The organism is Rhodoflexus caldus (assembly GCF_021206925.1).
Classification (GTDB): domain Bacteria; phylum Bacteroidota; class Bacteroidia; order Cytophagales; family Thermoflexibacteraceae; genus Rhodoflexus; species Rhodoflexus caldus.
Map to the genome: position 1 here is coordinate 1 of NZ_JAJPRF010000007.1, position 115,343 is coordinate 115,343.

At 47.9% G+C, this 115,343-nt stretch carries 96 protein-coding genes, 5 tRNA genes and 1 riboswitch (1 of these 102 running past the window's edge); of the genes, 51 read left to right on the plus strand and 50 right to left on the minus strand.

Annotation, left to right across the window (positions count from 1 at the left end; translation table 11 throughout):
* Window positions 1-205: 205 nt before the first annotated feature.
* Window positions 206-655, minus strand: coding sequence for a Uma2 family endonuclease (locus NDK19_RS09500; protein WP_250631643.1), 450 nt, complete (start codon window positions 653-655; stop codon window positions 206-208).
* A gap of 393 nt (window positions 656-1,048) precedes the next feature.
* Between NDK19_RS09500 and NDK19_RS09505 the strand changes: the two genes are divergently transcribed.
* The gene (locus tag NDK19_RS09505) at window positions 1,049-1,450 is read left to right on the plus strand and encodes a hypothetical protein (RefSeq protein WP_250631644.1); all 402 of its coding nucleotides are present in this window, start codon (window positions 1,049-1,051) and stop codon (window positions 1,448-1,450) included.
* A gap of 10 nt (window positions 1,451-1,460) precedes the next feature.
* On the opposite strand, the gene NDK19_RS09510 is transcribed toward NDK19_RS09505, so the two are convergent.
* Entirely contained in the window at window positions 1,461-2,552 is a 1,092-nt protein-coding gene (locus NDK19_RS09510) for an AI-2E family transporter (protein WP_250631645.1), read from the minus strand.
* Window positions 2,553-2,628: 76 nt separating this feature from the next.
* Here NDK19_RS09510 and NDK19_RS09515 point away from each other — a divergent pair, with 76 nt between their 5' ends.
* The 6 genes from NDK19_RS09515 (at window position 2,629) to NDK19_RS09540 (ending at window position 10,472) form a co-directional block, all read left to right on the plus strand.
* Entirely contained in the window at window positions 2,629-3,852 is a 1,224-nt protein-coding gene (locus tag NDK19_RS09515; RefSeq protein WP_250631646.1) for a molybdopterin molybdotransferase MoeA, read from the plus strand.
* A gap of 59 nt (window positions 3,853-3,911) precedes the next feature.
* On the plus strand, window positions 3,912-5,726 hold the full coding sequence (locus tag NDK19_RS09520; protein ID WP_250631647.1) for a PAS domain-containing protein: 1,815 nt from the start codon (window positions 3,912-3,914) through the stop codon (window positions 5,724-5,726).
* A gap of 2 nt (window positions 5,727-5,728) precedes the next feature.
* Complete coding sequence (locus NDK19_RS09525; protein ID WP_250631648.1) at window positions 5,729-6,169, plus strand: DNA polymerase III subunit psi; 441 nt, start codon at window positions 5,729-5,731, stop codon at window positions 6,167-6,169.
* Window positions 6,166-8,322 carry a S9 family peptidase gene (locus NDK19_RS09530; RefSeq protein ID WP_394801680.1) on the plus strand — a complete coding sequence of 719 codons (2,157 nt, stop codon included), beginning with the start codon at window positions 6,166-6,168 and terminating at the stop codon, window positions 8,320-8,322. Before NDK19_RS09525 ends, NDK19_RS09530 begins: the two co-directional genes overlap by 4 nt.
* 75 nt (window positions 8,323-8,397) lie before the next feature.
* Window positions 8,398-9,537, plus strand: a complete 1,140-nt coding sequence (locus tag NDK19_RS09535) for a Gfo/Idh/MocA family protein (protein WP_250631758.1) — start codon at window positions 8,398-8,400, stop codon at window positions 9,535-9,537.
* Complete coding sequence (locus NDK19_RS09540) at window positions 9,534-10,472, plus strand: tyrosine recombinase (RefSeq protein ID WP_250631649.1); 939 nt, start codon at window positions 9,534-9,536, stop codon at window positions 10,470-10,472. Before NDK19_RS09535 ends, NDK19_RS09540 begins: the two co-directional genes overlap by 4 nt.
* A gap of 1 nt (window position 10,473) precedes the next feature.
* On the opposite strand, the gene NDK19_RS09545 is transcribed toward NDK19_RS09540, so the two are convergent.
* The 12 genes from NDK19_RS09545 to NDK19_RS09600 form a co-directional block, all read right to left on the minus strand.
* Window positions 10,474-11,145, minus strand: a complete 672-nt coding sequence (locus NDK19_RS09545; RefSeq protein ID WP_250631650.1) for a hypothetical protein — start codon at window positions 11,143-11,145, stop codon at window positions 10,474-10,476.
* Between the two features lie 77 nt (window positions 11,146-11,222).
* On the minus strand, window positions 11,223-11,996 hold the full coding sequence (locus tag NDK19_RS09550; protein ID WP_250631651.1) for an MOSC domain-containing protein: 774 nt from the start codon (window positions 11,994-11,996) through the stop codon (window positions 11,223-11,225).
* The gene (locus NDK19_RS09555) at window positions 11,993-12,679 is read right to left on the minus strand and encodes a DUF3108 domain-containing protein (RefSeq protein ID WP_250631652.1); all 687 of its coding nucleotides are present in this window, start codon (window positions 12,677-12,679) and stop codon (window positions 11,993-11,995) included. Before NDK19_RS09555 ends, NDK19_RS09550 begins: the two co-directional genes overlap by 4 nt.
* A 40-nt stretch (window positions 12,680-12,719) precedes the next feature.
* Window positions 12,720-12,992 carry a hypothetical protein gene (locus tag NDK19_RS09560; RefSeq protein WP_250631653.1) on the minus strand — a complete coding sequence of 91 codons (273 nt, stop codon included), beginning with the start codon at window positions 12,990-12,992 and terminating at the stop codon, window positions 12,720-12,722.
* 4 nt (window positions 12,993-12,996) lie between these two features.
* A complete protein-coding gene (locus tag NDK19_RS09565) occupies window positions 12,997-13,371 on the minus strand; it encodes a response regulator (RefSeq protein WP_250631654.1) in 375 nt (124 codons plus the stop codon).
* A 26-nt stretch (window positions 13,372-13,397) separates the two neighbouring features.
* Complete coding sequence (locus NDK19_RS09570) at window positions 13,398-18,317, minus strand: PAS domain S-box protein (RefSeq protein WP_250631655.1); 4,920 nt, start codon at window positions 18,315-18,317, stop codon at window positions 13,398-13,400.
* Window positions 18,318-18,405: 88 nt separating this feature from the next.
* Window positions 18,406-19,047 (minus strand): MBL fold metallo-hydrolase, encoded by a 642-nt coding sequence (locus NDK19_RS09575; protein WP_250631656.1) that lies wholly within the window; start codon window positions 19,045-19,047, stop codon window positions 18,406-18,408.
* A gap of 773 nt (window positions 19,048-19,820) precedes the next feature.
* Entirely contained in the window at window positions 19,821-20,273 is a 453-nt protein-coding gene (locus NDK19_RS09580; protein ID WP_250631657.1) for a hypothetical protein, read from the minus strand.
* 32 nt (window positions 20,274-20,305) lie between these two features.
* Window positions 20,306-20,740: a hypothetical protein gene (locus NDK19_RS09585; protein ID WP_250631658.1), complete on the minus strand. Its 435-nt coding sequence runs from the start codon at window positions 20,738-20,740 to the stop codon at window positions 20,306-20,308.
* A gap of 74 nt (window positions 20,741-20,814) precedes the next feature.
* Window positions 20,815-21,483 (minus strand): anti-sigma factor family protein, encoded by a 669-nt coding sequence (locus NDK19_RS09590; protein ID WP_250631659.1) that lies wholly within the window; start codon window positions 21,481-21,483, stop codon window positions 20,815-20,817.
* Window position 21,484: 1 nt separating this feature from the next.
* Window positions 21,485-22,111, minus strand: coding sequence for an RNA polymerase sigma factor (locus tag NDK19_RS09595; protein ID WP_250631660.1), 627 nt, complete (start codon window positions 22,109-22,111; stop codon window positions 21,485-21,487).
* Window positions 22,112-22,159: 48 nt separating this feature from the next.
* On the minus strand, window positions 22,160-23,707 hold the full coding sequence (locus NDK19_RS09600; protein ID WP_250631661.1) for a M48 family metalloprotease: 1,548 nt from the start codon (window positions 23,705-23,707) through the stop codon (window positions 22,160-22,162).
* Between the two features lie 172 nt (window positions 23,708-23,879).
* On the opposite strand from NDK19_RS09600, the gene NDK19_RS09605 reads away from it, so the two are divergent.
* Entirely contained in the window at window positions 23,880-25,574 is a 1,695-nt protein-coding gene (locus NDK19_RS09605) for a serine protease (RefSeq protein ID WP_250631662.1), read from the plus strand.
* A gap of 54 nt (window positions 25,575-25,628) precedes the next feature.
* On the opposite strand, the gene NDK19_RS09610 is transcribed toward NDK19_RS09605, so the two are convergent.
* Entirely contained in the window at window positions 25,629-29,321 is a 3,693-nt protein-coding gene (locus tag NDK19_RS09610; RefSeq protein ID WP_250631663.1) for a CHAT domain-containing protein, read from the minus strand.
* Between the two features lie 241 nt (window positions 29,322-29,562).
* Between NDK19_RS09610 and NDK19_RS09615 the strand changes: the two genes are divergently transcribed.
* Genes NDK19_RS09615 through NDK19_RS09630 form a run of 4 tightly spaced genes read left to right on the plus strand, consistent with a single transcriptional unit; the run spans window position 29,563 to window position 31,127 of the window.
* Window positions 29,563-30,312: an outer membrane beta-barrel protein gene (locus NDK19_RS09615; protein ID WP_250631664.1), complete on the plus strand. Its 750-nt coding sequence runs from the start codon at window positions 29,563-29,565 to the stop codon at window positions 30,310-30,312.
* Window positions 30,313-30,323: 11 nt separating this feature from the next.
* Window positions 30,324-30,677 (plus strand): hypothetical protein, encoded by a 354-nt coding sequence (locus tag NDK19_RS09620; protein WP_250631665.1) that lies wholly within the window; start codon window positions 30,324-30,326, stop codon window positions 30,675-30,677.
* Between the two features lie 23 nt (window positions 30,678-30,700).
* Window positions 30,701-30,844, plus strand: coding sequence for a hypothetical protein (locus tag NDK19_RS09625; protein ID WP_250631666.1), 144 nt, complete (start codon window positions 30,701-30,703; stop codon window positions 30,842-30,844).
* Window positions 30,819-31,127: a hypothetical protein gene (locus NDK19_RS09630; protein ID WP_250631667.1), complete on the plus strand. Its 309-nt coding sequence runs from the start codon at window positions 30,819-30,821 to the stop codon at window positions 31,125-31,127. The genes NDK19_RS09625 and NDK19_RS09630 overlap by 26 nt, the downstream gene beginning before the upstream one ends.
* Before the next feature lie 154 nt (window positions 31,128-31,281).
* Here NDK19_RS09630 and NDK19_RS09635 read toward each other — a convergent pair whose 3' ends face one another.
* Entirely contained in the window at window positions 31,282-33,711 is a 2,430-nt protein-coding gene (locus NDK19_RS09635) for a S9 family peptidase (protein WP_250631668.1), read from the minus strand.
* A gap of 253 nt (window positions 33,712-33,964) precedes the next feature.
* Between NDK19_RS09635 and NDK19_RS09640 the strand changes: the two genes are divergently transcribed.
* The 4 genes from NDK19_RS09640 (at window position 33,965) to NDK19_RS09655 (ending at window position 38,216) form a co-directional block, all read left to right on the plus strand.
* The gene (locus NDK19_RS09640) at window positions 33,965-34,753 is read left to right on the plus strand and encodes a hypothetical protein (RefSeq protein WP_250631669.1); all 789 of its coding nucleotides are present in this window, start codon (window positions 33,965-33,967) and stop codon (window positions 34,751-34,753) included.
* A gap of 93 nt (window positions 34,754-34,846) precedes the next feature.
* Window positions 34,847-36,649 (plus strand): family 10 glycosylhydrolase, encoded by a 1,803-nt coding sequence (locus NDK19_RS09645; protein ID WP_250631670.1) that lies wholly within the window; start codon window positions 34,847-34,849, stop codon window positions 36,647-36,649.
* Between the two features lie 24 nt (window positions 36,650-36,673).
* Entirely contained in the window at window positions 36,674-37,069 is a 396-nt protein-coding gene (locus NDK19_RS09650; protein ID WP_250631671.1) for a hypothetical protein, read from the plus strand.
* A gap of 76 nt (window positions 37,070-37,145) precedes the next feature.
* A complete protein-coding gene (locus NDK19_RS09655) occupies window positions 37,146-38,216 on the plus strand; it encodes a trypsin-like peptidase domain-containing protein (RefSeq protein WP_250631672.1) in 1,071 nt (356 codons plus the stop codon).
* A 264-nt stretch (window positions 38,217-38,480) separates the two neighbouring features.
* Here the strand turns inward: NDK19_RS09655 and NDK19_RS09660 are convergent, their stop codons facing one another.
* Together NDK19_RS09660 and NDK19_RS09665 are read right to left on the minus strand one after the other, a co-directional pair.
* Window positions 38,481-41,762 carry a TonB-dependent receptor gene (locus NDK19_RS09660; protein ID WP_250631673.1) on the minus strand — a complete coding sequence of 1,094 codons (3,282 nt, stop codon included), beginning with the start codon at window positions 41,760-41,762 and terminating at the stop codon, window positions 38,481-38,483.
* 132 nt (window positions 41,763-41,894) lie between these two features.
* Complete coding sequence (locus NDK19_RS09665) at window positions 41,895-42,878, minus strand: acyl-ACP desaturase (RefSeq protein WP_250631674.1); 984 nt, start codon at window positions 42,876-42,878, stop codon at window positions 41,895-41,897.
* Window positions 42,879-43,008: 130 nt separating this feature from the next.
* On the opposite strand from NDK19_RS09665, the gene NDK19_RS09670 reads away from it, so the two are divergent.
* The 5 genes from NDK19_RS09670 to NDK19_RS09690 all read left to right on the plus strand — a co-directional run bounded on the left by NDK19_RS09670 (window position 43,009) and on the right by NDK19_RS09690 (window position 46,429).
* On the plus strand, window positions 43,009-43,653 hold the full coding sequence (locus tag NDK19_RS09670; RefSeq protein WP_250631675.1) for a DUF4290 domain-containing protein: 645 nt from the start codon (window positions 43,009-43,011) through the stop codon (window positions 43,651-43,653).
* The gene (locus NDK19_RS09675) at window positions 43,553-44,389 is read left to right on the plus strand and encodes a lysophospholipid acyltransferase family protein (protein WP_250631676.1); all 837 of its coding nucleotides are present in this window, start codon (window positions 43,553-43,555) and stop codon (window positions 44,387-44,389) included. Before NDK19_RS09670 ends, NDK19_RS09675 begins: the two co-directional genes overlap by 101 nt.
* A 3-nt stretch (window positions 44,390-44,392) precedes the next feature.
* Entirely contained in the window at window positions 44,393-44,680 is a 288-nt protein-coding gene (gene gatC, locus NDK19_RS09680) for an Asp-tRNA(Asn)/Glu-tRNA(Gln) amidotransferase subunit GatC (RefSeq protein ID WP_250631677.1), read from the plus strand.
* Between the two features lie 94 nt (window positions 44,681-44,774).
* Window positions 44,775-44,847: transfer RNA gene (locus NDK19_RS09685), tRNA-Phe, on the plus strand.
* A 277-nt stretch (window positions 44,848-45,124) separates the two neighbouring features.
* Window positions 45,125-46,429 (plus strand): serine hydroxymethyltransferase, encoded by a 1,305-nt coding sequence (locus tag NDK19_RS09690; protein WP_250631678.1) that lies wholly within the window; start codon window positions 45,125-45,127, stop codon window positions 46,427-46,429.
* A gap of 70 nt (window positions 46,430-46,499) precedes the next feature.
* Here the strand turns inward: NDK19_RS09690 and NDK19_RS09695 are convergent, their stop codons facing one another.
* Entirely contained in the window at window positions 46,500-47,141 is a 642-nt protein-coding gene (locus NDK19_RS09695) for a coiled-coil domain-containing protein (protein WP_250631679.1), read from the minus strand.
* Window positions 47,142-47,238: 97 nt separating this feature from the next.
* Here NDK19_RS09695 and NDK19_RS09700 point away from each other — a divergent pair, with 97 nt between their 5' ends.
* The gene (locus NDK19_RS09700) at window positions 47,239-47,793 is read left to right on the plus strand and encodes a phosphoribosyltransferase family protein (protein ID WP_250631680.1); all 555 of its coding nucleotides are present in this window, start codon (window positions 47,239-47,241) and stop codon (window positions 47,791-47,793) included.
* Window positions 47,794-47,934: 141 nt separating this feature from the next.
* On the opposite strand, the gene argS is transcribed toward NDK19_RS09700, so the two are convergent.
* Window positions 47,935-49,755 carry an arginine--tRNA ligase gene (gene argS, locus NDK19_RS09705; protein WP_250631681.1) on the minus strand — a complete coding sequence of 607 codons (1,821 nt, stop codon included), beginning with the start codon at window positions 49,753-49,755 and terminating at the stop codon, window positions 47,935-47,937.
* Between the two features lie 204 nt (window positions 49,756-49,959).
* Between argS and NDK19_RS09710 the strand changes: the two genes are divergently transcribed.
* Window positions 49,960-51,615, plus strand: coding sequence for an amidohydrolase (locus NDK19_RS09710; RefSeq protein WP_250631682.1), 1,656 nt, complete (start codon window positions 49,960-49,962; stop codon window positions 51,613-51,615).
* 43 nt (window positions 51,616-51,658) lie between these two features.
* Window positions 51,659-52,393 (plus strand): 3-keto-disaccharide hydrolase, encoded by a 735-nt coding sequence (locus NDK19_RS09715; protein WP_250631683.1) that lies wholly within the window; start codon window positions 51,659-51,661, stop codon window positions 52,391-52,393.
* Between the two features lie 173 nt (window positions 52,394-52,566).
* On the opposite strand, the gene NDK19_RS09720 is transcribed toward NDK19_RS09715, so the two are convergent.
* Both NDK19_RS09720 and ribD read right to left on the minus strand, forming a co-directional pair.
* A complete protein-coding gene (locus NDK19_RS09720) occupies window positions 52,567-53,850 on the minus strand; it encodes a DUF5690 family protein (RefSeq protein WP_250631684.1) in 1,284 nt (427 codons plus the stop codon).
* Between the two features lie 139 nt (window positions 53,851-53,989).
* Window positions 53,990-55,018, minus strand: a complete 1,029-nt coding sequence (gene ribD, locus NDK19_RS09725) for a bifunctional diaminohydroxyphosphoribosylaminopyrimidine deaminase/5-amino-6-(5-phosphoribosylamino)uracil reductase RibD (protein WP_250631685.1) — start codon at window positions 55,016-55,018, stop codon at window positions 53,990-53,992.
* 78 nt (window positions 55,019-55,096) lie between these two features.
* Here ribD and NDK19_RS09730 point away from each other — a divergent pair, with 78 nt between their 5' ends.
* Complete coding sequence (locus NDK19_RS09730; protein ID WP_250631686.1) at window positions 55,097-55,330, plus strand: hypothetical protein; 234 nt, start codon at window positions 55,097-55,099, stop codon at window positions 55,328-55,330.
* A gap of 98 nt (window positions 55,331-55,428) precedes the next feature.
* Here the strand turns inward: NDK19_RS09730 and hisA are convergent, their stop codons facing one another.
* Together hisA and NDK19_RS09740 are read right to left on the minus strand one after the other, a co-directional pair.
* Window positions 55,429-56,148, minus strand: coding sequence for a 1-(5-phosphoribosyl)-5-[(5-phosphoribosylamino)methylideneamino]imidazole-4-carboxamide isomerase (gene hisA / locus NDK19_RS09735; RefSeq protein ID WP_250631687.1), 720 nt, complete (start codon window positions 56,146-56,148; stop codon window positions 55,429-55,431).
* A 91-nt stretch (window positions 56,149-56,239) separates the two neighbouring features.
* The gene (locus tag NDK19_RS09740; protein ID WP_250631688.1) at window positions 56,240-57,139 is read right to left on the minus strand and encodes a carbon-nitrogen hydrolase; all 900 of its coding nucleotides are present in this window, start codon (window positions 57,137-57,139) and stop codon (window positions 56,240-56,242) included.
* A 108-nt stretch (window positions 57,140-57,247) separates the two neighbouring features.
* Between NDK19_RS09740 and recJ the strand changes: the two genes are divergently transcribed.
* Window positions 57,248-58,951, plus strand: coding sequence for a single-stranded-DNA-specific exonuclease RecJ (gene recJ / locus NDK19_RS09745; RefSeq protein ID WP_250631689.1), 1,704 nt, complete (start codon window positions 57,248-57,250; stop codon window positions 58,949-58,951).
* Between the two features lie 160 nt (window positions 58,952-59,111).
* On the opposite strand, the gene NDK19_RS09750 is transcribed toward recJ, so the two are convergent.
* From NDK19_RS09750 to NDK19_RS09765, 4 genes are all read right to left on the minus strand, one after another.
* Window positions 59,112-59,528: a hypothetical protein gene (locus NDK19_RS09750; protein ID WP_250631690.1), complete on the minus strand. Its 417-nt coding sequence runs from the start codon at window positions 59,526-59,528 to the stop codon at window positions 59,112-59,114.
* A 6-nt stretch (window positions 59,529-59,534) separates the two neighbouring features.
* Window positions 59,535-60,584, minus strand: a complete 1,050-nt coding sequence (metX, locus tag NDK19_RS09755; protein ID WP_250631691.1) for a homoserine O-acetyltransferase MetX — start codon at window positions 60,582-60,584, stop codon at window positions 59,535-59,537.
* A gap of 102 nt (window positions 60,585-60,686) precedes the next feature.
* Complete coding sequence (locus NDK19_RS09760; protein WP_250631692.1) at window positions 60,687-62,009, minus strand: O-acetylhomoserine aminocarboxypropyltransferase/cysteine synthase family protein; 1,323 nt, start codon at window positions 62,007-62,009, stop codon at window positions 60,687-60,689.
* A 275-nt stretch (window positions 62,010-62,284) separates the two neighbouring features.
* Window positions 62,285-62,383: riboswitch (SAM riboswitch) on the minus strand.
* 102 nt (window positions 62,384-62,485) lie between these two features.
* Window positions 62,486-63,010, minus strand: a complete 525-nt coding sequence (locus NDK19_RS09765) for a shikimate kinase (RefSeq protein ID WP_250631693.1) — start codon at window positions 63,008-63,010, stop codon at window positions 62,486-62,488.
* Window positions 63,011-63,108: 98 nt separating this feature from the next.
* Here NDK19_RS09765 and NDK19_RS09770 point away from each other — a divergent pair, with 98 nt between their 5' ends.
* Genes NDK19_RS09770 through NDK19_RS09785 form a run of 4 tightly spaced genes read left to right on the plus strand, consistent with a single transcriptional unit; the run spans window position 63,109 to window position 65,967 of the window.
* On the plus strand, window positions 63,109-64,356 hold the full coding sequence (locus NDK19_RS09770; protein WP_250631694.1) for an MFS transporter: 1,248 nt from the start codon (window positions 63,109-63,111) through the stop codon (window positions 64,354-64,356).
* A complete protein-coding gene (gene surE / locus NDK19_RS09775; RefSeq protein WP_250631695.1) occupies window positions 64,356-65,183 on the plus strand; it encodes a 5'/3'-nucleotidase SurE in 828 nt (275 codons plus the stop codon). Before NDK19_RS09770 ends, surE begins: the two co-directional genes overlap by 1 nt.
* Window positions 65,184-65,191: 8 nt before the next feature.
* Window positions 65,192-65,644, plus strand: coding sequence for a D-aminoacyl-tRNA deacylase (gene dtd / locus NDK19_RS09780; protein ID WP_250631696.1), 453 nt, complete (start codon window positions 65,192-65,194; stop codon window positions 65,642-65,644).
* On the plus strand, window positions 65,641-65,967 hold the full coding sequence (locus NDK19_RS09785; protein WP_250631697.1) for a nucleotide pyrophosphohydrolase: 327 nt from the start codon (window positions 65,641-65,643) through the stop codon (window positions 65,965-65,967). Before dtd ends, NDK19_RS09785 begins: the two co-directional genes overlap by 4 nt.
* A 2-nt stretch (window positions 65,968-65,969) precedes the next feature.
* Here NDK19_RS09785 and NDK19_RS09790 read toward each other — a convergent pair whose 3' ends face one another.
* The 5 genes from NDK19_RS09790 to NDK19_RS09810 all read right to left on the minus strand — a co-directional run bounded on the left by NDK19_RS09790 (window position 65,970) and on the right by NDK19_RS09810 (window position 71,562).
* Window positions 65,970-66,830 carry an SDR family oxidoreductase gene (locus NDK19_RS09790; RefSeq protein WP_250631698.1) on the minus strand — a complete coding sequence of 287 codons (861 nt, stop codon included), beginning with the start codon at window positions 66,828-66,830 and terminating at the stop codon, window positions 65,970-65,972.
* A 117-nt stretch (window positions 66,831-66,947) separates the two neighbouring features.
* Entirely contained in the window at window positions 66,948-68,318 is a 1,371-nt protein-coding gene (locus NDK19_RS09795; RefSeq protein ID WP_250631699.1) for a dipeptidase, read from the minus strand.
* A 49-nt stretch (window positions 68,319-68,367) separates the two neighbouring features.
* Window positions 68,368-69,111: a lysophospholipid acyltransferase family protein gene (locus NDK19_RS09800; protein ID WP_250631700.1), complete on the minus strand. Its 744-nt coding sequence runs from the start codon at window positions 69,109-69,111 to the stop codon at window positions 68,368-68,370.
* 61 nt (window positions 69,112-69,172) lie between these two features.
* Window positions 69,173-70,279, minus strand: coding sequence for a type IX secretion system protein PorQ (gene porQ / locus NDK19_RS09805; protein WP_250631701.1), 1,107 nt, complete (start codon window positions 70,277-70,279; stop codon window positions 69,173-69,175).
* A gap of 80 nt (window positions 70,280-70,359) precedes the next feature.
* Entirely contained in the window at window positions 70,360-71,562 is a 1,203-nt protein-coding gene (locus tag NDK19_RS09810) for an exo-beta-N-acetylmuramidase NamZ family protein (protein WP_250631702.1), read from the minus strand.
* 95 nt (window positions 71,563-71,657) lie between these two features.
* On the opposite strand from NDK19_RS09810, the gene NDK19_RS09815 reads away from it, so the two are divergent.
* The gene (locus NDK19_RS09815) at window positions 71,658-72,905 is read left to right on the plus strand and encodes an ABC transporter permease (RefSeq protein ID WP_250631703.1); all 1,248 of its coding nucleotides are present in this window, start codon (window positions 71,658-71,660) and stop codon (window positions 72,903-72,905) included.
* Between the two features lie 148 nt (window positions 72,906-73,053).
* On the opposite strand, the gene NDK19_RS09820 is transcribed toward NDK19_RS09815, so the two are convergent.
* Complete coding sequence (locus tag NDK19_RS09820; RefSeq protein WP_250631704.1) at window positions 73,054-74,172, minus strand: porin; 1,119 nt, start codon at window positions 74,170-74,172, stop codon at window positions 73,054-73,056.
* Window positions 74,173-74,273: 101 nt separating this feature from the next.
* Between NDK19_RS09820 and aspS the strand changes: the two genes are divergently transcribed.
* The 6 genes from aspS to NDK19_RS09850 all read left to right on the plus strand — a co-directional run bounded on the left by aspS (window position 74,274) and on the right by NDK19_RS09850 (window position 78,873).
* On the plus strand, window positions 74,274-76,019 hold the full coding sequence (gene aspS / locus NDK19_RS09825) for an aspartate--tRNA ligase (protein ID WP_250631705.1): 1,746 nt from the start codon (window positions 74,274-74,276) through the stop codon (window positions 76,017-76,019).
* 89 nt (window positions 76,020-76,108) lie between these two features.
* A tRNA-Ser gene (locus NDK19_RS09830) sits at window positions 76,109-76,193 on the plus strand.
* 20 nt (window positions 76,194-76,213) lie between these two features.
* Window positions 76,214-76,288: transfer RNA gene (locus NDK19_RS09835), tRNA-Pro, on the plus strand.
* Window positions 76,289-76,294: 6 nt separating this feature from the next.
* Window positions 76,295-76,368 (plus strand) — tRNA-Arg (locus NDK19_RS09840).
* 85 nt (window positions 76,369-76,453) lie between these two features.
* On the plus strand, window positions 76,454-77,089 hold the full coding sequence (locus NDK19_RS09845; protein WP_250631706.1) for a cyclase family protein: 636 nt from the start codon (window positions 76,454-76,456) through the stop codon (window positions 77,087-77,089).
* Window positions 77,090-77,142: 53 nt separating this feature from the next.
* Window positions 77,143-78,873 carry a hypothetical protein gene (locus tag NDK19_RS09850; protein ID WP_250631707.1) on the plus strand — a complete coding sequence of 577 codons (1,731 nt, stop codon included), beginning with the start codon at window positions 77,143-77,145 and terminating at the stop codon, window positions 78,871-78,873.
* A 145-nt stretch (window positions 78,874-79,018) separates the two neighbouring features.
* On the opposite strand, the gene treF is transcribed toward NDK19_RS09850, so the two are convergent.
* Window positions 79,019-80,632, minus strand: a complete 1,614-nt coding sequence (gene treF / locus NDK19_RS09855) for an alpha,alpha-trehalase TreF (protein ID WP_250631708.1) — start codon at window positions 80,630-80,632, stop codon at window positions 79,019-79,021.
* A gap of 77 nt (window positions 80,633-80,709) precedes the next feature.
* On the opposite strand from treF, the gene NDK19_RS09860 reads away from it, so the two are divergent.
* Window positions 80,710-81,264, plus strand: a complete 555-nt coding sequence (locus tag NDK19_RS09860; RefSeq protein ID WP_250631709.1) for a hypothetical protein — start codon at window positions 80,710-80,712, stop codon at window positions 81,262-81,264.
* A gap of 57 nt (window positions 81,265-81,321) precedes the next feature.
* Here the strand turns inward: NDK19_RS09860 and NDK19_RS09865 are convergent, their stop codons facing one another.
* Both NDK19_RS09865 and NDK19_RS09870 read right to left on the minus strand, forming a co-directional pair.
* Window positions 81,322-81,756, minus strand: a complete 435-nt coding sequence (locus tag NDK19_RS09865) for a globin domain-containing protein (RefSeq protein ID WP_250631710.1) — start codon at window positions 81,754-81,756, stop codon at window positions 81,322-81,324.
* Between the two features lie 103 nt (window positions 81,757-81,859).
* Window positions 81,860-82,441, minus strand: a complete 582-nt coding sequence (locus tag NDK19_RS09870) for a DUF4494 domain-containing protein (protein ID WP_250631711.1) — start codon at window positions 82,439-82,441, stop codon at window positions 81,860-81,862.
* Between the two features lie 247 nt (window positions 82,442-82,688).
* Between NDK19_RS09870 and NDK19_RS09875 the strand changes: the two genes are divergently transcribed.
* Entirely contained in the window at window positions 82,689-83,300 is a 612-nt protein-coding gene (locus NDK19_RS09875; protein WP_250631712.1) for a cytochrome c oxidase subunit 3, read from the plus strand.
* A 475-nt stretch (window positions 83,301-83,775) separates the two neighbouring features.
* Here NDK19_RS09875 and NDK19_RS09880 read toward each other — a convergent pair whose 3' ends face one another.
* From NDK19_RS09880 to NDK19_RS09915, 8 genes are all read right to left on the minus strand, one after another.
* Window positions 83,776-84,240 (minus strand): DUF4843 domain-containing protein, encoded by a 465-nt coding sequence (locus NDK19_RS09880; RefSeq protein WP_250631713.1) that lies wholly within the window; start codon window positions 84,238-84,240, stop codon window positions 83,776-83,778.
* 81 nt (window positions 84,241-84,321) lie between these two features.
* Entirely contained in the window at window positions 84,322-85,764 is a 1,443-nt protein-coding gene (locus tag NDK19_RS09885; protein ID WP_250631714.1) for a RagB/SusD family nutrient uptake outer membrane protein, read from the minus strand.
* Window positions 85,765-85,786: 22 nt separating this feature from the next.
* Entirely contained in the window at window positions 85,787-88,843 is a 3,057-nt protein-coding gene (locus NDK19_RS09890; RefSeq protein ID WP_317207167.1) for a SusC/RagA family TonB-linked outer membrane protein, read from the minus strand.
* A 262-nt stretch (window positions 88,844-89,105) separates the two neighbouring features.
* On the minus strand, window positions 89,106-90,512 hold the full coding sequence (locus NDK19_RS09895) for a RagB/SusD family nutrient uptake outer membrane protein (protein WP_250631715.1): 1,407 nt from the start codon (window positions 90,510-90,512) through the stop codon (window positions 89,106-89,108).
* Window positions 90,513-90,559: 47 nt separating this feature from the next.
* Window positions 90,560-93,622 (minus strand): SusC/RagA family TonB-linked outer membrane protein, encoded by a 3,063-nt coding sequence (locus tag NDK19_RS09900; RefSeq protein ID WP_250631716.1) that lies wholly within the window; start codon window positions 93,620-93,622, stop codon window positions 90,560-90,562.
* Window positions 93,623-93,661: 39 nt separating this feature from the next.
* Window positions 93,662-94,135 (minus strand): DUF4843 domain-containing protein, encoded by a 474-nt coding sequence (locus tag NDK19_RS09905; protein WP_250631717.1) that lies wholly within the window; start codon window positions 94,133-94,135, stop codon window positions 93,662-93,664.
* Window positions 94,136-94,289: 154 nt separating this feature from the next.
* Window positions 94,290-96,440, minus strand: coding sequence for a hypothetical protein (locus tag NDK19_RS09910; protein ID WP_250631718.1), 2,151 nt, complete (start codon window positions 96,438-96,440; stop codon window positions 94,290-94,292).
* The gene (locus NDK19_RS09915) at window positions 96,433-98,115 is read right to left on the minus strand and encodes a toxin-antitoxin system YwqK family antitoxin (RefSeq protein ID WP_250631719.1); all 1,683 of its coding nucleotides are present in this window, start codon (window positions 98,113-98,115) and stop codon (window positions 96,433-96,435) included. Before NDK19_RS09915 ends, NDK19_RS09910 begins: the two co-directional genes overlap by 8 nt.
* A gap of 106 nt (window positions 98,116-98,221) precedes the next feature.
* Between NDK19_RS09915 and NDK19_RS09920 the strand changes: the two genes are divergently transcribed.
* Window positions 98,222-98,716, plus strand: coding sequence for a YajQ family cyclic di-GMP-binding protein (locus tag NDK19_RS09920; protein WP_250631720.1), 495 nt, complete (start codon window positions 98,222-98,224; stop codon window positions 98,714-98,716).
* A gap of 40 nt (window positions 98,717-98,756) precedes the next feature.
* Window positions 98,757-98,831 (plus strand) — tRNA-Pro (locus tag NDK19_RS09925).
* A gap of 4 nt (window positions 98,832-98,835) precedes the next feature.
* Here NDK19_RS09925 and NDK19_RS09930 read toward each other — a convergent pair.
* Entirely contained in the window at window positions 98,836-99,822 is a 987-nt protein-coding gene (locus NDK19_RS09930; RefSeq protein ID WP_250631721.1) for an endonuclease/exonuclease/phosphatase family protein, read from the minus strand.
* A gap of 150 nt (window positions 99,823-99,972) precedes the next feature.
* Window positions 99,973-100,947, minus strand: coding sequence for a porphobilinogen synthase (hemB, locus tag NDK19_RS09935; protein ID WP_250631722.1), 975 nt, complete (start codon window positions 100,945-100,947; stop codon window positions 99,973-99,975).
* A 152-nt stretch (window positions 100,948-101,099) separates the two neighbouring features.
* On the opposite strand from hemB, the gene NDK19_RS09940 reads away from it, so the two are divergent.
* Together NDK19_RS09940 and NDK19_RS09945 are read left to right on the plus strand one after the other, a co-directional pair.
* Window positions 101,100-101,759 (plus strand): 3-keto-disaccharide hydrolase, encoded by a 660-nt coding sequence (locus NDK19_RS09940; RefSeq protein WP_250631723.1) that lies wholly within the window; start codon window positions 101,100-101,102, stop codon window positions 101,757-101,759.
* Entirely contained in the window at window positions 101,726-102,745 is a 1,020-nt protein-coding gene (locus tag NDK19_RS09945; protein ID WP_250631724.1) for a GSCFA domain-containing protein, read from the plus strand. The genes NDK19_RS09940 and NDK19_RS09945 overlap by 34 nt, the downstream gene beginning before the upstream one ends.
* On the opposite strand, the gene NDK19_RS09950 is transcribed toward NDK19_RS09945, so the two are convergent.
* Window positions 102,740-104,170 (minus strand): L-lactate permease, encoded by a 1,431-nt coding sequence (locus tag NDK19_RS09950; RefSeq protein ID WP_250631725.1) that lies wholly within the window; start codon window positions 104,168-104,170, stop codon window positions 102,740-102,742. The two genes, NDK19_RS09945 and NDK19_RS09950, sit on opposite strands and share 6 nt — an antisense overlap.
* Window positions 104,171-104,240: 70 nt before the next feature.
* Here NDK19_RS09950 and NDK19_RS09955 point away from each other — a divergent pair, with 70 nt between their 5' ends.
* Together NDK19_RS09955 and NDK19_RS09960 are read left to right on the plus strand one after the other, a co-directional pair.
* A complete protein-coding gene (locus NDK19_RS09955; protein WP_250631726.1) occupies window positions 104,241-105,395 on the plus strand; it encodes an aminotransferase class V-fold PLP-dependent enzyme in 1,155 nt (384 codons plus the stop codon).
* A 31-nt stretch (window positions 105,396-105,426) separates the two neighbouring features.
* Window positions 105,427-106,956 (plus strand): sialate O-acetylesterase, encoded by a 1,530-nt coding sequence (locus tag NDK19_RS09960; protein ID WP_250631727.1) that lies wholly within the window; start codon window positions 105,427-105,429, stop codon window positions 106,954-106,956.
* Between the two features lie 104 nt (window positions 106,957-107,060).
* On the opposite strand, the gene NDK19_RS09965 is transcribed toward NDK19_RS09960, so the two are convergent.
* Window positions 107,061-108,164: a 6-phosphofructokinase gene (locus tag NDK19_RS09965; protein WP_250631728.1), complete on the minus strand. Its 1,104-nt coding sequence runs from the start codon at window positions 108,162-108,164 to the stop codon at window positions 107,061-107,063.
* A gap of 113 nt (window positions 108,165-108,277) precedes the next feature.
* Window positions 108,278-108,886, minus strand: a complete 609-nt coding sequence (locus NDK19_RS09970; RefSeq protein WP_250631729.1) for a hypothetical protein — start codon at window positions 108,884-108,886, stop codon at window positions 108,278-108,280.
* Window positions 108,887-108,972: 86 nt separating this feature from the next.
* On the opposite strand from NDK19_RS09970, the gene NDK19_RS09975 reads away from it, so the two are divergent.
* The 6 genes from NDK19_RS09975 to NDK19_RS10000 form a co-directional block, all read left to right on the plus strand.
* Window positions 108,973-109,416: a DUF2141 domain-containing protein gene (locus tag NDK19_RS09975; protein WP_250631730.1), complete on the plus strand. Its 444-nt coding sequence runs from the start codon at window positions 108,973-108,975 to the stop codon at window positions 109,414-109,416.
* Between the two features lie 541 nt (window positions 109,417-109,957).
* On the plus strand, window positions 109,958-110,650 hold the full coding sequence (locus tag NDK19_RS09980) for a LytR/AlgR family response regulator transcription factor (protein ID WP_250631731.1): 693 nt from the start codon (window positions 109,958-109,960) through the stop codon (window positions 110,648-110,650).
* Window positions 110,651-110,724: 74 nt separating this feature from the next.
* Window positions 110,725-114,066, plus strand: a complete 3,342-nt coding sequence (locus NDK19_RS09985; protein ID WP_250631732.1) for a VCBS repeat-containing protein — start codon at window positions 110,725-110,727, stop codon at window positions 114,064-114,066.
* Between the two features lie 42 nt (window positions 114,067-114,108).
* On the plus strand, window positions 114,109-114,339 hold the full coding sequence (locus NDK19_RS09990) for a hypothetical protein (RefSeq protein ID WP_250631733.1): 231 nt from the start codon (window positions 114,109-114,111) through the stop codon (window positions 114,337-114,339).
* Window positions 114,339-114,713, plus strand: coding sequence for a type II toxin-antitoxin system VapC family toxin (locus NDK19_RS09995; protein WP_250631734.1), 375 nt, complete (start codon window positions 114,339-114,341; stop codon window positions 114,711-114,713). The genes NDK19_RS09990 and NDK19_RS09995 overlap by 1 nt, the downstream gene beginning before the upstream one ends.
* 65 nt (window positions 114,714-114,778) lie before the next feature.
* Window positions 114,779-115,343: the 5' portion of a phosphoglycerate dehydrogenase gene (locus NDK19_RS10000; protein WP_250631735.1), read on the plus strand. 368 nt of this gene lie beyond the right edge of the window; the window shows 565 of its 933 coding nt (coding positions 1-565); its start codon is at window positions 114,779-114,781; its stop codon lies off the right edge, out of view.

Below are 115,343 nucleotides of genomic sequence, written 5' to 3' on the forward strand. Positions count from 1 at the left end.
GCTTTAGCAGGTTGTAAGCATTTTTTGGTGAATCAGATTAGAAGCAGAGTGAAGCAAAAAGAGCAGATATTAGAAAATTTCCAATTAACCGCAGGCTTACATAATTACAAGTTGAAATTTTTAATCAATTGATTTTCAGTATTTTAACTTCCAAAAAGTCTATTGCCGTTGGTGTCAAAACCAAGATTTTGCAAATCAAGTAAGGTCATTTTGCACCTCCTTTTCGTTTGCCGGGTGGTTGGTCGGGTAGTTCGGTCATGCCTGCGAATTGCAGCCCTTTGATGATGTCGCTTTCGTCGGTTATTTGCTCGTAATCTGTTGTGTATTTCAGCCAAATACCTGTCTGATAGTCGCAAATGAACACTTCTTGAACGCCGTACTCCTCAAAATAGGCTTCCAGTTTGGATTTAGCGCGTTTCAGTCGTTTGGTGCGCTCTAATTCTACTACTATCAGGGGTTTGCGGCTTCCTTTTTTGCATATCATCAGGTCGGGTACAAGGCTGTCGGGGTCGCGCTCGTTGGCGGCTGCCTCTTGGTAGATTTCATACTTTGTAAAGCCGAATTGCAAGTAGAAGTTAATCAGAATGTTGCGGCTGATTTGTTTGTGTTCAAGGCTTGGGGTTGCCATTCCCAGCCCGCTCAGGTCATAGCCCATGTTTCACCTCCTCTTTTGCTTGGTTATATGACAATTTGCTGCCGGGTTTCATAAATAAAGTTGGTTGTGGTTTCATAATACATATTCAATTTTAAGGTTTAAAATGCCTGATTCTGCGCGGAGTTTTTGCAGGATTCTGCCCATATGTCGCAATCCTTCTTCTGTTTCTTCAAAATACCTGTAAAGTGCTTTGGTTGTTCTAATGGTGATTGTATCTTGTCGCAATTTGACAGGCTGCAATTGCGAAAGTTTGGCTAACAAACCTATTTTTCATCTATAAAAAATTTACCCAAGACTTATCACACGTGTAATAAAACCGCGAAAGCCAATAATTTTTTCAACCGTCGGTTTTCTACATTTGCCCTTCTAACGTTTATTTCCTTGAACCCAAGTATGTTATTCCAAAACAACTTTTTAACTATTACGCAATCCGATGATATTCAAGGCATTACTATCCAATGGCACACAGGCTCCGTTCGGATGAGTGATGATGAATTTCGGGAGAGTATCATCGGTATCAAAAATGCCATATTAACAGCCAAACCCCAAGCTATTTTTGCTGATACGCTTCACATGGAATATGCAATCGTTCCCGAATTGCAAGAGTGGCATAACGAGGTGGTTTTCCCGGCCATGACCTCGGTTAATGTAAATAAACTTGGCATTGTTGTCAGTCAAGATATTTTTACCCAAATATCAATTGAACAACTCATAGAAGACAGCATCAACAACGAAATAAAAGTAAGATATTTCAGCAGCCCTGAAGCGGCATTGGAATGGTTGCGCAACGAATAGCTACGCCAACTCATTTAAAAACTTTATACTCCCTGAATCCCTTTCTGATTTCCAAGAAAGACACCTTGATGACTGTATAGGCCGGAATAGCAGCCAACATTCCCAATACCCCTCCTATGGTAGCACCCGCAAAAACACTTATAAAAATTTCAAGCGGGTGCGCCTTTACACTTTTTGAAAAAATAATCGGCTGCAAAATAACATTATCGATTACCTGAGTGATGATAAAAGCCAACAGCAACTGTCCCAGTAAAAAAAGATAACCATTACCTTCCAATAATTCGGGCGGTGCAGTAGAAATACCAACAATTACTCCGAAAATAGTACCTATCAGAGGCCCCGCAAAAGGAATTACATTGGCAATTGCTGCAAAAATGCCAATTGTAACTGCATAGTTTACCCCCAGAAGAATTAAACTGAACGAAACAATCGTAAAAATAGAAATAATTTGTAACAGCAGCCCGAGCAGGTAGTTAGACAACAATCTTTCAATTTTATGAATGGCGCTGATACTGACTTCAAAATAGCGATTGGGAATCAGGGCGATTAGCTGTTTTCTAACTTTGCCTTTTTCAAAAAGGAGAAAAAAGGTGATAAAGAGTACGGCTAAAATTCCGATGAAAATATTACCTGTCGTCAGCAGCAAATCGTTAAGCACATTACCTAATTTGAATTGTGTAAATATTTCACCCAATTTTTCCTTAAATTGAATAATGAGGAAACCACGCGGCTGATTAACTATCTTTGAGTTAATCAAAAAATCTTCTACATGGGCTATTGGCAGGGATAGCTTATCGGAAAACTCATCATAAGGAATATTGGCAATAACGGCAGCTTGCTCATTAATCAGCGGCATAAATAGCAGTACGAACAATGCCAATACCCCTACCAAAATGCTGAACGAAATCAAAATTGCAATACTGCGCGGAATGCGCACACCCCTCACCTGAATTTGACTGATGGCATTGGTTGGCACTTTTAGGATGCCGGAAAGCACCATAGCGAGGATGATGTACATGACAATATCCGCAAAAATCCATGCGGCAGCCAGCAAGCCCGCCAGCAAGGCTATAAATCCCCAATTGATTTTCATTTGTGGCATATCCAAAAAAATTCGGCCTTCCGGCTACTATATGTTAAAAATAATCCAAAATTAGCGGTGTTGCCTATTTTGGAATATGCGAGCACAGAAAAAAAACTTGATAAGTGCAGACGAAGCATGGCAGGCTGTACAAGATGCGGCCCCTCCTGCTGCGGAAGAACTGACCTCTCTCAAAGATGCGACAGGAAAAATTCTGCGGCGGCCGGTGGTTGCCGACAGGGACTTCCCGCCGTTTGACAGAGTAACAATGGACGGCATTGTTATTTCGTACGAGGCCTTCGCACGAGGCAAAAGACAGTTTCGGATAGCACATACAACCATGGCAGGCACTGCACCGCCGCCCCTGCAAAATCCTGATGATTGTATAGAAATTATGACAGGTGCTCCTTTGCCCTTACATGCCGATACTGTTATTCGCTACGAAGACATTGATATTTCAGACGGGCGAATAGCTTCTTTAAAGCCTGATGCCACTGTCCAAAGGTATCAGAATGTTCATCGGAAGGGAAGCGATGCTGCAGCCAATCAGCAACTGATAGCCCCCGGCACTTTGTTGAAACCTGCACACATAGCCGTTGCAGCGGCTTGCGGTTATGCACAATTGTACACATCACGTATGCCGACGGCAATAGTTATCGGTACGGGCGACGAACTTGTCCCGATAGAATCCGCTCCGTTGCCGCATCAGATTAGGCAGTCTAATGCCCATATGCTGGCCGCAGCATTAGCCACCCATGGTATATCTGCACATACGAGCCACCTGCCCGACAATCCGCAAATAATTACAACCAATCTTGCTCATATTATCAGCAGCTACGACTTAATTATTATCAGTGGCGGAGTTTCGGCAGGCAAAGCGGACTATATACCCGACTTGCTTGAAAATCTGGGTGTTGAAATTGTTTTTCATGGTGTCAAACAAAAACCGGGGAAACCTCTGTTGTTTGGCCGGATGAAAACAAGCCCTGCCACTGTTTTTGCGCTCCCGGGTAATCCTGTATCGGCCTTTATGTGCCTGCAACGCTACGTAACGGCTTGGCTGCGAAAACATTTGTTGCAACAAGAACAACCCCTACTCTATGCCCGCCTGACTGATAATGTAACGTTCAGCCCTGCACTGACTTATTTTTTACAAGTGCATACGTACACCGACCGCGAGGGCATCTGTTGGGCAGAACCGGTAGCAGGCGGCGGCTCAGGAGACTTTGTGAATTTGTTGTCGGTAAACGGATTTCTTTTGCTGCCGCCGCATCAATCGCATTTTAAAAAAGGCGAAACCTATCCTTTGTTGCCTTTCTGATGTGGTTAAACAAAAAAAACGTATTTTAGTGCGCATGAAAACGCATAAAAAACGCCATTATGTCCAATAGTTCTAAGCTGTATCTGATTGCACTTGCCGCTGTTGTCCTTTCCGTAACGGGTTATTTTTTGGGCAACAATCCGCAAAGCACTTGGGATGAGTTGTTTCTGATAGTAATCATTGTCAATATTTTAACACTGTTGATTTTTACACATGTATGGTTTGTTGAGCCTATAAAAAAAATAGCTAATGCAGCCAAAAAAATAACCAATGGCGACTACAATATTCAATTTGATTATACCGGAAATCCGGATGTTGACCAGATTAGTTACGGCTTGAACACCACCACAAGTAGCATCAGTCGAGCACGCGAATTTATCGGACAAATAGGTGAAGGAAAATTAGATGCTGAATTTCAGACCACAGACAAAACAGCACTGGCCAAAGACCCCTTGGCACAGGCACTGCTGGCCATGAAAGAACAGTTAGTACTTATTGACCAAAAAGAACGACAGCGCAAATGGACAGCCGAGGGCGTAGCGCTTTTCGCCGAAATATTGCGAGCCAACCAGAAAAGCGAGGAGGAAATAGCCCGCGATATCATTACCAACATGGTTCGGTATATCAACGGCATTCAGGGCGCACTCTACATTCTCTCAGAAGACTATGAAGGCAACAGCATCCTGCAACTGTCTGCCGCTTTTGCCCTGTCGGAAGAGCGCCTTGCCAAACAACAACTGCTGCCCGGAGAAGGGCTCGTAGGGCAGGCTTTGTTAGAAAAACAACATTTCTATTTGGATAACCTCCCTGCCGAGTACACCCGCGTAGCGTCAGGTTTGGGCGAATCCGCTCCCCGATACCTGCTCATTGTGCCACTGAAAGCCAACGAATCGGCCTACGGTGTCATTGAAATAGCTTCCATGGAGCCCATAGAGAAGTATGTGATTGACTTTGTACTGCGGGTAAGCGAAAACATTGCGGCTACTGTAGCCACCGTTATCGCTAACCGTAAAAATGTCCGTTTGCTGGAAGAGGCACAAGCCATGACCGAGCAACTCCGCGCACAGGAAGAAGAAATGCGCCAAAATATGGAAGAACTGATGGCTACTCAGGAAGAAATGGCGCGCAGGCAAGCAGAACTGGAACGTTCGCGTGAGCAGTTGCAAAAAGCCAAAGAAGAACTGGAAGAAAATGAGCGCCAAATCCGCAAAGTAGCCGAAGAACAAAAAGAAATGATTGCGCAATTAGACATTCAGAAAAAGAAATTAGAAGCTAACGAAACAGTACTCAAAAAAGCATATGATAAAATGCGCCAAAATCAGGAAGATGCCGACAAAAAACGCAGGGAAATAGAAGAAGTCAATAGGCAACTGATGGCGCAAAAAACCAAAATAGAGGCCAATGAAATCATTTTGAAGAAATCATACGAAAAAATGCGCCAGCAACAGAAGGAATTTAAAGCCAAAGAAACAGAATTGATACTGAAAAGTACAATCAATCGGGCGCTGATTAATACAATGGAAGGTTTCTATTACGTTTGTGATGCAACCAAAGACTACCGCGCAAGCATTATTGAAGGCAATATACAGCAGCTTACCGGCTATCAGCCCGAACAAGTGCTCAGCAATGAAATTCCCTTGGGCAAACTCATTCATCCCGACTACAAAAACTATGTAGATACAGAAGTTGAAAAGGCCATTAACGACCGCAAGAGCTACATTTTGGAGTATGATATGCTCATTGCCGACGGAAAAACCAGAAAAGTCTGGGAAAAAGGATTTCCCGTATTTGACGACAAGGAAGAACTCAGCCACCTGATAGGCTTTATTATTGACTATGAATTAGCCAAAAAACTTAAACTCAACGCTGCCTAACAATGAATGAGCAGAACGATATTTTTTATGAACTCTTATTCTCTCAACCTCTTTACCTGATACCGGACAAACATGAGATGCCGCGGGCTGATGAGCGCATACAGTCATCTGTTTTGGTTGTAGTAACCAACCTGCCACTTGCCCCCGCAGAAGAAGAGTTGCTGCAAAAAATCCTGCAAGCCGCTAAAATCAATCCGGCGCAGGTTGATAAAATGCCTGTTGCGGACTATCGCGCAGAAGAAAACAGCAACAGAAAGCATATCCTGTTTTTTGTAAAACCCGACCGATTGCCCAAAGAATTAGCTGTTTTTGGCATATACCGCGCCGCACCTGCTTATGAAAAAGCGCACGTAATCATTGCCAACGACTTAGCTACGCTTGCCACCGACACCGCAGGCAAAAAACAATTATGGGAACTTCTCAAACAAACCTTCCTGCAATGAAAAAATTCACAAAAGTAACCAAAAATCTATTGCCCGTCCTTGCCGCCGTTGCATTTGCGGGCTGCCAATCTAAGCAACCCTCAGAGATGGAAAACCAAACGCTGCCACCGGCACCTGTTGCCAAAATTATCCCCAAAGAACTGACTGCACACGGCCACACTCGTATTGACAACTACTATTGGCTCAATAACAGGGAAGATACCGCTGTCATTAATTACCTAAAAGCCGAAAATGAATATTTGGATGCCGTAATGGCTCCTACCGCTGCCTTACAGGAAAAACTTTTCAATGAAATGAAAAGCCGAATCAAAGAACAAGACGAGTCTGTACCTTACTTACTGCGAGGTTATCACTACATCACCCGCTACGAGCAAGGCGGTGAATACCCGATTTATACCCGCAAAAAAGGGACATTAGAAGCCCCCGAAGAGGTAATGCTGAACGTCAATGAAATGGCCAAAGGACATGCCTACTATCAGGTCGGAGGGCTGAAAGTAAGCGATGACAATCGCCTGCTTGCCTACGGCGTAGATACCGTCAGTCGCCGCATTTACACCCTGTATTTCAAGGACTTGCAAACCGGAGAAACACTCAAAGACGTAATTGCCAACACTACGGGCAACATTGCATGGGCTGCCGACAATAAAACCGTGTTCTACTCCCGCCAAGATTTGCAAACCCTGCGCTCCTACCAAATCTGGAAGCACGTAATCGGCACCAATCCCCAAGAAGACCAACTGATTTACGAAGAAAAAGACGAGACATTCAGTGTGGGCGTATATCGGTCAAAATCAGACAAATACCTGTTTATCTACTCCGGCAGCATACTGACTACCGAAGCCCGTTTTCTGGATGCTGCACAGCCTAACGGCAAATTCACGGTATTTCTGCCGCGCGAGCGCGGACACGAGTACAGCATAGACCATGCGGGCAATAAATTTTACATTCGTACCAACTGGCAGGCAGAAAATTTCCGCGTCATGGAAGCAGACGAAAAAGCCGTTGGCAACAAACAAGCATGGAAAGAACTCATTCCGCACCGCACCGATGTATTTGTAGAAAGTTTTGACGTTTTTAAAGACCATTTGGTCATAGAAGAGCGCAAAGAAGGCTTGATTCACTTGCGGATACGCCCTTGGGCAAACCCCGCTGCCGAGTATTACGTGGACTTTGGCGAACCAACCTATACCGCCGGCTTGGGCAGCAACCCCGAATTTAACACTACCGTACTGCGCTACGGCTATACCTCACTCACCACGCCCAACTCCACCTATGACTACGACATGGCAACCAAAACCAAGAAACTGCTCAAACAACAGGAGGTTTTGGGCGGCTTCAAAAGTGAGGACTATCAGTCGGAAAGGCTCTACGCCACAGCCCGCGACGGTGTAAAAGTTCCCATTTCAATTGTGTACAAAAAAGGTTTTAAGAAAGACGGCAAAGCGCCTCTGCTGCTCTATGCTTACGGCTCTTACGGCTACTCAACGGACGCTTATTTCAGTTCAAGTCGCCTGAGCCTGCTCGACCGCGGCTTTGCCTTTGCCATCGCACACATTCGCGGCGGGCAAGAAATGGGCAGACAATGGTATGAAAACGGCAAACTGCTCAAAAAGAAAAATACCTTCTACGATTTCATTGATTGCGGCAAATATCTGATAGCCGAAAAATACACTTCGCCCGAGCATTTGTATGCCAACGGCGGCAGTGCGGGCGGTTTGCTGATGGGTGCAGTTGCCAACATGGCTCCCGAACTGTTCAAAGGTATCGTAGCCGATGTGCCTTTTGTGGATGTAGTAACCACCATGCTGGATGACTCCATCCCACTTACCACAGGCGAGTATGACGAGTGGGGCAACCCGAACGACAAAACTTACTACGACTACATGCTCAGCTATTCACCCTACGATAACGTAGAGAAAAAAGCCTACCCGAATTTGTTGGTAACAACAGGCTTGCACGATTCGCAAGTGCAATACTGGGAACCGGCCAAGTGGGTAGCCAAACTCCGCGCCACGAAGACCGACAACAACTTGCTGCTGCTCAAAACCAACATGGAAGCAGGGCATATCGGCGCTTCGGGCAGATTTGCGCCTTTGAAAGAGGTAGCGCTGGAATATGCATTCTACCTTTATCTAGAAGGCATCAAAGAGTAAATACAGGTGAACAACCGATATTTTAACAATCTGAAAACGAAAACAACTATGACAAACTACAATCGCAAAATGCGCATGGGGATGGTTGGCGGAGGCATTGGTGCTTTCATTGGTGCGGTGCATCGCATGGCAGCCGCCCTTGACGGTGAAATAGAGCTTGTTTGCGGCGCTTTCAGCAGCGACCCCGAAAAATCGCGACTCTCCGGCGCACAGCTCTACCTGCCGCCGGAACGTGTCTACGGTAGCTATGAGGAAATGATTCTCAAAGAAAAAACGCTGCCGATAGGCGAACGTATGGATTTTGTGGCCATCGTAACGCCTAATCACATGCACTTCCCCCCTGCCAAAATGGCATTAGAAAACGGTTTTGATGTCGTTTGCGACAAACCCGTAACCTTTAACCTGACTGAGGCCAAAGAGTTGGCGGAAATCGTGCAAAAAAGCGGGCGACTGTTTGCCCTTACGCACAACTACACCGGCTATCCGATGGTGAAAGAAGCGCGCGAGATTGTTCGCAGCGGGCGCATCGGGAAAGTACGCAAAGTAGTGGTAGAGTATCCGCAAGGCTGGCTGGCAACTCTTGTGGAAGCCACCGGCAGCAAGCAGGCATCGTGGCGCACCGACCCAACCAAATCGGGTGCAGCGGGCTGCATCGGCGATATCGGTACTCACGCCGAAAACCTCGCCGAATACATCACCGGCCTGCAAATCACCGAACTTTGCGCCGATATCACCGCCTTTGTTCCCGGACGGAAGTTGGATGACGACGGCAACATATTGCTGCGATTCAACAACGGCGCAAAAGGCATTCTGCAAGCAAGTCAGATTTGCGTAGGCGAAGAAAACAACCTCAACATCCGCGTGTATGGCGAAACAGGCGGCATCTGGTGGCATCAGATGGAACCTAACACCTTAGAACTGACCCTGATAGACCAACCCAAACAACTGATTCGCACAGGAGTAGGGCAACTGTCGGCGGCAGCACAAGCCCATACGCGCATCCCCGCAGGCCATCCGGAAGGCTACTTGGAAGCATTTGCCAACATTTACCGAAACTTTGCCCGCACGCTGCGAAGCCGCTTGAAAGGAGAAACTCCTGACCCACTCTACACCGACTTCCCTACGATAGAAGACGGCGTAAGAGGTATGGCATTCATTGAGGCAGTTGTAGCCGCATCGGCAAGCAATGAAAAATGGTATCCGTTTGCAAAATGAGCGAAACCACACTTGTCAAAGCTAACGAAAAACACTGGCAGGCGGCTATCAGGCGATTTGAAAACTACCTGCGTTTGGAACGAGGCTTTACCGAAAATTCGGTAGATGCCTACAAGCGCGACATAAAAAAACTGGCGGAGTTTATCTGTATGGACTATCCTTATTTGGAAAGCCGACAGATTGAACTCTGCCACTTACAACGATTCATGAAATTTTTGACAGAATTACAACTGTCCCACAGTACGCAAGCTCGTATTGTTTCAGGCATCCGTACCTTTTTTAAATACATGGAAGAGGTGGAAAACCTGCCGAGCAATCCTGCCGAGAGCCTGCAAGCACCTGTTACTCAATACTTTTTGCCCGATACGCTGAGCGTACAAGAGATAGAAGCCGTTATCAATGCCGTTGATTTATCGCAAAACGAAGGGCACAGAAATCGCGCTATTCTGGAAGTTTTGTACAGTTGCGGGGTGCGGGTCAGCGAACTGATTGCACTCCGCATCACCGACTTCCTTCCCGACTTGGGTTTTATACGTGTCAGAGGGAAAGGCCGCAAAGAGCGCCTTATTCCTATCGGGAAACATGCCACGCAGGCGTTAGAACTCTACCTGAACCATGTCCGCCCCCAACAACCCATAGCGCAAGGGCATGAGAATATCATTTTTCTCAACCGAAACGGCAAAGCGCTGTCCCGTGTTATGATTTTCTACATTGTCCGCAAGGCTGTTAAAAGCGCAGGCATTAGCAAAACCGTAAGCCCGCATACTTTCCGCCATTCTTTTGCCACGCATCTGATTGAACGCGGCGCAGACCTGCTTTCCGTGCGCGATATGCTGGGGCACGAGTCCATCATCACAACAGGCATCTACACGCACGTAAGCCGCGAACATTTAAAGCAAGTGGTCAATCAGTGCCATCCGGCGGCGCAATGGTAGATTATCTAAGTCCATACCCGGTTTCGTAGAGATAAAATTGCACCGCACAGTCGGCCTCCCAGTTTTTTGTTGATGCACTTGTTAAGTCCAACGCACTGTCATTGGCCTTGCCTTGTTTCAGCAAACTTCCGCGATAGTAGATGTGGGCATAGAAACGGAGTCTTTGCAGCGTGTCGTCAAACCCTGCTTTCCTGAATAAGTGCCTCATAATCACATCAAAAGCACGAAGGTAGCGCAATTGCCACTCGAGGCTGTACATGCGTTTCAGGCGCATACGGCGAATGTTTTTTTCGGAAATCTGCGGGTATAACAGTAGCCCCGCTTTGCTTTGCAGCGCAGGGTTATTTTTGAGGTATTGCTCAATTTCCTCTGCCATAGACAGACGCATCTGCAACTCCCCTACGGTATAGTCCACAGGTAAGTGCCCGAAGTGTATGTACTTCCACTCCATAAATTTCATTGTCAGCAGACCACTAAAACTAATGGCACGCATGATGCCGGGCAGTGCCAATGCGGTCAGAAAGGAGGCACGGCTGTTGTTGCGAATCAGATTATGAATAATCAGCGACTTGTGTTGGATAAAGAGTATCGCTTTTGTGTATGACTCCCGTGCATGTGCAGGGTGGCATTGCACAAACAAAGGTTGTATGGCTGAAAACTGTGAGATAGGCATAAGTTCGTTGTTCGGTTTTTATTGCTTAATACCCGACAAACGCCATGCGTTCCCGCTCATTCCAAAAAAATTCGGTGCTATGCCAACTGCACTTCATCGCCGATTTTCAGCACTTTATCTACCTGATTTTCAGGGATAATTGTATTAATGCTCAAATAGTAGTAATGCGGAAACTGGCTTTGAGGTGCAAAAGGCGGCATTTGCCCGCGCCGATGCTGCTCAAAAATTAATTGAAATTGCCTGTCGGCTATCCCTGTATCGGGGTTTCGCGAAGGAACGGGGCAGCGCGCACAGGCTTTCAGTCCGTGTACCGTTACCGCTCCTAACCGAAAGGCGACCGATGAACCTATTTCGCCGATGAGGCTGTCTTCCCAAAAGGGCGGACAGCCGCCAAGCTCAATGTTAGCTCTGAATCGGCGGCGGGTTTCTTCCAAACTCATACCGAACCAATCAGCCACTGCCTGCAAGGTTGCCGTACTGATAACCGTAGGCCCGGTACGCTCGTCATCGTCGGGGAAGCCTGTCAGGTTGTTTTGCCGCATGGTAACAGATATACCCAGAAAATCACCCACCCAACGGGCGATAGCTTCTTGGTCATAAAACAAATCAAAGGTTTTGCTTTGGTTATCTGCCGAAAGAGTAACCAAGCGGTAATTGAGGTTATAGTCTGCCCTGATGCGCTGAATGGCAGGGTACTTTTTGGCATTTACGGTTCTGCCTTCTGCATTAAAAAAAGCAAATTGCCTGTCCCACGCAAGGCTGCCACCTTGGGTAATGGCAGCCTGCGCTACCGACAAGCCGTCCATTGACTTGACAGGATAAACAACAATGTTCTCTATGAAGGGAGTCATTCCATTTTGGTAAGCAAGGTAGAACTTTCTTTTCTGCCTTTATCGTCGTACAACTCCGACTTTACTACGCCCACGCCTTTGGCCAAATATTCTACGCCTTTCATCTGGCGTGTACCCATTACTTTTACGGCCAAATCGTAGCTAACCTTTACGCAGTCAAATTTGCCGGCGGGTGTTTCTACCGTTTCCATACCTTCTACCTTGCGGTTTGTGTACGCAATGGTCATGTTCATAATGGTCATGCCGCCTTTAATGCCGGAAGTTATTTTAACACCGGCATCGCTGAGTGCCTGCCCTGCGGTCGGTTGGTTAGGATAAGCCAACTGGTCGCCGACAAAAGTCATTTCAAACTCAGGCCCTTTGGGCATGGCATCAGAAGAAAAGTTGCGAATATCGGAGTAGAAACTGCCGTTTTCGCATCGGCCGTTGAACTCACCGGAGGTAAGAGGTTTGCCCTTGGCATCAAAAGTTTCACTTTTGAATACTAACAAAAATCCGCCATTGGCAGGCGTTTTTTTAATTATTGTGTTTCTGACAATGCTGGTGGGTTTGTCTTTTTTGTCGTAGGTGGTCAGCTCTACTTTGCTGCCCTCCTTAAACTGAAAATAACCGTCGCAGTTGTCTTGTGCAAAAGCGGCCAAGCACGTGGAAGCCGCAAGGAGAAATAATGATAAGCGTTTCATAAGAGTATATAATTGGTAGATAGTTTAGTGGGAAGCGGCATTAACTTGCCGGAGCGGCCTGCAAAATTTCTTTGAGCCGTTTCTGCGATTTTTCCGATAAACCATCGGGCGCTATGTCTAACTGCCTGATGATATCAACTAAGCTGTTAATCTTTCCTTCCAACGGGAAAAATTTATTAATCAGGATGACGCGTGTATCTTTCAATACACAGTATCCTGATTTGAAATTACCTTTTTCATAGCGCAGGATATAGTCTGTTTCGGCAATAATATTTTCCAGCGAATCGAGAAAAGGCTTGGTATAGCGAATCATAGGGTTAAGCGTTGGTCAGGCGGCGAACGGTTTCTACCAGTATGTCAAAATTGATAGGCTTTTGAATGTAGTCATTGATACCGGCATTGCGGAAATCATCCATGGTATAGTTTTTTGCATTGCCCGTAATGGCCACAATCGGAATAGCTGCTTTTTTGGGGTCGGGCAGTTGGCGAATGCGTCCGGCACATTCCATACCGTCCATCACAGGCATACTGATATCCATCAGGATAATATCGCAGTCGTTATTTTCCAGATAGTCCAGCACCTGCTGACCATTTTTTACCACTGTGATATCAAAATTCTGAAACTGCAAAACGCGGCGCGTAATATTTTGAATAACAGAACTGTCTTCAGCAATTAAAACTTGTTTGGGCATGTATGTAGGGGTTTAGCAGTGCGATTTTACGAATTTATCTGCAAAATAGACCGATAATGTTGTTGAAATTCGGCAAAAAGGCGTACTAAACCTGCAAACTCGTCCTCGGCGTTTTGCGTTTGATTTTGTTTGAGCGCTGCTTCAAATGCTGCTGCGGCAGCGTACAGTTTTTCTATGCCCAGCGTACCGGCGTTGCCTTTGAGTGTGTGCAAAATTCCTTTGGCAGCATCAAACTGTTTTTCCGAAATATGAATGGCCAACGCCTCGAGCAGTTGTCGGCTTTCTTGCTCAAATTCTACGTAGGATTCTTCTATCATTTCTCTGCCGCCGTATTTGGTCATTTGTGCCACCACCTCCGGATTAATGATGTCTAAGGCGGTTTCCGTAGCTGCACGCTCTATCAAAGGAGTATCCTCCGAAGCAAGCTGCATTTTTCTTTCACTGCTGCCGGCAACCAACTCTTTTACTTTTGCAATCAGTGCCTGCGCCTTAATGGGTTTGGCAATAAAATCGTCCATGCCTGCCTGTAAAAAACTTTCGCGTTCTTCCTGCATGGAAAATGCCGTCATGGCAACGATAGGCGGCAGATGCGGCAGGCCAAGTTGTTTGATGTGTTGGGTGGTTTCTATGCCGTTCATTACGGGCATTTGTACGTCCATAAAAATCAGGTCAAAATCCTGCTGCTGCACCATCTCAATGGCTTCCTTACCGCTGCGGGCTATGCTTACGTTACATCCGGCACGTTTCAGGATGCTGCGGGCTACGTTCAGGTTTACGCTGTTGTCATCAACTACCAGCACGTGCGGGTTGGACAGAATCTGCCCGCTGATTTGTGTTTCGCGCTGCTGCTCGGTTTCTTCAGTAACTACGTCTTCCGCCCGACAGGCTTTGGCGCGGAAAGTGAACCAGAATGTACTGCCCACACCCGGCTCCGACTCTACGCCAATATCGCCGTACATCAGGCGGCAAAGTTCTTGCGAAATGGAAAGGCCAAGCCCCGTGCCGCCATAAGATTTGGTATAGCTATTGTCCAATTGGCTGAATTTCTGGAAAAGTAGTTCTTGTTGCTCGCGGGCAATGCCGATGCCTGTGTCTATTACCTTGGCTCTGAGCAAATAACCTTGTTCATGTTCATCTAACAAAATGTCGTTGGGGTCGGGTTGTTCGGCCACTTCCAGCACAATTTCAATGCTGCCTTTTTCGGTAAATTTGAGCGCATTGGAGGTCAGGTTAGAAAGAATCTGCAATAGGCGCGTTTCATCGGCAACGATATGGACAGGAACATCGGGTGCTATGCGATAGCTGAAATCAATATCTTTTTGCAAAGCCCGCTGCTGGAAAAGCGCAATCAGTTTGTCCATCATGTGCATCAACGATACGGGGACTTTGCGCAACTCCATTTTACCTGCTTCAATTTTTGACAGGTCGAGGATATCGTTGAGGATGTAAAGCAGCGTTTCCGATGATTTTTTAATCGTAGTGATGTACTGACGGTACTCGGGCTCCAAATTTTCGGCCTCCGAAAGCAGGTCAATCATACCGATGATACCGTTCATCGGTGTGCGGATTTCGTGGCTCATGTTGGAAAGGAAGCGTTTTTTGACTTCCAGCGAGTGTTCGGCCAAATCTTTGGCAAGGCGCAACTCATCGGCTGCTTTCTTTTTAACGGTGATGTTATGCGCCACGCCTGCCACCTCATCTACCTCAAAACTGTTGGTCGTAATAATGGGGTTGAGGAACACCTCATACCAATATTCCTCGCCGTTGATACCTGTCATTTTCCGCTCAAACTGCTGCGGATACCCCGAAAGGGCTAATTTGTATTTGTCTAACCAAAAATAAACCTGTTCGCGGTCGTTTTGTCGGTAAATATCGGGCAGCGACATCCCCGCCACAAGGTTGATGTTATACAGCAAGCGCAAAGAGTTGGCATAGTTACCGTTGAATCGGGTAATGTTCAGGTCTTTATTAACTGACCACATCAGGTGCTGGCCGCTTTCAAAAATAGCTTGCAGGCGTGCGTTTTGCTCATTGATTTTCTCCTGATTCTGTGTGCGCTGAATGGCTGTGGCCAACTGTCCGGAAATAAAATTCAACAAGTCAAGGTCGCGCTTGTTATACATCTTGCGGTCTTTGTAGGACTGCAAAATAATCATACCGATTACCCGCTGGTCTATTTTGAGCGGTACGCCCATCCACGTTTGCGGCAGAACTTCCTCGGCGTGTATGTCGTTGCTTTGGATGATGCGCTGCAACATGTCGTCATAAAAGAACATCGGGCGGTCAAAACTGAGCGCATATTCGGCAAAAGCCCGCCCCTGAATACCTTCGTCGGGGGCATAGTCCGAATTGACGTAGTAGGGAAAATAAACGCTCTGGTCTTTTTCGCTGCGCAAGGCAATCAGGAAACTGTCCACTTCTATGGTCTTTTTGAGTTCCATGTAGAAATTGTGGTACAGCATTTCCAAATTGGTGCTGTTAACGGTCAGTTTGGAGAGGTTGTAATAGAGTGTTTGCGCCTTTTCCGAGCGAATTTGTTCGGTTACATCGTGCAGTACGGCACGATAGATGGCAGGTTTGCCATCTTCAAAACTATAGCTGATGCTGCCCCGCAAATTGATTTTGCGCCCGCTGCGGCTCACAAAGCAAGTCTCAAAATTGCCTACCGCCCCTTCTATGGCGGCTTTATCTAAGGTATGGTTCAGCATGGCCGCATCGTCGGGGTGCACAACGTCCTGCAAACGCATGATGCGGATACTTTCAGGCGTATACTCGAGTGTGTTGTACCATGCTTTATTGACAAAAACAAAGTTGCCGGCAGCATCCGTAATTTGAATCAGGTCGCTGGCATTGTCAAACAAATCCTGTAACAGCAAATTGCTTTGTGTCAGTGCCTGTTGTACGCGCAGGGTTTCGGAAACATCCTCTCCAACAATGGTGATAGAGGCAGGTTGCCCGTCGAGATTGTTCCATACTATGGTGTTAAATCGGAGTTGGAGTTGCTCGCCATTGGCACAGCGCAACCTTCCGCGAAAAGTGTTGAGCAGTTGCTCGTGGAACAATGTGTTCTCCCCTGCCAGTTTTTCCGACTGGTCAAACAGTAAAATTTGCTGCAAGGGCGTTCCTATGAGTGCTTCCTCGTCCCAGCCGGTGCTTTCCAGCAAAAAGCGGTTACAATAAGAAATGCGCCCGTCGGTTTCTACGGTCAGTGCCAGAATGTTGGCCTTTTCAATGGCACTTTCCAAGCCTTCGCGCGAGTAGCGCAGTGCCTCTGCTCGCGTCAGTTCCAGTTCTTTTGCTTTGCGTTCGGTAACATCCGAAGCCGAAAATATAAATCCCTTGAACTCATTGCGGTTGTCAAAATAAGGCATTCCGTTTTCCAGCATCCATCGGTACTCGCCGTTTTGCTTGCGCAAACGATACCCCACCTCAAAATTCTGCCGCTTGACCAAGTTTTCGTTGAATACGGCAATCAGATAGGTTCTGTCTTCCGGATGTACGTATTGCAGCCATTGAATGTGTTCACGCGGGCTTAGCCCGACAAACTTGTACCAGCGCTGGCTGAAAAACACAAAATTTCCGGCGGCATCGGTGGTGCGCAACAGCGAAGGAGAATTATCGGCAATAATGCGGAATCGGTTTTCGCTTTGTACCAATTTGTTGGCCATCCGTGCCTGCGTAATAAAGCTGCTGATTTCTGCCCCCAACAAGTTCAGCAACAAGGTTGAGTTGCGCATATTGCTGTCCAACTCAAACAATAGGGCGTGGCTCGTTTTATTTTCAATGATGATAGGGATAAACAGTAAATGGTTTTCCTGCGCGGAGCTGATGGTGCCGGCGGGCAGTTCCAGCGACTGGCGCTCTTGGAATAATGTGGGGTATTGTGCCGTTTGAATTTCTTTAAGTTCGGGCAGCAACGCTTGGGTGATATTGAAATGAAATTTGAGCAGTGCAAAATACAAATCGTTGCTGACCTGATAAAAACCTGCTCCTTTGAGGTAATCCAGCTCGTACAGTTTGGCAATGGCCGTTATCAGAATGTCATCGGTGCGGTGCATACCGGAAACTGCCCGAATGGTTTCTTTGACAACTTTCAGCTCGTTGTAGTTGGCAATAACCGACTCCTCCTTTATTTGCTGGTGGGTAATGTCGCTAAGGAAACCTATGAGCATTTCCTGCCTGCCGTAGCGAATTTTCTTAAATGCAATCTCGCTTTGCCTCAAATCACCGTAGGGGCTTTTCTCCGTCCACCGATACGTGGACTGAAGATTCTTCCATGCCTCTATAATTTGCTCGCGCAGTTGTTTTTTGTGAACCGTTCCCGATTTGAGCAAATCGTAGAAAGGCACGCCATGTACTGTTTCGTCGGCATTTCTTTGAAGGAATTTCAAAGCCGCATCATTGATTTCCACAACCATACTGCCTGCATTGAGCAATACCATCGGCTGCGGACTGTCTTCGAACAACTGGCGGTAAAATTCCTGCTGAGAGGCTTCGGGCTGCTCTTGGCTCATGTCCCACCCCAACCAGCGCACATAGCTCCCGCTTTCCGAAACGGTTGTTACCTGCTCTAACCGCGCCTCAAACCTGACATAGTGCAGGTTGCCGTTTTTGTCAATCAGTCGCTGCTTACCTGCTGCGTACTGATGCTCGATGAGTTGCTCGATATAACTGTGGAACAGGTGGCGCTCGTCGTGTGCAATAAAATGGCGGATATTTTCGGGTTTGCCGTCTTTGCCAAAAGCATCAAAAAAATCAGCCATTTCATCGTTTATGCGGATGATACTGCCCGAAATATCGTGCAAACAGACCCAAGATGCCGTATCTGCGGATACTTCATCGGGCGGATAATTCAACTTTTCTTCTAACGCCCTGAGTTGTTGGCGCAGATGTTCCGCTTCCTGCTGTAATAACTGTCTGCTTTTGCCGGTATCGGAAAATATCATGCTGTTTATTGGCTATTGGACGCATACCGAATATAGCAAATTCACAGCAAAGAATATGACTTTTTTGAGAGAAAAGCGATTTTGCCCGCTAAATTTTGCAAAAGGGGTTGGTGCGCTGCTCATAGCCGATGGTAGTTTCGGGGCCGTGTCCCGGGTAAACCACTGTTTCGGGCGGCAGGGTGTACAACTGCGAACGGATGCCGGCAAGCAACTGCTCGTGGTTGCCGCCCGGCAAATCAGTTCTGCCGATGCTGTTGTAGAAAAGTACATCGCCACCAATGCAAAAACCATCGGACGGGCTATAAAAAACCAGATGCCCGGGCGAGTGCCCCGGCACAAAGCGGATTTCCATTTGCGCCGTGCCGAAAACAAGTTGGTCTTTTTCGGTCAGAAAACCCGAAGGCGTGGCGGGTTCATAGCCGCCGAAGCCATATAAGCCCGCATATTGCGGCACGGATGCCAATACACTCTGCTCTTTTTCGGGAATTAAAAACGGGACTTTATAGGTTTGTTGGATAAAATAATTACCCAGCACATGGTCTATATGGCAATGTGTATTGACAAGCAACACAATTTCCAGCCCATTTTCGGCAATATATTGCTGCAAAACGGCCTTTTCGCGCCTGTGATAGCAGCCGGGGTCTATCACTACCGTTTTGCCTTGCGGGTCGGAAAGCAGGTAAGTGTTTTCCTGAAATTCGTTGAAAGTAAATCGGTGTATTTTAAGCATGAGATAAGCAATCAATAAGGAACTTTGTCAAAAAAACGGCCTTTCTGCGCGCACTTCATCAGATGGAAGCGACATTGCAAAAGTCAGCCCCCTTTGCGTAAATGCCAAATATCCGATGTGTTTTTCATCAGGATTACAAAAGTATCTGCATAAAATCAGCCTTACCAAACACCGAAGGTTGGTAAGGCTGACAAGTAATTGAATAGTTTAAACCGAACTTGTCAAAATCCGCTCACAGGGTCTAACTCCTGCTGTTAGGAATTCGGAAAGAGCCTGTGAGCCGTCGCAGACGCTAACAGCGCTTTACACGAAAACAACGTTCTAAATTGCACGCGAATTTTGCGGAAAAATCTTGGAAAAATTTAATTCGGTTTTGTGTTGCACCTGTATTACAGGTCATTACCTGCCCCTACAAATTTACCCGCATCGGAAAAATACAATTCGCAGAATCACATTTTCGTGCAAGCGGTGTCGTTTTGATTTTTTTACACAAAGCACACTGATTTTCAATTGAATAGCAAATAATTCGCGTTAAACTGCGCAATTGATTAAAAGAACAGCACCACCGTCAAACCGACATCTCGGCGCAAAATACCCTGCAAGGCAGTTGTTAGCTGTCATCAAACCTCAATCAAGCCAACTTCCCGCAAAAAGGCATTGTGTTTGGCGGCGGCTTGGGCGGTCGGTTATATTTGCGATGAAAACTGCCCTGAAATGTTTTTTACAGTCTCTACACTCTCCTCATTAATTTAGCAGACAACTGCTCACTGCTGTTATGCAGGCTTTATCTCAATACCCCATTCCGTCAATATTTTTAAGACCGTTTTATCGGTTTGCTCATAGTAGGCTTTGTTGAGCGATTCATTTACCCGCTCATCTATCTGTTCCACAGGAATTTGCATATTTTGCCGTTTCAGGGTAGCGATAAAAACTTCTTTGAGTTTAGCGCCGACCATCCGGCGCACACGCTCGCAGTTGTATATCACATCGCGGAAACTGTCTTCCCAAAGAATTTGATTATCTGCGACATTCACAATGCGCAAGCTGCTCAGGTAGGTTACACCGATACCTTGGGCAATGCCTTCTTCTACACGAATATTTCCTATTTCGCGCTCGCCGGTATAAACAGTGAAACCGGACATCAGATGCGCGGCCGCAGTAACGCGCAGACCACGTGGGTCAATGATAGTGACAGCAGGTTGGTTATTATTTTGAACAATCAGCATGTTTTTTTCGGGTTTAAGGTTGGGGAAGATGATTATTTCAGTCTTTGGGTTGCATCCAGGCGGGTACGCACTTCGTTTTCTATCTGCGCACGATTTACCTGAATTTTTTGCCTCTTAGCGGCATCCATGATAGCCTCGGTGAGCATCTCTGCAGCTTCATGCGCAATAGCTTCTTCCGAATAGACACGGTAATGAAAGCTGCGCTCGGCAATCAGTTGATTATTGCGCGTGTAAATTTTCAGCCCGTTCAGAAAGGTGTATTTCCAGCCTTGTCCAATGTCTTCTTTGATAACAAAATCGTTGGTGAGGGAAATGGCAGCGAAGTAGGTATTGCCTGCGTTGCTTGTATAGCCTTCGGTAAGCAGTTTTTTGCCATCGGCAGAAACACTGAGGCGGGTACCATCAGGCAAAATAACTTTAAAGAGTGCGTTCATTTGAGAAACGTTTGCAAGGGCTGAGGTTGTCATATCTTCTGATGTTTAGATGTTTGAAGATTAATACCCTGCGTTTTGCAAACGTCTCCTTATGAACTGAATAAAAATTATTCTAAGGCTTCAGGTTTTGGGGTGTACCGCTTCAGTGCGTATTTTTTCCCGCGGAAAGTCAGGAAGTAAGTATCGTTTTGGGTGCGATCGTAGGTCAGAAAAAGCCCCAGCGACTGCTGAAAAGCACTGTCTTTCAGTTGCGTATCATCGGCTATAGGCACAAAAACTTGCAGCGTATCTCTGAAAAGATAGGTAGCGGCAGGGGCATCGGCAGGTGCTGCGGTCAGCCACAAAGGAATGAGCTGTTGTGCGGAGTCCACACCTGCAAAGCCCATACCCGTATTTTCCCGTGATTGAATGGTTTGCTGCGGAATCTGTAAAAGTTCCTGTGCAGGTTTTTTCGTTTGTGCCAGTTGCGGTTGTTCCTGCTTATTCCATTGCCAATAGGCAGCAATACCTGCCGCCAGTACAACAGCCGCCGCCGCTGCATAGCGAATGGTTACGGTAAGTACATTTTGCCGTTTTATTTCTTTGTCATAAGCCGCGAATCGTTTTTTGCGATGTTCGCGGGTGAGTGCGGCATCTACTGCCCGATGAGCAGCCACATAAGCCGCCAGTTCGGCATCGGTTTGGAGCCTTGCCTGAAAATTTTTGCGTTCGCTTTCGCTTAACTCGTTTGCCAGATAGCGCTCTACCAGCAAGGTGTCGTTGTCATTCAGTTCCATGTCAGTATTGTAGTTTTTTGTTCCACGCCGGAATCACTATTTCGCGCAGTTTTTCGCGACATTTATGAACAGCTTTTTTCAATGCTTCGCCGCTGCTTTTACCAAATTGGACTGCCAGTTCGTCGGAAGTCCCCCATTTGCGTTCATACCATGCATCTAACAATTGCCGGCACTGCTCCCCGATTTTAGAAAGCCCCAGCCTGAGCACTTGCAGTTGCTCTTCCTGCCATTCGGAGTCATTCTCTGCTGCGCCCAGAAACTTTTCCAAAATACCTGTCGGCGCATCGCCATCTTCATCATTGCCGCCATCGGCAACAATAGGCACGGTCGGATTTTCTTTGCGCACCAGCTTGTACCATTTCTTGGTTGCAATGCCCATCAGGTAGGTGCTCATCTTTGCCTCCAACTGAAAGTTGGCATCGCTGATTTTTTCCATTGCAACAATCATCGTTTCCTGATACAAGTCTTCTGCCTGTATTTCCGTAGTGCCTTTTTGCATGAGGTAGCGTACCACTTTGTTCTTGTACTTTTTATATAAATAAGCCTCAGCCTTGGGGTCATGCCGTTGTATGGCACGCACCAGTGCATGTTCATCGGCAAAGGGGTTGCCCAACGAAAGTATTTTCATGTGTATATACCGTGATGATTGTAAACGTTACCTGTTTATTGAAAAAAATTATTCTTCCGCAACATACCACTGTCTGAGCACTTTCCCGGAGTCGTCCAGTTCTGCCAGCAGGCCACACGCGGGAAAATACCAGCACTTGCTGCCCAATGCACGGGGATTGCCATGGGTTTTTATCAGGCTGTTACCGGTAGTTGGTGCATTGGTTTGTTTATACCAGATATATATTTTCTTTTCGGCAGTCTGTATCACAAGCGGTGAATTTTCCGCTTCGGTTTTCGCGCGGTATTCCATGCGGACAAACAGTGGCGAATCGCTGATGTTACGTGCCAGTAGCTGTTGAGTTGCAATCAGCGGCTCTTTGGGAATGACAGGCGGCTGACAATTCTTTTTGAATGATTCATCCTGATTCAACCACTGCCGAAGGGGTGCTGTCATGCGATAAACAACAGAAGAGCGGCTTTGAAAAACTTCCTGATTGGCTTTGCCGTACCAGATGCCTGTTTTAGTAACTTGCTCAAACAGAGCCGCAGCTTCATCATTGCGTCCAACTGTTGCATAGGCAATTGCTCCCATCGTCTGCCATGCCTGCTGATTCTGTAAAAACATGCCTTCCATTTCTTTTGTCCTGCCGATAACTGCTTCGGGATTACCTGATAACAGCCTCACAGCCATCCAGTTTAATAAAGCAGGCTGGTAGTTTTTATCTATAGCCAATGCTTTATCCAAATAGGTTATGCAACGATTTAGCAGTAGTTGCCGTGCGCCTGTAGCTGTTTCGCCGCGTTCTCTTGGTTTACGCAGTCGCACATCGCTTTCTACAGGCAAATAGTAAGGCATTTCCTGATTGTTAGTTTGTTCGATGACTTGCCACAGAAGCGCTACAGCTGCGTTGTTATAGGCTTCTTTGGGGCCTTTCAGACCGACTGCTTCATTCCGTTTAATGACGTACAAAAAAGCCTGTTCAGCTTGCGGATAGCTCCCTGTTGCCATCAGCAGTAACCCTGTGCGAAACGCTGCAATGAGTTCCTGTGCTTCTGTCTGACTTTCCCGAGCAGTAGCTATGCGCTCCTGTTTGGGCGGATAGCCTTCTAAACGGTCCGGCAACCGATAGTGTATGTAAATTTCACTCATCAGACCTTCGCAAATGTTATAGGGCTGATAGCCTGCAAGGTAAGCATAAAAAGCGCCCAGATAATCTGCCTGTTTTTCTGCTGCGGCATTAGGACTGCTGCTATTGGGTTCTTTGGCAAAGCGTTGTGGCTTACCAAATTGCGCAATCCACTGATGATTGGCATACAAGTGTACCAATTCGTGCCCTAAGAGCATGGCGAGCGCATCTTGCACATGATTACTGAATTTATTCAGGCACAAGTCATAAAGCGACTCCTGCATATCTATCACCGCTTGTCCATGGCGGTAGTTGAGCTCCAGAATCAGCTTGCTGTCGGGGTCAGCTGCATGAATACGCAATAAGGGAGCAACGCCATCGCCGGGGGGCTGCCCGAAGACCTCAATCAGCCGATTTAAAACTTGTCGGGCTGATTTCACCTTCGGGCTGGTGTCAGGCAGCAGTCGCTGTGCCCGCAAAGGTACCACAGCAAATATTAGCAGTAGTATGCAGAAGCAACAACGAATCATATCAGGAGGTATTAAAACACTGGATTAACGCAAAAAAAGCGCCTTTGGTCATTTTATGGTACAAAAAATTTATCCCTTGTGATAGGAACGTTTGCAGAAGGTCGGGTATTAAACCGCAAAAGCAAACCTTATGAAACAAATAGTTCGCAACATGATATGGCTGATAATCATTTGCTTATATGCAAATACAGCCGCTACGCAGGTAATGCCTGACAAAATCATTCAGGAATCGGCGAAAGCCATTGTCAAAATCAGGATGTATTCAAAAACAGGTAAAATCCGAATTTTTACCGGCTTTTTTATTGATGAAAGCGGCACCTGTATGACAGATCTTTATAATCTGGAGAACGCACTGTGGGGTAGTGTCATCACCGAAGACGGCAGTGAGTATGAGATAGATCGCATCACTGCGATTAGTCGCTCGTATAATGCGGCAAAGTTTACGCTCAAAAATACAAAGGGTAGAAAGTTTCCTTTCCTCAATATGGCAGCAGATCCCCGCAACGGCTATCGTTATGCCACTTTTATTCACTCATCTGAGGAAAAAGCTGCGATTTATTACGAAGGTATTATTCATAACCGCTTTATGAATCGCTACACAGACCATGAGTCCATGCACATATCTGCCTTGCCCCGTGAGCGCGAAGGATGGGGCGTACCACTTCTGAATGCCCGAGGAGAGGTAATAGGCATGGTAAGCTACATAGAAGATGAAAAAGATTTCATCGCGGAATACATAGCTCCGCCCGACAGCTGGGAAAAGACAGACCGCACAGTGATTGCCATGAATGAAGATAAAATTGTGCCATTGTTGCGTATCCCTGAAACAGAACCAAACCTGATTTATTATGCCATAGAGCTAACCCCAGAGACTACTTACGTATATGCGGCTTATACCCATACATGGATATATTATGCTAAGCAGTTTTTCCTTTGGAATGAGCGGGACCGTCAGCAGTTTGGCTTCTATATCAAAGACCGGAACACGGGGCGTATGTTTTACCTGAAGGAATCAACATTGGGCAGTAATGGTAAAGGGACGGAGGTAGAGCCCTGTATGACGCAATACTTCCGTTTGACTTTCCCGCCGCTGCCGCCCGATGTGCAGCAGATTGACCTCATAGAGGGTTCATTGCAGGAGTGGAATCTTTCGCAAATAGAGTTGCAGGCAAATCACCCGATTACCATGCGCTCTGTGGCCGAAAAAGAACACGCGCTCAGATACTATCTGCAAAAAATCAAAGTTGGAAAGAGTAATTATTACATGCAAAAGTTCAAACAGACCTTTGAGACGTATCCCGCGCAGCAAGAAATGGCACTTAACGGTCAGGCTTATGCCATGTTGTTCAACGGTGAATCAATAGATGATGTGGTCAGTATGCTGGAAAAATATACGCAGACTGCTAAACCTACTAATCTGACATGGCTCAATCTGTATCGCTTGTATCGCTGGCAGGAAAGTTATGACAAGGCGCTTACAGCCATCAATCGGGTAATTGAACTTACGCAGGGCGCACGCTTGCAGGAGTGGTATGCCGAAAGAGCAAGTCTGTACGAATATTTAAATGATTATGATGCCGCTTATAAAGATTGGGAAACGGCCTCCAAAGTATTCTATGTTGCATCGCAATACTCCCCCTGGATGTTTACTGCCTACAAAATGGCATGTGCCTATGAAGCAGGCAAGGCAGCACTCGCCAAAACCCAATATCAGGAATTGCAAAAGCAGTTGCGCGAATGGTCAGAAGCCAACAACAACGCACAGATAGGGGCAGGGTGGCAGGAATACATTGACCAATATGCACGGAAAATGGGGTTTAAATAAATTGAGAGCGATTGAGGTGGCGAAAACCCTTCGCCACCTCAATCTTCAATCCCCTCACTCACCTACCAGCACAAACGCACCCCAATAATACGGCTCGGGGTGCTTTTGGCGCAGTGCCGCCTGTGCTTCGTTGAACGCCTGCCGCTTGGGTTTCTTTTCTGCCAACCAACGGCGGTAAAAATCGCTCATCAACTCTTGCGTCGGCTCGTCGGCGACTTTCCAAAGGCTGTAAATGACCGCCTGCGCACCTGCAATCTGAAATGCCCGATGCAACCCGTACACGCCCTCGCCGTTTTTGCTCACACCCAAGCCCGTTTCACATGCCGACAGCACAACCAATTCCGTGCCGTCCAAGCGCAGCGATGCCGCTTCGTAGGCTGTCAAAATGCCGTCGTTCGTGCCGTCGGGGAGGCGCTCGCGGTTGTTGAGCGTATGCTCTGCTCCTGCCAAGTACAAGCCGCAGCGCAAGTAAGGATTCTCAAACGCACGTTCACCCTGCAAGCCCGACAGCGACAAACGCTCGGAATGCCGCTCGGCAACGGCTTCAAAAAATCCGTGCGTGGCAATGTGCAACACTTGCGGCGAACGCAACGCCCGCACCTGAGCTTCGCTTGCTTCGGCTTGTTGCCATACCCGATGCGCCACGTTTTGACTTGCCATGATGCGGCTGATGTTAGCAACTTCCGCTTTGGTGCCGGGCAACGGACTGATGCTGCCTGCCCGTTCTAAAGCGCGGTAGGTGGCATAGCCCGAAGCGGCGGCTAACAAACCCTCACTGTTGGCGGCTTTGGGCGCGGCGGCATAGTCAGGGAAGCCGAACAATGCGGCAGATTGTGTGGCAGGCGCAGCCTTGCGCGGCTGTACCAAGTCGCGCGTTGAGCCGACGATGTGAAGGTCTAAGCGGTCTGCCAAGTAGCCGCCTTGGGGGTGCGGCAGCGTCAGCAGGTTGATTTGATGAAAAACCCCATCGGGCGAAAGGTACACGGTGCGGAAATTGCCCAAACTGTCTAAGGTTTGCTGAATGGGCTGCCAGAACAGGCGGTACAGCGAATCAGCGGGCATGGTGCTTTCCTCTTCGGGTTCTACGCCCACGCCGCGCAGAGCAGCCACCGCCGCACGATAGCCTTGCGTGCCGCGGGCTTCCATCAAATCGCCGTGAGGTAAAATTACTGCCTGCGGTTGTTTCAGTTGCGGGGTCAGTACCAAAGCCGCATAGCGGACGGTATCTTTCCACTGTTTATCATACAGGCGAAAACGAACGATTTCCACAGCGGCTTGGTCGGGTTGCAAGCGTTTTTGTACCTCCTGCCAACGGGTAACTTTCAACTGATTATCCTTAGCTTTTGCGGCAAGTTGCTTTTCTATCTCGTTGATTTTGATTTCCAAATTGTCAATTGCCTCAATATCCGGCTCGGATGTATTGAGCATTTCAAGCCATTTTTGTTTGGCTGATTCCCATGCATCCATGGTTTGCAATAATTTTTCATCGTTGGCAGCCAAAATATTCAACCGAAGTCGGATAGTACTTTGCAAAAGAATACCCTTCAGCAGTAAGACATTGTCGTACATGTGTCCCGCAATGGCAGGATTAGCTTTTTTGCGCTTCAGAACAAAGGAACTAAACTTCTCAAATTCATCGGCAACGGTTGCGAGTAAATTTTCCCGCTCTTTTTCGGAAAGCAGATGTAAAAACTCGCTCAAGTGCTTATAGATAATTTCTTGCGATTGCAGCAGCAAAGGCTCTGCTTTCTGATAGGCATCTTCATCGGTATAAGTTGCTGCCGATTGGGATAAAAATTTTGCATAATCCATATGGCTTTCGCCAACAGTTGTTCTGTAAATGCCGCCCGCCTGCCGATAAAGTGCTTGAGATTTTACAAAGTCTTTCAATTTGCCTTTCACTCTTGCCCAATTCGTCAACAGGTGTGCAATTTCGGGGTGATTTTCACCTAAAGTTTGCTTTTGGACTTGGAAAGCCTTTTGCAGCATTTCGTCTGCTTTGGAAAGTTCCCCGCATCTTTCGTACAAAGCGGCAGCCTGTATGAGCGAACGTATATAATCAGGGTGACTTTCGCCGAGTACTTCTTTGCGGGTATGCCATACGTGCAGATGCAGTTTTGCCGCTTCGGGGTTATTTTGCATCTGATACAATTGTGCGATGGCGTATAGAACGTTTAAATATTGAGGATTTTTTTCACCTAAAACTTCTTTTTTGACGATTGCGGCTTGCTGATAGTTAGCGGCAGCTTTTTTGTAATCCCACAAGTTGACGTACAAGTCGCCTAATCGCTGCAATGTGTTGGCATAATCGATGTGTTTTTCGCCGAGCAGTTGTTTTTGTATGGCGGCAGTTTGTTCATAGAGCAACGCGGCTTGATGAAAAGCCCCTTGCTTGTGATAGACGGTTGCCATACATTCCAACATTGCCGCGTAAAGAGGCGATTTTTTACCGAATGTTTTCTCGTGAATTCCGATTGCTTCTTTAACTGTAACAAGTGCTTTGGAATAAGCCGCCATGTCGGTGTAAAGCAACGCCAATTGATAAAGGGAGGCAACGTAATCCGTGTGATTTTTCCCTAAAACATTTTTGCGGATGTTCAATCCTTGTTGCAGTGCGGGCAACGCTTTGCCATACTCGCCTTTGATTCGGTAGAGGCTTCCCATGTTTGTCAGCAAGGCGGCAAACTCGGGATGACGCTCGCCTAGGCGGCTTTTTTGCTTATTTAACGATTGTTCGTACAACTCAAGTGCGCGATTGTATGCCCCTTGTATTCTGTAAATATCGGCTAATTGTACGGCTATGGATACGGTGAGGGGATGCTCCTCACCCGTTTTATTTTTAGAGATTTGATAGGCTTGCTCAAGCAGAGGGCGCGCTTTGTCGTATTGTCCGTTTTTTTGAAAAATTTGTGCCAATCGGGTAATACTTCTCTGATAGTCGCGGTGTTCTTCGCCTTGAGAGACTTTTCTGACAGCTACGGCTTGTTCATAGCTCTGCTCGGCTTTTTTAAAATCGCTCATATCCTCATAAAGCCCTGCCAAATTTTCCAGAAAATCGGCAAAATCGGGATGGTTTTTATTGGCAAAACCGTTGCGCATGTTAACAGCCGCTATAATCAGGGGCAAGGCTTTATCGTAATCGCCCATGCTGCGATACAACGCCCCGATTTGGTTCAATACAGCCGCATAGCCGATGTGGCGTTCGCCTAAGGTGATTTTACAGATGTCTTTTGCCTGTTCAAAACAAGCCATCGCTTTGCGATAATTGCCCATTTTCTGATGTATGCGTCCAATACTCATCAGCGACTGGGCATAAGCCAGATGCTTTTTCCCGAATTCGTCTTTCCGTATGTCTAACGCTTGTTCTGCCAACGAGAGGGCTTGCGCATACTCTCCTTCCAGCAGGCGAATATTGGCTAATCCACTGATTACCTGTGCAATAGCTTGCCTGTTAGCGGGCATACGGGTATTTCTGATTTGCAAAACTTTTTGCATAAGCGAATCGGCAAGTGCATAATTATCCATGCTTTGGTAAATGATGGCGGCATGATACAACGCTACCGCCTGATTTTCCGAGTCGGGAGCAGCCGTTGCTACGGCTTTTTGTGCCGTTGTCAGTGCTTCTTGAAGCGCTCCTTTCTGATACAAATAAAGCGTTTGGCTGTAGAGTTTGTCCCATTCTGTGGCTTGCTGTGCATAAACAAACGAAACATAAAACAATAAAATCAGCGTGATGGCAAATTTCATGGCGGTTTGGCTTATCAATTTATCAAGAATAACGATGCGGCAGGATTAAAATTATTGCTTTCCCGCAAAGGCACAAACAAAAAATCCTCTTGCAAGGCTTTAAGAAATTTTTTCGGCAATCAGGCGGGACGTTTTGCCCGCGACGGTATTAAGCCATAGGACACAACGCCGAAAGTCCCTAAAAACAGGCAGCGAAAGCCAAAAAGCTGATAGAGTAGGCAAATTTCATTTCATTATTACCATGTACAATTTAAAAAAAGTGTGTTTTATTTTCCTATTTGCGCTCTATGGCACAATCGCTTGTGCACAAGTAACGCTTATGCCGCGTGTGGGTGGTAGCATGACTCGTCCTGTTTCCAACTATACCGATGATTTTTATGTATCCGAAGAACTTAACTTCTCGTGGGGAGCCGGGTTTTCCGCAGGCATGGATATCCTGATTCCGATTTCAGGAGGTTTTTCTGTCCAGCCGGGTATTGGCATTGCCCGAAAAACAGGTAAAGTATTTTACAAAGGTGTTTCACGCAGCTATACACATACACATGACATCAAAGGAAGTGGTTTTTTCATAGAACCTTCTGCGCTTTTACGCTTTGATTTAGATGCCGACCAACGCAATTCTTCACTCTATTTTGTGGCAGGACCGACTTTGAGCATTATTGCAGGTGGCAGTGTGGATGATAACTACCTTATGGTTACTAATAGAAGTAATCAGATTGTTTTTAGTGAAAATAAGAGTGCCTTAAAAATTACAGGTTTAGAATCTCAGGAAATTGTACAGCCTTTGGGACTTTCAGGCATAGTGGGTATAGGTTATCGTCTTTCGCTGGGTGGCATTGCAGCTTTTGCCGATGTGCGCTATCAACATGGTTTGATGAGCTATGTAAACGGTAAATACTTTCAACAGCAAGACGGTTGGGATTTTCAACCTACCCTGCGTAAAAATACCCTTGCCTTGAATTTTGGTATTGCGCTGCCGTTGGGTAAATAATCTCAATTGGATTGCCGTTGTTAGTATTCCACCACATAACGGCAATCCAATTTTCATTACTTTTATATTATTCACCAAACTTTAACTCTGATGAAAAAAATCTGTTAGTATTAGCAGTTTTTGTAGGTCTGAGCTTTGCAGCACAGGCACAAAATGACGGTAAATCGCCCAACGTAGGCGATAAAAAAGAAATCAATGCCGAAGAATCCGAACAACTCAATCAGCTTGCCATGGCGCAGTCGCTCGCTGTTTATGGCAAAAAGAACAATTTAGTAGAGGCATTGGTTCTGGCAGCCAAAATGCTTCGCCAAATGCCGGGCTATGACAAACTGGCAGCAGAGAAAAAACCGAAGGCGAAGGAGTAGCTTCTGAAAAAGAAAGCAGTGCCATGATTGTATTGGAAAAAGCAGCACTATTGGCAGAAGCCCGCAAAATAGCAGACAAAGACAAAGCGCTCAACGAACTGATTGCAAGCGTAGAAAAAACCCCCAAGTCGCCGCGGAGCGGTGGGCGGTGCCAAAGTAGCCTATGAGAAGGTATTGGCACTCAGTACAGACACATATGCAGTTCGCTTTACAGGTGGCAGTCGCGCTTATGTGGCTATCAACGGCGACGGCGATACCGACTTGGATTTGTTTGTCTATGACGAAAACGACAACTTAATTGCCAAAGACGACGACCATTTAGACCGTTGCGTGGTAGAGTGGTATCCTAAATGGACGGGGCCTTTTGTGATTAAAGTTAAGAATCTGGGGCGCGTTTACAACAACTATCGGATAGTTACGAATGACGACTGTAATCACTTTCTCACGTAAGAGATTAAAAGTCAATTGATTAAACCTGACAGGTCTTGAAAGACCTATCAGGTTTTTCTATAAACCGACGGTTCGGGATTCAGGATTAAAAAATCCATGAAAAACCCGTATCACCCGTGGGTTTGACGCTTTGCTTGGCTCAATTACTTATCCGTTAATTGCTCTTTGCGTTTTTCACGTACTTCTCTAACCACTGATCCATTTCCCACAGCATGTGCATCACCGATTCTTTGGCACGGTAGCCGTGGCTTTCGTGCGGCAGCAGCACAAAACGGGTAGTTGCGCCGTGCCCTTTCAGCGCATTGTAGAAACGCTCGCTCTGAATAGGAAAAGTGCCGGAGTTGTTATCGGCCTCGCCGTGAATCAGCAGGATAGGTTCTTTGATTTTGTCGGCATACATAAACGGCGACATTTGGCTGTAAACTTCGGGAACTTCCCAGAAAGTACGTTCTTCGCTTTGGAATCCAAACGGTGTCAAAGTGCGGTTATAAGCACCGCTGCGGGCAATTCCTGCACGGAAGTAGTCGGTATGTGCCAGCAAGTTAGCCGTCATAAATGCGCCGTAGGAGTGGCCGCCTACTGCAATGCGGTTTTTGTCCATTACGCCTAAGCGTGTACCCTCCTCTATCAAGGCTTTGGAGTTCAGGTCTAATTGCTGCACGAAAGAATCGTTCGGCTGTTTGTCGCCCTCGCCCACAATAGGCATGGCGGCGTTGTCAAATACGGCGTAACCTCTTGTTACCCAGAAGATGGGCGAGCCCCATGAAAGGCGCGTAAAGCGATACGGCGAACCGCTTACCTGACCTGCCGCCGCCGCACTCTTGTACTCGCGCGGATAAGCCCACACAAAAGAAGGCAGTGGGCCGTCTTCTTTTTTATAGCCGGCAGGTAGGTACAAATCGGCGCTCATTTCAACGCCATCGGCACGTTTGTACTTGATTAGTTGCTTGGTTACACCTTTCAGCCCTTCATACGGATTGGGGAAGAAGGTCAGTTGTGTGATTTGCTTTTTCTTCAAATCGCGCAGGAAATAGTTCGGATTTTCGGTGGTTGATTCACGCACCGTAATCAACAGTTGCTTTTCGTTATTGATGATATCCACCGGACGCTCGTAGTAAGGGGCTTCCGAACGCCACAAACGGGTAGCTTTTTTGGTTGTCAGGTTGAATAAATCAACAAACGGACGGTCGCCTTCGGGTGAAGCACCTGTGCCAAAGAAAAAGATAGTGTTGTCTTTCTGGATGTCTAACACACTGCGGCCGTAGGCATTGCGCTTGGTGCGGGGCGAGCCCGGGTCGGTGTAAGTATCTTCATAGGAGCGGTCAAACAGCACCACAGGGGCTGCCTGTGCATCAGGATGAATGATTTGTACCACCTCTTTGCGGGTAGCCCACCAACGCTCGCGGGCGAAAGCCATTTTTTCGTTGCCCCAAGTAATGCCCGTAAAACGGAATTTTGTGGCCAGAATTTCTTTGGGCTGTCCGTCAAACGGAGCGTTCAGTGCAAATACGCGGTCGCGGATAGCTACTTCCTTTTTGGGGTCGCCTTCATCCTGTGCCTCTACCCATACGATGGTGGCAGGTGCATCGGCACGCCAAGTGTGGCGGCGCGGCCCTGTCGGAACGGCATCAAAACCTGTGGGTAGGTTCTCTGCCAGCGGGCGCTCTGTCAAAACTTTTACCTGTTTGCCCGTAGCAGCGTCATAAACGGCTACCTGATAGGGGAAATTATTGACAGGCACTAAGTAAGAAAACGGGCGTTTGATTATCTGCATCATCACAAAACGACCATCGGGGGAAGCAGATGCATCGCCAATCATGCCCGCATCGCCAATCATGGTCAGCGAACCGTTCAAATCGGTAATGGCAGTTTGTGCAGTTGCATAATATTCAAAAATCTTTTCGTCGGAGGGCGATTTCAACAAATCCTGATAGGTGCGTGCCGGTGCGCGTTTGCCCACATTTTCCTGAACCACAGGGCCTTGCGGTACGTTATCGGGAGCAGGAGCGGCACCGCGGCCTTGCGGCACAATGGTACAAAGCAGGCGGTTGCTGTCGTTCATCCACTCAAAAGGGTTGCCCAGCACGCTGTTCAGCGCAAAGTTGCCCACGCGCTTGGCCGTTGCAGTTGCCACGTCAATTACCCACAGTTCAATGTGCTTGTCGGTAGTATGTGCAAAAGCGATTTTCTTTTCATCGGGCGACCATGATACGTTGGAAATCAGCGGATTGGCAGGCATACCTTTTATCTCTATTTCCTCCTTACCCATCAACTTGCGCAATTTGATGCCGATAATGTAACCGGCACGGCTCGGGCCGTTGGTATTGGGGTTGATGCGCAAACCGGCCAGTCGCAACTCGGGTTGGGCGAGCTCAGCAATGCTCGGCAGTTCAGACTGCATGAGTAGCACCATCCATTCTCCCTTGCTGTCAATGCTTACAGCCGGTGTAGAAGGGGCATTTACCAAATCAACGATAGATTGAGGCGGCGTTTGGTACTTGATGTCTGTTTGTGCCAGCAAATTTGCGGCAGGGCTTAAACCACACAACAGCAGCACAGCACCTTGAAACAGTAGTTTTTTCATAGTTAAATCTGTGTTGTTTAACGAATATGCCAAAGGTAAACATTTTTTCCGTTTGCGTGAGGCTGGTTCATGCAACAGCCAATGACCAATAGGCAGTTGCTATCTTCCGCAAATGCAGTGTTTTTCACAAATCACTTGCGCTTTTGATACAATCCATTCAGCGAAATATCAGCACGCACAACTTGAAGTGTCCAATTGCTTAAACAGTAACCGCAAAGTGCAAAAACTGCCGTTTTTTTATTAGTTTGAGTGCATGAAACGGAACATGTATTTGACAGGATGGCTATTGCTCGGCATATGGTTGCTGAATGCTTGCAAGAGTTCGGAAAAAACAACAGCGGCAGCATTGCCTGCGCTTTCGGCCGCCGAGATTCTGAAACGGGCTGTGGCTGCTGCCGGCGGCGACACATGGCAGCGCCCGCAAACTTTGGTTTTACAAGGCACTGCCGATTTTTTCCCCGACGGGCGGCAGGATATGAAAATGCACTTTGACAAATATGCCATGTACCGCGTCTATCCGCCCGAAAACGACGAAGCCCACAAAGCCAACGGGCGCGTACGTTTTGATGCGGCAGAAGGCGACTCCGTATTTTTCAAATTGGCTTTTGACGGCAAAACCTCATCCACCTACCTCGCGCCCAAGGCCAAGCCCTACGAAAAACATTTTGCATGGAGCAACAACTTCGGTTTCGGCATCATCCGCTTTGCCGATTCGCCGGGTTTCAGGCTGGATTTGCTTGCCAACGACCAAGTAGAAGGTTTTCCTTGTTACTTCATCCAAATTACCGACCCCAAACAGAGCAAAACCTTGTTTGCGATAGATGCTAAAAATTTCTACATCCGCATGGTAGGTTTTGATACAGAAGTAGGCTATCACTATCGCATTTACTCCGATTTCAAACAAGCACCTAATGTTTCCTTTTTGCAACCTACCCGTGTGCGTCTCTATTTTGAAGGGGCAAAATGGATGGATATCCATTGGAAACAATTTGCTGTTAATCAGCCAATTGACCCGCAAGTGTTTGTAGCAGCGGGCAAATAGGCTTTTTTTAAGCAAGTAAAATTAAACGGGGTTCGGGATTTGGATGCGGGATTTGCCGTTTTCAGTTCTTTATCATCTGACTATCAATTTGTTATGAAAAATTTTTACCGCATTGTACTGCTTTGCACGCTTTGGCATACAATCACTTTGGCACAGTCGCCCAAGCGGGAGTTTCGCGGGGTATGGGTTGCCCACGTAAGCAATATTGACTGGCCGAGCCGCCGCGACCTGACCGCCCAACAGCAACGGCAGGAGTTTATCAGCTTGCTGGATGAGCATAAACGCAACGGTATCAATGCGGTGGTTGTGCAGGTTCGCAGTGCCTGTGATGCGATATACCCCAGTGAAATTGAGCCATGGAGCGAATGGCTGACAGGCAGGCAGGGACAAAACCCGGGCTATGACCCACTGGCATTTATGATTGCCGAAGCCCGCAAACGTGGCATGGAGTTTCACGCATGGTTCAATCCTTTTCGTGCCGTTACCGATGTGCGCTCGGCAAGTATTGCGCCCAATCATATCAGCGTTACCCGCCCCGAGTGGATACTGGCCTATGGCAATTTGCGCATCCTCAACCCGGGTATCCCCGAAGCAAGGGCGCACATCCTACGCGCTGTAATGGACGTGGTACGCAAATACGATATTGATGCCGTACACTATGACGATTATTTTTACCCGTATCCTGTTACGGGGCAAACGCTGGACGATGAGGCTACTTTCCGTGCTTTCGGACGCGGAATTGCCAACATAGACGACTGGCGACGCGACAATATAGACCTTTTCATTCGTGCCTCTTACGACAGCATCCGCGCTGCAAAGCCTTGGGTTAAGTTTGGCGTATCGCCTTTTGGCATCTGGCAAAACCGCAGCACTGCCCAACCGCTTGGCTCGGCTACCTCCGGTTTACAAAGTTTCAGCGCTATTTATGCCGATTCGCGCAAATGGGTAGAACAACAATGGATGGACTATGTAGCCCCCCAAATTTATTGGACAATCGGCTTCAACGCCGCACGCTATGAAGTATTAGTGCCTTGGTGGGCACAAAACAGCTTCGGCAGGCACTTGTACATTGGGCAAGGTGCCTACCGCATCAACGAAACAGGCTCAGATGCCAACTGGCGCAACCCCAATCAGGTGCCGGAGCAAGTGCGCCTGAACCGCCGTACCGCCGAAGTGCGTGGCAATATCTTTTTTAGTTCCCGCTCGCTGGCTGCTAACCCGCTGGGATTTCGCGATTCGCTGCGCAACGACTTGTTCCGCCTGCCCGCCGTGATTCCGCCGATGCCGTGGAAAGACAATGCAGCGCCGGCAGCCCCCCAAAACCTGACCGCTACCGTTGTGCGCAACGGTGTGGAATTGCGCTGGAACAAGCCTCCGGGCACACAGCCGCTGGATGCCACACGCTATTTTGCCGTTTATCGCTTTGAAGCGGGCAGCAACATCAATACAGACGATGCACGCGCCATTCGTATCATTACTCCGAATGATACTACCGCCTTTACCGATGAAACCAACACATTGGCCGATGTACGCTACACCTACGTAGTTACGGCATTTGACCGCCTGCACAATGAAAGTCCGCCGTCTAATCCTGTAAGCGTGCTGGTAACTTCCACCGAAGAAGCAGTTGCTCGTGTCGGTCAGCTTTTTCAGAACTATCCCAATCCGTTTGCACAGGAAACCCGCATCCGCTACTACTTGCCCCAACGCAGCGAAGTGCTGTTACAAGTGTATGACCTGACAGGCAAGCCCGTAGCCATCCTTGCCGAAGGGATGCAAGAATCCGGTACACACGAACTTACATTTGATGCCGACCGTTTATCGGCAGGGGTGTATATTTGTACGCTCCATACGGCCTATATGCAAATCAGCAGGCGCATGGTATTGGTGAAATAATCGCACAACCATAAATCAACTCATATGACGGCGCATTTTTACAAGAAACTTTACAAAAACATCGGCGTATTGCTCTATGCCATTGCCAAAGCCGACGGCCAAATTCAGGACAAGGAAATTAAGGTCATCCACCGAATTGTGGTAGAAGACCTTGCGCCACTGGAAGAAAGTGTAGATAACTTCGGCACGGATGCCGCCTTTTTTGCCGAATTTGAATTTGAGATTTTGCAAGACCGCGACATCAGCGCACAGAAAGCGTTTGACCGATTCGTTGCATTTGCCAAAGAAAACCAGAAAAATCTTTCCCCTGAACTGCGCGCGCTTATTGTCAAAAGCGTAGAGAAAGTAGCAGCGGCCTATCGCGGCACCAACAAAGCCGAGGCAGAAATGATTGAATCGCTGAAAAAGCATCTGCTCTAAATTTTTTTTCACAAACAGGGAACGTTTGAAAAACTGCGGTATTAAATAGCAGAAAACACTCAATCAAGCGTTCCCTATGAAAAAGTTTCAGCTCATCCTGTTCGTTATCCTGCTGTTGGCAGCCAATGCCTTTTCCCAAAACCCTGAGGCTGTTTTTAAGAAAGCCATCAAATCTTCTGTCAATGTGATTGGCAAAAACCAGTCCGGTTCAGGGTTCTTTGTGCTGCCTGATGTGGTGGCCACCAACTTCCACGTGATTGAAGGCGAAGGCGAAATTGAAATCCATGCCAACGATTCCGAGCAAAAATGGAAGGTAACAGGTGTGGTCGGCTATGACATTGCTGCCGACTTAGCTCTTTTACAAGTAAACGGCAAAGGTCAGCCGCTTGCCTTGGGCAGCAACCCGCAGGTAGGACAACAGGTGTTCACCATTGGCCGACCGCTGGGCCTGTCCGCCACTTTCACCGACGGACTTATCAGCGGTATGCGCAGTTTTGATGATATTGAGCACCTGCAAATCAGCGTACCCATTTCATCGGGTAACAGCGGAGGGCCACTGATTAACCTGCAAAATGAGGTAATAGGTGTCATCGTAGGGTCAATGGTACGCGGCCAAAACCTCAACTTTGCCATCCATGTCAATCATCTGAAAACCCTTTTGCAGAATCGCTTTAACACACCGATGCCATTAGTTAATCTGCTCAAAGCGATGGTAGTAGAAACGCAGCGCTCTGCAACAGGCTACACCAACGAGGCCGCCTTTATTGCCGATGTGCTTACCATGTTGAACGATTTCAGAAAAGGCCCGTGGCCAAGTCAATACGGTTTGAGTGCCTGCAAAAACAACCTGACATGGAACGACTTACTGGCACAGGCGGCACTCTCTACATTAGACAAAGTTAAAGGCGCAGCCCCGATGACGGTAAAAACTTATGACGGAGAAACCTCTATGCAACGCGCTCTGCTGGCAGGCGTAAAGGCCAATGGTATCCACGAAATGCTTATCCACGGTCATGAAAACATAGAAGATTGCCTGAATGCATGGATAAAATTCCCGCAATTCCGCAACAAAATTTTAGACCCGCGCATCAGAGAGATAGGTATTGCACGCCAAGGGAAATACTGGTCTATGATGCTATTGTATTGATAGCGTAGTTTCAGTTACTCAAATAAAGCCATCCCGCATTTTTCGGGGTGGCTTTTTTATTGAACGCGAATTTAAATGCTATGGAATCTTGGAAAAATTAAATTTGGTTTTGCGTTGCACCTGTAGGGACAGGGCATGCCCGTTGCACGTCGCCTGTCCCTACGAATATGCTCGCATAAGCCCCTTTGCCAAAAAACAGTAAACCGGTGCAGAAGCATTTCCACACCGGTTTACAAAAATTTAAGGTTTCAGTGATGCCTTAGATTAGTTGAAAGTATAGCGCACACCAAATTGCATACGATACACATCACCAAAGCCTGTAGAAGTAGCATAAGTTGTATTAGGCAATACAGGAGCCGTAGTAGTACCTACGTTTACCAAGCGATAGGTTGGTACGCCCTGTGCGTTTACACCTGCAAAGTTCAACGGAGTAGTAGTGATGATGGTGTTACCTACACCCCACTTGTCATTCAGCAGGTTGCCTACGTTGAATACGTCCCAACGGAATTGCAACTTGTTCTTAGGAGTAACTTTCACGTCAAGTTGCAAGCTGAAGTCTGCACGATAAACCCAAGGCAATATAGCACCGTTGCGCTCGGCATACTGACCACGACGTGAGCTCAGGTATTTATCTTGGTTGATGAATGCATCAAACGCAGCAGCTTGTTCTTCCGGAGTAAACGTACGGTTGCCAATTACCAGAGGCAGGAAAGTCAAATCGCTGGCACGGTTCGGGATGAACAACAGGTCGTTACCGTTCAAACCATCACCGTTCATATCGCCGTTGATGCGGTAGCTGAAACGACCCTGATTGCGTGCTTCGTAGAACAGAGAGGCAGTCAGCGTAACCAGCTTACCAAAGTTTTTGCGATAGTCAATAGAAGAAATCAAACGATGACGCTGGTCGTTATCAGAATAAGACATTTCGGGCAGGTTGTTGCCGCGAACGGTTGGCAGACCAGACCATGAAGAGAATGCAATAGAAGCAGGGTCAATCAGGTTGCGTGAGTCGCCGCGGTTGTAAGCTACCATCACGTTCAGACCAAAGTTAAAGCGCTTCTCTAAGCGGGCAGTGATGTTGTAAGAACGGCCTTGGTTAGTGTTTTTCAGTACAATCGCATCTGTAATGTTCGGGTTAATACGGATAGCGTTGTTCTGGGCAGTACCGGTCAAGCCTGAACCCGGGAAGCGAGGACGGTTGTCAGGGCCGTTGAAAGTAGCAGTAGCTGCTGCACGGTTAGCATCAATATAGTAAGCCTGATTTACATCTTTGCTGTAAATGACCTCCAAAGTACCGATGATACCGCCCGGCAATTTCTGGTCAATCGCGATGTTAGAACGCCATACCTGAGGGAAACGGAAAGATGGGTCGGTTACTGCAATGTTGAAAGAAGAAGGCAGTGTAGGGTTCGCAGGAATATGACGACGAGGATTGGGGTCAAATGGGAAGGCAGTAGTGTTGTCAATGTTAATCAAACCTGTCAATACACCGTTGTTGCCTATCTGGTTAGAAATCCACACGAAAGGAGGACGACCTGAGAAGATACCTGTTCCGCCGCGCACCTGTGTAGTTTGATTCTTGAACACATCCCAGTTGAAGCCTAAGCGAGGCGACCATAAGATGTTAGAGTCAGGCAGTTTAGCTGTGTTGTAACGTACAGTAGCGCCTGTTTCATCGCGGAAGCTCAAATTCTGTACAATAGGGTTGAAGTAACCTGTCTCGGCAAAGAAAGGCACATCTACACGCACGCCGGCAGTTACTTTAAAGTTGTCGGCAGCTTGGATTTCATCTTGCAAGTAAATGCCTGCATATGTTACCTTGGTAGGCTGTACAGGTTCTGCGCCACCGGGAAGAGCTGAGTAGTTCAAGCGATAGTTACGCACTGTTACAGGAGAGGTAGTACGTCCCGGGTCTGCCAAATAAGCGTTGGCGGCAGTATAGAAATCTTGCAAAGAGTTAAACGCGTAGCGACCTTGTGAGAATGGGAAGAACACGTTCACGAATGACAAACGCTCCAAGTTAAAGCCGGCAGTAATGGTGTGCTTACGACCGTAATAAGTGAAGTTGTTTTGCATTTGGAACGTTTTGTAATTCAACTTGTTGTTTGGCGTGAAAGGCTCAAAACCAAAGGTGATATAGGTTGCGCCGCCTTGTGCAATTTCAACCAACGGGAAGAATGAACCACGAGAAGCGCGGTCTTCGTTCTGATAAGTATAGCCGATGATGAAGTTGTTAGAAAACTTGCCTTTAAAGTTAGAGTTCAACTCGGCAATTGCAGAACGGATGTTTTCCAACTGAATGTAGTTAGAGTTCTGATAGTTCAAAGCGTTCAAGTTGCCGCGACGATTACCCAAAACGGTGGTACTGTTACTTACCAAAATATCTGCTTGGGAGTTCAAGTGGTTGTAACGAACGCTCAACTTATGATTGTCGTTGATGTTATAGTCTAAGCGAGCCAAGAATTTGTCGCTGCGGGTTTCGTTGTTATAACCTTCGTAAGGGCCTGTTTCGTAGTTGAAACGAGTGCGCAGGAAGTTGCTCAGTTCGTCGAGGTCAGAGCGCAATACGCGGGTTACGTTACCGCCTACTGTTTCGCCGCCGGCATTAGAACGGAAAGTAGTACCCGGTTCTGTCTGACGCTCCAACTCACCGTTAAGGAAGAAGAATAATTTGTTTTTAATAATCGGGCCGCCAAAACGGAAACCTGTTTGCGTTACGTTAAAGTCGCCGACAATTACATCTTGACCTTTTGCTTTTGTACCAACCAGATTTTTATTGCGGTTGTTGTAGAAAATAGAACCGCTGAATTCGTTGGTTCCGCTGCGGGTTACGGCGTTTACGCCTGCACCAACGAAACCACCCTGACGCACATCATAAGGAGCAAGGTTTACCTGCACTTCTTCAATCGCATCCAGAGAGATAGGAGACTGACCTGTACGGCCGCCGGGCTGGCCTGAAAGACCAAAGCTGTTGTTAAACAATGAACCGTCAATGGTAATATTGTTCAAACGGTTATCCGCACCGCCAAAAGAACCGTTACCGCTTGCCTGAGGAGTCAGACGGGTAAAGTCGTTGATAGAACGGTTCAGCGTAGGCATGGTGGCAATTTGCTCTTTGCCGATGTTAGTAGCAGCACCTGTACGGTCAGAACTGAAAATATCGTTGCGGCTGCCTGTAATCACTACTTCGCCGAGCTCAACGTTATCTTCTTTCATAGTGAAGCTCACATCTGCAGCAGTACCCAGATTCAGGAAAATGTTCTCCTGAGATTGCTCTTTGTAACCCACAAAAGTTACCGTTACTTTATATGGGCCGCCTACACGCATACCCGGGATAGTGTAACGTCCGTCAAGTTGGGTTGCAGTGCCATAACGGGTTCCCGAAGGCACGTGGATGGCTACTACGTTCGCACCCGGCAAGCCCTGACCTTTGTCGTCAAGTACCTTACCTGTCATGGCTGCAGTGGTTACCTGCGCTTGTACAGCTGTTGCAGCAAACAAGCAAAGCAGTGCAGCAAACACATTGAGTAATAATTTTCTGGTCATAAGAATGCTTTTTATTGCGCCGCAAAGTTATGCGTTACAACAAGCATCCGTTGTAGTCCAATGTTAAGAAATTGCTAAATACTCTAAAGCCGACAGCCCCAAGAAGCAGTGCTGTCGGCAATGATGCTGTTTTCAGCTGAGAATCCATCGGAATTTGTATTCCAATTGCGGAGTTTTGATGCGTTCTGCTATACGTTCCAAACGGGCAGGAAGTTGCAAAAGGTATTCTCTGGCTTTCTCGCCGGAGTCTTTTAATTGGGGCAGCCCTTCAATATCCCACTCTTTGAGCAGTTGCCGCAAAATATCCACATAGTCGGTGGCCGTATATACGCCCAGCCGCTGCGCCGCATCTGTAAAGTGCGCAAATGTTTTACCTATCTCTACGCCTATTTCGCGCATGAAGTGAGCGGGCATTACTATTTTCTTGCGCATCATATCCTCAAACGCCAGAATGGCTTCGTTGGGGTCAATCTCAAAAATATGGCGAATGAAAGTAATATAAGCCTTAGCATGACGGGCTTCGTCGGCGGCCACCTGTCCGCAGATTTTGGCAAGCAGCGAATCGCCCTGCTTCTTGGCAATAGATGCCACACGTCGGTGTGAAATATTGGTTGCCAACTCCTGAAAACTGGTATAAATAAAAGTGCGATAAGGGTCATCGCCAATCTGTGTATCAAAGCCGTCAGCAATCAGGTATTGCGTAGAGGCTTCCATTTCGCGCATATTAATTCGCCCTGTCAGGTACAGATAGCGGTTCAACACATCGCCGTGGCGATTCTCTTCGGCCGTCCAGTGCCTTGTCCATGTACGCCAACCACTTTCGCGGTCGGCCTCATGTACACCTTTAACCGTATGAATCCACGACTCATAGCTGGGCAGTGCTTCCTCCGTAATGGTATCCCCAATCAGCACAGCTACTAAATCATAAGAAAGTTCGCGCGCACGCTCCTGCAAACGCTTTACTTCCTCAAAAAAATTTTCCATCGACGCGTTGGGCAAAAGGTCTGCCGGTTGCCAGTTTTCGTCAATCGGACGCAAAAATTCCTTTACATAGCCCAGAATTTTTTTGTCGAGAAATTGCATCACTTCACTTCTCGCAGGCTGAGAAAAACTCATCGTGTTTGTTGGTTACGTACTAAACTAATATTTCCATTTCAACGCCTTTACACAACGGCGCGGGCTTAAAAGTAGAGTGAACTTTGGTGAAATTACGCATTTTGCAATAAATTTGTAGAAATATTTTTTGATGGAAAACTTCGAGTACAATACGGAGCGCAGCCAGCTAATCCTGAAAGAATATGGCCGCAGCGTACAACAAATTGCAGATTATATTGCTTCCAGACCTACCAAAGAAGAGCGCACAGCCCTCTCGCATGTACTCATAGGTCTGATGAAGCAACTCAACCCATCGGTACGGGAAAACATCGAGACTCCGCAACGCATATGGGACCACTTGCACCATATGGCAGGTTATAAATTAGATATAGATGGCCCTTTCCCGCCGCCGCAGCCGGGCGAATTGTTCCAAAAGCCACAAAAAATGCCCTACAATTCCCACGCGATTACCTACCGTCATTACGGCAAAAACGTGGAGTTGATGATTGAAAAAGCCATCAAACTGGAAGACCCCGAAGAACGGAAAGCAGCCGCTATCAGTATTTTCAAACTAATGCGCACTTTTTATGCGGCATGGAACAAAGAAAACACAGAAGACGAAGTAATAGCCGCGCAGTTGCGTGAACTTTCCAACAATCAATTAGATGTGGATATACAATCGCTTCGCTCGGAATATGCTGAAAGAGAACACCGCTACAAGCCACAACATCAACAACACTATTCCGGCCATTCATACGGCAACAACAAGCGCAAAAAAGACAAGCGCAGGAAGTAGGCTGTACGGGCTTTGGTGCGCAGCCTGTTTGGTTGGTTTTTTCTTGCCTATCGCACCCCCGGCCATTATTGGCAGTTGGCATCGCAAATTGCATGTGGTTAGTTTGGCCGCTTATAAGGTATGGGGAACGCTTCTCTTTTGGATGAGCGCATTACCCGTGCGGGTTGTCGGGCGGGAAAACCTCCCCAAAGGACAACCTTACATTATGACCCCCAACCATGTTTCTTATTTGGATGTACCGCTGATGGTACATGCCATCCCACACCTGTTTGTTTTTGTGGGTAAAAGTTCGCTGGCCAAAATCCCTATTTTTGGGTACATCTTTCGTCGGGTACATATTCCCGTCAATCGTTCTAACCCTAAAAGTGGACTGGGTGCTTTGCAAAAAGCCAAAGACCGCCTCGAGCGCGGCCGCAGCGTGCTGATTTTCCCCGAAGGCGGTTTCGGCCGAATTGCTCCGCCAACCCTTGCGCCTTTTAAAGAAGGAGCATTCCGCCTTGCCATTGAAACAGGAGCGCCCATTGTGCCCGTAACCATGCCTTACAATTGGCAAATTCTGCCCGAAAAGTCAGGTTGGCGCGTATTGCGCAAGCAGGCTCTGGTAGTTATACACCCCCCGATAGAAACCAAAGGCCTTACACTTGCCGATGTGGACATGCTCAAAGAGCAGACCTATCAAATTATTGCAGACGAACTTACCCGACATTTTCCGCAATCCGTTATCCGTCATTCATAAACCATGGAAATTACGCCTGAAGCCTTAGAAAAAATCGCCCACTTGGCGCGCTTGCAAGTAGCCCCGCAAGACCGTGAAAAACTATTGGAAAGCCTGAACAAAACAATTGCTTGGGTAGATAAACTCAGCGAGGTAGATACTACGGGCATAGAGCCGCTTACGCACATGACGCACGAGGTCAATCGCCTGCGTAAAGATAAAATTGAACAGACCCTGACACACGAACAGGCACTTTCGCAAGCACCCGACCACGACGCCGATTATTTTCGCGTACCCAAAGTAATTGATTAACAGAGTATTGCAAAAAAGTTACAAAAAACTTTCAGCAAAGGCTTGGTGGATAAAAAACCGCGTTTTACTTTTGTGCCACCAAAAACAACAAGGCGGTGCGGTAGCTCAGTTGGTAGAGCAAAGGACTGAAAATCCTTGTGTCGGGGGTTCGATTCCCTCCCACACCACGAAAGCCTGTAAAAACCCTGTCTGAGGCACTTCTGACAGGGTTTTTTCTTTAAATTCAAGTACACAAGACCGTACACACTTTTTCAAAATAAGCAGTTGAGCAGTTGAAAACCGACCTTCAAATTGCTTGTAAAGTCGGTTAAGCGTTTTTACTGACGATTATTTTTTGGCTTGCTTACATTTGTTTCGGTGTAAGTAAAAAAGTATATGCATCCGCATTTGCCGAAAACCGTACACTTTTACGTACATTTGTAGCCTCATTTTCCCTCAATTTCCATGATTAAGGCTGATAATCAAGTATTTTCCCTCATCCAAAAAGAGTTTGAGCGCCAAACTCACGGCATTGAACTGATTGCTTCCGAAAACTTTGCCTCACCTTATGTGATGCAGGCTATGGGCAGCGTGCTGACCAACAAGTACGCCGAAGGACTGCCCGGCAAGCGCTACTACGGCGGCTGTGAAATAGTTGACCAAATTGAAAACATTGCCATTGAACGCCTCAAACAACTGTTTGGTGCAGCTTGGGCAAATGTGCAACCGCACTCGGGGGCTCAGGCGAATGCGGCCGTCATGCTGGCAGTATTGCAACCCGGCGATAAAATTCTGGGCTTTGACCTCTCGCACGGCGGGCATCTCACCCATGGCTCACCCGTGAACTTCTCGGGAAAACTCTATCAGCCTTCATTTTATGGTGTTGAACGCGAAACGGGACTGATTGACTGGGACAAAGTAGAGGAAACAGCCCTGCGCGAACAGCCTAAACTGATTATCTGCGGCGCTTCGGCTTACTCTCGCGACTGGGATTATGCCCGCCTCCGCGTCATTGCCGACAAAGTGGGTGCCCTGTTGCTGGCCGATATTTCCCATCCTTCCGGACTGATTGCCCGCGGTTTGTTGAATGACCCGCTGCAACATTGCCACATCGTAACTTCCACTACGCATAAAACCCTGCGTGGCCCTCGCGGCGGAATCATTATGATGGGACAGGATTTTGAAAATCCGTTTGGCATCACCAACCCCAAAGGACAGATAAAAATGATGTCCGAACTATTAGACGGTGCTGTTTTCCCCGGCACACAGGGGGGGCCATTGGAACACGTAATTGCTGCCAAAGCCGTAGCCTTCGGCGAAGCCCTTTCCGACAGCTACATGCAATACGTTAAGCGCGTAGCCGAAAACGCACAAGCACTGGCTAAGGCTTTTGTGGACATGGGCTACCACATCATCTCCGGCGGAACAGACAACCACCTGATGCTGATTGACCTGCGCAACAAAGGCATCAGCGGCAAACTGGCAGAAAATACGCTGATTAAAGCCGACATTACCATCAATAAAAACATGGTGCCGTTTGACGACAAGTCGCCGTTTGTTACTTCGGGTATGCGTATCGGTACGCCTGCCATCACTACCCGCGGACTGGTGGCTGCCGATATGCCGCGCATTGCCATGCTAATTGATAAGGCACTGATGAATAATGACAACGATACCATACTTGCCGAAGTGCGCAAAGAAGTAAACAGCTGGATGCAACAGTATCCGTTGTTTGCCGAATCGGAAGAGTTGGTAGCGGCTATGTTCTAACAGCCTGATATACAAAAAACCCGACAGCACCTGCAAACTGTCGGGTTTTTTTCAATTGATGCGTGCTTTATCATTTGCGCGCCGATACCTGCACGATAGCACCGGTATTCTGGTCGTGGAAAGTTCCCTGCAATACGTTGCCCCTGATGCGGAAAGTCCCCTGCCCTGTTGTGCCAAATAGCGTCTGATAATTGACAGTCGCATTGCCCGCCGCATCTACGTACCCTGCCCCGCTTGCCGAAACAAAAGATTCCCCCAAAAAATAGGAATATTCGGTGATTGTAATTTGATTGCCGTTTTGCTCAATCAGGTAATACGCCCCCGTATTATTGCTGTCCATCCATTTGCCGGCAATGTTGGGAATGTTGCCATCGCTGCTGTAACTGCCCGAAGGCGGCGCAGAGGGCTGATGTTGTTTCAGATATTTTTCGCGTTCGCGCAGGTCGTTTACTGCTTCGGTTTCATCGCCGCCATATTGCGACAGCACCTTTTTTTCCTGTTCAGCTTTGAAATTTTCATATTCCATGCGCTGCTTTTCCAACTCTAATTTTTTCTTTTCCACCTCAATCTCTGCCACCTGTTTTTCCAGTTCGGCTTTACCTTTCTCGCTTTCGCTTTGCTGATAGCGATTGAAATAAACAACAACCGCGATAATGGCAACAATAATGCCCACGATTTTATACTTCCCGATGATTGATTCAATGCCATCCATGGTATTTTCAAGGTTTTGAAGTGAAAAAATGATTGAAACAGCAAGCCGGGCAGCGACTTTTCCTAAGTTAAAAATTCTTTCGGGAAAAACAGGGCAGATGAAAAAGAATCCCCAAATTTGCGACAACCAACCTTGGCATATGCAAAACGAAAGCCGCCATCTGATATTAAACAACCGCCAGATTACACAAAAAATCAGGCGCATCGCTTTTGAAATTTGCGAACGCAATTTTGAGGAAAAGGAAATCATCGTGGCAGGAATTGCGCCACAAGGCTACCTCTTTGCAGAACTGTTGTTAGGCGAACTCAAACAAATTCTGCCGATTACGTGGAAACTCGTAAAGTTGAATATAGACAAACAAAATCCTGCCACCAGCCCCGTAACGCTGGATGTGCCTACTGAGCAGTTACACGGCAAAACCATCATTCTGGCAGATGATGTACTTTATACAGGCAGAACTTTTTGCTTTGCCATTCGCTCCATTCTGGACGTACACCCCAAGCGCCTGCAAACGGCGGTGATTGTGGACAGAGGGCATCAGGAATTTCCAATTGCCGCAGATTATGTGGGCTACGCACTTTCTACGACCGTTCGCCAGCACGTAGATGTGCATCTGGATAATCCGCAGCAATTGGCGGTTTACCTGCGATAGAGTAGCAAGTGAGCACTTTAAAACGCGCTTTCAAATCTTCTACTGCCAAGTGTGCAGAGTGTTCTTCCAACGATTATTGATTTCTGCACTTTGGGATTGAAGCTTTGCGAACCCCGCGGTAAAAAAGCATGTGTTAATTTCTTACATCCGTTCAGGTGCCTGAATACCAATCAGTTGCAGGGCAGATTTCAGGACTTTGGCAGTTTGTGCCGAAAGGGCTACGCGCAGGCTTTTCAGAGCCGCATCCGACTCGTTGAAAATGGACAGTTCCGCATAGAAACGGCTGTAAGTTTTCGCCAGTTCATAGGCATAAGCGGCAATCAGTGAAGGTGCGTACTCGTTGGCAGCATCGGCAATGCGCTTTGGATAGGCTGCCAGCGTCTGAATAAGTTCTACCTCTTGCGGTGCAAGCACCGAAGCAGCAGCAAAAGCAGCAGGCGAAGCATCAATGCCCGATGCCTGTGCACGGCGCAAGATAGCCGCAATTTTCGCGTGCGTGTATTGGATATAAACGCCTGTATCCCCTTGAAAATCAATGGATTCTTCGGGGTTGAAGAGCATTTTTTTCTTCGGATCAACGCGCAGCAGGTAGTATTTCAGCGCACCCATTGCCAAGGCATGATACAGTGCTTCGGCTTCTGCACTTTCAAAGTCATCAATTTTGCCCAATTCTTTGGTGCGTTCGCGGGCAATTTTCACCATTTCATCTATCAAATCGTCGGCATCTACTACCGTGCCTTCGCGGCTTTTCATCTTGCCGCTGGGCAGTTCTACCATGCCGTAAGAGAGGTGATAGACTCCGTCGGCGTAGCTTCTGCCGAGTTTTTGCAGGATGAGTTTGAGAACTTTGAAATGATAATCCTGCTCATTACCAACCACATACACCGATTTTTGCATCGGGAAGTCGGCGTACTTCATGTCTGCCGTGCCGAGGTCTTGCGTGATGTAAACCGAGGTGCCGTCGGAACGGAGCAGGAGTTTTTGGTCTAAGCCATCAGCGGTCAAATCTACCCACACCGAGCCGTCTTCTTTCTTGAAAAACAGCCCCTTGGCAAGTCCTTCTTCCACTACGGCTTTGCCGAGCAGGTAAGTATTGCTTTCGTAGTAGGTTTTGTCAAAATCAACGCCCATTTTTTGGTAGGTGGCATCAAAACCTTCGTACACCCAGCCGTTCATGGTTTGCCAAAGTTGTACGATTTCGGGATTGCCTTCTTCCCATTGGCGCAGCATTTCCTGTGCTTCTAACAGTAGCGGGGAGTTTTTGGCGGCTTTTTCGGCTAATTTTTCGGGGTCTTCGTTCGGATAAGCAGCCTTGTACTCTTCCAGCAGTTGCGCAGTTGCTTTCTTGTTTTCGCGGTCAAAAACCACGTAATAATGCCCTACCAAGTGGTCGCCTTTCATACCCGAAGATTGCGGGGTTTCGCCATTGCCGAACTTTTGGTAAGCCAGCATGGACTTGCAGATATGGATGCCGCGGTCGTTTACCAGATTGACCTTCATAACATCGTATCCGTTGGTTTTCAGGATGTTAGACACCGAATAACCTAAGAAAATATTGCGCATGTGCCCCAAGTGCAGCGGCTTGTTCGTATTCGGTGATGAATACTCTACCATCACTTTCTGCCCGTTATTGGCAAAAAGTCCGTAGTTGGGGTTGTTGGCAATTTGTGTCAGGGTCTCAATCCATACGGCTTGCGAAAGCGAGATATTCAGAAAGCCTTTCACCACATTAAACTTCGCTACTTGCGGATTGTGCTGCACAAGGTATTCGCCGATGGTTTGTGCCAACACTTCGGGCTTTTCTTGTACTTTTTTAAGAAAAGGGAAAATCACCAGCGTAACATCGCCCTCAAATTCTTTGCGGGTGGTTTGAAAAGTTATTTCACTGTCCGAAAGTTGGATGTTGAATTTTTCCTCAAAACACTTACTGATGGTTGGAATCAGTGGCAGGGCGATATTCATGTTGATACAGTTTTAGCTTAAATCGTGTGTCGTTAAAATGTCGCGCCCTTTTGCGGTAAAAAGCTATGCCGCAAAATGAGCAAAAGTTTAAAAACGCCAACAGCACAAACAGTATGTGCCTATGCGGCTGCAAAATTAGTGGAAAGCCAACTGAAATACATCAGAAAGCCACTATCTTAGCCATCATTTCCTAAAATCCTGATTATGCGCATTTTTTACACCTTATTTTTCGTGCTGTTGCTGCTGGGCAGTTGCGGCAAAAAGCAGTCTGCCGATTTGATATTGCACAACGGACAGTGCTATTTGCCCGACAGCACTTTTGCCGAAGCAGTAGCTGTTGGCAACGGCAAAATTCTGGCAGTCGGCAGCAGTGCGGATATTTTAGCACAATATGAAGCTGCGGAAGTGCTTGATTTACAGGGCAAGTTGGTGCTGCCCGGCTTACACGATGCACACGTGCACCCAATTGGCGGGGCTACCGAAACGGTACAATGTCAGTTGAGCGGGCTAAACACCATCGCAGAAGTGCGCCAAGCCATTGCCGACTATGTGAAAGCTCACCCCAACGATGAGTGGATACTTGGCAGGGGTTGGGAACTGCACGTATTCCCGCCCGACGGCAATCCTTCGCGTGCCCTGTTGGACAGCATCGCGCCTGACCGCCCTGTGTACCTCAGGTCTTGGGATGGGCACTCCGCATGGGTGAACAGCAAAGGCCTTGAAATGGCAGGCATCACTGCCAAAACTCCCGACCCGCCGCAAGGACGTATTGAAAAAGACAGCAAAGGGCAGCCGTCAGGTACGCTGCGCGAGGAGGCGATGGGCTTGGTAAGCAAGTTGATTCCCAAAGACACCCACGAGCAGCGTGTGAATTTGCTGAAAACTGCCATGCAAAAAATGCACGAATTGGGCATTACAAGTTTTACAGATGCCTCTGCGCCCCTCTCCTACTTGAAAGCCTATGAGGAGCTACACCGCAAAGGTGAATTAAATTCGCGTGTAATCACCTCATTGTCAGTTGGTTTAAATGGCATCGTTCCTGTTGCTTCCTTAGACAGTCTGCGCCGCATCTATACCAAAGACGAGTGGCTGCGGGCAACATGTGTCAAAATTTTTACCGATGGTGTACCCGAAGCACACACGGCAGCGCTGTTAGCCCCCTACGACGACCGCCCCAACGATACAGGCATTTTGAACTATAACCCCGACGAGTTGTGCCGCTACTGCCGACAGTTGGACAGTGCAGGCTTTCAGATTCACTTCCACGCGCTGGGCGATAAGGCAGTGCGCGTTTCCTTGGATGCCGTGGAAGGCAGCAATCCCGCTTTGCGGCACAATATTTCGCATTTGCAGGTAATAGACTCCGCCGACCGCGCGCGGTTTGCCCGCCAACAGGTGGTAGCTAACTTCCAACCTTTTTGGGCAAAAGGCGATTTATTGAATATCAACCTGATTTCCAGAATTTTAGGGCCTAAACGTGCCCGCAGCCAATACCCGATGGCAAGTATTTGGAACACCGGCGCACGGCTGGCAGCAGGCAGCGATTGGCCGGTTTCTACGGTCAATCCGTTTGAGGCTATTCAGGTGGCAATAACCCGTATGCAAATCAATGTGCCGGACGACCACCCGTGGATTCCCGAAGAACGCCTGACTTTGCATCAAATCATCCATGCTTACACGCTGGGCGGCGCTTACCTGATGCATCAGGATAACATTACAGGCAGCATAGCACCGGGCAAAGCAGCGGATTTAATTGTACTTGACCAAAATCTTTTCAAAATACCGCCCGCCGATATTCATAAAACCAAGGTGTTGCTCACTTTGGCAGGCGGCAAGGCCGTACACCGAAAGGGAATTTGATAGCCTTTTTGCCTATATTAGACACCGTTAAACTACAAAAACAATGAAGAAACTCACTTTACTTGGCGTTGCAGTCCTTTTCAGCGCAGCAGTTAATGCGCAGGACAAACCCAAACCCGAAGAAACCGAAGTTTGGGAGCCTGAACCCAAAGTAATTACGGCTCCCGGTATGGGAAAAGCTCCTTCCGATGCTATTTTATTATTTGATGGCAGCAACCTCAACGAATGGGTGAGCGCCAAAGACGGCAGTGCTGCCAAATGGGAAGTAAAAGACGGTATTTTTACCGTTGTGCCGGGCACGGGCGACATCCAGACCAAACGCACCTTTGGCGATTTTCAACTGCACATAGAGTGGCGCTCGCCCGATGAGCCTAATCGCAAAGGGCAGGACAAAGGCAACAGTGGCATATTTATGCAGGGGCGTTATGAAGTGCAGGTTTTGAACTCCTACGAAAACCGCACCTACTCCAACGGGCAGGCGGCAAGCATTTACAAGCAACACATTCCCTTAGTGAATGCCACCTCTAAGCCGGGCGATTGGAATACCTACGACATCATTTACACCGCGCCGCGTTTTCGCAAAAATGGTTCTTTGGAACGACCTGCCTACATAACCGTGCTTCACAACGGAGTGGTTGTACAAAACCATGTGGAAATTCATGGAACGACCGAATACATAGGCGCACCCAAGTACATTGCACACGGCAAAGGCCCTATTTTACTGCAAGACCACAGCAACCCTGTGAGCTACCGCAATATCTGGATTCGGGAAATGTAAACGTACTGCGGCCAACCTTTGCGCCTTTTGCAGCATACAAGATAGCAGCAGTGTGCGCTGAATCTCAAATACAAATTACGCATATGAAATAACGCTGTCGGGAACAATCTCCTGACAGCGTTTGCTATGTAAGGCGGTACTCTTCCCTTGATGTATCGGCAAATGTCCGTAAACTATGCGCCCGATGAATTGCTTCTGTACTTTCCCCAAAAATAAACCGCCGAAACCAGCATCAGCAGCGTGCCAACGATACATACGATATAGCTGCCTTGTATGAAAAACGGCAGCCAACCCGTAGATTGTTGTCCAAAATTTTTATAAAGCAATACCGAAACACTGCCTACATAGCCAAAAGAATCGGCAAGGTAAATCAGGAAACCAACATTGCCCGCATGGCGAAAGGTGGCAATCAGGCGGTCAAACAGCACGCTGTTGAAGGGAACATAGCCCAAGTACAAGCCGAAACCAACGCTGATAATCCACCAAACAGGGGAAACAATGCCTGCCTGAAAACCCAGCGTAGCCAATCCCACAAGCAGAAATCCGCCGCCAATCATGGCGTGGTTGATGAGGAAAGCACGCAAGTTGTCTTTTACCAGCATCATCAGGCTGACGGCTATCATTACGGCCAGCGCAACGGGCGTTTCGGTGAGTGTAAACATCTGCGGTGAGCCGCCGTAGCCCAATGCCTGCCATATTTCGGCAGCGTAGTTATCGCGAAAATCGCGGTAAATGGTGAGCAGGATATATGCCAAAATCAGGCTCAGCAGCCCGAAAGCAAAACGGCGGACAAATGCCAGCCGCTCTGCACCGCTCATAGGTTCGCGACGGGTGCGGGCTGCTTCGTCCTCCGCAGAAGGCGGCGGCAGTTGCTCCAACAACCAGATGAACCCGACCAGCGGCAGCGAAAATCCGACAGCTACGACCAAAGGCATCAGAAACGGGCTGATTCCCAAACTGTTGATTACCCACAGGCCAATGGTTTTGGAAATTCCCGAGGAGAAAATGAAACTCACGGACAACCCTGCCCCCAGCACTTCGGTTACGCGCCGCCCTTCCAAATAACCAATCATCAGCCCCCAACCCATGCCCAAGGGTAAACCGTTGAAAAACAGACAGATAATGTTATAGGGTGGCGGCACAATTGCAAACCCGACCCATGAGGCCAGTGCCACGGCAACCATAATGGCAATGCTTAGCGCCCGTTTGCCCCGCGACATTTCGGCAATCAGTTTAATGCCGATGAATTTGGACAACATATAGCCCAGCACCTGCGCCGTAATCAGCCAGATTTTGTAATCTATCCCCGCAAAAGACAAGCCCTCAAATGTGGCAGCCGTGAAAGGCTTTCGCAAGGCGAAAATGCAGGTATAGGCGCAAAAAGCCGCCCCTGCGGCATAGGCAGAAAAGACGGCGGGAGAGCTTCGGGAAAGCCGCTGTTGCAGTGCTGACGACATATCGGTTGAGTTAATAGTTGCAAAATATACTGCAAATGATTGATACTCAAACTTTGCGATATTTCACACTTTCCATACTTGTATGCTTGCAATGAAATCAACGCGAAAGAAGCGATGCGTTTGAATTTGCGCAGACGGCTTACTTCCTGAAAACCAGCAGTTCATCGCCCAACAGATTTTCCCGCGCTACCATTCTGCCCTGAGGACGCGGTGCAGCGATGCCGTCGCCCATGGGATGCGCTGAACGGAACAGGCGAATTTCATCGTATAAATCCAAAGCAATCAGGGTTTGCAGCAATCGCGGGCCTGCTTCCACCAATACCGACTGTATTTTTCGCTCATACAAATCGGCAAACAGGTCAGTTAAAAATGTACCTGCGGGCAGTTGCTGCCAAATCAGACCGGGCTGCTCTTCGCTGCGGTGCAAGTTGTAGCAGATGGTAGGCTGTGAGCCGTCAAACAGGTGCAAATCGGGTGGCAGTTGCAGGCTGCGGTCAATAACTATGCGGTAGGGCTGGCGGCGGATAATCGGAAAGTCACGCACGTTCAGGCGCGGGTTATCGTGCAGGGCTGTCCCCGCCCCTGTCAGAACGGCATCCTCTTCGCTGCGCCACTTATGCACCAACTGCCGCGAAAGGCGGTTGCTAATCCATACAGGGCGGCGGTCAGCGGCGGCCATCAAGCCATCGGCACTTTCTGCCCATTTCAGGATGATATAGGGGCGTTTGTGGCGCATAAACGTAAAAAAACGGCGATTCATTTCGGCTGCTTCGCGCGCCAGTACACCCGTTTGCACCTCTATGCCTGCCTCTTGTAACTTGCGGATACCGTTGCCGCTCACCAAAGGGTTAATATCTACATTCGCCACAACAACTTTGGGGATGCGGTGGCGCACAATCAGGTCGGCACAGGGAGGCGTTTTACCAAAGTGCGAGCAAGGTTCAAGCGTAACATACAGCGTAGATTCGGACAGCAGTTCAGGATTGGCAACAGCATTCACCGCGTTCACTTCGGCATGTGCCTCGCCGTAGCGCCGATGATAACCTTCTCCAATGATGACTCCGTTGTGTACAATCACACAGCCAACCATCGGGTTAGGGCTAACGCTGCCGCGCCCCAATTGGGCAATAGCCATGGCGCGCTGCATGAAAATTTCGTCCGTATGCACTTTCTAACTGCTTTTTTTGTTTCTTATTCAACTACTGCCGTTTATTATCGGCTGATTTTTCACACTACCCGACTTACTATGATTACTTCAACAGAATTTTTTCGCCTTTCTCTCACTCGGCAATGCACGCTTTTAGATAAGGAAGGCTATTTGTTAGGCAGTCGCCAAAGCAACAATTACAAAGTCAGGCTGTACCTGATTTACGACTTTCTGGTAGAAGTCTATTTTGAAAACGGCGGCTGGATAAGTAGCACCTCCCTACCTGAGCCTTATCTGCTGAACCTGTACCCGCACCATTTTGGCGAGGCATAAGTTTTTTTAAGAATACAGGTTTTTCCACCAAATTCGCTAACAGAGCCTGCAACTTCTGTTAGAAATTTTTACTTATGTACCCCAACAGAAGTTGGGCATTAACTGGCGTAGTATTTTAATTCTTCCCACGTAATGCGCCCTTCGTAGAAGGCTTTCCCGATAATTACGCCGTATAAATCCAGCGGCTGCAAGGCTTCCACATCGGCAATGCTGCCGATACCGCCGCTTGCAATCAGTTGTAAATCAGGAAATTGCTGCATGAGCTCTGCGTACAGTTCGCCTGCTGCGCCCTGCAACATACCGTCGCGGCCAACATCTGTACAAATGGCATACTTCACGCCCTTTGCGATATAGTCGCCGATAAAATCGTTGAGCGGCAGTTCGGTTATCTCCTGCCAACCGCTAACGGCTATCTTACCGTCGCGTGCATCTGCTCCCAAAATGATGCGGTCGCTGCCATAGGTTTGCAGCCAACGGGTAAACATTTCGGGATTTTTAACAGCAATGCTGCCGCCTGTTACTTGCGCTGCTCCGGCATCAAACACGCGGCGAATGTCCTCATCGCTTTGTACGCCGCCGCCAAAATCAATATGCAGCGATGTATGGCGGGCAATGCCTTCCAGCACATGCAAATTGACCACTGTTTTGGCTTTTGCACCGTCCAAATCTACCAGATGCAGGTGCGAAATACCCGCATCTTCAAAACGCTGCGCCACTTCCACGGGGTTGTCGTGGTAAACCGTCATTTTTTGATAGTCGCCCTGTGTCAGGCGTACACATTTGCCACCAATCAGGTCTATGGCAGGTATCAAATACATGGTATAAAATATTTAGTGTGATTGACAGGTTGCTTGCAAGAACGTTTAAGGGCTGCCATACCTGACAACCCTTGCTGTTTTTGGCAATGAATTAATCAATCAAGCGTTTAGTAATAACATCGTAGCTGTCAATGCGGCGGTCGCGGAGGAACGGCCAGTGCGTGCGGTAGTAGTCGCTTTGTTCTAAGTCAATGGTTTGCACGTGGACTTCTTCCTTGTCATGGCTGGCTTGATACAACACTTTGCCGTAGGCATTGGCCACAAAAGAGCCGCCCCAAAACAGCATGTCGCCCTCCTGACCAACGCGGTTTACCGAAACCACAGGCACGCCGTTGGCAATGGCATGGCTGCGTTGAATGGTTTGCCAGGCACTGTATTGGTCTTGGTTCACCTCTTCGGTTTGCGAAACAGCCCAGCCGATAGCCGTCGGGTAAAACAGAATTTCAGCTCCCATCAGTGCGGTAATGCGCGCTGCTTCGGGATACCATTGGTCCCAGCAAATAAGGATACCCAACTTGCCGAATTTGGTGTCAAATACTTTGTAGCCCAAATCGCCGGGGGTGAAATAGAATTTTTCATAATAGCCGGGGTCATCGGGGATGTGCATTTTGCGATACTTGCCCAAATAGCTGCCGTCAGCATCAATCACAGCCGTTGTGTTATGGTACAAGCCCTGTGCACGTTTTTCAAACAGGGAAGCAATCACCACAATGCCAAGTTCTTTGGCAAGCGCCTGAAACTGCTCGGTAGTAGGCCCCGGAATAGCCTCTGCAAGTTTAAAATTGTCATAATCTTCTACATCACAGAAGTAGAGCGAAGTAAAAAGCTCCTGTAAACAAACAATTTGAGCGCCTTTTTGAGCGGCTTCGCGCGTTTTTTCCAACGCTTTGGCAATATTAGCGGCTTTGTCTGCTGTGCAGCTCATCTGCACCAAGCCTACACGAACTTGTTTCACGGTTGCGGAATAAAATTTTTGCCGCAAAGATAGCATTTGGCAGCATTAAAATTGCCGAAATATAATTGGCTGTAAATCATACAATTGTAATATTAACGCATTGTTACGGTTGCAAAAAAGCGCCGTTAGAGGCAAATTTGCACTATGGAGAAACGTTGGGTAGTCAAGCCCGTCCCCGAACAGGAGCAAATTGCAGCTCTCGCATCCGCCATTAATGTAAGTGCGCCGCTGGCAACTTTGTTGCTGCAACGCGGTGTGCGTACTTTTGAGGAAGCACGTGCGTTTTTCCGTCTTTCCTTAGACCAGTTGCACGACCCTTTCCTGATGAAGGACATGGACAAAGCCGTGTGGCGACTGGAAGAAGCTATACGCAACGGGGAGCGCATCCTTATCTATGGCGATTACGACGTGGACGGCACCACTTCCGTGGCCATGTTCTACACCTTTTTGCGGCGTTATTACGGCAACGTGCTGTTCTATACGCCCGACCGCTATACGGAAGGTTACGGTATTTCCATTACCGGCATTGACTGGGCAAAAGAACAGGGTATTTCGCTGATAATCAGCCTTGATTGCGGCATTAAGTCGCATCGTGCAATTGGCTATGCCGCCGACTTGGGCATAGACTTCATCGTTTGCGACCACCACCTGCCGGGCGATACGCTGCCCCCTGCCTATGCCATTTTAGACCCCAAACGCGCCGATTGCGAATATCCTTACAAAGAACTTTCGGGCTGTGGCGTTGGGTTTAAGTTTCTTCATGCCTTCTCCATCAGCAACAATCTGCCCACCGAGTGGCTGTTCAGTTTCTTAGACCTGGTGGCCGTGAGCATTGCCGCTGACATCGTACCGATTACGGGCGAAAACCGCGTTTTGGCACATTTCGGCCTGAAACAACTCAACAGCAATCCGCGACCGGGCTTAAAAGCGCTGATAGATATTTCCGACCTGCGCGGCGAAATTGAAGTGGCCAATATTGTTTTCGGTATCGGCCCCCGCATCAATGCCGTTGGACGGGTGGCACATGCCAGCCATGCCATCCGTCTGCTTTCCTCCGATAACTTGCAAGAAGCGGTAGCACTGGCCGCCGTAGCCAATGCCAACAACGAAGAGCGCCGCGAGTTTGACTCCAACATTACCCGCGAAGCCATTGAAATGATAGAACAGCATTTTCCTGACCGAAAAAGCACCGTACTGTTCAAAGAAAATTGGCATAAAGGAGTAATTGGCATTGTGGCGGCACGCTGCATTGAGAAATTCTACCGCCCGACAATTATTCTGACCCAGAGCGACGAAAAAGCCACAGGTTCTGCCCGTTCCATTGTCGGTTTTGATATTTACGAAGCCATCGCCGAATGTGCCGACCTGCTGGAACAGTACGGCGGACACAAGTATGCAGCAGGCTTAACCATGCCTATTGCCAACTTGCAGGCCTTTCAGGAGCGATTTGAGCAAATTGTTGCCGCCAATCTGCGCGAAGAAGACATGTACCCGCAAATTGAAGTGGATTTAGAGGTGTCGTTGTCGCAGATTTCCTTTAAATTCCTGAATATCATCCGCCAAATGGCACCTTTCGGGCCGCAGAATATGCAACCTGTACTGGTGGCTCGGCGCGTGCAAGTATTGCCCGAAAGCGTGCGCGTACTGAAAGATATTCACCTCAAATTTGCCGTCCGTCAGGATGATTCCGTTGTTTACGATGTGATAGGTTTCAGCATGGCACCTGATTATGAGGCGATTGTACGCAGCGAGCAACCCATAGACATTGCCTTCAATTTACAGGAAAACGACTACAAAGGCCGCAAGTCGCTCCAATTGTTGCTGCGCGATGTGCATCTGTCGCAATAGCAACCCACAACACGGTTGCTCCGCAACGCTGTGTGTGCTACGGATTACAGGCGGATTTCGCAGGGTTCTTTTTGGTTAAAAAACTACAATCAACATTTTTGCCCGTTATTATCCGCCAAAATCTGCTTGCTGCGTGTTTGGGTGATGTTTTTCAGCTTGCTCAACCGCCTTTTTTCTTGTTGAATTGCGTGGTTCGTAATCCAATACCTATCCCGAGATGCCATCTCCCATCGGTTGATGCAGTTCTGGCATTGTAATAAGCGGGCACTTGCAACGCCAAAGCCTTGTAGCAAAAAGTAAGTCCCATTCCCAGCGCCGGCGTAACAAAAGCATTTTTGGGTGTTGCGTGGTCTTGTTTAAAACGCAAAGACGGCAACATGCCTAATATAATCCGTAAATTCCCTTTGGTAATATTGATGTTAGGGCCTGTACAGTTTAAGAAGCCCCCATCGTTTACATAACCGCCAACAATAATTCCATCGTATAAAAAAAGTTGCGCTTTACCATTGGTAGCACTTTGCGCATGAATTGTGTAAGTAAGTAATGCCAGTAATACCGATAGTGTAAACTTTTTCATAAAAAATCAAGCCGCTACTCGTAACATGGCAGATTGATAAAATGTTTTCAGAATTTGCTTCATCTGTTCATATTCCACCAAAAAGCCATCATGCCCAAAAATAGAATCTATTTCTGCATAGACAGCATCGGGAATGTAGTGTGCCATCAATTTTTGTTCCGCAGGAGGAAACAGAATGTCGGATGAAATACCTATTACCAGTGTTTTAGAGCGAACAGTGGCAAGAACTTGGTCAATTTCACCGCGTCCCCGCGCTATATTGTGACTGTCCATGGCCTGCGAAAGCCGCAAGTACGCAATTGTATTGAATCGCTTCGTCAGTTTTTCGCCCTGATATTGCACATAACCTGCCGCCCTGAATCCCTTTAATTTTTCGTTGGTGTCTTCATGCTGGCGCAACTGATAGGCTTCATAGTTCCGATAGGAAAGCAAAGCAATGGCTCGCGCCGCTTTTAACCCGTGCAAACCTGCATCGGGGCGCGGCTCGCACCAAGTCGGGTCGGCATAAATGGCCATGCGCTGTGCTTCATTAAAGGCTATGCCCCAAGGGGAATGGCAAGCATTGGAAGCCAGCAAAATCAGATGTTGAATCAAAAGCGGCTGCGAAATTGCCCACTCCAAAGCCTGCTGACCGCCCAAAGAACCGCCAATACAGGTGTGAATCTGCGTGATATTCAAATACTTGCGCAAAAGCTCATGCGCACGTACCATATCGCGGATGGTTACTTCGGGAAAGTCGGCGTAGTAATGGCCGCCCGTCAGAGGATTGACAGAAAGAGGCCCTGTACTGCCATAGCAAGAGCCAATAACATTGGCACAAACAATAAAGTACTCTTGCGGGTCATAAAAACAGCCTTCCCCAATCAGGCCGTTCCACCAGTCGGCCGCATCTGCATTGCCGGTAAGTGCATGACACACCCATATAACGTTATCGCGCGTTTCGTTGAGCACGCCCAACGTAGTATAAGCAATTTGTAGCTGTGGCAAAACAGCCCCCTGCTCCAATGCAAAAGGCTGATTTGATTCAAAAACATATGTGCGGGACTTTGTTTCCATAAACCTGATTTTCCGGAACGCTTGGGGCGCAGGGGTTTGCGTTGCCTTATCCACTTTTTTGCAAACCCCGCACCCGTTGCAATTACTTGATTATCAACACTATTAAACCAAAACTCCTTCCGGTTCCGTTACCTTCACCAGCGCTTGTTCAATATCGTTAATGATATCGTCCACGTGCTCAATACCTACCGAAAGGCGTAGCAAGGTCGGTTGCACACCTGCGGCCAACTGTTCCTTATCGGAAAGTTGCTGATGCGTAGTAGAAGCGGGATGAATAATCAGCGTTTTGGCATCGCCCACGTTGGCAAGATGGCTGATAAGTTGCAGATTATTCACAAACTCGGCTGCACGCTCGCGGCTGCCTTTCAGAGTAAAAGTCAGCACACCTCCAAACCCTTTTTTTAGGTATTTGCGTGCAATTTGATGGAACGGACTGCTTGGTAAACCCGGGTAATTAACAGATGCCACTTCGGGGTGCGCTTCCAACCAGCGGGCAATTTTCAGCGCATTTTCTACTGTTCGCTCCACTCGCAGCGAAAGCGTTTCCAAACCTTGCAGCAACAAAAATGAGTTAAAAGGGCTTAAAGCAGGGCCAAAGTCGCGCAGACCTTCTACACGAGCGCGGATGATAAACGCAATGTTGCCAAACGGGCTGTTGCTGCCAAAAACTTCCCAAAAATTTAATCCGTGATAGCCTTCGGCAGGCTCGGAGAATTGCGGAAACTTGCCGTTGCCCCAGTTATAGTTGCCGCCATCTACAATAACGCCGCCGATGCTGGTTCCATGGCCGCCAATCCATTTGGTCGCAGAAGCCACCACAACATTAGCTCCGTATTCAAGCGGGCGAAACAGATAGCCGCCTGCCCCAAACGTATTATCCACAATCAGGGGCAGGTCGTACTTGCGTGCCAGTGCTGCCACCTTTTCAAAATCGGGTACGCTGAAAGCACCGTTGCCAATTGTTTCTACATAAATAGCTTTTGAGTTGGCATCTATCTGTGCCTCCAAATCCTCGGCGCTGTCGCTGTCGGCAAATTTTACTGTAATGCCTAATCTTTTAAAAGCAACTTTGAATTGGTTGTAAGTTCCGCCATACAGATACGGACTGCTAACAAAATTATCGCCTGCCTGTAAAATATTATTCAGTGCAATAAACTGCGCTGCCTGCCCCGAACCGACTGCCAAAGCAGCTACACCGCCTTCCAAGGCAGCAATGCGCTTCTCAAAAACATCGGTTGTAGGGTTCATGATGCGGGTGTAAATGTTTCCAAACTCTTTGAGCGCGAACAAGTTAGCACCATGTTCGGAGTCTTTGAAAACATAGGAAGTAGTCTGATAAATAGGCACTGCCCGCGAACGCGTAGTCGGGTCAATGTCTTGTCCGGCATGAAGCTGGAGCGTCTCGAAATGAAGTGATTTTGACATGGTTTGTTAATTAATTAAAACGAAATGAAGAAATTATAAGAAAGATGTAAACGTAAAGCACTGCAACGGCAGCGCCTAAGCCCATAGGGGGGTAATCAGCTAAACAACAGGAGAATTAGCAACAACAGCAGCAACAGCACATTCGCATGGAAATGCTGCCGATAATTGGAGAAACAGTAGGTGCGGAAACCAAAAAAGCCGAAAGATATTCGGCCACTGATGCAGATGGAAAATAAGAATGAAAGATGTTGCCCTGAGCGTTCATAACAGCAATTAATTTATATTTCCCTGATTGGGTTAGGAATTAGCACCTTGAAAATTTCAGGTTGCTAAGGGTTCACAGAGCCTAATCTCTCCCCCTTTCTTTATAAATCAACTGCCTGAGCAATTGACTGATACTACAAAGGAATGAAGTACATTTGTCAATTCCAAATTTTGCAAGCGTTTTTTGAAAAAAATTCAACAAACAGCCCATTCTATTGTTCCGACAAATACTTGTGGATTTTGTTGTAAATATAGTCGGCGTTTAAGTCCACACCGCTTACTGCCACTTCGGCTTGGTCATAGTACGGGAACCGCTTTTGGTATAATTCCTTTAACTTCTCGAGCATGTCCTCCGCATCTGCTGTTGCCAACAGTGGTCGCTCCTGTTGTTGCCGTTCAACTCTGCCGGCAATGATTGAAAGCGGAATATTGATAAAAACAGCCAAACCGTGCTTATTGATTTGCTCCATATTGTCATAGAAGCAAGGCGTTCCGCCGCCGGTTGCAATAACACAGCGCGACATTTTGAAAGTACTGTGCAATGCTTGCTTTTCCTTTTCGCGAAAATAATCTTCACCTTTCTGCGCGAAAATATCGGCAATACTCATCTGTTCCTGCTCGGCAATCAGCTCGTCCAAGTCTACAAAATGGTAGGCCATCCGACTGGCCAACAACCTGCCTAAGGTGGTCTTTCCGGAACCCGGCATACCCACTAAATAAATACGTGAAGGAATCATTCAACAATCATCGGGTTTGCATTTCGGCAAGCAATATACAAAAGGGTTTCTAACAGAAAAGTAATACATTTGCTTAATTGCGTTTTTTTGCCGCTGTTATGAGTGTATTCAAACTGAAAACCCTGATGTACTGGTGCTATGGCATAGTTGCCATGCTGATTTTTTCGGCCAACTTTGTGGGTGTAGCAGCTTATCAGTATGATGTGGACAGCACGGCCGTACAGCATATCGGCCTGTACAGAGAACTTGCTACGCTGGCAAGCGGGCTGTTGCTGGCGGCAATCATTCCGGCCATAGGCTTGCGCAGACTTTTGCCGATGTCTTTTCTGTTCACGGCCATTATTTCGCTGGTAATTTTTATACAACCTTCGGCTATTGCATTCCACATTTTGTATGTCAGTCTTGGTTTCATTTTCGGTGCTCTTCAAATCGGCTTCCTCAACGAACTGGCAAGTATTAATAAACACGAGACAGGCCTACTGTCAGACGTTTGCCACCTCGAGGCCGTGTATGTATCGGGGATTTTGGCCATACTTGTTGTTTCAGGGATTATCATGAAGCTTCAGCAATTTGAATTGCACTATTTATACCTCGTAACTGCAATCATTTGTACAGCAGTAGGGCTGTTCGTTATTTTCCGGAAACAGCATTTTTTCTTTGATGAATCGCAGGCAACGGCACGTGAGGTTGCACGGCTGTGGGTGCGCACGCTACCGGAAATATTTAATGCGTTGAGCAGAACCTTGGTCATCCTTGCCCTGTTTTGTTTAGGACTGACCATTATCGTAACTACGTTTTTGCTCAACTGGGTAAACCTGTTCAATACGGCCACTTTACAGCTAAGCGACAACCTTGTTTGGCAGTTTTCCATTGTATTGATTCTTTCTACCATCAGCGGCAGGTTGGTTATAGCTGCGCTTGCCCACTATCTGCCCCTGCTCACGCTCCTGTTAATTATCATATCTGTCAGCATTTTGTGCATTATGGCGTTTGCTGTTGGCTTGTATCAGTACCAAATCAACTCCATTCCCGATACCATGGCCGAACTGCCGCCTCCCATGATGCTGATTATCCTTTTGTCGTTTACCAACGGAGGCATCGTACCGCTCCTGATTGGAACGGTAACTTACCATACACCTGCCGATAAGCGCGGCATCATGCTGGGAATTATTACCTTTGTTATGTCCGGTGCGACCCTGTTAAGCGGCCTGTTTTTTCAATGGGCAAGCAAACTGTTTACGCCCGGTATGCTGTTGGCATTGATGGCCATACCTCTTGCATTTGTGATGATTTTGAGCACTTTATTTATCAACGATTTAAGAAAAAGTACTTCCACTGCTTCCTGATGAAAAATTCTGACAGACCCCTCATACTTATTTCTAACGACGATGGCATCTCTGCCAAAGGACTTAGCGTACTTGTAGAGGCTATGCGCCCACTGGGCGACTTGCTGGTTGTAGCACCTAACAGCCCCCAATCGGGCATGGGACATGCTATCACCATTCACTCCCCACTGAAAATTCACCCTTCGTCCATATTTGAAGGCGTTGAGGCCTACGAAAGTTCCGGCACACCTGCCGACTGTGTTAAGCTGGCAAAATATTACATCCTCAAAGGCCGCGTACCCGACTTGGTCGTAAGCGGTATTAACCACGGCAGCAATACCTCCATCAGCATCCTGTATTCCGGTACTATGTCTGCTGCCATTGAAGGCGCCATTGAGGGCATGCCTGCCATTGGTTTCTCCCTCTGCGACTATGGCAACAATGCAGATTTCAGCCATACCATTCCCTACGTAACGGCCATTGCAAAGCAAGTACTGCAAACAGGATTGCCACGCGGCACGGCACTCAATGTCAATTTTCCGCGCAAGCAGGAAGACGCCATCAAAGGCATCAAAATCTGTCGCCAAGCAAAAGCCCGCTGGAAAGAAGAATTTGACGAACGCACCGACCCCTACGGCAGAAAATACCTTTGGCTGGCGGGCAGTTTTGAAAACCCCGACAAGGGGGAAGATACCGACGAATGGGCAATCGCTAACAACTACGTTTCGGTAGTACCCTGCCTGTTTGACCTGACTGCACACCACGCCATCGCCACACTCAACGATGAGTGGCAAATTTTACAGGAAACAGCGCCGCGGGTAGTCAAAGAACATTACGACAATTTCTGAGTCTTGCCATGATTGCCGTTATTCAACGCGTTACGGAAGCCTCTGTAACCATAGAAGGTCGTGTACACGGAAAAATAGCAACGGGTTTTCTGGTACTGCTGGGTATTGCCCACAATGACACTGCCGAAGATGTGGAATGGCTGGCCGGAAAAATAGCAGGACTGCGCGTTTTTAGCGACGATGAAGGCAAAATGAATCGTGCACTGGCCGATATTGACGGCAATATCCTGTTAATCAGTCAGTTTACGCTTCATGCAAGCACCAAAAAAGGCAATCGCCCGTCTTTTACGGAAGCTGCGCCGCCACCCGTAGCCACCCCGCTGTATGAGGCCATGATTGAACGCTTGCAACAACTGACGGGCAAAAAAATTGAAACAGGCATCTTCGGGGCCGATATGAAAGTCCGTTTACTCAACGACGGCCCCGTAACCATCATCATTGACTCAAAAAATAAAAAATGACCATTCAAGAAGCACAAAATACCGTTGATGAGTGGATTCGCACCATTGGCGTGCGCTACTTCAACGAACTGACCAACACGGCCATCCTAATGGAGGAAGTGGGTGAAGTAGCCCGCATTATGGCGCGCCGATACGGTGAGCAATCGTTCAAAGCCTCCGACAAAGAAGTTGATTTGGGCGAAGAGATGGCGGACGTACTTTTTGTCCTGATTTGCTTAGCTAACCAAACGGGTATCAATCTGACAGAGGCTTTTCAAAAACGGATGGATAAAAAGACTAAACGCGATGCTACCCGACATAAAGAGAATGAAAAATTGCAGTAGCTTCAATATTGAATACCTGTCAATTTTTCGCTCATTTCCCATAGGCTGCGGGCTATTTTCTCGTCGGTAGCCACAGGAATCATGGTGCGCCGCCGTCTTTTTTTATAGAAATAGCCGCCGCTGACACCTTTCACATCGGGTGAGGTTGCCAGATAAATAGAAGTTTCAGCGCCTTCTTCTTCGCTAATCAGAAAAGGTTTGGCCAATTTGAACAGCCAAGCAAACCATCCGGGCGTACTGCTTGCAAAACCTGAATTGACCGCACCCGGGTGCAGCGAATTGGCCGTAATATTTTTCCCTGCCACTCGGCGCGCCAACTCTGCCGTAAACAAAATATTGCAAAGTTTGGAGATACAATAGGCCTTCATGCCACTATAACCGCGCTGCATTTGCACATTATCAAGGCTAAATGGGGCATAGCGATGTGCTTCGGAAGCTACCGAAACTACACGGGCTTCTCCATTTTCGGCAGCCGCTTTCTCCAAAGCAGGCATGAGCAAACCCGTTAGCAGAAAATATCCCAGATGATTGACCGCAAAAGTTGCTTCTATGCCGTCCTCGGTCAGTTCGCGCTTGTCGGAAGCCAAAAATCCTGCATTGTTTACCAACACATCTAATTGGTCATATTTTGCCAAAAATTGTGCTGCTGCCTCTCTGATTTGCCGCTGTGAAGCAAAATCTACCTGAATGATTTCTACCTGATTATTCCCCGAAAGGCGGATGATTTCGCTGCGTGCTGCCTCTGCTTTGGCGCGATTTCGGCACATCATCACTACCGTAAACCCTTGCTTGGCCAGCGCAAGGGCTGTCACTTTCCCGATACCCGAATTGGCACCTGTTACAATGCTGATTTTGTTTTTCATAGGGTTGTTTTGTGGCGGGACAATTTAGGAAAAAATGTGTGCATAAACTAAAAACCCGATGCGCCTTAGCGATGCATCGGGTTTTTATGGCTTATAAATACCTTGATAATCAATGACTTATTTGCTCAATTCGGCAAAATGTTTATAAAAGTACGGGATGGTTTCAATGCCCTTGTAGTAGTTAAACAGGCCAAAGTTTTCGTTGGGTGAGTGAATGGCATCCGAATCTAAACCAAAGCCCATGAGCACGGAATTAACACCCAATATGCTTTTAAACAGTTGCACGATTGGGATGCTGCCACCGCCACGCTGCGGAATCGGCTTTTTACCGAAAGTTTGCTCCATGGCCAACTCTGCGGCTTTGTAAGCCACCGAGTCGGTAGGTGTTACCACAGGATCGCCGCCATGATGGTAATCTATTTTTACTTTCACTCCCTTAGGAGCAAGGGAAGTAAAATACTTGCTAAACAATCGGGTGATTTCTTCCGACTCTTGATTAGGGACAAGGCGCATGGAAATTTTGGCATATGCCTTAGAAGCAATGACGGTTTTTGCTCCTTCGCCTGTGTAGCCTCCCCATATGCCGTTTACGTCCAGCGTAGGGCGCACCGATACTCGCTCCAATGTTGTATAACCTTCTTCCCCTGCCACATCTTCAATGCCAAGGTCTGCTTTGTAGGCCTCGAGGTCAAAAGGTGCTTCTGCCATGGCAGCGCGCTCTTCTGCACTCAGTTCCACAACTTTATCGTAAAAACCGGGGATAGTAATGCGGTTTTTGTCGTCTTTGAGTTTGGCAATCATTTCGCACAGGGCGTTGATAGGATTCACCACACCGCCGCCGTAAGTACCTGAGTGCAGGTCGCGGTCGGGGCCTGTTACTTCCACCTGTACATAAGCAATACCGCGAAGCCCTACCGTAATGGAAGGAATGTCGTTGGCAATCATCGACGTATCGGAAATCAGCACCACATCCGCTTTCAGTTTTTCCGAGTTTTCCCTAATAAATCGTGGCAGGTTTTCAGAACCGATTTCTTCCTCACCTTCAATCATAAACTTAACATTGCAAGGCAGCTCGCCTGTTACCATCATGGCTTCAAATGCCTTGATGTGCATAAACATCTGACCTTTGTCGTCGCAAGCGCCGCGGGCAAATATTTTGCCGTCCTTTACGGTTGGTTCAAAGGGAGGAGAGTCCCATAGTTCTATCGGGTCGGCAGGCTGCACGTCGTAATGACCGTATACCAATACGGTTGGCAGTTTGGGGTCTATAATTTTTTCCGCATATACAATCGGATGGCGGTTGGTGGGGCAAATTTCCACTTTGTCTGCACCTGCTGCTTTCAGGCGCTCCTGAACAAACTCGGCAGCGCGCTGCAAATCACTATCGTGGTCGGGGTTTGTGCTAATGGAAGGAATGCGAATCAAGTCAAACAATTCATCCAGAAAACGTTGCCTGTTTGCCTCTATATAGCTTTGCGTTTGTTGCATGGTAAATTCTATGGGACTGCAAAATTAACTTTTTTCACCTCAAAAAAAACTATTGCCCCAGAAAGTTGCGGATGGCTTGCTCTGCTTCGCGGACAATTTCTTCGTTAGTTTTTCCTGTGCGGTCTATCGGCGGCAGGGCTGTGCATTGCATATGCACCCCTATCGGGATAGGTTTAAACCCATAGCGTGCCAACTCCCATGAGCCTTGAATGGCTACAGGAATCACAAGGGCGCTGGGCATGGTCTTCAACAAGACACTCAACCCTTGCGGCTTAAATGGCTTCATTTGCCCATCGCGTGAGCGCGTACCTTCGGCAAAAATACAGCCTGCATAGCGCTTGGCTTCCAAATACTCGCCAAACTGTTTGAGCGCAGGCAGGGATTGGCGCGTGTCCTTACGGTCTATGCAAACCGAGCCACCGTGCCGCAGGTTATAAGAAATGCTTGGAATACCTTTGGCCAACTCCACTTTGGAAACATATTTTGCATGGCGGTCGGCAAACAAAATACCCAGCATCGGTATATCGTACATGCTTTGGTGATTGCTGACCACAATTAACGGACAATCGGGCGGCAGTTGGTAGGGCAAACTGAGTGTAATCCGCGTGCCGAGCATCAAGCGCAACTGCCAGAGTAGCGAAGCGAGCAACCAGTCCACGGACTTTTTATGGGCTTCATAACCGCCAAGTGTGCGTGCAATTACCTGTATGGCATGAAAAATCAGCAGCAACAGGAAAAATACAAGCACAAAAAATGGCCAAATCAGCCATGCAATGATTTTTTTCAGCGTCATAATAATAATCCTAACAATGTGCTGCAAATATACGGCAGAGGTGTTGCATACGATGCCTCCGCTAATCTGTTATTTCCAGCCTTTGGCGTTTTTTGGGCAGTAGTCGGCGCATATCGGCTACTACCCCAAAGGCACTGATGCCGCCTGCCACATGGCGCACCTGATAGCCGTAAGAAAACTCTATGGCTTTGATTTTCAACATTATTCCAAAAGAAAACCCACTGAGGGCACGCCTTTGCGCTAAGCCTAACTCCTGCCGATGGAGCACGTTGTAACCCGTTCGCAACTGAAAATTGGGATGCAGCACCAACTCTCCGCCCACTACGAGCCGACGTGCAAATCGCTGAAAGTTGTTGGTTGCGTTAAATAGCGGGTTGCCGTTCGCATCAAACCCCGCAGGCCGCGAAGGGTCATTGTACACAATGTCGCCGCGGGGGGCTAATTGCCACGCAGTCAGGGAGAACCGCATCGGCATTTTTTCGGGTTTAAAACTGATGCCCAACTGTGCATCAAAGGGCATTACCCAATCCGAAGCATCGGTGTAGTTGCTCATGGCAAAACCGATGTTGCGCACCGTCAGCCCTACGCTGAAATCTTTTCGGGGATAGCGAAACAGTGCGCCTGCATCTGCCAGCACGGCAGTTGAATTAAAAGCAGCAACAGAAGAACCTGCTATTTTGAGCGTTGCACCCAGTGTAAACGGCGCAATGGTATGTGCATAATTGAGCGCAAGTACGTATTCGGCTGCCGAAAAATCGCCTGTTGGCGCACCCGTAGGGTCAAAGCCCTGAAACTGTCCGTAGCCGATGTATTGTAAGCCAATGCCTAACCGCTGATGCTTGCGCACAGGCAACACATACGCCAGCGAGGTATGCAGAGCCTGTCCGGTAAGCGATTGAAACTGCAAAGCCGCCTGATAATTCGCCGAGTCCGTATTCAGTGCAGGATTGCTCAGCCACAGCGAGGCATCGGCACCGACAGAGGCCACCTGTACGCCACCCTGTGCTACCGTGCGGGCATTGGGCGGCAGTTGCAGAAAACTGAAACTCTGCCCTCCGCCGATTTGAGCTTCGGCAAAAAGCGGCAGCAGAAAAGCTAAAATAAGTTTGCCGCAAAGAGCATTAAGCATTTTGTTCTTTTCCCCTGCAAAGGGCACCGAGTTTGTCATTCTTTTGGCCGCAGAGAAAACGCTAAATTTGTTTAATGCCATTTGCTACAATTGGTGAGGAAACGAAGAATCGTAATGCTCTACTCAAAATCGGCATAGAGTAAGTATTTTTTGCGCATGGCTTTGTATGCAGCCAAGTCTTTCGCCCAAGTGGCGCGAATGGCTTCCTCGCTCATGCCTGCGGCAATTTGTTTGCGGAGTTCGCCCGTTCCTGCCAGTTTTTCAAAGAAAGGAATAAAAAACTTATCCTTCTGAGGTGCTAAGCGGTACATTTCCATCAGCGGTTGCAGGCTGAATCGGAAGTTGCTCACATCCATCGTGCGATAGTCTATGCCGTAGCAGGTTACGTCTTTATACGGCGGATTTTTTGCGCCCTCGGTGCTTCGCGGTGTAAAACTGTATGTTTTATCGGGGTTCTCCGGAAAACCAATCATCTGAAAAGGGGCTTCCGTACCTCTGCCCACGCTTACAATTGTTCCTTCAAACAAACACAGGCTTGGATACAAGGCAATGGCACGGTCGTTGGGCAGGTTTGGCGACGGCCGCACAGGCAGCGAATAGCGCTTCGTATGGTCATAATGAAGGCACTTGATAACTTGCAGGCGACACTTTACGCCGTTAGCCAGCCACCCTTCGCCATTAATCATTTGTGCCAGTTCGCCCACGGTCAGCCCGTGTACAATGGGAATGGGCTGCATACCCACAAACGATTTATACTGCATGTCCAGCGTAGGGCCATCCACATACCAGCCGTTGGGGTTGGGGCGGTCTAAAACGATAAGGTCTTTATTTTGCTCGGCGCAGGCCTCCATGAGCAAATGCATCGTATTAATATAGGTGTAAAAGCGTGTGCCCACATCCTGAATATCAAAAACTACGACATCTACATCTGCCAAATCCTCGGGCAGCGGCTTAACTCGCTTGCCGTAAAGGGAAATTACGGGTAAACCTGTGCGTTTATCTTTCTCATTATCAACCTTTTCACCCGCATCCGCCGTTCCGCGAAAGCCGTGTTCCGGCGCAAAAATTTTGACAATATTGACTTTTTGTGCCAGCAACGTATCCACAACATGGGTTTTTCCGATAGCTGCCGTATGGTTTACCGTTAAGGCAACCCGTTTGCCCTGTAAAGCAGGCAGGTATTCCGAAAAACGGGCAGCACCCGGCAGAATATCGCTGTTTGTAGCGCTACTTGACTGATTAGCAGCCGTTTGTGCCGTTCCGCAAGCAACAAGCGACAACCATGTGATACTTGCCAGACAAAGCCGGAAGGCGGTTTTCATCAATGGATGCATAAGTAAAAAATTGGACATGAAACAAAGGGGCATTAAATTGCCACTCCTTCAAAGGTAATGAATTGAATGGTTTTTAGGGATTGATGGTTCAAGGAAAAAAAAAGGCGACTTCTTTTACGTGGCTGATTGCCTCTCGGTTGCAAGACAACAGCCTGACAGGTAATTTCTCGACATTGGTTACGCGCATCGCCGTGGCGAGTATTACCATTGGCGTAGCTGCCATGATTCTGTCTTTCATGATTTTTGAAGGTTTTAAACATGCCATTCAGGAAAAAATTTTCAGCCTTGCAGGACACATCCGCCTGACTAAGTTTGACGGCGGCAGTTCTCCCGAAGGTTCACCGCTGCCGCTCAACACCCAATTCCTGAAAAAAGCCTCTCAAATTCAAGGACTTGCCCGCGTAGAACTCTACAGCCAAAAGTCGGCACTGCTCAAAACCGATGAGGAAGTGATGGGGGTACTTATCAAAGGCATAGACAGCAAGTCAGACAGTAGTTTTTTTGCAAAAAATCTTATCAGTGGCAGATTTCTACAATTCCCCGATACGGCGGCACATTCACCCGACCTGATTGTTAGCAAGCGAATAGCCGACAAGTTGAAACTGCAAGTGGGCGACCGACTGACGGCTTACTTTATTCAAGAGCCGCCCAGAGCACGCAGGCTAACCATTTGCGGCATCTACCAAACGGGATTAGAGGATTTTGACGAAATGGTTGTACTGGCAGATAACCGCATGATACAGCAACTCAACCGATGGGGAGATACGCTCACAGGCGGTTATGAAATCTATATCCGCGATTTCAGCAAACTGACACAAGTGGCAGAGGAGGTGTACGATGCGATGGATTACAGTATGCAAATGGAAACCGTGGAGGGCAGATATGCCCACTTTTTTGACTGGTTTATTATGCTCAACCGAAATGTTACCGTATTTTTGACGATTATTTTATCGGTTGCGGCCTTTAATACCATATCCATCCTGATTATCCTGATGATGGAACGCACACAAATGATTGGGTTATTGAAAGCCATGGGAGCATCCAATCGGCAAATCAGGGCTATTTTCTTTTGGAAGGGTATACGCATCCTTACCAGAGGGTTGCTTTGGGGCAACCTATTGGCACTTGGCTTGGCTGCCGTGCAATATTATTTCCACCTCATCCCCTTAGACCCCGAAAACTATTACATGGAAACAGTACCCATTCAATGGGATTGGTTAGCATTCGCCATTGTCAATCTGCTGACTACCATGGTGGTTGGCAGCGCTATTTTTCTGCCAACCGCCCTCACCGCACGTATTACGCCCGTAAAGGCTATCCGATTCAATTGATATTGTCGCCAACGGTTGAACAACCGGAATACATCAAATAAGCATACGGATTGTTGCGAAAAATATATTTTTCTGACTTTTTCATCCAAAATTGGGAATATAAACCCCGAAAAGCTGTTTTATTTTGCTTACGCAGCATATCTCCCTCTCAAAACGATAGCGCCAGCGAAGAGCCGATAAACCAATTGCCCGTAGCGGGTCGGTTGTCGCGGTCGGTGAAGATGGCATCGCGGCGGCTTTGGAAGGTGCGCAATTCGGTGCGCCAAAGCAAGTTATTGCCTAATCGGCGGTCTATATTGACCGAATAGCCGAAAGTCTGAAAGCCGTTCGGGCTGCCTGTGGCAACAATAACTTCGTTGGGGTCGGCGTAGTACTCCGCACGGGCTGCCACCGACCAATCGGAAGCGACGGGTTTCAGGCGCACAATCGCAATGGGCGAATACCAAACGTGCATTTGCCTACTGCTTGGGCGTTGCTGCTGTGCGCCGATGTCCAAACCCGCAATTAGCCCCAGTGCGGGCGTGAGTTGAAATTGCCCGTAGAGGCTGTGGAAGTAGCGCATCAGCCGCGCACTGTCGGGCGTGTCGCTGCCGATGAACGAACTGCTGCCAATGGTGATTTTTTCGTTGGGCATGTAGTTTATCTGATGACCAAAGGCAGGCGTTTGATTGCCCGGTACGCGCTGTATCCGCTGCCAGCCGTTCAGTACCAAGCCGCCGAGCAGCCACTGCCCGTTGTCGGATGTGTAAGTAATTTTTGCACCCGAAAGATAGTAAGGCGCGCCTTCCGCTACCAAACTGCGCGTCATCGTCCAGCAATCAGCACCGATAGCCCCCTCAAAACCCAAGTGCGAGGCAAAAACGCCCGCGTCTAACCATAAATTTTTTTGGGCAGCAAGTTTTACGCCTGCATTTGCCTCAAATATATTTTTCAGTACGCCCGGTTCGGCTGCCAAATTGGCATTGGCATATGTGCCTGCCATGAGTGCAAATTTCCCTCTGATGCGATTGTTTTCATATTCCGCCTGAACAAAACCGATGTTTAAGTTCACTTCGTTGTGCCGATTGAACGCATACACAAAGTCTTGGCGGTTGTGGTCGGCAGGGTTGGCGAAATCGTAGATGTAATAAATCTCTGCATAGCAGCTGATTTTCAGGTGCTTATCTTTTTGAACCGCTGCGCTGTCCTGTGCGTTGAGTTGGGCAATGCAGGCTATCCAAAGCATGCAAACGAGCAGGTATTTTTTTGCAGTATCAGCCTTTTCCATAAGTTTTGATGTAAGATGTTCGGGCAAGTTAGCGCGTGTTTATTCATTCAGCCAAAAAAATCCCCTAACTTCGCCCCAAACTTTTTGAATACGAACAGATTATGTTAAGAACGCACACTTGTGGTGAACTGCGCCTGTCGCATGTGGGGCAGCAGGTTACGCTCTGCGGCTGGGTGCAGCGCGTCCGCGACAAAGGCGGGCTGATTTGGATTGACCTCCGCGACCGCTACGGAATCACACAATTATTAATAGAAGAAACTTCCGCTGCGCCCGAGTTGGTGCAGGCAGCCCGCGGATTAGGGCGCGAGTTTGTCGTACAGGCAGCGGGCGAAGTGATTGAGCGCGTTTCCAAAAACAATAAAATCCCGACAGGCGATATTGAAATCCGCCTGCGCGAACTGACCGTTCTCAATTCGGCAAAAGTGCCGCCCTTCCTCATTGAAGACGAAACTGACGGCGGCGACGATTTGCGCATGAAATACCGCTACTTGGATTTGCGCCGCAACGTGGTGCGCCAAAATTTGGAACTGCGCCACCGCATGGCAAAAGCCACCCGCGACTACATGGACAGCATGGGCTTCTTGGAAGTGGAAACCCCCGTGCTGATTAAGTCCACCCCCGAGGGCGCGCGCGATTTTGTAGTGCCGAGCCGACTCAATCCGGGTGAGTTTTATGCCCTGCCCCAATCGCCGCAAACCTTCAAGCAAATTTTGATGGTGGCAGGTTTTGACCGCTACTTCCAAATTGTGAAGTGCTTCCGCGATGAAGACCTCCGCGCCGACCGTCAGCCCGAGTTTACGCAAATTGACTGCGAAATGTCGTTCGTTACGCAGGAAGATATTCTCAACACTTTTGAAGGGCTTGTCAAATATTTATTCAAAACCATCAAAGGTATTGAGTTCGGTAACTTCCGCCGCATGAGCTATGCCGATGCCATGCGCCTCTACGGTTCGGATAAGCCCGATTTGCGATTCGGGATGCAGTTTACCGAACTGAACGACGTAGCCAAAGGCAAAGGTTTTCAGGTGTTCGATGGTGCAGAACTTGTAGTAGGTATTTGCGCCGAAGGTTGCGCCGAGTTTACGCGCAAGCAATTGGACGAACTCACCGAATTTGTCAAGCGCCCTCAAATCGGTGCCAAAGGTTTGGTGTATGTACAATACAAAACAGACGGCACGTTCAAATCGTCGGTAGATAAATTTTTCACGCAAGACGATTTGATGCAATGGGCGGTAAAAATGAACGCCAAACCCGGCGATTTGATGTTGGTGCTTTCGGGCGAAATAAACGCTACCCGCAAGCAACTCAACGAACTACGCCTTGAAATGGGCAACCGCCTTGGCTTGCGCAACAAAGACGTTTACGAGCCGCTCTGGGTGCTGGACTTCCCGCTGGTAGAATGGGGCGAAGAAGAACAGCGTTGGTTTGCCATGCACCACCCCTTCACCTCACCCAAGCCCGAAGACATCACCTTGCTGGACAGCAACCCGGGCGAAGTTCGCGCCAATGCCTACGACATGGTGATTAATGGCGTAGAAGTCGGTGGCGGCTCCATCCGTATTTTTGACCGCGAATTGCAGGCGAAGATGTTCCGTTTGCTGGGCTTCACCGACGAGCAGGCCCGTGCGCAGTTCGGATTTTTGATGGAAGCCTTCGAGTATGGTGCTCCTCCGCATGGTGGTATTGCCTTCGGTTTTGACCGTTTGTGTTCACTCTTTGGCGGTGCGGAATCTATCCGCGACTTTATCGCCTTCCCGAAAAACAACTCCGGCCGCGATATGATGATAGATTCGCCATCCCCTATTGCCGACGAGCAATTGAGAGAACTGAATATCAAGGTGGTATAAAAAACTTCCAACTTTTTTTGGTACAACTATTGCAACTAAGAAACACTGCATTAACTTTGTGCCACGTTTTTGAAACGCAGAAACGAAAAGGAGAGTTGCCTGAGTGGTTAAAGGAGCGGTTTGCTAAACCGTGACCGAGCAATCGGTCCGGGGGTTCGAATCCCCCACTCTCCGCCGTTTTTAGTTTCGGTGTTCGGGGTGTAGCGTAGCCCGGTTATCGCGCCACATTTGGGATGTGGAGGTCGCAAGTTCGAATCTTGCCACCCCGACTTTGAGACCTCATAGCTCAACCGGATAGAGCAACTGCCTTCTAAGCAGTAGGTTGCAGGTTCGACTCCTGCTGGGGTCATTAAGTTGACGAAGACCACTTCAGCATTCAGGCTGAGGTGGTTTTTTGTTTTGTTTCGTATTTATCCGGTCAATCTTATTCACATATGCAAATCAACGATATCTCCGTTACGCTCCACTCTCAATTAGTGGCATGGCCGGGCGGCGTAGGATTTTCTACCTCCCATGCTGCGCGCATTGCCGCAGGCGATGAGGCCAATGTAACCATTATCCACACCAATGCGCATATCGGCACGCACGTAGATGCGCCGCTGCATTTTGTCGATAAAACGCGCCACGTAGCCGATTTGGAACTGTCGCGCATGGTGGGTGCCTGCTCTGTGTTAGACTTTCGCGGACATCGCGTCATTACCGCCCAAATGCTGCAACAGGCAAAGGAAACACGCACGCTGCATCCCCGTTTACTGTTCAAAACCGATAACTCCGCTCTTTGGCACACACAAAACAGTACTTTCTACCCCGATTTTTGCGCCCTGAGCGCCGATGCCGCCGAGTGGGCAGTTGCCAACGATATTCAACTGTTGGGCATTGACTACCTCTCCATCCAACGCTATGAGGACAGTTTTGAAACACACCGCATTATTTTGCGCCAAGAAATTGTCATTCTGGAAGGGCTGGATTTGTCGCAAGTTGAGGCGGGTGATTATATGCTTTGCTGCCTGCCGTTGAAAATACAAGGTGCTGACGGTGCACCTGCGCGCGCAATTTTGATGCCTTTGTAAAAATATTTTTTGCAGGTTTTTCTTAGATTGAAGGCACTAAACCTGACAATCGTATGAAGAAAAACCTGCTTCTTATCCTTTTGTGCTGCCTTTGTACGTGGCAAGTGCACGCACAGCGATTTACCGTTACTTTTTCCAAAGAACAACTCAACAGCCCCGCGGCGGAAGGCAAACCCTATTTTGACGGCCGCCTGCTGTTGATGCTTTCTACCAAAGCCACGCCCGAGCCTCGCTTTTCGGTTACGGACGGCCACCAAACACAACTCATTTTTGGTGTTGATGTGGAAAACTGGAAGCCTGGACAACCGATTATTTTTGACAGCAACGTATTCGGCTATCCGATTGAAAGCCTTGCAAAAGTCCCCAAGGGCGAGTACTATGTGCAGGCACTGCTCCATGTGTACGCCACCTGCCAATTGGCAACAGGGCATACCATCAAAGTACCGATGGACAGAGGCGCAGGGCAGCAATGGAATCAAGAGCCGGGTAATATTTACAGCACACCGCAAAAAATCAATTTTGACCCAAAGACCGCCAATTTTTCCATCAAATTGGACAAAATTATTCCGCCAATTGAAGAGCCGAAAGACACTGAATTTGTTAAGCATATCAAAATCCGCAGCGAGCGGTTGTCCAAGTTCTGGGGGCGCGATATGTACTTAGGTGCGCACGTGCTCGTACCCGATGGCTTTGAGCAGCACCCCGAAGCGCGCTACCCACTCTGCATTTTCCATGGGCACTTCCCTGCCGACTTTGGCGGCTTTCGCACCACCCCTCCCGACCCTGACCTGAAACCCGATTACAGCGAACGTTTCAAAATTTCGGGCTATAACAAAATTGTGCAAGAAGAAGCCTATAATTTTTACAAAAAATGGACAAGCCCGAATTTCCCGCGCTTCCTGATTGTGGAAATTCAGCACGCCAACCCTTACTACGACGACAGCTACGCAGTCAATTCTGCCAACATCGGCCCCTACGGCGATGCAATTATGTATGAGTTGATTCCCGAAATTGAAAAGCGATTTCGCGGTATCGGGCAAGGCTGGGCGCGGTTCATGTACGGCGGCAGTACGGGAGGCTGGGAAGCATTGGCTGCACAGATTTTCTACCCCGACGAGTTCAACGGCTGCTTTGCCGCCTGCCCCGACCCGATTGATTTTCGCGCCTATACACTCATCAATTTGTACGAAGACAAAAACGCATACTACTACGATGCTCCGTTTAAAAAATTGGCACGCCCCGGCCACCGCGACTATCTGGGACAAATCAGTACGACCATAGAGCAGATGAACCAACGCGAGTTGGTATTAGGCACAAAAAGCCGTTCGGGACAACAGTGGGATATTTGGGAAGCGGTTTATTCGCCACAAGGCCCCGATGGCTACCCGCAGCGCATTTTTGACAAAAAAACAGGCGAAATTAATCCCAAAGTAGCCGAATACTGGCGCGAAAACTACGACCTGCGTTATATCCTGCAACGCGACTGGGCTAAACTTGGCCCTAAATTGGAAGGAAAAATCCACATCTATTGCGGCGATATGGACAATTTTTATCTCAATAATGCCGTCTATTTGATGGAGGAATTTTTGGAAAAGACCAAAACCCCCTATTACAACGGTGAGGTGAAATACGGCGACCGCGCCGAGCACTGCTGGAATGGAGACCCGAATCTGCCCAATTACATCACCCGCCTGCGCTACAACACCATGTACGTCCAAAAAATGATGGACAGGATGATGAAAACAGCCCCCGCCGGAGCTGATTTGCGCAGTTGGCGGTATTAGTTTCATATACCTAATCCTGACGGGTTTCAGCGCCCGTCAGGATTAAACATCTGTTTTTCAGCAATTTACAAACAACATTTTTGCAAGCCGCTTGCGCTTTACATGCAATACATAAAGCCGATGCACGCAGGGCGCTACGTATTTGTTATTTATTTTTCTCGGACAGCAACTTTAATAAAACGCCGTTTGTCCAGCCGAAACCGTCCTGAACGGGGTATTCTCCGCCACCGCTTTCAAGGCTCAAATTTTCCACATCGTATTTTTCCAGCATCTTACCTGTAGCTCGAAACACTTTGGTATTCAGGCGAATCCATCGGTTGGCGATAGTATCGGCCACGGCCTCGTGCCTGTAATTCCGCAACCCCTGAATACTGACCCATTGCAGCGGCGCCCAGCCGTTAGGTGCATCCCACTGCTGTCCCGTGCGGTTAGTTGTTGTTACTACCCCTCCTGCTTTTACCAAATATTTGCTGATATTTTTTGCCACACGGCCGGCTTGTTCGGGTGTAACCATTTGAAAAAACAAAGGGAAAGCCATTGCAGCCGAAATCACGCGCTTTTGTTTGCCACTGCGGAAGTCGTAGTCAAAAAACATTCCCTCCGACTCCGACCAGCAATAACGCATCAGGGCATTCTTGCGGGTTTTTGCCTTTTGTTCCCATTGTTTGGCATCGTTCTCACTGCCTGCTGTGCGCTTCGCACGTGCGATAGTACGTTCCAGATTATACAGCAAAGCATTCAAATCCACAGGAATGATATCTGCCGTGCGAATTGTGCTGATTTTATTTGCATCGTCAAACCAACGGCTGCTGTAATCCCAACCCGACTCTGCTCCTGAGCGCAAATGGCGATATACCTCCGCAGCCTCTCTTCCGCTTGCTTGGGCAGTATGAATATCCTCTCGATAGCCCTCCGGACGCGGAGTTGCACGGTCATCGCAATAGCGATTGAGGACACCTCCTGCCAGCTCCACTACCCGACGATGTGTATATAACTCCTGCGAGGGCGTTTCATGTGCACCATCCATCCAAAATGCATATTCTTTTTCTAATTGTGGCAAGTATTTTACCAATATCTGTTCATCTTGTTTTGCATCTGCCAGCAACTGCACCATGGCAGCAAAAAATGGCGGCTGCGAACGGCTCAGATAATATGTACGATTGCCGTTAGGAATAAAACCGACTGTATTAATTAAATGCGCGAAATTATCTACCATATTGGTTATCAAGTCAATACGTCCGGAGGTCTGCAAACCCAACATAGTAAAGTAGGAGTCCCAATAATAGATTTCGCCGAATCGGCCGCCGGGTACAATGTACGGATACGGCAACGGAATCAGCGTACCCTTGCCGGGTGCATCGGCAGGTCTTGCCAGCACATCCCACAACCTATTGATATGCGCCTCCACCGACTGAGAACGGTCGGTTTGGAAGTTATCGGCAGGATTAAGCGGGGCTTCAAAATAGGTATCTACAAAGGTTTTTAGCGAAAAATCAGCCTTGCCGCGTTCAGTGGCATAAAGTGCCAGAATGCTATCGGTCGGTAACTTGGGGGTATAATCGGCAAAAGTTTTGGAGTCGGGGAAAATGCCGGACAGTTGTACCGAGTCAAACAACTCGCCGTATCGCTCATCGGGGCTGAGTTGTACTTTCGCATCGGCAAGGGTTTGCGTGCTATCGGTGGTTTGCTTCTCTTGCTTATCGGGTGCACAGGCAGCTATAATAAGGCTGCAACAAAGCATGTAAAATCTTTTTTTCATTTTTTTTTTCAGACCTATGGTACATCCAAAAATACATTGCTCGTGAACATTTCCATTGCTGTCGGGTTTATGACAGTATGAAAAAATTACTTTTCATAGGCTGCTGTATGGGTCTGTTTGGCTGCAACCCCGACAAAAAAACCAAAGTCAGTACCGAAGAAGTGCACTTTGCGACATCGGCAAGCTCGGTGATGTTTTTCAAAAATGTCAGGCAGATTTATTATGAACGGCAAGAAAACAATGCGGCCAAGGCTACCATCTATCGGATGCGGAACAGAGCGAGGGATAAAAACACTCCACTAATGTATCCTGCCATTGTTTACATGTGGGCACAGGATGAGGCTTCGGTTATTTTAGAGCGCAACGAATGGCTGGCAAATGCTGCGGATACGCTGCACTTTATCTGGCAAGATACCGTCCGGCAAACAAGCGGTGAATATGTATTCCCCAATGGCGACCGACGCACCCACTACAAGTTTGCCGCTCAAATCTACCACAGCATACAGGAGGAACACAAGTTGTGGCTGAAAACAGACTCTGCCAAAGTGCCGTTTCTTGCAAAAGAAAGTGAGCGCGAACCTTTTCGCAAAATTATGATTGACTATTTCCGATTGGTGAATGTACTGCGGTAGAAAGACCTTATCCTAATAGGGCCGCCTTATGAGATGATGCGGTGAAACGGGTAGCAGTTATTTTTTTTGAGCGGATATATTGTCCGCAATGGCATCACCAACAGCTTTCATCACCTCATACCAAGCAGCAGAATACTCGGGTTTCCATCGCTCGGAACGCACGCTGGCAATTGTTTCTACTAAGAGTTTAATAAACGGCTGAAAATATTCAGGCTTGACACCGTATTTTACGTGGCGCGCTGCCAATGAGCGTACTTCTTCACCTATTTGGTCTAACTTGTTCAGTTTGGTAACTACCAGCGTTATAGCGAAGGCCAGTTTCTTGTGCTGGTCTTTATCGTTGTCTTTAAAAAGTTTTTTGTATTCAGGATATAATTGAAATAAACGTTCATAGAATCGTTGCCCGATTTCAGGGCCGTGCCCAATTAAATCTGCCCATGTATCCTTTACAATTTGGATGCTTTCTGCACTTACCATTTGCATGTTAATCATTTGGTTGAAAAAATTAGAGTACAAAAATACATTATATTGACAAAAGTTTGCCCGCAGTTTGTCTTCATTTATTACGTAACTGATAAAAACAACAAATAGCTTACTAAATTGCTGATGAAGCCTCACCGGGCTGTTCGTCATCCAACGGCTCGTCTTCTATGTCAAACTCTTCAATAATTTCTTCTTCTACGGCAAAAGTATCATCTATTTCAGGGGCTTGTACGCGTTTCAGCCTGCCGGAGTTAATCATCTCCTCTTCTTCCGAAACATACGGTATCACCTCTATAATCGGGCTGAGATTTACATCGGTTATATCATAAGGAATAATCCATGATTTCAACTGTTCATCTATGCGTTCAATAGCCTGACGGCAGTTTTGCGCCGATACAAGCATCAGAGAAGTAAAACGCTTTTCTTTACCGCTTGACTCGTCCATATCATGGTAAGCAACTTTACACTTGTACCATGTTTCACAGTCTTCGTAGTTAAAAATTTCTTTAAAGCCTGTTTTAGAAACGCTTTGAATCAAAAAATCGGGGATGGTGCTGCCAAGGCTTCTGTACAGCCTCGCCTCAGCATCGGTAAATGATACGGCATCTACCAGATAGGTTTCGGAAACCATCTTCACCTTGTCGTTTTCTAAAAACTTTGCATATTGGATTTTACACTGAAACCAAGTTGCCATAAATAAGTGATGTAAAAAAACGGAAAAACAATTTTCAGGTTACAATTCAAATGCAAATTAATAAAAATTGATTTGATGTACAAAATTATTTACGGTGAATACACCGATTCCTTTGTGTAGCAGCAATATTGCTTATGATGAAGCCCAAGGCAATTACAGCAACTCTCGCCCGAAAAAATAATTACCTGTTCGCGGAAAGGCTGATAAATCTGCAAAACTTTGCGGACTGATTCAAGGTTTTAATAGCATGAAAACTGTTGAAAAAGACTCGCCGTCCTTAATTGAGCGTTTGGAAAAAATCCATCCGCACCTGATGCTGATGTACATAGGTGTGATTGGCAGTTCGCTGATTTTCTTTTTCCTCTCGCTGTTGTTTATTAGCACTGCTTTACAACAACAAGTAGCCATACCGCTGCCTAAATCGTTTGTTTTCAGTACGGCTGTTTTGCTGATGAGCAGCTATTTTGCACATCAATACCTTCAGCATTTTAAACATGACCGCCCCAAAGAATTGAGCCATGCTGCTAATGGTTTACTGCTTACAGGTATCATTTTTACTGTTTCGCAAATAGCCGGCTGGATGGAGCTTTCAAATAGCGGGGTTCACTTGGCAGGTAAAGCTACCGGAGCATATCTGTACTTGCTGCCCGGGCTGCATATTCTTCACCTCATAGGTGGACTGATTTATACGATGGTACAGGCACTTACTGCAAAGAAAATAAGCAAAGATGCTGTTCAAGCACTCATCGTACTCAGTAGTCAATATGAGTTGGTCAAAGCCCGAATGCTTACGGTTTACTGGCATTTTCTGGATGTGGTATGGGTAATATTGTTTTTGAGTTTTTTATTGTTACTCTAATGCACCCATACCGACGAGCAACCGGAATAAAATAATGTTGCGACATTCAGATTTGAGATGTATGAAATCGGTGCAAGTCCCCTACCCTGTCTCAACAGCAACCCGCGGCTTATCCCATGCGCTCAGAGGTAAAGAATTGAACAGCATGGGATTCAAGCGCTGTTAGGGTCTTGCGACCGCTCACATGGTGTTGGAAGCACCACTGAGTTCCTGATTTTCATAAAGGCGATTTAACCTCCGCACTTACTTATACAAAATCGCAAGTGGTTTGCGAAAATGCTTTATGTAAATTATTGAAAAACAGTTGTTTAAAACCCGACAGGTTTTAAATAACTGTCGAGTTTGTTTATATCTTCCCTGCAATAAACATTAAAGATTGCGATACATTTATCTGTTTGGTTTGCAAAAAATCATAAAAAAACCGATAGCCTTTCAAGAGCTATCGGTTCTTATACCAAATCAATAAAGCAACAGATTACAAGTTCAGGCGGAAGCCAATACGGCGATAGTTTTGGCTTGGCTTCAGGTTTTCGTTGCCTTCAATGTTAAACACGAAAACAACGTTTGTGCCCGGAGCAGGTGGAGGGTTCAACACATCTACTTCCAAGAAACCAAAACTGCTATTGGCAGGAATCGTTACACGGCCGCCGTTGCGCATATTAAAATGTACCCCTTCACGACCTGTGCTTGCAGGGTCTACAGACACCGTAATTACTTCATCGTTAGGGCGTTGAGCACCCACCAAATTGATGCGGGTACGAATGGTAGCGCCACGCGTAGTTGTAATAATCGGGTAGTTTACACCCAGCGCAGGTGTTGTTGTTACGGTCTGGTCAAATTCCAATACTGCACCTTGCCAGGTAACGCGGTTATCTTCAAAGCAAGAGGTTGCAACAAGCGCAATCCCTAAGAATAAGAACAGGTTAAATATCTTTTTCATGGTCATTACATTTTGGATTAACTCGCTTTTTCCACGGTTGGCAAAACAAATGCCAACCATGGAAGAGCTATGTGAGTGAGATTAGTAACCAAAGTTTTGTTGCAAATTAGGATTAGCCTGAATTTCACGCACCGGAATAGGAGCCAAAATGCGGAAGTCGATGAAAGGCACGGTTTGCACAGGAGGAGCCTTTACGATGTCGCGGCCTAAACGCTTCAATGTAAACCAGCGGTCGCCTTCAAATGCCAGTTCAATTCGGCGTTGTTTCAGGATTTCTTCCAGCAAAGCAGCACCTGACAAAGTTACAGAAGGAAGACCTGCGCGGTTACGAATGCGGTTCAAATCTGCCAAGGCCAAAGCATCGTTGTTTTGCATAGCATAAGCCTCTGCACGGTTCAGAATAACTTCTGATACGCGGATAACAGGGATGTTATCCAAGTTTGGCTGACCGCCTTTACCCATAAACTTAGTACATTCAATCTCGGCAGTACCACGACCTGTTGTACCCAATTCGTACAATTGACGGCGCACGTCGTTACCTTCCGCTTGCATGATGTTCAACAAATCGGCAGTAGGTACCAAGTCGCCAAAACCGCCTGTACGGCTACGGTCGCCAACAGCAAGCAAAGTGGTGTAGGTAGTTTGGAGTGCTTCGTTCACACCGAGGTTTTCAGCAGTAACGTATTGCAACTCGAAAATAGACTCAGGGTGAATAGCTGCTCTCCAGCTGGCTACATACTGTGCGTTAGTTACAAATGTTCCTACACCTCTGCTCAAAGCAGCATCAGCAAAGCGAACAACGTTTGCATAATCGCGACGATGCAAGGCAACGCGGCTGTACAGTGCCTCTGCTGCTGCACGAGTTGCGTAGAAAGGTGCACGGCTGTTTGGTGTCGTAGCCAGTTTTACGATGGCATCGTCTAAGTCTTTGTAGATTTGGGCATACACAGCGTCAATAGGCGCACGTGACAGTTTTTCAATCTGGTCAGAACCCAAAATCGGAGTCAATGCCAATGGCACACCACCACGGCTGTTTTGTGTTACAATTGCACCCGGGTCATACGCATATGCACGCATGAGATTGTGATAAATCAATGCACGCAAGAAGAGCGCCTGACCTTCAATATTATTACGGGTAGCAGCAGGCATATTTACCTTTGGCGCATTATCCAGAATCAGGTTAATTTGGTTAATTGCCGCATATGATAACTGCCAAGTTCCCGCAGTGAAATGAGCATTGGGCTGATTCTGATATTCTGCCTGCAAACGGCCTGATTTGTTGGTTGCACGGCCGTTGTCTGATAATGCCTCAGGCAATGCGATAAAATCGCGGCCATACATACGCAGCGCTTGCAAACGGTCATACACGCCGGATACTGCTGCCTCCAAGGCTTCTTGTGTACTAAGCGCAGTAGCAGAGTCAATAGACTGGCGTGGCTCAACGTTCAATAAGTTGCTGCATGACGCAAAGAACATTGTTGAAGCAATAGCCAACGCCTTTATAGATAATGATAACTTCTTCATGGTTTTCTTCATTGTTTAAGGATTAGAAACCAATTTCAACACCGAAAGTATAGTTGCGCGACTGAGGAACAACACCGTTGTTACCTGCGCCTAAGTTCAAGAACTCAGGGTCGAAGCCTGTCCACTTAGTCCATGTCAGCAAGTTGATGGCTTGCGCATAAACACGGGCACGGTTGATTTTCACTTTACGCAGCAAGTCTTGAGGCAGGTTGTAGGCCAAAGTAGCCTGCTTCAAACGGATGTAAGAAGCATCTTCCAAGGTGCGTGAACCACTCAGGTGGCTGGCACCGCGTACTTCAGCATTGCCGTTGATAGGACGAGGTACGTCTGTGATTTGTCCCGGAGTGGTCCAGCGACGCTCATACACATCTACCAAGGAGTTGAACACACGGCCACCATTTTCCATCAGGAAAGAGTTTTGGTTGTTGAATTGTTTTCTTCCGAAATCATACTGGAAGAAAACTGTCAGTTCCAATCCTTTGTAAGAGAAGGTATTGGTAAAGCCACCGAAAAGGGTAGAAAGGGTAGTTCCTAACACACGGAAGTCGGTTGGGTTCAATGGCAGGTAAGTCAGGTTGCCATTTACGTCATACCACATCGGACGGCCTGTTGCAGGGTTTACACCGGCATATTGAGAGGTGAAAATAGCTCCTAACGGATGACCGATACGTACGGAAGGGTTGCCTGGCAATACGGTGTCACCATCAGCCAAACGAGTTACTTTGTTTTCCAGTTTGGTAATGTTGAATGAAGTACTCCACTTGAAGCCACCGGCATCTACGTTTACAGTATTCAGCTCAAACTCGATACCACGGTTATACAGACGACCAACGTTGTTGGTAATGCTTGAGAAACCGCTAGTCCAAGGTACAGGCTGGCTCAACAACAGGTCGCGGCTTTCTTTATTGAAATAACCGATAGTTGAAGTAACACGACGGTTGAAGAAGGCCAAATCTAAACCAACTTCAGAGTTAACCTGACGCTCCCAACGCAAGGTAGGGTTGTTCAAACTGCTTGGTGCGATACCTGCATCGTTGCCGTAGTTCACACCACCGCCAAACAGACCGCGGGAATCGAAGTTACCGATTTGTGAGTTACCGGTAGAGCCGTAGCTGCCACGCAGTTTAATCTCATCAAGCCAATCGAATTGATCTTTCAAGAAAGCCTCTTCTGTCAGCAACCATGCCGCTGAAACTGAACCGAAAGTACCGAAGCGGTTTTGATTACCGAAACGTGAAGAACCATCGCGACGGATAACAGCGTTTACAAAGTAGCGGTTTTTCAAACCATACTGAACGCTACCCACTACACCGCCACGGCGATAGCTTGTCCAGAAGCCGCCGGTAGAGATTGGCGTAGCACCTGTGTTGGCTGTACGGAACTGAGAAGTGGGGAAGGTTGTAACCTGTTGAGAGATACCCTCAAAAACTTCCTGCACGTATTCAGTAGCGAGAGTTGTATTCAACTTGTGGTCAGAACCTATATTCTTGGTAAAGTTAATTACTATTGGGTTAGCTGTAAAAGTAGCATTGTACTCACTCTCACTGGTCAAACGACCTCTCACACCAAAACCATCAGCTGTGCGCGGGTCAGCGTAGTATTCACCCTTAATTTCGCGGTAATCCAAGCCATAGAAAGAACTTACTGTAACTTCTTTGAAAGGATTCCACACCGCCTTCGCATTACCTACTACCTGACGAGTAATGTTTGTAATGGTGTTGTACTCAGCGTTCATGATAACGTTCTGGTTCAGGATACCCGCCAAGCCACCGCTTTGTGGCGTACCGAAGTAAGAACCATCTTCATTATAGATAGGGTTGATAGGGATAATCAATGGAGAAGAGAAGGCAGGAGAACCAAGGAATGAACCACCGTCAGGACTACCGAAAGGACCGCGCTGCTTAATATTGCTCAGGTTTAATGAGGTTTCAAAACGCAACTTGTTGTTTACCTGATGCTGTACTGCCATGCGGCCGGTTGCACGTTTAAAATCAATCGCAATTACGTTTGCATCTTGTTGGTTGTAAGAACCTGACAATGCAAAGGTAGTTTTGTCGTTACCGCCGCGCGCAGAAAGTTCCACGTTGTTAATAGAACCCTGACGATAAGCAGCACGCTGCCAGTCATAGGTAGGAAGAGCAGCAATTTGCTCAGGAGTCAGGTTGCCTGCCAAACGAATACCTGTCAGAGCAGAAGACAATGCTTGTGCCTCTGTCAGGGCAGGGTTTTGGTTGCGAATAGCCTCTGTACGCACCTGAATCCATTGCTGAGTGTTCAGCACGTTCATGTAGCGAATAGGCTCAACGCTGCCGTAGTAGTAGTTCAGGTTGAACTCTGTTTTACCGGCACGGCCTTTTTTGGTAGTTACCAAAACTACACCGTTACCCGCTTGTGCACCGTAGATAGAAGCCGCAGCAGCATCTTTCAGTACCTCGATAGACTCAATGTCGTTGGGGTTCAAGAATGCCAACGGGTTAGAGCTGGCAAAGTTGGTAGTGCTGGCGTTGTTCATTACTACACCGTCCACAATGTAGAGCGGTTCGTTACCGGCAGAAATAGAACCTACACCGCGAATACGTACAGAAACTGCACCACCGGGAACACCGTTAGCAGCCTGTACCAATACGCCCGCAGCACGACCTTGCAGCGCACGGTCGAAGCTTTGCATAGGCAGGTTTTGAATTACATCACCTTTTACTGAGGCAATAGAGCCCGTAATTTCACGTTTCTCCAAAGCACCGTAACCGGTTACCACTACCTCAGACAATACTTTGTCATCGGTTTCCATCTTCACATCGATAGACGAACGACCACCGACAGCAATCTCGAGGGTTTTCAAACCCACAAAACGGAATACAAGTGTACCGTTCTCAGGAGCAGAAAGACTGAACTTACCGTCAGCATCGGTCTGTGTACCTGTGTTAGTACCTTTTACTTGCACGGTAACACCGGGTAGTGGTGAACCGTCTTCAGAAGAAGTAACCTTTCCGGATACTGTTCTGGTCTGTGCCAGGGCGGCACTTGCAAAGAGCACTGCAATGAACCATGCAAAGCTCAAGTGTAACAATCGCTTCATCATTACTTGGTTATGGTTTTACAAGAATGTGTCTATCGCAAATGAATCAAATTTTTTTTAAAAGCAAAACAACAAAAGCAAACTTCTTTCGTTAAACAATTACCTCTCTTCTAAAAAAAAGATGTTGTAACACCTAATAAAAAAGCACAATCCACTGATTATCAATCAAATAAAAAAGCGACTCTGCCTATAAAAAAGCAGAGTCGCTCAAATAAAATTTTTTATTGCAAGTATGTACTTTGTTTAGCTGCCTTCCTTTTTCGGATTAGTAGCCATTGTTTTGTACCAAACTTGGGTTAGCCTGAATTTCACGTACAGGCAGTGGAGCCAGATAGCGAGGGTCGCCATATTGCAAGTTGCCTGTTGCTTTGATAACATCTCTTCCCAAGCGTTTCAGGTCAAACCAACGGTCGCCTTCAAAGGCCAACTCCAAACGGCGCTGTAAAATAATTTCATCCAGCAGCGCACTGCCTGTCAGGCCTGACACCGGAGGAAGTCCGCAACGGGTGCGAATGGTGTTTACATCGGCAATGGCCTGTGCAGTGTTTCCTAAACGCGCCTGAGCTTCCGCACGTATCAGTATCATTTCCGAAACACGGAATACGGGGATATTGTCCATGTAGATAGTACCGGTTTTACCCAAAAACTTCGTACATTCTTCTACCACGATGTTGGAACGATTCACACCGGGCTGATACAATTGGCGGCGGATATCGCCGGTTTGGTGGAGCGCCAAAAACTGTGTAGTAGGTACTACGGCTCCCCAGCCTCCCAGAGAGGTAGAAGTCAGCGCAACTCGGGTAGTAAATGCCGACTGATTGGACTCGTTCACACCGTGCGATTCGGCTTCCTGCTGAAACAGGATTTCCAAAATAGACTCAGGATGTACACGCTCACGCCATGCGGCTACGTAGTTCGCATTGGTTACGAATCGGCCTACGTTGGTATTGATGGCTTCGGTAGCGTAGCGGGAAGCATTTTCCCAGTCGCCGTTGTAAAGGGCTACTTTTGCAAACAAGGCAAATGCCGCACCTCTGGTAATGCGATGAGGGCCACCGGTAGTAGGTGCTTTTTGTATGGCTTCCTGTAAGTCTCTGTACAATTGCTGATAAACATCGCGAATGGGTGCGCGTGCCGGCTGTGTAATTTGTGTCAGGTTCAGTACGCCTGTCAGCATCAGAGGTACGCCGCCTCTGTCAAACTGGGTAACGATAACGCCCGGATCCCATGCATAAATGCGCATCATGTTGAAATACAACAGGGCACGGATGCAGCGCATTTCGCCTTCAATCTCTGCGCGACGAGTTGCAGAAAAACTGACATTCGGGAGGGCTTCCAATATCAGGTTGATTTCGTTGATGGCAGAATAGTAAGTTGCCCATCCGCCTACATGAGAACCCAATACGTTATTTCCTTGATTGACGTAGCGTCCGCCGGCGCGGTTGATAATCTGTGTGTTATCGCCCATGGCTTCCACGGTTGCTACCAAATCGCGACCGTAAATTACCTGTGCTTTTAAGTAGCTGTACACATTGGCAATAGCCGAATTAACCGCCTCGGGCGTGGTTAAAGCACGGGAGGCATCTATTGATTGGCGTGGTTCTATCTCAAGCGCACGCTGGCAACTTGTAATACCCACCAAAAGCAACAATATGGCAAGAAACTTTTGCATATTTTTCATCATTCTTACTGTTTGAAGAATTCTTTGTTAATCAATGATTAGAAACGTGCCTGCACACCGATGGTATAGTTGCGCGACTGCGGAATAATACCTTGGTTGCCTGTACCTAAATCCACAAATTCAGGGTCAAAACCTGTCCATTTCGTCCAAGTCAGCAGGTTTACGGCCTGTGCATACACGCGGAATCCATTCAGTTTTACCTTAGATACCCATGCAGAAGGCAGGTTATACGACAAGGTCAATTGCTTCAGGCGGATGTAAGAAGCATCTTGATAGAAACGGCTGATTGACTGATACGAAGAAATACGACCTGTGATTTCTGTGCGGTTGTTGGCAGGCTTAGGCACGTCGGTAATTTGTCCGGGTGTTGTCCAGCGGTTTTCATAGTAATAACGCAGACCATTGCGAAGTACGCCGCCCAAATCTGCTAAACGGAATTCCTGCTCATTGGGCGCAACTCTGCCGTAGTCATACTGGAAGAATACGGAAAGCTCCAAGCCTTTGTAGCTAAACGTATTGGTTAAACCACCAAACATGGTAGAAAGGTTTGAGTGGCCAAGTGGTCGCTGGTCGGCTGCCAATACCAAATACGTGATGTCGTTGTTGATATTATACCACATCGGGCGGCCGTTGGCAGGGTTTACGCCTGCAAAAGGTACACCCACGTTAGTAAACAGCGGATAACCTACACGAATGCCTAAGTTGCCGGGCAGCACTTCTAAGCCATCATAGAGCTTGGTTACTTTGTTTTCCAAGAAAGAAATGTTGAAGTTGGTTTCCCACTTGAAGCCGCCGTCGGTATTAAGATTGGTTGTATTGAGCTCAATTTCAATACCTTGATTTTGAACTTCACCTACGTTTTGGGTGATGGAGCTGAAGCCCGATGTTTGCGGCACCGGCTGGCTGAGCAACAGGTCTTTGCTCAATCGGCGGTAAGCCTCAAATGAGCCGCGGATACGTCCGTCAAAGAGGGCATAGTCCAGACCCAAGTTGGTTGTTTCGTTGCGTTCCCAGCGCAGGTCGGGGTTGCCCAAACCGCTCGGGCCGATGCCTTGCACACCCTGATAGATACCGCCCAAACCATACAAACCTCTGGAAGCAAAGTTGCCGATTTGGTCGTTACCGGTGCTGCCCCAGCTGGCACGCAGACGCAACTCGGTCAGTGTGGCGTTGCCTTTCAGGAATGACTCTTCGCTGATATTCCATGCAGCAGAAACTGACGGGAAGAAACCAAAACGCGTGTTGGCACCGAAACGTGAAGAACCGTCGTAGCGGGCAGTCAGGTTTACTACGTATTTCTTATTGAAGTCGTAGCGAATGTTGGTAAATGCACCTGAACGGCGGAAACCCGTCCAAAAACCGCTGATACTTACCGGGCGTGCAGCGGCATTGGTGGTGCTGAAATCAGGTGTAGGGAAACCCTGACCGTTTGAGCCGTTTGCTTCCTGAATATCTTCGCGGTATTCTGTACCAATCAGCGCATTGATGCTGTGCTTTTCGGCAAAGGTTTTTGAATAATTCAGCGTGGCGTTGGTTGTCAGGTTTTTATTATAGTTGTTGTTTACCGTCAAAGTACCCTGAATGTTGAAGTAGTCGGATAAGCGCGGGTCGCCGTAGAACTCGGTGTACAGCATACGATAGTCCATGCCTCCGAAAACTTTCAACCGCAAACCTTTCATGATGTCATAATTGGCCGAAATATTGGCCACCATTTGGTTGGTCAGACCAATTGCCTTAATAAAGTTAGCATTGGCAATCACATTCTGGCTCAAATCACCAACCATTACACGACCGGAACCCGGTAAACCGAAGAAACCGGTAGATGCTTCGGGGTCATAAATAGGGTTGAAGGGCAGGATGATAGGAGCAGAGTATTGCGGTGCACCAAAAGCCAAACTACCGCTTGAACTGCCGTAAGGGCCGCGCTGCGTAAAAGTACTCAGGTTTACACCCGTCTCGAAAGAAAGTTTTGAGTTTACTTTCTGCGTCAGGCTCAGGCGACCTGCCACGCGGGAGAAGTCAATATTAATCAAACTTGCATCCTGTTGGTTGGCAGAAAGTGAGGCGTAGAAAGTTGTTCTGTCAGTGCCGCCGCTGGCAGCCAGCTCGTAGTTATTGATAATACCGGTTTTATAGGCTTCTTTTTGCCAGTTATAGGTAGGCAGGGCAGCAATTTCTGCATCGGTCATGGTAGTCGGGAAACCCAACTGGCTCAATGCCGTGCTACGCACAGCGGCAGGAGATGCCGTAGGACTTGCATTTTGGATTGCCTCAATACGCGCTGCAATAAACTCTTGCGTATTCATCACATCCAAAATGCGGATAGGCTCTACAATGCCCCGATAGTAGTTGAACTCAAAATTGGTTTTGCTGGCTTGCTTGCCTCTTTTGGTAGTAACCAAAACAACTCCGTTAGATGCCTGCGCACCGTAGATAGAGGCCGTAGCCGCATCTTTCAACACCTCGATAGACTCTATGTCGTTGGGGTTGAGGAAGGCCAGCGGGTTGTTGCTCACACGACCGCCGCCGTCATCGCGCACGTTCATTTGCACCCCGTCCACAACGTATAGGGGCTGATTACCCGCCGTGATGGAACCTACACCGCGAATACGCACACTAACGGCACCTCCGGGCGCACCGTTGGCAGATTGCACCAACACACCCGCCGCGCGACCTTGCAAGGCACGGTCAAAACTTTGCATCGGAAGGTTCTGAATTACATCACCTTTTACCGAAGTGATAGCACCTGTGATTTCGCGCTTTTCTACTACCGAATAGCCCGTTACCACAACCTCGTTAAGCACTTTTTCATCGGCCACCATGGCGATGTCAATCACGCTGCGGTTGTTAATATCCACCTCTTGTGTCTTCAAACCCACAAAGCGGAAAACCAGCGTTTTTGCGTTATCGTCCACTGTCAGGCGATATTTACCCTCAAAGTCGGTTTGAGTACCTGTGTTGGTACCTTTTACCTGTACGGTTACACCGGGCAGAGGCTCTTTATCTTCATTAGATACTACTCGTCCCGTGATGGTTTTTTGCGCCTCTGCTAATAACGGCAGCAACAGCAGGAGCAAAAAGGGTAGAAGTTTCTGTTTCATAAGTTTACTGAAAAAACGTTGATGAAATTGAGTAAAACATTAAGGATTAATGCGGTAGCCGATGCGTGCGTAGTTATTGCTCGGCTTAATTTGCTCGTTGCCTTCCAGCACGAACACAAGCATGAAACTTTGCCCGGCTGGAATTACCGCAGGCAATACCTCAAACTGCAAAGAACCAAAGCTGCTGTTAGCAGGAATGGTTACTGCACCGCCATTGGTCAGGCGATAGTGCACCCCCTCGCGGGCAGTGCTTGCCTGCGCATCCACACGCACACGGATGGTTTGCGGTTCGGGACGCTGCGCGCCCACCAAATTCACCTGTGTACTCACAACCCCCTGACCCGCTCGAACGGCAATGATGGGATAGTTCACCCCCAAAGCAGGTGTGCGAGTTACGGTTTCGTTAAATTCCACCAAGGAATCGTTGAAGAACACACGCTTGTCCTTGAAACAAGAGGACAAGGCAAAAGTCAGACACCACAACAGTACCCAACTGAGCATTGTTTTTTTCATGTGAACAATAAAGGTTTAATGAGGCGACAAAACACCCTGTTTAGATTAAGACAGTAATGTAAAGTTATGAGACGTGAATAGCCCGCTTCGGCTAATGAATGTTTTGCAATTTCAGTAGGGAATCAGAGAAAACAAAGAAATTTCATAAAAAATGTTAAAGTTGGATTCTCACACCCGGGCCTACCAGAAAAAACCACTTGGTTTCGCGAATCAGGTAGCCAAAACCACCGAACAGCGGAAAACTGAGCTTCAAATCGCGGCGACTGGGGTAAACAGAGCCCAACACAACGATTCCTAAATCGCGGTTGTCGTTGGTGGTATTGAAATTGAAAGCGTTTAGTGCCAGCGCACCCACCCCTATCCTGTAAGGGCGTAAGGCCGCTACTTTATTGGGTTGGAAAAAGCGAAACTGTGCAATTATCGCAAGGCTGATACCGCCCAAAGAAGTGAAGCCGTCCTCCCCTATCTTCTTGGTAATCAAGCCCGCAGGGAACGACACGTCAATATCAAACGAATAGTGCCGCTGCAATACGATTTCCACTTTATGGCTGTAAACATCGCCGCCGTGCCTGTCGGAACGATGCCGGAACACAATTTCAATTTTGCTCCAATCGTCTAAATCGCGGGTTTTGCGGCTGAGAATGCTGTTGAGCAGCACAATGCCTTTGGTGCAGTCTTTGCGGTCGTAGGCAGCCCCCCGCGGCGAATTTTCGGAAGGGCAGGCACACAGATTTTCTATGCGGCGAAACTCCAACAACTGGTTGGTCTGTGAACTGATGCGCACCTCTGCCTCTAAGTACTGCTTGCCGAAAAAGCGGTCGGGAAGGTCTATGCTGTCTGCTTCAAAAGCGATGCTCACTTCCTGTACGACTTTATCGTACAAAACAATGGCGGTAATGTCCGTAATCCGTTGGTAGCCTTTGCCGTAGTCTATCTTGATAAAATCCAGCGGTTTGGCGCGTTGAAACTCTCTGATTGTGAGGTTAAAACCGGAGTTTTGCCCATTCATCACCAGTGCAATCCGTCGGCGGGAAATATCGGAAGGGATTTTCAAACGAAACTGAATCAGATTTTCGTTGCGCAATACGCTGTCTTGGCGGGCAGTTGTCAGCCCGTCAAAAGAAAAGGCAGCTTTGTCCAACGACTTGCCCTCTATGCGCAGGTCTAAACTTTCGCCGGGCTGCACGCTCAGGTTATCCGTCCATTCTGCCCCATCGCGCGAAACGGTTACGCGGGAAATGGTTGTACGGGGAATGATATTGGTATTGGTCAGATAAACCGCTTTGTCGCCGTCTTTGATGTAAAGATACCCATCCTGCTGTCGGTGCAGGCCGTAGAGTCGCAAATCGCACAATACGCGGTTGGTGCTCAATTTACTTTTGGTAAAAATTTCACCGATAAGCCTGCCTCCCGCTTCTTCCTGATTTTCAATGCGGTAGGTTTTTCGCATCATCAGGTTTTTGTGGTAATCCATTTCTACTTCCAACTCTGCACCGTTCTGTTCGTTGTAAACGATGTCATTTTTATGCAGGCGCAAAAATATCAGGCGGCTTTGCCTTGCCTGTATGGTCATTTGAATGGGCGGCAGTTGGTAGGTAGGCAACCCGTTTACTCCGATAAAAGGCCGACGTGCCGCCAACTGAATCGTCAGGTTGTGCGTGCCGGGTTCGTTAGCGCTCAAATGCAGCCTCACACGCCCCTGAAATTCGGAAATTTTATAGTCAATTACTTGATTTTCAGTCCATTTATTTTCAATCAGCAGTGTTTTCGGGTCGCTGACTTCTATGTCCATAATTTCCTCTTCGCCTACGTACAACTCATCTTTTGCCAAGCGAAAACGCACCTGCGGCGTTTTGTAGGGTAACAGGCGAATATTGAAAAATTGCTCGCGTAGGCCGCCGTCGTTGTAGATGAGCCAAAAATTCAGCGAAAGAAATTGAGCGGTACTCAGGTCGTTAAAGCGCAAGCGGGCAGTGAGATAATCCTGCGAAGGGGCAGGCATCAGCGAATCCAGCACCTGAAAGTCGGCGGAAGGTAACAACCGCCACTGCTGAATGGCTTCCGGATGTGTAAAATATATCCGCAACTCGGCAATGGTAGTGCTCTCCTGATAAGGAAAAGCCAACTGCCTGACTCCCTGAAAATTAACGCCATTGGTGCTCCACGCGTAATGTGCCGTATCTATCCAGAGCACCACATCGCGCAGAACGGGGGTTCTGCCTGTACGCGGTTGTGCCTGAACAAAAAAAGTAAGCGGCAGAAAAAACAGCAACGCGAAAAAAAACAAGTTTCGGTAGTTAGTCATCGGATTGGGGTTTGCCTTGCACAAAAATACGCTCTTTTTGAAGTCTTCCTTTGCGGTCGTAATAGCGCCAGCGGCCATCGGGCAGGCCGTCCTTGTAGTAGCCGCTGATGTTTACCGTTCCGCGCCGTTTTTCATGGTAAATCAGTCGGCTGCCATTGCCTTTCTTGAAAGTACCTTTGGGTAATACCCGCCCATTAACACCCGTAAAATCACTGATTTCCAACAACTTACCTGCATCCCACTGCTCTGTTTGGCGCAGTGCACCGTTGCTGTGAAAGTAGCGCCACTCTCCTTGCTCGCGGTTATGAACATAGCTGCCCGTTGCCCTGATTTTCCCGTTGGGATAATAGTCTGTCCATATGCCGCTTTTCAACCCATCCTCCCAGTAACCTTTGGCAACCATGCGGCCTTTGTCGTAAAAAATCCACTCCCCTACCGCACAGCCGCCATGCTGTAAACCCGTGGCTGTCATGTGGCCTTCTTCATCGTAATACGTCCATTTGCCTTCGGGTATGCCGTTTTGGTATTCGCCCGCTGCTTGCAGATACCCATTGGGATGAAAGAATTGCCAAATGCCTGTTTCCCGACCGGCTAAAAGCATTCCCTGCGCTTTTACTTTTCCATTAGGATAAAAAAGTAAACAAAGCGAATCCAAAGCTCCGGAGCGATAAATGCCGCGCATGAGTAACTCCCCTTTGGTTGTGTGCCACTCAAAAGCACCTTCGGGTTGTCCCTTTCGGCAAGCAAGTGTTACAACTTCCTGCAAATCAGTGAAATACTGCATGTTACCTTCAAGCCATCCGTTGCTGTAAATACCTTTGGCAACAATATTGCCCTGCCAATCTCTAAAAATGCGCTCACCTGCGCCGGAGTCTATCAGTACCTTGTCTTTTGTTTCCAAGCGCATCAATTGCCCGTTGTTGTAAGTTATTTTTTCCAAAACCTGCCCCTCTGCATCGTAATTCAGTTGTTGGCCGTTAAGTTTTCCGTCTTTAAACAACATTCGGCTTACACGTTTGCCCCGTTCGCTGATTTCCCAGATGCCATGCGGCACATCGTCTTTGAAATTTCCCGTTATCAGTTGGGTATCATCGGGCGTGTGAAACTCCCACCTGCCCTCGGCAAGCCCCGTTATGAAGTGTCCCTTGGCAAATAACCTGCCGTTCGGATAAAACCACTGTGAAGCTCCTTGGTAAGCCCCTTGCTTGAACCAATGCCACTCGGCGGCCAATTTGCCGTCAGGGAAATAGACCTGCCACATGCCCCGCGGGCGGCTTTTATCGGTCATACCGCGCAGGGCGTAGTGTCCCGCGCGGTTGTAGTAAGCAAAAACACTGTCTGCAACGCCTTTGCGGAACCATTGCTCACGGACAAGTTTACCCTCTATATACCACTTGCCCCAACCTTCCGGCAATCCTTTGCGGTAATTCTGCTCAAAAAAAATGCGGTTAACCGCGTACCAAAACCACTTGCCCTCGGGTTTTCCGTTGCGGTAACTGCCTTCTACTTGCAACAACTTTCCGGAAGGCGTATAAAATTTCCAAGTGCCTTCGCGGTTGCCCCGAACGGTTTTGCCTTCCTGTTGCAGCGAATCGGGAATGACAATCTGTGCGGCAGCCTGCACAGTTGCCATCAACCATATAAAACCTATCAGACGCGGTAAGAAAGTAGCCATTTTTCTGTCTGCACATGCTGCAAATCTTGTGCTTCATTGTAAAAAAGCCGATTTGTCGCCAAATTTGAGCACTTGAAGCTAATCACATTAAAACACCTGCACGCCTATGCCTTCTTTTGACATTGTTAATAAGATTGACCACCAATTACTGGATAACGCTATCAACACCGCCCGCAAGGAAATTGCCACGCGCTACGACCTGAAAGACAGCAAAACCGAAATTACGCTTGACAAAAAGACGCTGCACATCACCATCGTTACCGATAATGAAATGAGTCTCAAATCGGTTATCAAAGTAATCATTGAACGCATGGTGAAGCAAAATCTGGATGCCAAATGCTTAGACTTCGGCAAAGCAGAGTATGCATCGGGCAATATGGTGCGCAAAGATATCAGCGTGAAAGAAGGCATTGAAAAAGATATTGCCAAAAAAATAGTCAAAGACATCAAAGACTCAGGGCTGAAAGTACAAGCCAGCATCATGGATGAAACCGTGCGCGTAACAGGCAAGAAAATAGATGATTTACAGGAAGTTATCGCCCTGATGCGTCAAAAAGATTACAATATCCCGCTCCAATTTGTGAACATGAAGCGGGATTAGTATTGTCTGAAATCAAATATTGATAAATTTGCGGTGGAATCGGAGTGTAGCGCAGTCCGGTTAGCGCGCCACGTTCGGGACGTGGAGGCCGGAGGTTCGAATCCTCTCACTCCGACAACTTATTTTACAGGCACCGAAAACGTTACCCGCACAGGCATATGGTCGCTGATAGCACGCTGTGCAGCAGGGTCGTCTTTCAACAAACCGCCAATAACGGCTTCTTCACGCCTTACCAAGTGCTGCATGGCCTTGTTTACCAGAATATAATCAAATCGGCGTTCGGGCTTGTCTGCTGTGTGCGTAAATACGGTTTTACCCTGCCAAGGGTCATTCCACCGCAGCGGATTATCCTTGCGCAACAATTCCGCCATTTCACGGCTACCGTCCAATGAGTTAAAATCTCCTGCAAAAACCATCGGCAGGCGTTTGTTGCGTTTGCGCAACTGCCGCAACTGATACTGAATGGCCTGAATTTGCCCTAACCGCGTAGCGATGTCTTCCTCCGTGCGACCTGCTTTCAAGTGCACACCTGTCAGCAAGAAGGCATAGTCGGGACGGATAAAAATTTCCTGCGCAACCACACGGGAATTGACATTAATTTGGGTGCGGGGCTGACCGTCTTTGTTTTTAATGCCCGGCACAGGGGTGTAAAGACTGCGGAAACTGTAAGTCATCCCCATTGGGTAGCGACTCATTATCACCACGTTCATGTACCAGTCGGGGCTTTCCGAACCTGCAAAAAACTGATAGCCCATATCGGCAAGGTGCTCGCGGGCAATCTGACGCAGAAAGGCAATGCTCTCAAACTCCTGCAAAACGACAATGTCGGCATCGGCTTCGCGAAGGGCTTTTACCAACATCGCAACTTTTTGCTTTACTTCCTCCTGTGCTTTGGCATCTTTTACATCTTCGCGCTCGTTGCGGATGTAGGGGTTGTCAAAAGCATCTACAAAGTGCTCTACGTTCCAGTTCAGAATGGTAAACGTATTCTTTTGAGGAAACTGATAATTTTCGGGGAGTGCCATACCTCGCTCGCTTATGCTTTGCGCATTGACGCGCAGTGCAAGCGTAAACAAGCACAGCCCCAACAACAAGAATTTTTTCATCAGCATGTGTAATTTTGATTGATTAATTTGTAACTAAGCAACGCACAATATCATGCGCACGAATTTTTTTACAGATAATACAGTGTTCAGCAGATTTTCAAATCCGTATTCCGAAATCCCAAATCCGAAATCAGAATGCTGCTTATCTGATTATTTATTGGCCTGCAAGCGGGCAAACTCTTTGGCAAAATAGGTCAGAATTGCCGTTGCACCCGCACGTCGGATGCTGAGCAAACATTCTTTCATTGCCCGCTCGCCGTCTATCCAACCGTTAGCTGCTGCGGCTTTAATCATAGCATACTCGCCGCTGACGTTGTAGGCTGCAATCGGTAAATCAAAATTATCTTTCAGCAAACGGATGATGTCCAAATAAGCTAAGGCAGGCTTTACCATCAGAAAGTCAGCGCCTTCGGCTGCGTCTAATGTGGCTTCCAGCAGTGCCTCGCGGGCGTTGGCAGGGTCCATCTGATAGGTTTTTTTATCGCCTGAACGGGGGGCAGAGTCCAACGCATCGCGGAAAGGGCCGTAGAACGCGCTGGCGTACTTTGCCGTGTAGCTCATGATAGACACATTGGTAAATCCTTGATTATCAAGCATTTCACGGATGTATTGCACGCGTCCGTCCATCATGTCGGAAGGTCCTAAAATATCGCTGCCTGCCTGTGCTTGCGCAATTGCCATTTTGGCAAGAATTTCCAGCGTGGCATCGTTGATAATTTCGCCGTTTTCTACCAGCCCGTCGTGCCCGTCGGAGCTGTACGGGTCCATGGCTACGTCCGTAATCAGCACCGCCTCGGGGAAACGCTCTTTTATCAGACGAATAGTGCGGAGGTATAAATTATCCTCGCGCCAACTTTCGGAAGCAAATTTATCTTTGAGGCTGTCCTCAATGTGCGGGAAAGGAGCAAAAACTTTCAGCCCAAGGGCAAGACACTCTTCTATTTCGCGCAGCGCCGCATCGGGCGAAAGGCGAAAAATGCCGGGCATAGATTTGATGGGCACTTGCAAGCCGCTGCCTTCGGTGAGAAACAACGGGTAGATGAGGTTGTCGGTCTCTACGCGGGTTTCCTGCACCATGCGGCGGATAGGTTCGGACTTGCGGTTTCTTCTGGGACGATGTAACATGAACGGTAGGTTTGTTGGCTGCAAAAATACACCGCACCTCTCGGATTTGGGATTTGAGCCTGTGGATTTGTAGTTTTGTTAATGCAAGCAATGTAAAACCGCACAGGTTATTATGTTGCGATTGGTAACATCAGCACTTAATCATATACAAAATGAGAACACTCACAACCCTTCTCTTATTGTTCTGTTTTGCCACAGCAGCCACCGCCCAAAAAAAAGGACGCTGGGAAAATCTATCTTCCTTAGATGCTTGGCGCAACTTTAAAAGCCCGACCGTCAACGAACAGTGGAAGCCAATCCCGAAAGGTTTTATGCTTGCAGGCAAAGGCGGCGGCGACATCATCACCAAAAACCAATACGAAAATTTTGAACTGCATTTGGAATGGAAAATTTCCGTCAATGGCAACAGCGGCATTTTTTTCCATGTGGTAGAAAATGATGACGTGAAGTATGTGTGGCAATCCGGTCCGGAAATGCAGATTCTGGACAACGACGGACACCCCGACGGCAAAATCAAAACGCACCGCGCAGGCGATAACTACGACTTGCAATCCTGTACCGTAGAAACCGTTAAGCCGCCCGGGCAGTGGAACAAAGTCAAGCTCATTGTCAATAAAGGCAAAGTGGAGCATTGGCTCAACGGCGTAAAAGTAGTTGAATATCAGTTAGGAAGCCCCGAATGGGAGGAACTCTACAAGAAAAGCAAGTTTAAAGATATGCCGCTCTACGGCAAAGGCGGCAAGGGGCACATTGCCTTGCAAGACCACGGCGACCAAGTATGGTTCCGCAATATCCGCATCCGCAGCCTGTAACGCGCATGGAGTTTCGCACCGAACTTACCGTTCCGCCTTCGGACAAAGCCATTACGCACAAGAGCCGCCTGCTGACGGTCGGCTCTTGTTTTGCCGATGAGGTCGGGCAACGGCTCGCCGACAATAAATTTCAGGTGCTCGTCAATCCTTTCGGGACAATTTTTAACCCCGTGAGCCTCTTTGAGTTATTGGAAAAATCGTTGAGCGGCGAACCTCTGCGCACCATGCCCGTTGAGCGCGACGGGCTTTTTTTTCATTACGGGCTGCACAGTCGCTATTTTGCCGAAAGTCCCGAAGCCATTAACCAACTTGTGCGAAGGCAAATGCAACAAACCGCCGATTTTTTGCAAGCACCTGCCAACTCGGACAAGTGGCTGATTATCACGCTCGGAACAGCATGGATTTATGAATTGGCAGAAAGCGGCGTTCCCGTAGCCAATTGCCACAAAATACCTGCAAAGAATTTCCGCAAACGGCTGCTGCAAACCGAAGAAATTATCGGTGCTTTTGAAAAAATGTTTGTTACCTTGCCCAAAAACTGCCACATTATTCTGACAGTCAGCCCCGTGCGGCATATCAAGGATACGTTGCCGCTTAATACAGTAAGTAAGTCTGTTTTGCGGCTGGCTGTGCATCAAATCACTGAAAAGTTTCCTCAAACAGGCTATTTCCCTGCTTATGAGCTGCTTTTAGACGACCTGCGCGACTACCGCTTTTATGCCGCCGACATGCTGCACCCGTCCGAACAGGCAGTTGATTACATTTTTGACAAATTCGCTTCGGCATATTTCCGCCTGCCTACCTTGCAACTCATGCAACGCTGGCAGAAAATCAGGCAGGGGTTGGCGCATCGCCCGCTGCAGGCCAACAGTGCATCGCATCGTCGCTTTTTGGAAGATTTGTCGCAAAAATTAGCCGAAATTGCACCGCATTTAGATGTAAGCGAGGAAATGGCAGAACTGCAAGAGCAATTGAATACCTTATAAGCTCATTACCAGCCACGCCGCCAGCCATACCAACAACATGTAAAACGCTACCACAGGCGCGTTGATTTGCATGATGCGTGCCTCTTCTATTTCGTCAGGAACGATAGACTTGACCATCAGAATATTTTGCAGCGAAATGGCATTTCCCACGGCACTGCCCGAGTGAAGTACGGCCAAGGCAAGCATCATCCACAATTGCCCCGCAAGCAAGTGTTTCAGCCCTCCCGCAAAAAGCAAATTGCCCATGGTGGCGCTGCCTGTAATAAAACTACCCATTACCCCCGAAATACCCGGAAAAACGAGCAATGCCATCCACGGATGCTGCGGCGTAAGTTCAGCATATGCTGCCGCCATATCTGTGCGGATGAGTTGGGTAAACAGCACCAGCAATAATATGCTGAACAAAGTCATGCGCATTTTGCCGACTGTTTGTTGCCATGCATGTAAAAAACCTTTGCGTGCGCCTTGTTTAACGGCGATTGCCTGATAAATTATTCCGGCAAGAATAAACAACAGACCGGGCTGAAAGGCTGAAAATTTTTTCCCGCCTTCCAACCACTGCCAACCGATGGGTTTGAACAACCAACTTGCAGGAATCAGCAAGGCAATGAACAACAAGTAAGGCCAAAAACTTTGCCACCAGAGCAGGGCAGGCGGTTTGGCTTCTTTGGGCATGGCCAGCGCAACAAATGCAAACAGGCCGATACTGCCTGCCAATACAGTAGGCAGTTCCACGCTGATGCGGCTGCCGACTAAATAAGGAATCAGGAAGCAGACACCTGCTGCCAGCAACGTTTGCAGTTCGCTGCGCCACGACAGGCTGATTCCTTCTGTTTGGGTGTAAAGCCATGCCAGCACAAAAGGCATGGCCAGAATGGGCAACGCATTCAGCAAAACAGTGTACTGCACTACTGCATCTGCGGGAGATATTACACCTATGCCGATGCGCAAAGCTGTTGCCAGTGCGCCAAAAGTTACGGAGGCCGTATTGGCCGCCAGCGGAATAATCACACAAGTAAGCGGCCGAAACCCGAAACTGTACAGCAGCGGAGCGACCAGCATCGCAGGAATACCGAAACCTGCAATGCCTTCCATCAAACTACCCAGAAACCAGCCAAACAGCAACACCACAGGCAGACCCGTACCCGAAGCACCTATTTTTTGATGAAAGGTTTCCATTTGCCGCTGTCGGTGCAGCAAGTTGTAAAAAAGGTATGCCCCGAAAATCAGTAAACCAAGTTCTGCCCAAACAAACAGGGTATCTGCCGCCGCGGGAAACAAAGAGGCTACTCCTTTTGCCCGCACATGGGCAATGCCGAGAAACAACACACCCGCAAGCGCCCCCATCCACAAGCGGCGCAATATAAAAATGCCGCCGAGCAGCAACAGGAGCGCCAGCAGCGTGAAAATCAGCGATTGGGACATGATTAAAAAGATGCAACAGCCGAAAGATACAAAACGAAAGACTATATTTGATACCGGTCAAATTGTCATTATGGAAAACTACCGTTCTCTATTCAGTATTGCCGATGAGGTGCATTATCTGAATTGTGCCTACATGTCGCCCATGCCCAATGCCGTATCTGTTGCGGGTATGAAAGGCCTTCTGCGCAAAGCAGAGCCTTACAAAATCAGTCAGGCAGATTTTTTTACGGATGTAGAAAAAGTACGTCATGCGTTTGCCAACCTTATAGGAAGCAGCGAGCCGCAGCGTGTCGCCGTCATCCCTTCGGTTTCTTATGGCATTGCCACGGTTGCGCGCAACCTGCCTTGCGAAGCAGGCGATGAAATCATAGTGGCTCACGAACAATTCCCCAGCAATATTTATGCATGGCAGGTGCTTGCCAAAGAGCGACAGCTGACCATCAAAACCATTGCACCACCCAAAACCTTGCACAATCGGGGCGCATTGTGGAATGAAGCTATTTTAAAGGCGATTACCGATAAAACTGCATTGGTTGCTTTGCCACACTTTCATTGGGCAGACGGCACACGCTTTGAGTTAGCAGCAATCGCCGATAAGGTACATCGCCACGGGGGAGTGCTGGTAATAGACGGTACACAAAGCATCGGTGCATATCCGTTTGACCTGCGCGAAATTCATGCGGATGCCGTTATTGCGGCCTCTTACAAGTGGATGATGGGGCCTTATGGCATCGGTGCAGCTTGGTTCGGCCCTGTTTTTGACAACGGCAGACCGCTGGAAGAGTCATGGATGGGGCGGCTAAACAGCGAAGATTTCAGTCGCTTAGTGGACTACCAACCGGCCTATCAGCCCGGTGCCGTGCGCTACGATGTAGGCGAAAAAAGCAACTTTATCCTGATTCCCATGTTCTTGGAAGCCTTACACCTGATACAGGAATGGGGAACGGCACAAATACAATCTCACTGCCGTCAATTGACCGCACCGCTCATTGATTTTTTGACAGCAGCAGGCTGTTACACCGAAGACCCTCACTGGCGCAGCGAGCACCTGTTAGGCGTTCGTTTTCCGCAAACGGTAGCCATGGAGCGCGTACGTGAAGAACTTGGCCGCCGACATGTGCTGGTGTCTTATAGAGGCGATGCCATGCGCATTTCACCGCACCTGTACAACACGCCGGCAGATATAGAAGCCCTGACAGAAGGTCTGAAAGCAGCATTTGCATAATTTCCGTTTACCATACAGCAACCCTGACCCTATGATGACAAACATACAAGACATATTTCGGTACATCCTGTTTATCAGTTGCTTATGGGTAGCCCTCCCGACGGCAGCACAAAAAAAAGTCAAGCAAAAGCCCGTACAGCTACTGAAAGCAGCCCCTATTTTCGGCGATAATATGGTGTTGCAGCGTGGTAAAAAAATCCCGATATGGGGCAAGGGAGTGCCCGGGCAGCCCGTCAGCATACAAATAGGCAACCGCAGTTGGAAAAGCAGGGCAGACAAACAAAGCGGCATCTGGTACATTGAATTAGACAGCCTGCCCGTTGGCAGCAATTACAGCCTGATGATTACACAGCCCCAACAGGATGCCCTTCTGTTTAAAAACGTAGCCGTTGGTGAGGTCTGGCTCTGTTCCGGTCAGTCCAATATGGAGTGGCCGGTTAGGCTGAGCAACAATGCCGATGCAGAGGCCGCCGCTGCCGATTTCCCGCTGATTCGCCATGTAAAAGTTATGCGCCGCGCCTCCCTTGTATTAGAAGACAGCTTGGCCGTCGGTAAATGGGAGGCCGCAACACCGCAAACTGTGCCGCATTTTTCGGCAGTGGCATATTTTTTTGCCCGCCATCTGTACGATTCGCTCAAAGTACCCATTGGTCTGATAAACAGCAGTTGGGGCGGCACACAGGTAGAGTCATGGACAAGCCGCACAAGCCTTGCCACACTGCCCGATATTGCCTCAGAATTAGCCCGCGTTCCTGCCGTCGGAAATGCTTTGGCCGATTCGGTGATACAGCGAAACCCCAACCGCTACCCTTCAATTTTGTACAATGCCATGATTTACCCGCTGAAACGCTATGCACTGCGCGGTGTGATATGGTATCAGGGGGAAACCAATGCCGTGCGTGCGGTGCAATATGCCCGAACTTTTCCCTTACTCATTAAAGACTGGCGCAAACAATGGGGCGAAGAACTGCCTTTTCTGTTTGTGCAATTAGCCAACTGGAAAGCGGCAGGCGGCAACAGCCAAAACGGTGGCAGCGAATGGGCAGAACTGCGCGAGGCACAACAAGCGGCACTGCAATTGCCCCAAACCGCAATGGTTGTAACCATAGACATAGGCGACTCGGAAGATATTCACCCCCGCAACAAGCAGGATGTAGGCAAGCGTTTAGCCTTGCAGGCACTGCATCTGGTTTACAAACGCAACATAGCCTCTGCGCACCCTGTCTTTGCAGAAAAAGTGATGGAAGATGAAACCTTGATACTGTATTTCAAGAATACCTACGGCAAACTGGCAGTAAAAAACGACCGCTATGGCTATGTGCGGGGGTTTGAGCTCGCAGGAAAAGACGGCATATTTTACCCTGCGCAGGCGCGCATTGTCGGCAACGACCGCATCATTGTTTCATGTGCGCAGGTAGGCCGCCCCGAGTATGTGCGCTATGCTTGGGCCGACGACCCCGCCGATGCCAATGTGTACAATGCCATCGGGCTGCCCTTGGCTCCCTTCCGCACCGACAACCTACCCGAAAAAACGGCCGACAAACGGTTTAAGGTGGAGTAAACAAACCGATATTTCGGAAGGCGGATTGGTTCGGATGTAAACATCAGCGAAAAAACCGTGTCATTCGCAACAATCCGCGTACTTATTCACCCACTCTGCCCCGCCTAATCTCCCAAGCTAATTCCTATGCCGCGGGCGGTTTGGATGAGGTAGGAGTCGGGCGTTACGCCGTTGTAGCGGGCAGTGGCTTCTTCCAGCGTTACGGTAGTGATGGTATTGTTTCGGTAACTCACCATTCGCCCAAATTCGCCGGCCAGCACCATTTCAAAGGCTTTTACGCCAAACTGTGTGGCCAGTACGCGGTCGAAGGCGATGGGTGTGCCGCCGCGCTGGATGTGCCCCAAAACGGTTTCCCTGATATCGGCAGTGCATCCGGCGGCTTTGAGTTGTGCAGAAAGTTGATAGGCTACTCCTCCCAAGCGCACGTTCTCATAACCTGCTTCGGTGGCTGCACGGGCAGTTACAGTGCCGTCTTTGGGTTTGGCTCCTTCGGAAATGACGATGTGTGCAAACCCGCGCCCGTTATCAAAACGGCTGTTCAGGCGCTCGGTAATTTTTTGTATGTCATACGGAATTTCGGGGATGAGACACACCTCTGCACCGCCTGCAATGGCCGTATGCAAGGCAATCCATCCCGCATCGCGCCCCATCACCTCCATAATCATCACGCGGTGGTGGCTTTCGGCAGTGGTTACGAGTTTGTCAAAACATTCGGTGGCTATTTGAACCGCCGTTTGAAAGCCAAAAGTGTAATCGGTGGCCCCCAAGTCGTTGTCTATTGTTTTGGGTACACCAATCACAGGCACGCCCAAGTTGTGCAATGCCTTGCTGATGCGCTGCGAACCATCGCCACCAATACTGATAACAGCCTCAAACCCCTGATTTTTAAGCAATTGCACCAATTCCTGCGAGCGGTCAATGCCACTCCACGAGCCATCGGGATTTTTGACAGGCCAATTAAAGGGGCCTCCTTTGTTGGTAGTTTTGATAATTGTCCCACCCTTTACATGAATACCTGCCACTGCTTTGTTGTCCAATAAAACAAGCTCTTGCGGTTGTCGCAAAATGCCGTTGTAGGCTTCAATACTGCCCCAAACCTCCCATTCAGGCGTTTGCGATGCGCGCTTAACAATGGCACGGATAACGGCATTCAGGCCGGGGCAATCGCCTCCGCCGGTAAGTACGAGTACTTTCTTTTTCTCAGGCATGGCTTAACTATTCAGAAGAACCATGCCAATATACCTAATTTGACAGGAAGTAAAGAAAAAGCCATCCCCTATCCTTGGAAATGGCTTGCATTTTTTCGGTAAGTTGCTGCTGTTTAGCCGATGAAAAAGTAGTACGCATTGGCAAGTACCTGAGAGATAAGTGTGCCTGATGCAAGCGAGGCCATCAGACCGATAAACTCCCATTTGAGTACGGCAACCTTGTCTTCGTGCGAAACAAATACTTTAATGGCCGTAATGACTACATAGAGCAGGCACAAACTAATACCGATGATAGCAGTTTGGTTCATGCGCTGATTGATGCTTTGGTTAGACGTGGCAGCGCTGGAAATAATCTGCTGGTCGGTCATATCGGCAGGAATCCCTTTTTTCAGCAGTTCGGCAGTGAGAAATTCGTAGGTCGGGCCGACAGGATTGCCGTATTTTTCCTTGTTGCGGTTTTCGGCAGAAATTTTATTGATAGGATTGCCCTTGTCGCGCGTCAGTTGTTTCAGGTAGTTGCGTTCCAATACAGCCCATCGGGCAACCGCCTCGGGTGATTCCTGTGTTAATTTTTGTACCGATTTTTCATACAAAGCCGCTACATTAGCTTCATATTCGCTCCGTAGTGCGCCTTCATGCCACAGTACAATTCCTACATAGGCAATAAATCCCTGAATAATGAGATAGAGTAATTGTTTACCCGATAGAGTTTCGCTTTTCATCACAAAAAAGTTACGTAACAAAATTATGGAGTAAGCAGTAAATCTGGTGTAAGAGTTGCGACAAATTGCATAAAAATTAGGATTTTATGAACCTGAAAAGCCAATTGTTTGGTACGGTAATTATTTTACTGATGTGGTCGGGCGGCCAAGCAGCCGCACAGACCGGCAAAATAGTAGTAGAAATAAGCCACCTGCGCAGTGCCAACGGCAAGGTGCTGGCTGCCCTCTACAAAAGCGAAAAAGGGTTTATGAAAGACGAAAAATCGGCAATAGCAACGGCTCAGGTAAGTCTTTCAGGTAAGCAGGCACAAATTGTATTTGAAGTACCTTACGGGGAATACGCTTTTTCGCTGCTGCACGATGAAAACGGCAACGGAAAAATGGATACCAACATGCTGGGCATCCCCAAAGAAGGCTACGCTGCCTCCAACAACGCTAAAAATTCGCTGGGTGCACCCAAATATGCAGATGCAAAGTTTGTTTTAGACAAGCCCGAAATCAGACAGCAAATACAGATGATTTACTGGTAGCCGGGCAATTGACTGCACTACTTTGAATGAACGCCCAATAAAATCGCTATTGGGGGAACTCGGATTGAGGATTTATACAACAACGCCGGTGATTGGCAAAGATTTTCATGTAAATCATTGAAAAACAATGGCTTACACCTAACGAGTCTTAGATACCCGTCAGATGTGCGTATAATACCAATGAACACCGATTAAGCATTTGCTTGCTCCAAAAATCCCCCTAAACTTGCGTAAATGCTTATATACCAAACTTCATGTAAAAAAATATCACTCCTTTGCAACCTTCTTTCCGCAAACGGGGTCTTAATACCGAGCACAAACCTATTAAGGTCAAACTTACAACCTAACTTGCCATCCCCGCCGGTCGCGGGGATGTTTTGTATCGCAATTATCGCTTCGGCGTTCAGATATACATTAATCCTAATTATGTAGTTTGTTAGAAGATGTTGCTTTTGGCGACATCTTCTTTTTTTGGCTGCCTTTTTGCAGTTATTTTTGTGAACTCCGTGAAAATGACCAAAACTATTACTGCTCCCTGCTCATGCTCAAATGCGTAGTCATAGACGACGATGAACAATCGCGGAAGATTTTAGAGCATTTTATCGGCTTGACCAGTTTTCTGGACTGTACGGCTGTTTTTTCCTCCGGAACAGAGGCGCTGAGTTACCTCCTGCAATCTCCCGTGGATGTGTTGTACGTGGATATAGATATGCCCGGGCTGTCGGGTATTGAATTGGTTAAAGCACTGCCGCAACCGCCCGTAACCATTTTTACAACATCGCATACCAATTTCGCACTGGCAGCATTTGAGTTGGACGCTGCCGACTATTTGGTTAAACCCATTGATTTTGCTCGTTTTACGCGGTCGGCTGCCAAAATTTCGGAACGTATTCGCAACAAAACAGTCAATGAATCGGGCGACAGCGACGACTTTTTCGTTAAGGTCAATAACAAAATGGTGCGCCTGTCTGCCGCTGACATTTGGTTCATTGAGGGGCTTTCCGACTATGTGCTGATTCATACCGAACAGCGGCAGTATGTGGTAGATACCACGCTCAAATCCATTGAAGACAAACTGCCCGACGACCGTTTTGTCCGAGTGCATCGTTCCTACATTGTCAATATCAGCCGCATAGAAAGCATTGAGGACAACGAAATTATCATCAAAGGCAAAGAAATTCCCATCAGCCGCACCTATCAGCAAGACTTTTTCCGAAAAATCAGGAAGTTGTAGGCTGCCATATTATATTCCAAACCGATTCGCTTTATTTGTGTTATTCAGACGAAGACACAAACAACCACTTGTACATGAAAGCGACGCTGTACGGAATCTTTTTCGGAGCATTGTTGCTGGTTTCCTGCCGCAACGAACAAACGCAAAAAGCTGAAAATCCGCTATTTACTGCCTTAGAACCTACGCAAACGGGTATCAGTTTTGCCAATACCCTAACCGATACTGAAAAAATCAACATTCTGGATTACCTCTACTACTACAACGGTGGCGGAGTCGCTGCGGCCGACTTCAACTTAGACGGCAACATTGACCTGTTTTTTACGGGCAATCAGGTGAAAAACCGCCTGTATATCAACAAAGGCAATTTTGAGTTTGAAGACATCACCGAAAAAGCGGGCGTAGGCGGCTATGCCGACTGGAAAACAGGCGTAACCATTGCCGATGTAAACGCCGACGGCTACCCCGATATTTACATTTGCGCCGTTGGCAACTACAAAGGGCTGGAAGGCGCAAACGAACTCTACATCAACAACGGCGATTTGACTTTCACCGAAAAAGCCGCCGACTACGGGCTGGACTTTACGGGTTTTTCTACGCAAGCGGCCTTTTTTGACTACGACAAAGACGGCGACTTGGACTGCTACCTGCTCAACCATGCCGTGCACACTTCGCGCTCCTACGACCGCGTAACGGCACGTAACCTGCGCAACAACGAATCGGGCGACTACCTGTTCCGCAACGAAACCATTCCTTCCAAAGATTTGAAAGGACAAAAACCTGCTAAAATTTTCACCAACGTTTCCGAACAGGCAGGCATTTTCGGCGCGGCAATGGGCTACGGGCTGGGCATAGTAGTAGCAGACCTGAACAACGACGGATGGGAAGACCTCTACATCGGCAACGACTTCCACGAAGACGACTACTACTACATCAACAACCGCAACGGCACATTCACCGAAAGCCTCAAAGGTGCATTCGGGCATATCAGCCGCTTTACGATGGGCTGCGATGCGGCAGACCTCAACAATGACGGCTACATAGACCTTATGTCGCTGGATATGTACCCCGAAGACGAAACGGTGGAAAAATCATCTGTAGGTGAAGACCCTTTTGACATTTATCAATTCAAATTGGCTTATGGGTTCGCCTATCAGTTCAGTCGCAACTGTTTGCAGTTGAATTTGGGCGGCAAAAAGTTTGCGGAAATTGCTTCGCAGGCCGGAGTTGCAGCCACCGATTGGAGTTGGAGCGCCCTGCTCGCCGATTACGACAACGACGGGCACAAGGATATTTTCGTAACCAACGGCATTCCGCACCGCCCGAACAATCTGGACTACATCAAGTTTTTGGCAAACGACTCGCTGCGCCGCGCCATCGGCAACCCGCAGGAAATTGACCGCCAATCCGTGGCACTGATGCCCGAAGGCAAAGTCCATAACTATATTTTCAAAGGCGAAAAAGACTATCGTTTCAGCAACCGCTCGGCTGAATGGGGGTTTGATGAGCCCGATTTCAGCAATGGCGCGGTCTATGTAGATTTAGATAACGACGGCGATTTGGACTTGGTAACCAATCGCATCAACCAAACCGCAGGAGTTTATCGGAACAATGCCGAAAAAATCAGCCCGAACAGTTGGGCAAACTTCACCTTCAAGGGCGATTCGCTGAACCGTTTCGGCATTGGGGCAAAAGTTTTTGTAAAAGCCAACGGCGAAACACAAATGCAGCAACTCATGCTTACGCGCGGCTTCCTTTCGGCAGTTGCGCCCGTGTTGCACTTTGGCTTGGGACAAGCGCAAACCATTGATTCACTCGTAGTGATTTGGCCGGATTTTCGCACCGAAATAAAAACCAAAGTGCCTGTCAATCAACTCATTACCTTAGACATCGCCAATGCGCGGATGCAGATGCCGCCTACCCCCTTGCCTTTATTTGCACCGCAGGAAAAACCGCTGTTTAAGGCGCTGGCTGCTCCTTTTGAGTGGCAACACCGCGAAAACACCTTCTTTGACTTCAACCGCGAAGCCCTGATTCCTTTCAAGGTATCTACCGAAGGGCCTAAAATGGCCGTGGGCGATGTGAACGGCGACGGCTTAGACGACCTTTACCTGTGCGGTGCGAAGTATCAGAGCGGCGCACTTTATACACAAACCGTCAACGGATTCAAATTGTTGCAAGTAGCTGATATTGAAACAGATTCGGTTTATGAAGATGTGGACGCACTGTTTTTTGATGCAGATAAAGACGGCGATTTGGACTTGTACGTAGTCAGTGGCGGCAATGAGTTTTTTGGCCAAATGGAGGAACAGTACGACCGCCTCTACCGCAACGACGGCAAGGGCAATTTCACCCGCGACCGTCAGGCGCTGCCCCCAATGCCCGACAATAAAAGTTGCGTGCGTGCCGCTGACTTTGACGGCGATGGCGATATGGATTTATTCGTCGGTGGGCGCGTGGTGGCTTATGCCTACGGGCGCACACCTCGCTCCTACCTTTTGCAAAATGACGGCAAGGGCAATTTCAAAGATATCACAAGTACGGTAAGCGGTCTTGCAGACGTGGGCATGGTTACCGATGCACGCTGGGCAGACCTAAACGGCGACAAACAGCCCGATTTGGTAGTCGTCGGCGACTGGATGTCCCCTGTTGTGTTCCTGAACCAAAAGGGCAAACTGACAGCAGCAAAAGACAACGGCTTGCAAAACCTCAATGGCCTGTGGCAGGCAGTAACTGCGGCAGACTTAGACGGCGACGGCGATACAGACCTTCTGGCAGGCAATATCGGGCTGAACACCAAGTTTATCAAAGACAGCAATCCTTTGCTGCAAATTTTCGTTAAAGATTTTGACAAAAACGGCAGAGATGAGCAAATTCTGGCCTATAACCGCGGCAAAAAAATATATCCCGTAGCCTTTAAGGATGAAGTCGGCAAACAAATTCCTTCCGTTATCAACAAGAAGTTTACCGCCTACAACCAATATGCCGGCAAAACGCTGGGCGAAATAATGGAAGACAAACTGATGCAGGATGCCACCCGCAAATCGGTGAATACCTTCGCTTCCATGTGGTTGCGCAACGATGGCAAAGGCAATTTTACGCCGCTGCCACTGCCTGCCGAAGCACAAATGAGTAAAATTTTCACTTTCCATGTAGCAGATGTTAATCGGGACAACCGCCCCGATGTACTCATCGGCGGCAACCTGTACGGTGTAAGCACCTATCAGGGGCGTTACGATGCTTTCTGCGGTCTGGTATTGCTCAACCAAGGCAACGGGCAGTGGAAAAGCCTGCTGCCGCATCAGTCGGGCTGGCTCACCGAAGGCGAAGTGCGTGATATTCAACCCATTACTATTGGCAGCAAGCGGCGGTGGTTGGTTGCTCGCAACAATGGCAGTTTGTTGATGCTGGAACAGTAGCTTGCACAAAATTTGTTCTCATTAAACTACACCCATTTGAATATGCCCACAATTACCTTGAAATATCATAATCCGCAAGACTTACAATTGCTTCTTATGCTTGCTGAAAGGTTAGGCATAAAATCTGTTGAACCAACCTCATCAGCAACATCCGACGGTGCAAAAATGAGTGCTGTATTGGAGCAATTGGCCTCCATCAATGCCTTTGCCTCTATTCAAGACCCCGTTGAATGGCAAAGAGAAATAAGAAAGGATAGAAATATCAGCGAATAATGGCATTCCTCATGGATAGTAACCTGATTATTTATGCTTGTCAAGCCAATAATCAGGAACTGCGAAATTGGGTTATCCATAACAACCCCATTGTTTCAATTATCAGTAAAATTGAAACAATGGGCTATCATAGGATAAAAGCGGCTGAAAAGTTATTGTTGGAAGCGCTTTTTGAAGCTGCGGTAGTTCTGCCACTAACTGATGCAATTGCAGAAACAGCAATTGCACTAAGGCAACAGAAGAGCATGACTCTTGGCGATGCATTAATTGCGGCGACTGCCATAGAACACCGACTAAGCCTCGCAACAGCTAATACAAAAGACTTTGAACATATTGAGAACCTGCTTGTAGTAAATCCATTGACTGCCCATTAACTTTCTACAGAAAAGTCCTTGCCCTATCGTACTTTTGTCTGTCAATAGGCTCTTTATTCTATCCTATGAAAGTACTGCTTAGCTGCCCTCCCATGATTGGGCAAATCCACGAGTTCAGGCATCTGTTTGAAGCACAGGGCATTGAATTAGTTATTCCTGACTTTGTGCAAACCCTGACCGAGCAACAACTCATTGAGTTACTGCCCGAATTTGACGGCTGGATTATCGGTGATGACCCTGCCAATGAAAAAGTGCTGACCGCAGGAAAAGCCGGTAAGTTGAAAGCCTGTGTCAAATGGGGCATCGGCGTGGACAATGTGGACTTTAAAGCCTGTGAAAAGTTGGGGATTCCTGTTTCCAATACGCCCTATATGTTCGGCAATGAAGTAGCTGATTTAGCGGTTTCTTATGTATTGGCATTGGCGCGGCACACTTTCCCTATTCACAAAGGTGTAATGGAAGGCCGTTGGCCTAAACCGCCCGGTATGAGCCTGCAAGGTAAAACCGCTGCCATTCTGGGCTATGGCGATATTGGGATGCACGTTGCCAAAAGGCTCGCCGCTTTTGATATGCACCTGATAGCCTACGACCCCTACACCCGTTTCCGCGACAAGGTAAAAGGCGTTGAAT

What these genes read in the sequence shown, in the direction of transcription:
- NDK19_RS09695 (WP_250631679.1), bottom strand. Translation starts at nt 47,141, where the DNA reads ATGGATGGCATTGAATCAATCATCGGGAAGTATAAAATCGTGGGCATT.
- NDK19_RS09505 (WP_250631644.1), top strand. Translation starts at nt 1,049, where the DNA reads ATGTTATTCCAAAACAACTTTTTAACTATTACGCAATCCGATGATATT.
- porQ (WP_250631701.1), bottom strand. Translation starts at nt 70,279, where the DNA reads ATGACAAACTCGGTGCCCTTTGCAGGGGAAAAGAACAAAATGCTTAAT.
- NDK19_RS09655 (WP_250631672.1), top strand. Translation starts at nt 37,146, where the DNA reads ATGAAAAAGTTTCAGCTCATCCTGTTCGTTATCCTGCTGTTGGCAGCC.
- NDK19_RS09875 (WP_250631712.1), top strand. Translation starts at nt 82,689, where the DNA reads ATGAAAACTGTTGAAAAAGACTCGCCGTCCTTAATTGAGCGTTTGGAA.
- NDK19_RS09615 (WP_250631664.1), top strand. Translation starts at nt 29,563, where the DNA reads ATGTACAATTTAAAAAAAGTGTGTTTTATTTTCCTATTTGCGCTCTAT.
- NDK19_RS09720 (WP_250631684.1), bottom strand. Translation starts at nt 53,850, where the DNA reads ATGTCGTCAGCACTGCAACAGCGGCTTTCCCGAAGCTCTCCCGCCGTC.
- NDK19_RS09545 (WP_250631650.1), bottom strand. Translation starts at nt 11,145, where the DNA reads ATGCCTATCTCACAGTTTTCAGCCATACAACCTTTGTTTGTGCAATGC.
- hisA (WP_250631687.1), bottom strand. Translation starts at nt 56,148, where the DNA reads ATGTATTTGATACCTGCCATAGACCTGATTGGTGGCAAATGTGTACGC.
- NDK19_RS09690 (WP_250631678.1), top strand. Translation starts at nt 45,125, where the DNA reads ATGATTAAGGCTGATAATCAAGTATTTTCCCTCATCCAAAAAGAGTTT.
- treF (WP_250631708.1), bottom strand. Translation starts at nt 80,632, where the DNA reads ATGAAAAAAAGATTTTACATGCTTTGTTGCAGCCTTATTATAGCTGCC.
- gatC (WP_250631677.1), top strand. Translation starts at nt 44,393, where the DNA reads ATGGAAATTACGCCTGAAGCCTTAGAAAAAATCGCCCACTTGGCGCGC.
- NDK19_RS09515 (WP_250631646.1), top strand. Translation starts at nt 2,629, where the DNA reads ATGCGAGCACAGAAAAAAAACTTGATAAGTGCAGACGAAGCATGGCAG.
- NDK19_RS09975 (WP_250631730.1), top strand. Translation starts at nt 108,973, where the DNA reads ATGAACCTGAAAAGCCAATTGTTTGGTACGGTAATTATTTTACTGATG.
- NDK19_RS09530 (WP_394801680.1), top strand. Translation starts at nt 6,166, where the DNA reads ATGAAAAAATTCACAAAAGTAACCAAAAATCTATTGCCCGTCCTTGCC.
- NDK19_RS09590 (WP_250631659.1), bottom strand. Translation starts at nt 21,483, where the DNA reads ATGGAACTGAATGACAACGACACCTTGCTGGTAGAGCGCTATCTGGCA.
- NDK19_RS09955 (WP_250631726.1), top strand. Translation starts at nt 104,241, where the DNA reads ATGGAAAACTACCGTTCTCTATTCAGTATTGCCGATGAGGTGCATTAT.
- NDK19_RS09785 (WP_250631697.1), top strand. Translation starts at nt 65,641, where the DNA reads ATGACCATTCAAGAAGCACAAAATACCGTTGATGAGTGGATTCGCACC.
- NDK19_RS09610 (WP_250631663.1), bottom strand. Translation starts at nt 29,321, where the DNA reads ATGAAATTTGCCATCACGCTGATTTTATTGTTTTATGTTTCGTTTGTT.
- NDK19_RS09860 (WP_250631709.1), top strand. Translation starts at nt 80,710, where the DNA reads ATGAAAAAATTACTTTTCATAGGCTGCTGTATGGGTCTGTTTGGCTGC.
- NDK19_RS09940 (WP_250631723.1), top strand. Translation starts at nt 101,100, where the DNA reads ATGAGAACACTCACAACCCTTCTCTTATTGTTCTGTTTTGCCACAGCA.
- NDK19_RS09625 (WP_250631666.1), top strand. Translation starts at nt 30,701, where the DNA reads ATGATTGTATTGGAAAAAGCAGCACTATTGGCAGAAGCCCGCAAAATA.
- NDK19_RS09810 (WP_250631702.1), bottom strand. Translation starts at nt 71,562, where the DNA reads ATGAAAACCGCCTTCCGGCTTTGTCTGGCAAGTATCACATGGTTGTCG.
- NDK19_RS09715 (WP_250631683.1), top strand. Translation starts at nt 51,659, where the DNA reads ATGAAGAAACTCACTTTACTTGGCGTTGCAGTCCTTTTCAGCGCAGCA.
- NDK19_RS09560 (WP_250631653.1), bottom strand. Translation starts at nt 12,992, where the DNA reads ATGATTCGCTATACCAAGCCTTTTCTCGATTCGCTGGAAAATATTATT.
- NDK19_RS09635 (WP_250631668.1), bottom strand. Translation starts at nt 33,711, where the DNA reads ATGAAAAAACTACTGTTTCAAGGTGCTGTGCTGCTGTTGTGTGGTTTA.
- NDK19_RS09795 (WP_250631699.1), bottom strand. Translation starts at nt 68,318, where the DNA reads ATGCAACAAACGCAAAGCTATATAGAGGCAAACAGGCAACGTTTTCTG.
- NDK19_RS09665 (WP_250631674.1), bottom strand. Translation starts at nt 42,878, where the DNA reads ATGAGTTTTTCTCAGCCTGCGAGAAGTGAAGTGATGCAATTTCTCGAC.
- NDK19_RS09960 (WP_250631727.1), top strand. Translation starts at nt 105,427, where the DNA reads ATGATGACAAACATACAAGACATATTTCGGTACATCCTGTTTATCAGT.
- NDK19_RS09910 (WP_250631718.1), bottom strand. Translation starts at nt 96,440, where the DNA reads ATGACTAACTACCGAAACTTGTTTTTTTTCGCGTTGCTGTTTTTTCTG.
- NDK19_RS09880 (WP_250631713.1), bottom strand. Translation starts at nt 84,240, where the DNA reads ATGAAAAAGATATTTAACCTGTTCTTATTCTTAGGGATTGCGCTTGTT.
- surE (WP_250631695.1), top strand. Translation starts at nt 64,356, where the DNA reads ATGAAAAATTCTGACAGACCCCTCATACTTATTTCTAACGACGATGGC.
- metX (WP_250631691.1), bottom strand. Translation starts at nt 60,584, where the DNA reads ATGGAAACAAAGTCCCGCACATATGTTTTTGAATCAAATCAGCCTTTT.
- NDK19_RS09540 (WP_250631649.1), top strand. Translation starts at nt 9,534, where the DNA reads ATGAGCGAAACCACACTTGTCAAAGCTAACGAAAAACACTGGCAGGCG.
- NDK19_RS09660 (WP_250631673.1), bottom strand. Translation starts at nt 41,762, where the DNA reads ATGACCAGAAAATTATTACTCAATGTGTTTGCTGCACTGCTTTGCTTG.
- NDK19_RS09845 (WP_250631706.1), top strand. Translation starts at nt 76,454, where the DNA reads ATGCAAATCAACGATATCTCCGTTACGCTCCACTCTCAATTAGTGGCA.
- NDK19_RS09550 (WP_250631651.1), bottom strand. Translation starts at nt 11,996, where the DNA reads ATGACTCCCTTCATAGAGAACATTGTTGTTTATCCTGTCAAGTCAATG.
- NDK19_RS09965 (WP_250631728.1), bottom strand. Translation starts at nt 108,164, where the DNA reads ATGCCTGAGAAAAAGAAAGTACTCGTACTTACCGGCGGAGGCGATTGC.
- NDK19_RS09595 (WP_250631660.1), bottom strand. Translation starts at nt 22,111, where the DNA reads ATGAAAATACTTTCGTTGGGCAACCCCTTTGCCGATGAACATGCACTG.
- NDK19_RS09675 (WP_250631676.1), top strand. Translation starts at nt 43,553, where the DNA reads ATGCTGAAAGAGAACACCGCTACAAGCCACAACATCAACAACACTATT.
- aspS (WP_250631705.1), top strand. Translation starts at nt 74,274, where the DNA reads ATGTTAAGAACGCACACTTGTGGTGAACTGCGCCTGTCGCATGTGGGG.
- NDK19_RS09710 (WP_250631682.1), top strand. Translation starts at nt 49,960, where the DNA reads ATGCGCATTTTTTACACCTTATTTTTCGTGCTGTTGCTGCTGGGCAGT.
- NDK19_RS09905 (WP_250631717.1), bottom strand. Translation starts at nt 94,135, where the DNA reads ATGAAAAAAACAATGCTCAGTTGGGTACTGTTGTGGTGTCTGACTTTT.
- NDK19_RS09640 (WP_250631669.1), top strand. Translation starts at nt 33,965, where the DNA reads ATGAAACGGAACATGTATTTGACAGGATGGCTATTGCTCGGCATATGG.
- NDK19_RS09740 (WP_250631688.1), bottom strand. Translation starts at nt 57,139, where the DNA reads ATGCTATCTTTGCGGCAAAAATTTTATTCCGCAACCGTGAAACAAGTT.
- NDK19_RS09525 (WP_250631648.1), top strand. Translation starts at nt 5,729, where the DNA reads ATGAATGAGCAGAACGATATTTTTTATGAACTCTTATTCTCTCAACCT.
- NDK19_RS09760 (WP_250631692.1), bottom strand. Translation starts at nt 62,009, where the DNA reads ATGTCAAAATCACTTCATTTCGAGACGCTCCAGCTTCATGCCGGACAA.
- NDK19_RS09820 (WP_250631704.1), bottom strand. Translation starts at nt 74,172, where the DNA reads ATGGAAAAGGCTGATACTGCAAAAAAATACCTGCTCGTTTGCATGCTT.
- argS (WP_250631681.1), bottom strand. Translation starts at nt 49,755, where the DNA reads ATGAATATCGCCCTGCCACTGATTCCAACCATCAGTAAGTGTTTTGAG.
- NDK19_RS09765 (WP_250631693.1), bottom strand. Translation starts at nt 63,010, where the DNA reads ATGATTCCTTCACGTATTTATTTAGTGGGTATGCCGGGTTCCGGAAAG.
- NDK19_RS09850 (WP_250631707.1), top strand. Translation starts at nt 77,143, where the DNA reads ATGAAGAAAAACCTGCTTCTTATCCTTTTGTGCTGCCTTTGTACGTGG.
- NDK19_RS09870 (WP_250631711.1), bottom strand. Translation starts at nt 82,441, where the DNA reads ATGGCAACTTGGTTTCAGTGTAAAATCCAATATGCAAAGTTTTTAGAA.
- NDK19_RS09945 (WP_250631724.1), top strand. Translation starts at nt 101,726, where the DNA reads ATGGTTCCGCAATATCCGCATCCGCAGCCTGTAACGCGCATGGAGTTT.
- NDK19_RS09575 (WP_250631656.1), bottom strand. Translation starts at nt 19,047, where the DNA reads ATGCTTAAAATACACCGATTTACTTTCAACGAATTTCAGGAAAACACT.
- NDK19_RS09995 (WP_250631734.1), top strand. Translation starts at nt 114,339, where the DNA reads ATGGCATTCCTCATGGATAGTAACCTGATTATTTATGCTTGTCAAGCC.
- NDK19_RS09580 (WP_250631657.1), bottom strand. Translation starts at nt 20,273, where the DNA reads ATGCTGATTGTTCAAAATAATAACCAACCTGCTGTCACTATCATTGAC.
- NDK19_RS09900 (WP_250631716.1), bottom strand. Translation starts at nt 93,622, where the DNA reads ATGAAACAGAAACTTCTACCCTTTTTGCTCCTGCTGTTGCTGCCGTTA.
- recJ (WP_250631689.1), top strand. Translation starts at nt 57,248, where the DNA reads ATGGAGAAACGTTGGGTAGTCAAGCCCGTCCCCGAACAGGAGCAAATT.
- NDK19_RS09500 (WP_250631643.1), bottom strand. Translation starts at nt 655, where the DNA reads ATGGGCTATGACCTGAGCGGGCTGGGAATGGCAACCCCAAGCCTTGAA.
- dtd (WP_250631696.1), top strand. Translation starts at nt 65,192, where the DNA reads ATGATTGCCGTTATTCAACGCGTTACGGAAGCCTCTGTAACCATAGAA.
- NDK19_RS09920 (WP_250631720.1), top strand. Translation starts at nt 98,222, where the DNA reads ATGCCTTCTTTTGACATTGTTAATAAGATTGACCACCAATTACTGGAT.
- NDK19_RS09520 (WP_250631647.1), top strand. Translation starts at nt 3,912, where the DNA reads ATGTCCAATAGTTCTAAGCTGTATCTGATTGCACTTGCCGCTGTTGTC.
- NDK19_RS09510 (WP_250631645.1), bottom strand. Translation starts at nt 2,552, where the DNA reads ATGCCACAAATGAAAATCAATTGGGGATTTATAGCCTTGCTGGCGGGC.
- NDK19_RS09670 (WP_250631675.1), top strand. Translation starts at nt 43,009, where the DNA reads ATGGAAAACTTCGAGTACAATACGGAGCGCAGCCAGCTAATCCTGAAA.
- NDK19_RS09800 (WP_250631700.1), bottom strand. Translation starts at nt 69,111, where the DNA reads ATGACGCTGAAAAAAATCATTGCATGGCTGATTTGGCCATTTTTTGTG.
- NDK19_RS09985 (WP_250631732.1), top strand. Translation starts at nt 110,725, where the DNA reads ATGAAAGCGACGCTGTACGGAATCTTTTTCGGAGCATTGTTGCTGGTT.
- NDK19_RS09950 (WP_250631725.1), bottom strand. Translation starts at nt 104,170, where the DNA reads ATGTCCCAATCGCTGATTTTCACGCTGCTGGCGCTCCTGTTGCTGCTC.
- NDK19_RS09605 (WP_250631662.1), top strand. Translation starts at nt 23,880, where the DNA reads ATGAAACAAATAGTTCGCAACATGATATGGCTGATAATCATTTGCTTA.
- NDK19_RS09700 (WP_250631680.1), top strand. Translation starts at nt 47,239, where the DNA reads ATGAAAAAGAATCCCCAAATTTGCGACAACCAACCTTGGCATATGCAA.
- NDK19_RS09895 (WP_250631715.1), bottom strand. Translation starts at nt 90,512, where the DNA reads ATGCAAAAGTTTCTTGCCATATTGTTGCTTTTGGTGGGTATTACAAGT.
- NDK19_RS09990 (WP_250631733.1), top strand. Translation starts at nt 114,109, where the DNA reads ATGCCCACAATTACCTTGAAATATCATAATCCGCAAGACTTACAATTG.
- NDK19_RS09790 (WP_250631698.1), bottom strand. Translation starts at nt 66,830, where the DNA reads ATGAAAAACAAAATCAGCATTGTAACAGGTGCCAATTCGGGTATCGGG.
- NDK19_RS09770 (WP_250631694.1), top strand. Translation starts at nt 63,109, where the DNA reads ATGAGTGTATTCAAACTGAAAACCCTGATGTACTGGTGCTATGGCATA.
- NDK19_RS09650 (WP_250631671.1), top strand. Translation starts at nt 36,674, where the DNA reads ATGACGGCGCATTTTTACAAGAAACTTTACAAAAACATCGGCGTATTG.
- NDK19_RS09970 (WP_250631729.1), bottom strand. Translation starts at nt 108,886, where the DNA reads ATGAAAAGCGAAACTCTATCGGGTAAACAATTACTCTATCTCATTATT.
- hemB (WP_250631722.1), bottom strand. Translation starts at nt 100,947, where the DNA reads ATGTTACATCGTCCCAGAAGAAACCGCAAGTCCGAACCTATCCGCCGC.
- NDK19_RS09645 (WP_250631670.1), top strand. Translation starts at nt 34,847, where the DNA reads ATGAAAAATTTTTACCGCATTGTACTGCTTTGCACGCTTTGGCATACA.
- NDK19_RS09585 (WP_250631658.1), bottom strand. Translation starts at nt 20,740, where the DNA reads ATGACAACCTCAGCCCTTGCAAACGTTTCTCAAATGAACGCACTCTTT.
- NDK19_RS09555 (WP_250631652.1), bottom strand. Translation starts at nt 12,679, where the DNA reads ATGAAACGCTTATCATTATTTCTCCTTGCGGCTTCCACGTGCTTGGCC.
- NDK19_RS09890 (WP_317207167.1), bottom strand. Translation starts at nt 88,843, where the DNA reads ATGATGAAGCGATTGTTACACTTGAGCTTTGCATGGTTCATTGCAGTG.
- NDK19_RS09570 (WP_250631655.1), bottom strand. Translation starts at nt 18,317, where the DNA reads ATGATATTTTCCGATACCGGCAAAAGCAGACAGTTATTACAGCAGGAA.
- NDK19_RS09565 (WP_250631654.1), bottom strand. Translation starts at nt 13,371, where the DNA reads ATGCCCAAACAAGTTTTAATTGCTGAAGACAGTTCTGTTATTCAAAAT.
- NDK19_RS09930 (WP_250631721.1), bottom strand. Translation starts at nt 99,822, where the DNA reads ATGAAAAAATTCTTGTTGTTGGGGCTGTGCTTGTTTACGCTTGCACTG.
- NDK19_RS09815 (WP_250631703.1), top strand. Translation starts at nt 71,658, where the DNA reads ATGGTTCAAGGAAAAAAAAAGGCGACTTCTTTTACGTGGCTGATTGCC.
- NDK19_RS09885 (WP_250631714.1), bottom strand. Translation starts at nt 85,764, where the DNA reads ATGAAGAAGTTATCATTATCTATAAAGGCGTTGGCTATTGCTTCAACA.
- NDK19_RS09535 (WP_250631758.1), top strand. Translation starts at nt 8,398, where the DNA reads ATGGGGATGGTTGGCGGAGGCATTGGTGCTTTCATTGGTGCGGTGCAT.
- NDK19_RS09730 (WP_250631686.1), top strand. Translation starts at nt 55,097, where the DNA reads ATGATTACTTCAACAGAATTTTTTCGCCTTTCTCTCACTCGGCAATGC.
- NDK19_RS09750 (WP_250631690.1), bottom strand. Translation starts at nt 59,528, where the DNA reads ATGAAAAAGTTTACACTATCGGTATTACTGGCATTACTTACTTACACA.
- NDK19_RS09980 (WP_250631731.1), top strand. Translation starts at nt 109,958, where the DNA reads ATGCTCAAATGCGTAGTCATAGACGACGATGAACAATCGCGGAAGATT.
- NDK19_RS09865 (WP_250631710.1), bottom strand. Translation starts at nt 81,756, where the DNA reads ATGATTAACATGCAAATGGTAAGTGCAGAAAGCATCCAAATTGTAAAG.
- NDK19_RS09915 (WP_250631719.1), bottom strand. Translation starts at nt 98,115, where the DNA reads ATGGCTACTTTCTTACCGCGTCTGATAGGTTTTATATGGTTGATGGCA.